This is a genomic window from uncultured Sneathiella sp., assembly GCF_963973085.1.
In the GTDB taxonomy this organism is placed as follows: Bacteria; Pseudomonadota; Alphaproteobacteria; order Sneathiellales; family Sneathiellaceae; genus Sneathiella.
Genome location: NZ_CAXAXA010000004.1, coordinates 115,344 through 228,859 on the forward strand (window position 1 = coordinate 115,344; position 113,516 = coordinate 228,859).

114 protein-coding genes, 1 tRNA gene, 1 other RNA gene and 1 riboswitch (1 of these 117 only partly in view) are annotated in these 113,516 nt (G+C 51.9%); of the genes, 64 read left to right on the top strand and 52 right to left on the bottom strand.

The window, feature by feature from the left end; genetic code table 11:
• From AACZ19_RS11230 to AACZ19_RS11270, 9 genes are all read left to right on the top strand, one after another.
• Positions 1–2,129 carry the 3' portion of a helicase-related protein gene (locus AACZ19_RS11230; RefSeq protein ID WP_339633953.1) on the top strand. The gene continues 781 nt to the left of window position 1, outside the view, so 2,129 of the gene's 2,910 nt are visible here — the last part of the coding sequence; its start codon lies beyond the left edge, outside the window; its stop codon occupies positions 2,127–2,129.
• Between the two features lie 3 nt (positions 2,130–2,132).
• Positions 2,133–2,543 carry an RNA-binding S4 domain-containing protein gene (locus AACZ19_RS11235; RefSeq protein WP_339633955.1) on the top strand — a complete coding sequence of 137 codons (411 nt, stop codon included), beginning with the start codon at positions 2,133–2,135 and terminating at the stop codon, positions 2,541–2,543.
• 28 nt (positions 2,544–2,571) lie between these two features.
• Positions 2,572–3,060: a hypothetical protein gene (locus tag AACZ19_RS11240; protein ID WP_339633957.1), complete on the top strand. Its 489-nt coding sequence runs from the start codon at positions 2,572–2,574 to the stop codon at positions 3,058–3,060.
• A 26-nt stretch (positions 3,061–3,086) separates the two neighbouring features.
• On the top strand, positions 3,087–3,776 hold the full coding sequence (locus AACZ19_RS11245; RefSeq protein WP_339633959.1) for a fumarylacetoacetate hydrolase family protein: 690 nt from the start codon (positions 3,087–3,089) through the stop codon (positions 3,774–3,776).
• Positions 3,777–3,896: 120 nt separating this feature from the next.
• Positions 3,897–4,256, top strand: coding sequence for a hypothetical protein (locus tag AACZ19_RS11250; protein ID WP_339633961.1), 360 nt, complete (start codon positions 3,897–3,899; stop codon positions 4,254–4,256).
• A gap of 325 nt (positions 4,257–4,581) precedes the next feature.
• Complete coding sequence (locus AACZ19_RS11255; RefSeq protein ID WP_339633963.1) at positions 4,582–5,310, top strand: hypothetical protein; 729 nt, start codon at positions 4,582–4,584, stop codon at positions 5,308–5,310.
• Between the two features lie 65 nt (positions 5,311–5,375).
• Positions 5,376–6,065, top strand: a complete 690-nt coding sequence (locus tag AACZ19_RS11260; RefSeq protein WP_339633965.1) for a glutathione S-transferase — start codon at positions 5,376–5,378, stop codon at positions 6,063–6,065.
• Positions 6,055–6,552: a DUF1643 domain-containing protein gene (locus tag AACZ19_RS11265; protein ID WP_339633967.1), complete on the top strand. Its 498-nt coding sequence runs from the start codon at positions 6,055–6,057 to the stop codon at positions 6,550–6,552. Before AACZ19_RS11260 ends, AACZ19_RS11265 begins: the two co-directional genes overlap by 11 nt.
• Positions 6,553–6,565: 13 nt before the next feature.
• Positions 6,566–7,144 carry a thymidine kinase gene (locus AACZ19_RS11270; protein WP_339633969.1) on the top strand — a complete coding sequence of 193 codons (579 nt, stop codon included), beginning with the start codon at positions 6,566–6,568 and terminating at the stop codon, positions 7,142–7,144.
• 63 nt (positions 7,145–7,207) lie between these two features.
• On the opposite strand, the gene AACZ19_RS11275 is transcribed toward AACZ19_RS11270, so the two are convergent.
• The 4 genes from AACZ19_RS11275 to AACZ19_RS11290 all read right to left on the bottom strand — a co-directional run bounded on the left by AACZ19_RS11275 (position 7,208) and on the right by AACZ19_RS11290 (position 11,904).
• Entirely contained in the window at positions 7,208–8,344 is a 1,137-nt protein-coding gene (locus tag AACZ19_RS11275) for an acyl-CoA dehydrogenase family protein (RefSeq protein ID WP_339633971.1), read from the bottom strand.
• A 13-nt stretch (positions 8,345–8,357) separates the two neighbouring features.
• The gene (locus tag AACZ19_RS11280) at positions 8,358–9,554 is read right to left on the bottom strand and encodes an acyl-CoA dehydrogenase family protein (protein WP_339633973.1); all 1,197 of its coding nucleotides are present in this window, start codon (positions 9,552–9,554) and stop codon (positions 8,358–8,360) included.
• 173 nt (positions 9,555–9,727) lie between these two features.
• The gene (locus AACZ19_RS11285) at positions 9,728–11,371 is read right to left on the bottom strand and encodes a rhodanese-like domain-containing protein (RefSeq protein WP_339633975.1); all 1,644 of its coding nucleotides are present in this window, start codon (positions 11,369–11,371) and stop codon (positions 9,728–9,730) included.
• Entirely contained in the window at positions 11,323–11,904 is a 582-nt protein-coding gene (locus tag AACZ19_RS11290; protein WP_339633977.1) for a hypothetical protein, read from the bottom strand. Before AACZ19_RS11290 ends, AACZ19_RS11285 begins: the two co-directional genes overlap by 49 nt.
• Before the next feature lie 93 nt (positions 11,905–11,997).
• Here AACZ19_RS11290 and AACZ19_RS11295 point away from each other — a divergent pair, with 93 nt between their 5' ends.
• The gene (locus AACZ19_RS11295; protein ID WP_339633980.1) at positions 11,998–13,458 is read left to right on the top strand and encodes a M20 family peptidase; all 1,461 of its coding nucleotides are present in this window, start codon (positions 11,998–12,000) and stop codon (positions 13,456–13,458) included.
• 6 nt (positions 13,459–13,464) lie between these two features.
• Here AACZ19_RS11295 and AACZ19_RS11300 read toward each other — a convergent pair whose 3' ends face one another.
• The gene (locus AACZ19_RS11300; protein WP_339633982.1) at positions 13,465–13,710 is read right to left on the bottom strand and encodes a ParB N-terminal domain-containing protein; all 246 of its coding nucleotides are present in this window, start codon (positions 13,708–13,710) and stop codon (positions 13,465–13,467) included.
• 106 nt (positions 13,711–13,816) lie between these two features.
• Between AACZ19_RS11300 and AACZ19_RS11305 the strand changes: the two genes are divergently transcribed.
• The 5 genes from AACZ19_RS11305 to AACZ19_RS11325 all read left to right on the top strand — a co-directional run bounded on the left by AACZ19_RS11305 (position 13,817) and on the right by AACZ19_RS11325 (position 17,960).
• A complete protein-coding gene (locus tag AACZ19_RS11305; RefSeq protein WP_339633984.1) occupies positions 13,817–14,005 on the top strand; it encodes a DUF1508 domain-containing protein in 189 nt (62 codons plus the stop codon).
• 202 nt (positions 14,006–14,207) lie between these two features.
• On the top strand, positions 14,208–14,618 hold the full coding sequence (locus tag AACZ19_RS11310) for a PaaI family thioesterase (protein ID WP_339633986.1): 411 nt from the start codon (positions 14,208–14,210) through the stop codon (positions 14,616–14,618).
• A gap of 6 nt (positions 14,619–14,624) precedes the next feature.
• Positions 14,625–15,563, top strand: coding sequence for a threonine/serine dehydratase (locus AACZ19_RS11315; RefSeq protein ID WP_339633988.1), 939 nt, complete (start codon positions 14,625–14,627; stop codon positions 15,561–15,563).
• Positions 15,564–15,659: 96 nt separating this feature from the next.
• Positions 15,660–17,372, top strand: coding sequence for a long-chain fatty acid--CoA ligase (locus tag AACZ19_RS11320; RefSeq protein WP_339633990.1), 1,713 nt, complete (start codon positions 15,660–15,662; stop codon positions 17,370–17,372).
• A gap of 36 nt (positions 17,373–17,408) precedes the next feature.
• Positions 17,409–17,960: a 3'-5' exonuclease gene (locus AACZ19_RS11325; RefSeq protein WP_339633992.1), complete on the top strand. Its 552-nt coding sequence runs from the start codon at positions 17,409–17,411 to the stop codon at positions 17,958–17,960.
• Between the two features lie 311 nt (positions 17,961–18,271).
• Here AACZ19_RS11325 and AACZ19_RS11330 read toward each other — a convergent pair whose 3' ends face one another.
• Both AACZ19_RS11330 and AACZ19_RS11335 read right to left on the bottom strand, forming a co-directional pair.
• Complete coding sequence (locus AACZ19_RS11330) at positions 18,272–18,478, bottom strand: hypothetical protein (protein ID WP_339633993.1); 207 nt, start codon at positions 18,476–18,478, stop codon at positions 18,272–18,274.
• 109 nt (positions 18,479–18,587) lie between these two features.
• Positions 18,588–18,890: an SCP2 sterol-binding domain-containing protein gene (locus AACZ19_RS11335; RefSeq protein ID WP_339633994.1), complete on the bottom strand. Its 303-nt coding sequence runs from the start codon at positions 18,888–18,890 to the stop codon at positions 18,588–18,590.
• Between the two features lie 256 nt (positions 18,891–19,146).
• Here AACZ19_RS11335 and AACZ19_RS11340 point away from each other — a divergent pair, with 256 nt between their 5' ends.
• On the top strand, positions 19,147–20,307 hold the full coding sequence (locus AACZ19_RS11340) for an acyl-CoA dehydrogenase family protein (protein ID WP_339633996.1): 1,161 nt from the start codon (positions 19,147–19,149) through the stop codon (positions 20,305–20,307).
• Between the two features lie 101 nt (positions 20,308–20,408).
• Here the strand turns inward: AACZ19_RS11340 and AACZ19_RS11345 are convergent, their stop codons facing one another.
• The gene (locus AACZ19_RS11345) at positions 20,409–21,107 is read right to left on the bottom strand and encodes an EF-hand domain-containing protein (protein ID WP_339633998.1); all 699 of its coding nucleotides are present in this window, start codon (positions 21,105–21,107) and stop codon (positions 20,409–20,411) included.
• Here AACZ19_RS11345 and AACZ19_RS11350 point away from each other — a divergent pair.
• The 3 genes from AACZ19_RS11350 to AACZ19_RS11360 are packed head-to-tail and all read left to right on the top strand — an operon-like array spanning position 21,088 to position 23,097.
• Positions 21,088–21,729, top strand: a complete 642-nt coding sequence (locus AACZ19_RS11350) for a helix-turn-helix domain-containing protein (RefSeq protein ID WP_339634000.1) — start codon at positions 21,088–21,090, stop codon at positions 21,727–21,729. The two genes, AACZ19_RS11345 and AACZ19_RS11350, sit on opposite strands and share 20 nt — an antisense overlap.
• Positions 21,730–21,763: 34 nt before the next feature.
• Complete coding sequence (locus tag AACZ19_RS11355) at positions 21,764–22,198, top strand: thioesterase family protein (protein WP_339634002.1); 435 nt, start codon at positions 21,764–21,766, stop codon at positions 22,196–22,198.
• Positions 22,195–23,097 carry a thioesterase family protein gene (locus AACZ19_RS11360; RefSeq protein WP_339634004.1) on the top strand — a complete coding sequence of 301 codons (903 nt, stop codon included), beginning with the start codon at positions 22,195–22,197 and terminating at the stop codon, positions 23,095–23,097. The genes AACZ19_RS11355 and AACZ19_RS11360 overlap by 4 nt, the downstream gene beginning before the upstream one ends.
• 9 nt (positions 23,098–23,106) lie before the next feature.
• On the opposite strand, the gene AACZ19_RS11365 is transcribed toward AACZ19_RS11360, so the two are convergent.
• Positions 23,107–23,724: a TetR/AcrR family transcriptional regulator gene (locus AACZ19_RS11365; protein WP_339634005.1), complete on the bottom strand. Its 618-nt coding sequence runs from the start codon at positions 23,722–23,724 to the stop codon at positions 23,107–23,109.
• 215 nt (positions 23,725–23,939) lie between these two features.
• Here AACZ19_RS11365 and AACZ19_RS11370 point away from each other — a divergent pair, with 215 nt between their 5' ends.
• Positions 23,940–24,884, top strand: a complete 945-nt coding sequence (locus AACZ19_RS11370) for a homocysteine S-methyltransferase family protein (RefSeq protein ID WP_339634006.1) — start codon at positions 23,940–23,942, stop codon at positions 24,882–24,884.
• Between the two features lie 448 nt (positions 24,885–25,332).
• Positions 25,333–26,520 carry a polysaccharide biosynthesis C-terminal domain-containing protein gene (locus tag AACZ19_RS11375; protein ID WP_339634007.1) on the top strand — a complete coding sequence of 396 codons (1,188 nt, stop codon included), beginning with the start codon at positions 25,333–25,335 and terminating at the stop codon, positions 26,518–26,520.
• Positions 26,521–26,561: 41 nt separating this feature from the next.
• Here the strand turns inward: AACZ19_RS11375 and AACZ19_RS11380 are convergent, their stop codons facing one another.
• The 5 genes from AACZ19_RS11380 to AACZ19_RS11400 all read right to left on the bottom strand — a co-directional run bounded on the left by AACZ19_RS11380 (position 26,562) and on the right by AACZ19_RS11400 (position 33,689).
• Positions 26,562–27,698, bottom strand: coding sequence for an acyl-CoA dehydrogenase family protein (locus tag AACZ19_RS11380; RefSeq protein WP_339634008.1), 1,137 nt, complete (start codon positions 27,696–27,698; stop codon positions 26,562–26,564).
• A gap of 147 nt (positions 27,699–27,845) precedes the next feature.
• Positions 27,846–29,636, bottom strand: a complete 1,791-nt coding sequence (locus AACZ19_RS11385) for an acyl-CoA dehydrogenase C-terminal domain-containing protein (protein ID WP_339634010.1) — start codon at positions 29,634–29,636, stop codon at positions 27,846–27,848.
• Positions 29,637–29,650: 14 nt separating this feature from the next.
• On the bottom strand, positions 29,651–31,984 hold the full coding sequence (locus AACZ19_RS11390) for a 3-hydroxyacyl-CoA dehydrogenase/enoyl-CoA hydratase family protein (protein WP_339634012.1): 2,334 nt from the start codon (positions 31,982–31,984) through the stop codon (positions 29,651–29,653).
• Between the two features lie 2 nt (positions 31,985–31,986).
• The gene (locus AACZ19_RS11395; RefSeq protein ID WP_339634013.1) at positions 31,987–33,123 is read right to left on the bottom strand and encodes a thiolase family protein; all 1,137 of its coding nucleotides are present in this window, start codon (positions 33,121–33,123) and stop codon (positions 31,987–31,989) included.
• Positions 33,124–33,248: 125 nt separating this feature from the next.
• Positions 33,249–33,689 (bottom strand): MerR family DNA-binding transcriptional regulator, encoded by a 441-nt coding sequence (locus AACZ19_RS11400; protein WP_339634015.1) that lies wholly within the window; start codon positions 33,687–33,689, stop codon positions 33,249–33,251.
• Positions 33,690–33,831: 142 nt separating this feature from the next.
• On the opposite strand from AACZ19_RS11400, the gene AACZ19_RS11405 reads away from it, so the two are divergent.
• Entirely contained in the window at positions 33,832–34,170 is a 339-nt protein-coding gene (locus AACZ19_RS11405; RefSeq protein WP_339634016.1) for a DUF962 domain-containing protein, read from the top strand.
• On the opposite strand, the gene AACZ19_RS11410 is transcribed toward AACZ19_RS11405, so the two are convergent.
• Positions 34,156–35,253, bottom strand: a complete 1,098-nt coding sequence (locus AACZ19_RS11410; RefSeq protein ID WP_339634018.1) for a glycosyltransferase — start codon at positions 35,251–35,253, stop codon at positions 34,156–34,158. The genes AACZ19_RS11405 and AACZ19_RS11410 overlap by 15 nt on opposite strands.
• A 253-nt stretch (positions 35,254–35,506) precedes the next feature.
• On the opposite strand from AACZ19_RS11410, the gene AACZ19_RS11415 reads away from it, so the two are divergent.
• The 8 genes from AACZ19_RS11415 to AACZ19_RS11450 all read left to right on the top strand — a co-directional run bounded on the left by AACZ19_RS11415 (position 35,507) and on the right by AACZ19_RS11450 (position 44,278).
• A complete protein-coding gene (locus AACZ19_RS11415; protein WP_339634574.1) occupies positions 35,507–36,367 on the top strand; it encodes a sulfite exporter TauE/SafE family protein in 861 nt (286 codons plus the stop codon).
• A 6-nt stretch (positions 36,368–36,373) separates the two neighbouring features.
• The gene (locus AACZ19_RS11420; RefSeq protein ID WP_339634020.1) at positions 36,374–37,153 is read left to right on the top strand and encodes a TIGR02186 family protein; all 780 of its coding nucleotides are present in this window, start codon (positions 36,374–36,376) and stop codon (positions 37,151–37,153) included.
• A gap of 111 nt (positions 37,154–37,264) precedes the next feature.
• Positions 37,265–38,503 carry an MFS transporter gene (locus AACZ19_RS11425; protein ID WP_339634022.1) on the top strand — a complete coding sequence of 413 codons (1,239 nt, stop codon included), beginning with the start codon at positions 37,265–37,267 and terminating at the stop codon, positions 38,501–38,503.
• A gap of 31 nt (positions 38,504–38,534) precedes the next feature.
• A complete protein-coding gene (locus tag AACZ19_RS11430) occupies positions 38,535–39,365 on the top strand; it encodes a CoA transferase (protein WP_339634024.1) in 831 nt (276 codons plus the stop codon).
• A complete protein-coding gene (locus AACZ19_RS11435) occupies positions 39,362–40,114 on the top strand; it encodes a CoA-transferase (RefSeq protein WP_339634026.1) in 753 nt (250 codons plus the stop codon). The genes AACZ19_RS11430 and AACZ19_RS11435 overlap by 4 nt, the downstream gene beginning before the upstream one ends.
• Positions 40,115–40,151: 37 nt before the next feature.
• On the top strand, positions 40,152–41,348 hold the full coding sequence (locus AACZ19_RS11440; RefSeq protein WP_339634028.1) for a CaiB/BaiF CoA-transferase family protein: 1,197 nt from the start codon (positions 40,152–40,154) through the stop codon (positions 41,346–41,348).
• A gap of 120 nt (positions 41,349–41,468) precedes the next feature.
• A complete protein-coding gene (locus tag AACZ19_RS11445; protein WP_339634030.1) occupies positions 41,469–43,799 on the top strand; it encodes a xanthine dehydrogenase family protein molybdopterin-binding subunit in 2,331 nt (776 codons plus the stop codon).
• An 11-nt stretch (positions 43,800–43,810) separates the two neighbouring features.
• Entirely contained in the window at positions 43,811–44,278 is a 468-nt protein-coding gene (locus AACZ19_RS11450; RefSeq protein ID WP_339634032.1) for a YaiI/YqxD family protein, read from the top strand.
• A gap of 9 nt (positions 44,279–44,287) precedes the next feature.
• Here AACZ19_RS11450 and AACZ19_RS11455 read toward each other — a convergent pair.
• A tRNA-Arg gene (locus AACZ19_RS11455) sits at positions 44,288–44,364 on the bottom strand.
• A gap of 273 nt (positions 44,365–44,637) precedes the next feature.
• Here AACZ19_RS11455 and AACZ19_RS11460 point away from each other — a divergent pair.
• Complete coding sequence (locus AACZ19_RS11460; RefSeq protein ID WP_339634034.1) at positions 44,638–45,774, top strand: hypothetical protein; 1,137 nt, start codon at positions 44,638–44,640, stop codon at positions 45,772–45,774.
• 93 nt (positions 45,775–45,867) lie between these two features.
• On the opposite strand, the gene AACZ19_RS11465 is transcribed toward AACZ19_RS11460, so the two are convergent.
• The gene (locus tag AACZ19_RS11465; RefSeq protein WP_339634036.1) at positions 45,868–46,494 is read right to left on the bottom strand and encodes a HupE/UreJ family protein; all 627 of its coding nucleotides are present in this window, start codon (positions 46,492–46,494) and stop codon (positions 45,868–45,870) included.
• 35 nt (positions 46,495–46,529) lie between these two features.
• Positions 46,530–46,736, bottom strand: a riboswitch (cobalamin riboswitch).
• A gap of 217 nt (positions 46,737–46,953) precedes the next feature.
• Here AACZ19_RS11465 and AACZ19_RS11470 point away from each other — a divergent pair.
• A complete protein-coding gene (locus AACZ19_RS11470) occupies positions 46,954–47,700 on the top strand; it encodes a glutathione peroxidase (protein WP_339634038.1) in 747 nt (248 codons plus the stop codon).
• 101 nt (positions 47,701–47,801) lie between these two features.
• Here AACZ19_RS11470 and AACZ19_RS11475 read toward each other — a convergent pair whose 3' ends face one another.
• Together AACZ19_RS11475 and AACZ19_RS11480 are read right to left on the bottom strand one after the other, a co-directional pair.
• Entirely contained in the window at positions 47,802–49,280 is a 1,479-nt protein-coding gene (locus tag AACZ19_RS11475; protein WP_339634040.1) for an ABC transporter substrate-binding protein, read from the bottom strand.
• Between the two features lie 31 nt (positions 49,281–49,311).
• The gene (locus AACZ19_RS11480) at positions 49,312–50,298 is read right to left on the bottom strand and encodes a P1 family peptidase (RefSeq protein ID WP_339634042.1); all 987 of its coding nucleotides are present in this window, start codon (positions 50,296–50,298) and stop codon (positions 49,312–49,314) included.
• 103 nt (positions 50,299–50,401) lie between these two features.
• Between AACZ19_RS11480 and ggt the strand changes: the two genes are divergently transcribed.
• Positions 50,402–52,117 (top strand): gamma-glutamyltransferase, encoded by a 1,716-nt coding sequence (gene ggt / locus AACZ19_RS11485; RefSeq protein ID WP_339634044.1) that lies wholly within the window; start codon positions 50,402–50,404, stop codon positions 52,115–52,117.
• A gap of 17 nt (positions 52,118–52,134) precedes the next feature.
• Here the strand turns inward: ggt and AACZ19_RS11490 are convergent, their stop codons facing one another.
• The 3 genes from AACZ19_RS11490 to AACZ19_RS11500 all read right to left on the bottom strand — a co-directional run bounded on the left by AACZ19_RS11490 (position 52,135) and on the right by AACZ19_RS11500 (position 54,835).
• Positions 52,135–52,908 (bottom strand): methyltransferase domain-containing protein, encoded by a 774-nt coding sequence (locus AACZ19_RS11490; protein WP_339634047.1) that lies wholly within the window; start codon positions 52,906–52,908, stop codon positions 52,135–52,137.
• A 97-nt stretch (positions 52,909–53,005) separates the two neighbouring features.
• Positions 53,006–53,383, bottom strand: coding sequence for a hypothetical protein (locus tag AACZ19_RS11495; RefSeq protein WP_339634049.1), 378 nt, complete (start codon positions 53,381–53,383; stop codon positions 53,006–53,008).
• An 81-nt stretch (positions 53,384–53,464) separates the two neighbouring features.
• Complete coding sequence (locus AACZ19_RS11500) at positions 53,465–54,835, bottom strand: HAMP domain-containing sensor histidine kinase (RefSeq protein WP_339634051.1); 1,371 nt, start codon at positions 54,833–54,835, stop codon at positions 53,465–53,467.
• Between the two features lie 155 nt (positions 54,836–54,990).
• Here AACZ19_RS11500 and AACZ19_RS11505 point away from each other — a divergent pair, with 155 nt between their 5' ends.
• A complete protein-coding gene (locus AACZ19_RS11505; protein WP_339634052.1) occupies positions 54,991–55,260 on the top strand; it encodes a hypothetical protein in 270 nt (89 codons plus the stop codon).
• Positions 55,261–55,327: 67 nt separating this feature from the next.
• Here AACZ19_RS11505 and AACZ19_RS11510 read toward each other — a convergent pair whose 3' ends face one another.
• Together AACZ19_RS11510 and AACZ19_RS11515 are read right to left on the bottom strand one after the other, a co-directional pair.
• Complete coding sequence (locus AACZ19_RS11510; protein WP_339634054.1) at positions 55,328–56,758, bottom strand: FAD-dependent oxidoreductase; 1,431 nt, start codon at positions 56,756–56,758, stop codon at positions 55,328–55,330.
• A gap of 17 nt (positions 56,759–56,775) precedes the next feature.
• Positions 56,776–57,561 (bottom strand): TVP38/TMEM64 family protein, encoded by a 786-nt coding sequence (locus AACZ19_RS11515; RefSeq protein WP_339634056.1) that lies wholly within the window; start codon positions 57,559–57,561, stop codon positions 56,776–56,778.
• Between the two features lie 317 nt (positions 57,562–57,878).
• Here AACZ19_RS11515 and rpmH point away from each other — a divergent pair, with 317 nt between their 5' ends.
• From rpmH to argB, 6 genes are read left to right on the top strand one after another with little or no spacing between them, the layout of a single operon-like run.
• Positions 57,879–58,013, top strand: a complete 135-nt coding sequence (rpmH, locus tag AACZ19_RS11520) for a 50S ribosomal protein L34 (RefSeq protein ID WP_339634057.1) — start codon at positions 57,879–57,881, stop codon at positions 58,011–58,013.
• Between the two features lie 3 nt (positions 58,014–58,016).
• On the top strand, positions 58,017–58,391 hold the full coding sequence (rnpA, locus tag AACZ19_RS11525; RefSeq protein ID WP_339634058.1) for a ribonuclease P protein component: 375 nt from the start codon (positions 58,017–58,019) through the stop codon (positions 58,389–58,391).
• The gene (yidD, locus tag AACZ19_RS11530) at positions 58,388–58,672 is read left to right on the top strand and encodes a membrane protein insertion efficiency factor YidD (RefSeq protein ID WP_339634060.1); all 285 of its coding nucleotides are present in this window, start codon (positions 58,388–58,390) and stop codon (positions 58,670–58,672) included. Before rnpA ends, yidD begins: the two co-directional genes overlap by 4 nt.
• Positions 58,673–58,691: 19 nt before the next feature.
• On the top strand, positions 58,692–60,431 hold the full coding sequence (gene yidC / locus AACZ19_RS11535) for a membrane protein insertase YidC (protein ID WP_339634062.1): 1,740 nt from the start codon (positions 58,692–58,694) through the stop codon (positions 60,429–60,431).
• Positions 60,432–60,444: 13 nt separating this feature from the next.
• Positions 60,445–61,110: a ribosome biogenesis GTP-binding protein YihA/YsxC gene (yihA, locus tag AACZ19_RS11540; protein WP_339634064.1), complete on the top strand. Its 666-nt coding sequence runs from the start codon at positions 60,445–60,447 to the stop codon at positions 61,108–61,110.
• A gap of 6 nt (positions 61,111–61,116) precedes the next feature.
• Positions 61,117–62,028: an acetylglutamate kinase gene (gene argB / locus AACZ19_RS11545; protein WP_339634065.1), complete on the top strand. Its 912-nt coding sequence runs from the start codon at positions 61,117–61,119 to the stop codon at positions 62,026–62,028.
• A 5-nt stretch (positions 62,029–62,033) separates the two neighbouring features.
• On the opposite strand, the gene AACZ19_RS11550 is transcribed toward argB, so the two are convergent.
• Positions 62,034–63,272 (bottom strand): DUF2336 domain-containing protein, encoded by a 1,239-nt coding sequence (locus AACZ19_RS11550; protein WP_339634067.1) that lies wholly within the window; start codon positions 63,270–63,272, stop codon positions 62,034–62,036.
• A gap of 172 nt (positions 63,273–63,444) precedes the next feature.
• Here AACZ19_RS11550 and AACZ19_RS11555 point away from each other — a divergent pair, with 172 nt between their 5' ends.
• Together AACZ19_RS11555 and dapD are read left to right on the top strand one after the other, a co-directional pair.
• A complete protein-coding gene (locus AACZ19_RS11555; protein WP_339634069.1) occupies positions 63,445–64,140 on the top strand; it encodes a pyrimidine 5'-nucleotidase in 696 nt (231 codons plus the stop codon).
• 85 nt (positions 64,141–64,225) lie between these two features.
• Positions 64,226–65,071, top strand: coding sequence for a 2,3,4,5-tetrahydropyridine-2,6-dicarboxylate N-succinyltransferase (dapD, locus tag AACZ19_RS11560; RefSeq protein WP_339634070.1), 846 nt, complete (start codon positions 64,226–64,228; stop codon positions 65,069–65,071).
• 20 nt (positions 65,072–65,091) lie between these two features.
• Here dapD and AACZ19_RS11565 read toward each other — a convergent pair whose 3' ends face one another.
• Positions 65,092–65,988: a DMT family transporter gene (locus AACZ19_RS11565; RefSeq protein ID WP_339634072.1), complete on the bottom strand. Its 897-nt coding sequence runs from the start codon at positions 65,986–65,988 to the stop codon at positions 65,092–65,094.
• A 133-nt stretch (positions 65,989–66,121) separates the two neighbouring features.
• Between AACZ19_RS11565 and dapE the strand changes: the two genes are divergently transcribed.
• Both dapE and AACZ19_RS11575 read left to right on the top strand, forming a co-directional pair.
• Positions 66,122–67,306 (top strand): succinyl-diaminopimelate desuccinylase, encoded by a 1,185-nt coding sequence (gene dapE / locus AACZ19_RS11570; protein WP_339634075.1) that lies wholly within the window; start codon positions 66,122–66,124, stop codon positions 67,304–67,306.
• Entirely contained in the window at positions 67,300–67,878 is a 579-nt protein-coding gene (locus AACZ19_RS11575; RefSeq protein WP_339634077.1) for a hypothetical protein, read from the top strand. The genes dapE and AACZ19_RS11575 overlap by 7 nt, the downstream gene beginning before the upstream one ends.
• Here AACZ19_RS11575 and truA read toward each other — a convergent pair.
• From truA to def, 3 genes are read right to left on the bottom strand one after another with little or no spacing between them, the layout of a single operon-like run.
• The gene (gene truA / locus AACZ19_RS11580; RefSeq protein ID WP_339634079.1) at positions 67,875–68,615 is read right to left on the bottom strand and encodes a tRNA pseudouridine(38-40) synthase TruA; all 741 of its coding nucleotides are present in this window, start codon (positions 68,613–68,615) and stop codon (positions 67,875–67,877) included. The two genes, AACZ19_RS11575 and truA, sit on opposite strands and share 4 nt — an antisense overlap.
• Positions 68,615–69,538 carry a methionyl-tRNA formyltransferase gene (fmt, locus tag AACZ19_RS11585; protein ID WP_339634081.1) on the bottom strand — a complete coding sequence of 308 codons (924 nt, stop codon included), beginning with the start codon at positions 69,536–69,538 and terminating at the stop codon, positions 68,615–68,617. The genes truA and fmt overlap by 1 nt, the downstream gene beginning before the upstream one ends.
• 10 nt (positions 69,539–69,548) lie before the next feature.
• Positions 69,549–70,070: a peptide deformylase gene (gene def / locus AACZ19_RS11590; protein ID WP_339634083.1), complete on the bottom strand. Its 522-nt coding sequence runs from the start codon at positions 70,068–70,070 to the stop codon at positions 69,549–69,551.
• Positions 70,071–70,180: 110 nt separating this feature from the next.
• Here def and rmuC point away from each other — a divergent pair, with 110 nt between their 5' ends.
• On the top strand, positions 70,181–71,305 hold the full coding sequence (rmuC, locus tag AACZ19_RS11595; RefSeq protein WP_339634085.1) for a DNA recombination protein RmuC: 1,125 nt from the start codon (positions 70,181–70,183) through the stop codon (positions 71,303–71,305).
• A gap of 3 nt (positions 71,306–71,308) precedes the next feature.
• Here rmuC and recR read toward each other — a convergent pair whose 3' ends face one another.
• From recR to ffs, 4 genes are all read right to left on the bottom strand, one after another.
• Complete coding sequence (gene recR / locus AACZ19_RS11600) at positions 71,309–71,905, bottom strand: recombination mediator RecR (protein ID WP_339634087.1); 597 nt, start codon at positions 71,903–71,905, stop codon at positions 71,309–71,311.
• 24 nt (positions 71,906–71,929) lie between these two features.
• Entirely contained in the window at positions 71,930–72,253 is a 324-nt protein-coding gene (locus tag AACZ19_RS11605) for a YbaB/EbfC family nucleoid-associated protein (RefSeq protein WP_339634089.1), read from the bottom strand.
• Positions 72,253–74,076: a DNA polymerase III subunit gamma/tau gene (locus AACZ19_RS11610; RefSeq protein WP_339634090.1), complete on the bottom strand. Its 1,824-nt coding sequence runs from the start codon at positions 74,074–74,076 to the stop codon at positions 72,253–72,255. Before AACZ19_RS11610 ends, AACZ19_RS11605 begins: the two co-directional genes overlap by 1 nt.
• Before the next feature lie 85 nt (positions 74,077–74,161).
• Positions 74,162–74,257, bottom strand: an RNA gene (gene ffs / locus AACZ19_RS11615) — signal recognition particle sRNA small type.
• A gap of 137 nt (positions 74,258–74,394) precedes the next feature.
• Between ffs and nudC the strand changes: the two genes are divergently transcribed.
• Positions 74,395–75,312 (top strand): NAD(+) diphosphatase, encoded by a 918-nt coding sequence (nudC, locus tag AACZ19_RS11620; RefSeq protein ID WP_339634092.1) that lies wholly within the window; start codon positions 74,395–74,397, stop codon positions 75,310–75,312.
• 14 nt (positions 75,313–75,326) lie between these two features.
• Here nudC and AACZ19_RS11625 read toward each other — a convergent pair whose 3' ends face one another.
• The 3 genes from AACZ19_RS11625 to AACZ19_RS11635 all read right to left on the bottom strand — a co-directional run bounded on the left by AACZ19_RS11625 (position 75,327) and on the right by AACZ19_RS11635 (position 77,625).
• A complete protein-coding gene (locus AACZ19_RS11625) occupies positions 75,327–75,827 on the bottom strand; it encodes a queuosine precursor transporter (RefSeq protein WP_339634094.1) in 501 nt (166 codons plus the stop codon).
• A gap of 172 nt (positions 75,828–75,999) precedes the next feature.
• Positions 76,000–76,860 carry a prephenate dehydratase gene (locus AACZ19_RS11630; RefSeq protein ID WP_339634096.1) on the bottom strand — a complete coding sequence of 287 codons (861 nt, stop codon included), beginning with the start codon at positions 76,858–76,860 and terminating at the stop codon, positions 76,000–76,002.
• Between the two features lie 18 nt (positions 76,861–76,878).
• The gene (locus AACZ19_RS11635) at positions 76,879–77,625 is read right to left on the bottom strand and encodes a 3-deoxy-manno-octulosonate cytidylyltransferase (RefSeq protein ID WP_339634098.1); all 747 of its coding nucleotides are present in this window, start codon (positions 77,623–77,625) and stop codon (positions 76,879–76,881) included.
• Between the two features lie 143 nt (positions 77,626–77,768).
• On the opposite strand from AACZ19_RS11635, the gene AACZ19_RS11640 reads away from it, so the two are divergent.
• From AACZ19_RS11640 to AACZ19_RS11675, 8 genes are all read left to right on the top strand, one after another.
• On the top strand, positions 77,769–78,314 hold the full coding sequence (locus AACZ19_RS11640; protein WP_339634100.1) for a cytochrome c family protein: 546 nt from the start codon (positions 77,769–77,771) through the stop codon (positions 78,312–78,314).
• 17 nt (positions 78,315–78,331) lie between these two features.
• Entirely contained in the window at positions 78,332–79,105 is a 774-nt protein-coding gene (gene hisN, locus AACZ19_RS11645; protein WP_339634103.1) for a histidinol-phosphatase, read from the top strand.
• Between the two features lie 100 nt (positions 79,106–79,205).
• On the top strand, positions 79,206–81,056 hold the full coding sequence (locus AACZ19_RS11650; protein WP_339634105.1) for an extracellular solute-binding protein: 1,851 nt from the start codon (positions 79,206–79,208) through the stop codon (positions 81,054–81,056).
• A 27-nt stretch (positions 81,057–81,083) separates the two neighbouring features.
• Entirely contained in the window at positions 81,084–82,934 is a 1,851-nt protein-coding gene (locus AACZ19_RS11655; protein ID WP_339634107.1) for an extracellular solute-binding protein, read from the top strand.
• Positions 82,935–82,963: 29 nt separating this feature from the next.
• Positions 82,964–84,067: a microcin C ABC transporter permease YejB gene (locus AACZ19_RS11660; protein WP_339634109.1), complete on the top strand. Its 1,104-nt coding sequence runs from the start codon at positions 82,964–82,966 to the stop codon at positions 84,065–84,067.
• A 3-nt stretch (positions 84,068–84,070) separates the two neighbouring features.
• A complete protein-coding gene (locus AACZ19_RS11665) occupies positions 84,071–85,096 on the top strand; it encodes an ABC transporter permease (protein ID WP_339634111.1) in 1,026 nt (341 codons plus the stop codon).
• The gene (locus AACZ19_RS11670; protein WP_339634112.1) at positions 85,096–86,718 is read left to right on the top strand and encodes an ABC transporter ATP-binding protein; all 1,623 of its coding nucleotides are present in this window, start codon (positions 85,096–85,098) and stop codon (positions 86,716–86,718) included. The genes AACZ19_RS11665 and AACZ19_RS11670 overlap by 1 nt, the downstream gene beginning before the upstream one ends.
• A 30-nt stretch (positions 86,719–86,748) precedes the next feature.
• Positions 86,749–87,678: a glyoxylate/hydroxypyruvate reductase A gene (locus AACZ19_RS11675; RefSeq protein WP_339634114.1), complete on the top strand. Its 930-nt coding sequence runs from the start codon at positions 86,749–86,751 to the stop codon at positions 87,676–87,678.
• A 3-nt stretch (positions 87,679–87,681) separates the two neighbouring features.
• Here AACZ19_RS11675 and AACZ19_RS11680 read toward each other — a convergent pair whose 3' ends face one another.
• From AACZ19_RS11680 to AACZ19_RS11720, 9 genes are all read right to left on the bottom strand, one after another.
• Complete coding sequence (locus tag AACZ19_RS11680) at positions 87,682–89,064, bottom strand: leucyl aminopeptidase family protein (RefSeq protein ID WP_339634116.1); 1,383 nt, start codon at positions 89,062–89,064, stop codon at positions 87,682–87,684.
• A 105-nt stretch (positions 89,065–89,169) separates the two neighbouring features.
• The gene (locus AACZ19_RS11685; RefSeq protein ID WP_339634118.1) at positions 89,170–90,219 is read right to left on the bottom strand and encodes a TAXI family TRAP transporter solute-binding subunit; all 1,050 of its coding nucleotides are present in this window, start codon (positions 90,217–90,219) and stop codon (positions 89,170–89,172) included.
• 51 nt (positions 90,220–90,270) lie between these two features.
• Entirely contained in the window at positions 90,271–91,263 is a 993-nt protein-coding gene (locus AACZ19_RS11690) for a response regulator (RefSeq protein WP_339634119.1), read from the bottom strand.
• Positions 91,263–91,664 (bottom strand): PilZ domain-containing protein, encoded by a 402-nt coding sequence (locus AACZ19_RS11695; RefSeq protein ID WP_339634120.1) that lies wholly within the window; start codon positions 91,662–91,664, stop codon positions 91,263–91,265. Before AACZ19_RS11695 ends, AACZ19_RS11690 begins: the two co-directional genes overlap by 1 nt.
• A 114-nt stretch (positions 91,665–91,778) precedes the next feature.
• Positions 91,779–92,396, bottom strand: coding sequence for a hypothetical protein (locus tag AACZ19_RS11700; protein WP_339634121.1), 618 nt, complete (start codon positions 92,394–92,396; stop codon positions 91,779–91,781).
• Between the two features lie 112 nt (positions 92,397–92,508).
• Positions 92,509–93,042 carry a hypothetical protein gene (locus tag AACZ19_RS11705; RefSeq protein ID WP_339634123.1) on the bottom strand — a complete coding sequence of 178 codons (534 nt, stop codon included), beginning with the start codon at positions 93,040–93,042 and terminating at the stop codon, positions 92,509–92,511.
• Between the two features lie 606 nt (positions 93,043–93,648).
• A complete protein-coding gene (locus AACZ19_RS11710; RefSeq protein ID WP_339634125.1) occupies positions 93,649–94,116 on the bottom strand; it encodes a MarR family transcriptional regulator in 468 nt (155 codons plus the stop codon).
• Positions 94,117–94,218: 102 nt separating this feature from the next.
• Positions 94,219–94,644: a heme-binding protein gene (locus AACZ19_RS11715; RefSeq protein ID WP_339634127.1), complete on the bottom strand. Its 426-nt coding sequence runs from the start codon at positions 94,642–94,644 to the stop codon at positions 94,219–94,221.
• 54 nt (positions 94,645–94,698) lie between these two features.
• On the bottom strand, positions 94,699–96,876 hold the full coding sequence (locus AACZ19_RS11720) for a malate synthase G (protein ID WP_339634129.1): 2,178 nt from the start codon (positions 96,874–96,876) through the stop codon (positions 94,699–94,701).
• Between the two features lie 144 nt (positions 96,877–97,020).
• Between AACZ19_RS11720 and AACZ19_RS11725 the strand changes: the two genes are divergently transcribed.
• A complete protein-coding gene (locus tag AACZ19_RS11725) occupies positions 97,021–97,818 on the top strand; it encodes an IclR family transcriptional regulator C-terminal domain-containing protein (protein ID WP_339634130.1) in 798 nt (265 codons plus the stop codon).
• 16 nt (positions 97,819–97,834) lie between these two features.
• Here the strand turns inward: AACZ19_RS11725 and guaD are convergent, their stop codons facing one another.
• The gene (guaD, locus tag AACZ19_RS11730) at positions 97,835–99,172 is read right to left on the bottom strand and encodes a guanine deaminase (RefSeq protein ID WP_339634132.1); all 1,338 of its coding nucleotides are present in this window, start codon (positions 99,170–99,172) and stop codon (positions 97,835–97,837) included.
• Positions 99,169–99,663, bottom strand: a complete 495-nt coding sequence (locus AACZ19_RS11735; RefSeq protein WP_339634134.1) for an Lrp/AsnC ligand binding domain-containing protein — start codon at positions 99,661–99,663, stop codon at positions 99,169–99,171. Before AACZ19_RS11735 ends, guaD begins: the two co-directional genes overlap by 4 nt.
• Positions 99,664–99,879: 216 nt before the next feature.
• On the opposite strand from AACZ19_RS11735, the gene AACZ19_RS11740 reads away from it, so the two are divergent.
• Genes AACZ19_RS11740 through AACZ19_RS11755 form a run of 4 tightly spaced genes read left to right on the top strand, consistent with a single transcriptional unit; the run spans position 99,880 to position 103,921 of the window.
• A complete protein-coding gene (locus AACZ19_RS11740) occupies positions 99,880–101,127 on the top strand; it encodes an ABC transporter substrate-binding protein (protein ID WP_339634136.1) in 1,248 nt (415 codons plus the stop codon).
• Between the two features lie 51 nt (positions 101,128–101,178).
• Positions 101,179–102,036 carry an ABC transporter permease subunit gene (locus AACZ19_RS11745; protein WP_339634138.1) on the top strand — a complete coding sequence of 286 codons (858 nt, stop codon included), beginning with the start codon at positions 101,179–101,181 and terminating at the stop codon, positions 102,034–102,036.
• A 2-nt stretch (positions 102,037–102,038) separates the two neighbouring features.
• Complete coding sequence (locus AACZ19_RS11750; protein WP_339634139.1) at positions 102,039–102,884, top strand: ABC transporter permease; 846 nt, start codon at positions 102,039–102,041, stop codon at positions 102,882–102,884.
• 8 nt (positions 102,885–102,892) lie between these two features.
• Complete coding sequence (locus tag AACZ19_RS11755) at positions 102,893–103,921, top strand: ABC transporter ATP-binding protein (protein ID WP_339634577.1); 1,029 nt, start codon at positions 102,893–102,895, stop codon at positions 103,919–103,921.
• Here the strand turns inward: AACZ19_RS11755 and AACZ19_RS11760 are convergent.
• Positions 103,918–104,724, bottom strand: coding sequence for a helix-turn-helix transcriptional regulator (locus AACZ19_RS11760; RefSeq protein ID WP_339634142.1), 807 nt, complete (start codon positions 104,722–104,724; stop codon positions 103,918–103,920). The two genes, AACZ19_RS11755 and AACZ19_RS11760, sit on opposite strands and share 4 nt — an antisense overlap.
• Before the next feature lie 289 nt (positions 104,725–105,013).
• Here AACZ19_RS11760 and AACZ19_RS11765 point away from each other — a divergent pair, with 289 nt between their 5' ends.
• On the top strand, positions 105,014–105,826 hold the full coding sequence (locus tag AACZ19_RS11765; protein WP_339634144.1) for a fatty acid desaturase: 813 nt from the start codon (positions 105,014–105,016) through the stop codon (positions 105,824–105,826).
• A gap of 21 nt (positions 105,827–105,847) precedes the next feature.
• Positions 105,848–106,645, top strand: coding sequence for a PhnD/SsuA/transferrin family substrate-binding protein (locus AACZ19_RS11770; RefSeq protein WP_339634146.1), 798 nt, complete (start codon positions 105,848–105,850; stop codon positions 106,643–106,645).
• On the opposite strand, the gene AACZ19_RS11775 is transcribed toward AACZ19_RS11770, so the two are convergent.
• The 3 genes from AACZ19_RS11775 to AACZ19_RS11785 are packed head-to-tail and all read right to left on the bottom strand — an operon-like array spanning position 106,642 to position 109,179.
• Positions 106,642–106,752 (bottom strand): DUF2474 family protein, encoded by a 111-nt coding sequence (locus AACZ19_RS11775; protein ID WP_339634148.1) that lies wholly within the window; start codon positions 106,750–106,752, stop codon positions 106,642–106,644. The genes AACZ19_RS11770 and AACZ19_RS11775 overlap by 4 nt on opposite strands.
• On the bottom strand, positions 106,753–107,763 hold the full coding sequence (gene cydB / locus AACZ19_RS11780) for a cytochrome d ubiquinol oxidase subunit II (RefSeq protein ID WP_339634151.1): 1,011 nt from the start codon (positions 107,761–107,763) through the stop codon (positions 106,753–106,755).
• A 21-nt stretch (positions 107,764–107,784) separates the two neighbouring features.
• The gene (locus AACZ19_RS11785; protein WP_339634152.1) at positions 107,785–109,179 is read right to left on the bottom strand and encodes a cytochrome ubiquinol oxidase subunit I; all 1,395 of its coding nucleotides are present in this window, start codon (positions 109,177–109,179) and stop codon (positions 107,785–107,787) included.
• A gap of 245 nt (positions 109,180–109,424) precedes the next feature.
• Between AACZ19_RS11785 and AACZ19_RS11790 the strand changes: the two genes are divergently transcribed.
• The 3 genes from AACZ19_RS11790 to AACZ19_RS11800 all read left to right on the top strand — a co-directional run bounded on the left by AACZ19_RS11790 (position 109,425) and on the right by AACZ19_RS11800 (position 111,844).
• Positions 109,425–110,285, top strand: coding sequence for a DMT family transporter (locus AACZ19_RS11790; RefSeq protein WP_339634153.1), 861 nt, complete (start codon positions 109,425–109,427; stop codon positions 110,283–110,285).
• Positions 110,286–110,517: 232 nt separating this feature from the next.
• Positions 110,518–111,309: a DMT family transporter gene (locus AACZ19_RS11795; RefSeq protein WP_339634580.1), complete on the top strand. Its 792-nt coding sequence runs from the start codon at positions 110,518–110,520 to the stop codon at positions 111,307–111,309.
• 163 nt (positions 111,310–111,472) lie between these two features.
• Positions 111,473–111,844 carry a hypothetical protein gene (locus AACZ19_RS11800; protein WP_339634154.1) on the top strand — a complete coding sequence of 124 codons (372 nt, stop codon included), beginning with the start codon at positions 111,473–111,475 and terminating at the stop codon, positions 111,842–111,844.
• Positions 111,845–112,352: 508 nt separating this feature from the next.
• Here the strand turns inward: AACZ19_RS11800 and AACZ19_RS11805 are convergent.
• The gene (locus tag AACZ19_RS11805) at positions 112,353–113,147 is read right to left on the bottom strand and encodes a hypothetical protein (RefSeq protein ID WP_339634155.1); all 795 of its coding nucleotides are present in this window, start codon (positions 113,145–113,147) and stop codon (positions 112,353–112,355) included.
• Positions 113,148–113,516: the final 369 nt, after the last annotated feature.

Below are 113,516 nucleotides of genomic sequence, written 5' to 3' on the forward strand. Positions count from 1 at the left end.
CGCCAGAGTTTGCACAAATTGCCGGTCGGGCCGGACGACATATGAACAATGGCAGTTTCGGAACAACGGCAAATGTCGAACCACTTGAAGATGAGCTAATTGAGAAAATCGAAAACCACGAGTTTGAACCGGTCCGGCATATTCGCTGGCGCAATCTCGATCTGAATTATACGACCACACGGGACCTGCTGCGTTCTTTGGAAAAGCAATCCAACATCGAGGGCATGGTATCGCCACGTGACCCTGATGATTACAAGGCTTTCAAGATGTTGATCCGGGATGAGGAAGTACGTCATCATTCACAATCCTCGGCCAAGGTTCGTCAGTTATGGCAGGTCTGCCAAGTACCGGATTTTCGCAAAACTATGCATGATGTGCATGTCCGACTCCTGCGGCAGATCTTTCTGCATCTCCAGGAAAAAGGGGGGAAACTACCGACGGACTGGATTGCGAAGCACCTCAAAAGCCTGGAGAAAACGGACGGCGATATTGATACACTTGCAACACGTATTGCTCATACGCGCACTTGGACGTATATTTCCCATGTTTCCGATTGGGTGGATGATTATAAATACTGGCAGGAAACCGCGCGCAGCATAGAAGATAAACTGTCTGACGCTCTTCATGAGCGACTGACTCAACGATTTGTAGACCGACGCACTGCCATGCTGGTGCGAAAACTGAAAGACCGAAGTCAATTGGAAGCACAGATAAGCGAAGCAGGCGATGTCCATGTTGAAGGCCATTTCCTCGGCACCCTGAAGGGGTTGAAGTTTAACGCAGATACAAGCCTTAACAGCACAGAGGCAAGAACTCTCCGGAATATCGGCAACAAGGCAGTTGCGGCGGAAATCGCGGCACGTGCGGCACGTCTGGCGGCAGCGCCAGATACCGAAATTTCCCTGGATGAAGAAGGCAGGCTTATCTGGCAGGAAACGCCTGTCGCGACTTTGGTAAAAGGAGAAGCTATCCTGAGGCCCCGGGTTCAGCTCCTTGCCAGTGAACAGCTGAACGGCACGTCTCAGGATGCGGTAACCAAACGTCTGGGTGACTGGATGTCCGCGCAGATCGAGACACGGCTGAAACCCCTTGTTCAACTTGAAACCCTCCCTCTCACAGGCGCCGCCCGCGGCATTGCCTTTCAGGTCAGCGAGAATCTTGGGGCGATGCCCCGTTATAAGCTGAGCGATCAGATACGACTTTTAGACAAGAAGGATTATGGCCGTCTCAAGTTCGGCGGCATTCGCGTCGGGTATGAACATGCTTTTATGCCGATCCTGCTCAAGCCTGACCCAACGGCGCTTAGGTGTCAGCTCTGGGCCATATATCAGGAACGCTCCGAAATTCCGCCTGCACCGCCGGCGGGCCGGGTCTCTTTCGAGATAGATGGAAAGCTGCCCTGGACATATTATCTCGTGGCGGGATATGCGGTATATGACAAGCTGGCCGTAAGGCTCGATATGCTGGATCGACTAGCCGGAATGCTCAGACGCGCCTCCCGTGGGCTTTTGGAAACGGCCGAACCGGCAAAGCCCGCAGAGCAAACTAGCGCTACGCCGGAAACGGCTGCGTCCGAAGAAAAATCGGCAGGGAAGGCAAAGCCTGATGAAGCAGATACAGGTAACGTAGGCGCGGCCGAAACGGCTTTGGAGACGGAAAACGAGTCTTCGAGCCCGGCTGAAGCGCCTCAGGCTGAAAGCGAACAGGCCACTTCTACGCCCGACGTTCCGACGGAGGCACCCGCAGTGACGGCCCCGGAGGAGAGCGAAAAGGCTGTCGCCACGCCAAATGCATCTGTAAAAAAAGATTTGCCCCGTAACCTCCCGTTCAAACCAACCCATGAGATGTTGTCGCTCGTCGGAACGACACGTGAGCAATTTGCCTTGATACTGGACAGGCTGGGATATGTGGCGGAAGGCGACGGCGAAGACCTGACCTATCGCAAAAAGTCTTTCAAAAAGAAACCACGAAACCAAAAACCTGCGCCGCGCGACACATCGCCACGCCGGGCAAAGGGCGGGCAGAAGCCCAAAGGCGCCAAGCCGCAACCGAAACGCCCGCCGCCAAAGGAGAAGGCGATCGACCCCGATTCACCTTTTGCCATCCTGAAAACACTTGGCAAAAAGTAACGAATGAGCGACGAGACAAATGCGGCGAGTGCCGGTATTCGTGTCGATAAATGGTTATGGTATGCGCGCTTTTTCAAGAGCCGCTCTCTTGCCGCGAAACTTGTTCAGTCACGAAAGCTGCGTATTAACAGCCTTGTCACGACGAAAGCCAGCGCGACTGTGAAAGCCGAAGATGTCCTGACTTTTGCTCAAGGCCGCAATATCCGTGTGGTCCGGATTGTCAATATCGGCACGCGCCGCGGCCCGGCCTCTGAGGCGCAGGCACTGTATGAGGACCTTGCACCGTTGCAATCAAAGGAGAGCAAAACCGATCCAGCTAGCATGGCAGTTGCAAAAAGAGAGGCGGGGGCGGGGCGGCCAACAAAAGCCGATAGACGAGCGCTTGACAAATTACGCGCAAAGTCTGAGGAATGAGGCAACTCTTTTCTTAAAGGATTATCCTGTGGCCGCAGCAAAGCAAATTGATCAATATATCACCGCGTGGGAAACAGATGACACGGCATATTTTAAAGTCGGGCGTATCTTTCTGGAAGAAACACGAGACGCTAAGAAGCTTGAAGCTGCCGCGAAAAAGGCGGCGCGCGGAATAGAGGCCGAAGTCATGTATGCGTGGGATCTCGGTACTCCCAAATCAAATGCTTGGTGGCTCGGCTGGGGCGGCTATGACCTGGAGGAGGATATTCCCTTTTTCGCCACAATGGCCAAGGCGGAAGTGCAGGAAAAAATCAATTCATTCGATCCAAAAGACAATGAATTTGAATGCAAATCGGTCGACGAGTATAAAGAGATGCTGTTCAACGCCTATGACGAAGACTTGACTGCGGCGGAGCTTGTTCGCGGTTTTGAAGACTGGGTACGCTCTCTCGATCCTGCAGCGCAAAAGACCTTTTTCAAAGATTTGCAGAGCTGGCGCAACAATGGCGAAGAATAGTAGCGATCATCAGGAAAGAAAGCCCTATGGCATTTGTCATTGACCCGATTAAAACACCCTCCGTCGCCGTCGTTAAGACCGACCTTCGTTTTCCCGTACGACGCATATTTTGTGTTGGGCGAAACTATGCGGAACATACGCGCGAAATGGGCGGCGATCCGGACCGCGAACTTCCTTTCTTCTTCACGAAGCCCGCCGATGCCGTTGTCGATAGTGGTACCGAGATTTCCTACCCAAAGCTCACCAAAGACCTGCACCATGAGGTCGAACTGGTCATCGCTATCGGAAAGTCCGGCGAGAACATCCCGAAGGAGAAGGCACGAGAGCATATTTTCGGATACGCCGTCGGCATCGACCTGACCCGCCGCGACTTGCAAAACATTGCCAAAGAAAAGGGCCGCCCCTGGGACAGTGGGAAGGCGTTTGATCAATCCGCCCCATGCGCTGCAATAACGCCGATCAGCGACATCACAGATATTGAGCAGGAGAGTATCTCGCTCTCCGTGAATGGCGAAATCCGGCAATCGGGAACAATTTCTGATCTGATCTGGTCGATTGACGAAGTTATCTCAATCCTGTCAGGATCCTTCTCCCTGGCAGCCGGCGATCTAATATATACCGGAACGCCCGCCGGTGTCGGCCCGCTTGTTCTCGGAGATCACATCATCGGGGAAATCACCGGGCTGGCCCCTATAGATATCCGTTTAACCGACTAATACTTGGTTAGTTCATACGAAAACCGTTGACTAGCAGATATAGTACGATACATGAAATTTATATATTGACCGTTTTCTGTAGCGGAATAACCCAACAATAGCCAATATGCAGGTGGTAAGATGCAATATATTCAAAAGCTGGCAATTTGCGGCGTAACTTTTTTTGCCGTCTCATCTTGTACAGGAGATAAGGACTATCTACCTGCCAGCATCGCCGCCTATGGCCCGGAAGATTGCAAGCCGGTTGTCGAGCAGGCAATAGACAGGGCCAAGATTAACCGAAGCAATATTTCTAAAATCGAGTATCTGACCTATTATATTTCAGAGAGCGAGGCTGGCGAAGAATATAATTATCAGGGCTGGCTGAGCTTCAATAATTGCAAGGGCAATTATGTCGTCGATATGAACAAGCTTTGCCAGATTGAAACGACATATCCCCGCGGCAATTGCAGGATGGAAGATATCATTGCGCAGAAATAGGCAGCAACATTGACAGATCTAATGCACGCCAATTGACCGATTCGAGTTAACCATAACTCGCTGATAAATTTGTACTATTTCATTGAAATTTTCAAATTCCCAGGTATGCGCAGGCGTTCTCGGGGCATTTTTTTACACCTATTCGAAAATTATATAATTTTTTATGAAAAATAGCCTGAAATTAACCATAAATCTTTGTTTTTCGGTGGTTTCATGACCATTTAATCGTTAAAATCGTTGCAGCAGCAGAAAATTGGGTTTTATCGGTTTACCGATATTGAGGTTGCGTCAATCATTCGAAGACAGGACTGAAAAAGCGTATCAGATGAGTTTCGCTCGGCATAACCGTGGAAGACCCCTCTTCAGCCAGACCGACCTTGTCTCGGCGCGCGAACGGGCATTGCTTGCTGAAAACCAGCAATTGCGCAACAGGAACAAACGCCTGAAAGACGCCATGTTGACACTTGTAGAGCGCGTTGAAACACAGCTGCCCTATCTTCAAACCCACACCCCGTTGTTTGAAAAGCCTCAGTCTACGGGACGGGAGTGGCAACATAAGCGCGAAAAAGCGCGTTATCGAAACCACTCTCATCAGCAAAATTATTCACCTCCGCCAAAGATGGAAATATACGAAACATACCATGAGCCCATAGAATTCGGGGAGCCTGCACCGGCAATGCGCTTTGATGCCAAGGGCACAAGAAAAACTGAAAAAAAGGCAACAGAATTCAAGCGACAAAGTAAAAATGCCGCAGCAGATTACAGGATTTCACCGGAACTCGCACCTGAGGAGATTGATATCCTGAAATCGCCAACACGGGATCGTCCTCAATCGAAACCACGTGAAAGAAAAACGGTGGATGTTGTCGACCTGCGTCCGTCCGACCCGCCTGAGCAGGAAACGGCGGAATGGTATGAGGCGGGGGACGAAAGCTCCCTCGATATCCCAGATTTTGAATTTCCGGAAGAAGAGCCCGTTCTGGACATCGATTTCGACCGCAAAGAAACTTTGCGGGCAGCCATGCGACGCCGCGTTAACCGGCTTCGCTGGTAAAAACCTCGAAAATCGATATGATGCGACGATGGCGCTTGGTCTATCGCAATATCTGAATTACTGACATGTCCGAATTATCCGAATCCCCGGAAGAACTTCCTCTGCCGATCCTCTACAGCTTTCGGCGGTGCCCTTACGCCATTCGGGCCAGAATGGCAATCGCCAGTTCCGGTGTAGCTGTCGAACTGCGTAACATACTGCTCAAAGACAAGCCGCAAGACATGATCGCGGCAAGCCCGAAGGCGACTGTGCCCGTCTTAAAATGCGCGGACGGCATGGTGATTGACGAGAGCCTCGATATCATGCTTTGGGCATTGGCACAAAGTGACCCTGAAGGATGGCTCCCCGAAGGCACCTCCGTCGAGAAAGAAATTTTTATGCTGATCGCTGAGAATGACGGGCCCTTCAAGTCTAACCTGGACCGGTATAAGTATCACGTGCGCTTTCCCGAGAAATCCCGGGAAGAATATCGAAGAGATGGTGAGATGTTTCTTGAAACGCTGGAGCAGCGCCTCCGCAATCAACCATATCTGGTGACTGATCACCCCACTCTCGCGGATATAGCAATATTTCCCTTTATCCGGCAGTTTGCGAATTCCGACATTGGCTGGTTTGAAAAGGCGCCTTACCCAAACCTGCGACGCTGGCTTGACGAAATGCTCTCGTCCCCACGATTTCGCGATGTGATGCAGAAACGTGAAATCTGGAAAGCAGGAACGAACGGCGTTCCCTTTCCCGCGGCTGATGGAAGCTGAATTCTTTAGACAGTCGGGGGCAGATTTCAGCCCCTGCGACAACTACCGTTATCGTCTCTGGCGGCGATGGGGGGAAGGCCGGTCTGTTGCCTTTATCATGTTAAATCCGTCGACTGCTGACGCCACTCACAATGATCCGACCATTGAAAGGTGCCATCGCCGCGCCGTCGACATGGGTTTCTCCGCAATTGAAGTCGTTAACATCTTTGCCTACCGGGCAACGGATCCGAAGGAGTTGATGAAATATGCCCGCCCAATCGGGCCTGACAACGATGCCATGCTGATAGACGCCGCCAGGAATGCGGATCTGGTTATCTGTGCCTGGGGTGGTCACGGGAATCATATGGGCCGGCATGATGCCGTGCGACAGCTTCTCAGAAAACATGCTATAACGCCGCATATCCTGTCCCTGACCGCGAAGGGATTACCCGGCCATCCGCTTTATCTACCCTATACGCGGCAACCGGTCCCTTGGACAGATTTTTGAATTAGAGAATGTCATGGCTAAACTTTATTTCAACTACTCCACCATGAATGCCGGAAAATCGACGACATTACTGCAATCGAGCTTCAACTATCAGGAGCGCGGAATGCGTCCCTTTCTGTTTACGGCGGCGATTGATGACCGCTATGGCGTTGGTAAAATTTCGTCTCGCATTGGTCTTCAAGCGGAAGCACAACTATTTTCTTCTGATACCAACCTGTATGAAATAGTGGAGTCAGAAGCAAAGCAACACCCTATTGATTGTGTCATGATTGACGAGGCACAGTTTCTCTCAAAAGAGCAGGTATTTGAGCTCACCGAAATTACGGACAAGCTCAAGATCCCGGTTCTCGCCTATGGCCTGAGAACGGATTTTCAGGGAAACCTCTTTGAAGGAAGCCAGTATCTTCTTGCCTGGGCGGATGAACTCCGGGAACTCAAGACTATCTGCCATTGCGGGAAAAAGGCAACCATGGTTATCCGCGTGAACGAAGATGGAAAACCTGCTAGAGAAGGCGCACAAAAGGAAATCGGCGGCAACGACCGCTACGTTGCCCTCTGCCGTCTGCATTTCAAGGAAGCCGTCCATAAATAGAAAAACCGGAAGACCAGCAATGCCCTTCCGGTTTGATAAATCAGCGCTGTCGTCTTAAGGTATTTAGGACGCTAGGGCCGCATATTGCTTGAAATGATAGTCCGTATTGCCGAACAGCATCTCAATTGTTGTCAGGCGCTTGAAATAATGGCCGATTGAATATTCATCGGTCATGCCCATGCCGCCGTGAAGCTGGATGGATTGCTCCCCGATGAATTTTGCGGCCTGGCCGATTTGCGCCTTCGCCGCCGCGACAGCTTTGCGTCGCTCATCCTCATCATCGAGTTCCAGTTTCATCGCCAGCATGTCGGACATGGATTTGGACTGTTCCGCCTCCATATACATATCGACCATCCGGTGCTGTAGCACCTGAAACTTGCCAATCGGCGTACCGAATTGCTTACGCTCCTTGATGTATTCGTTCGTAATATTGTTCGCCGTCCGCATAGCGCCGACTGCTTCCGCGCATAGCGCCGCTATGGTGCGGTCCGTAACATTCTTGATAACAGGATAAGCGCCGCCTTCATCACCAAGCAGAGCGTCAGTGCCGACTTTTACATTATCCAGCTTGATATCTGCCGCGCGTTGTCCGTCAATTGTCCGGTAATCACGGCGCGTAAGGCCGCTGGCGTTGTTATCAACAATAAAGAGAGAGATGCCGGCCTCATCACGTGAACCGCCACTGGTGCGGGCGGAAACAATAATTTTATCTGCCGTCGTCACATGGTAGACAACGGATTTGTGGCCGTTCAGAACATAGCCATCACCGGATTTTCTGGCACTCGTTTCTACGTCATTAAGGTCAAAGCGTGATTGCGGCTCTGCATAGGCGAAGGCGAGCATCATATTGCCTTCAATCACCTCCGGAATGATTGCTTCTATCTGGCTTTTGCTGCCAGCTTCCGCAATAAGGCCGCCGCCCATGATTACTGTGCTCAGGAACGGCTCCAGCACCAGACCGCTACCCATATTTTCCATCATGATAGCCGTTTCAACCGCGGTTCCGCCAAAGCCGCCCACGTCTTCTGAAAAGGGCAGGCCCAGCCAACCGAGTTCCGCCATTTTCTTCCAGTGATCCTTGCTGAAACCAAGTTCCGTATCCGCAAGCTTGGCCCGGGATTCCGGTGAATAGTTATCCTTCACAAACCGCTCAACACTATCCTTGAGCATGTTCTGTTCGTCTGAAAGTTCAAAATCCATCTTATTGTTATCCTTATAATCCCAGAACCATTTTAGAGACGATATTACGTTGAATTTCATTACTGCCGCCATAAATAGTGGCAGCGCGAAGGTACAAATGCTCAGCCATCGGCCCGTGTGCATAATCGGGTCCGACAGGGGCTTCGTTGCGGCCTTCATAGGCCCGCTCTGCCTCATATGGCGCCCCGTACATCCCGAGAGATTCAACCAGCAGGCTCGTTAGCCGTTGCTGGATTTCAGTTCCCTTGATTTTCAGCAATGACGGTTCCGCCGTCAGCGCCTTGCCGTTAGCAATCATCGAGAGATACCTCAGCTCGGTATACTCGACGGCCATCAGGTCTACTTCAATTCGCGTCAGCTTGTTCATGAAGTCCTGATCTTCCGCAAGCGGTTTACCGCCGCTACGCTCCAGCCCGGCGATCTCGCGCAAACGCTCCACCTGACGTTTTGACCGGGCGACACGGGCGATCCCCGTACGCTCATTGCCAAGTAGGAACTTGGCATATGTCCAGCCCTTGTTCTCTTCTCCAATGCGATTTTCGACCGGAACCCGCACATCATCAAAAAAGACCTCGTTCAGACTGTGTTCCTTGTCCAGCCCAATGATCGGTTTCACCGTGATGCCCGGTGTTTTCATATCGATAAGGAGGAAGGAAATTCCTTCCTGTTGTTTTGCGCTGCTATCCGTACGGACAAGGCAGAAAATCATATCCGCGTGTTGCGCAAAAGACGTCCAGATTTTCTGGCCATTGACGACATAATGGTCACCGTCCCGTACCGCCCTCGTCTGGAGTGATGCAAGATCTGAACCCGACCCCGGCTCCGAATAGCCCTGACACCACCAATCATCGGAATTGAGGATGCGCGGCAGGTATTTATCCTTCTGTTCCTGATTGCCGAAGGTATATATCACCGGGCCAACCATGCTGACGCCAAACGGGAGCGCAATCGGCGCCGCCGCATGTCCGAATTCGTGAGAAGCAATATACTTCTGGGTAATGGTCCAGCCGGTACCGCCATATTCCTTTGGCCAGTTCGGCGCCATCCAACCTTTCTCATTGAGAATCTTCTGCCACCTGATCTGCCCTTCCTTTGTAGGATGCAGCCCCCGGTCACAGCGATCTTTCACATCCGCCGGCAGTGAAGACGCAAGAAACTCCCGCACCTCATCTCGAAACGCGAGATCTTCTTTACTAAATGATAAATCCATCCCTGTTCTCCATTATTCTTATGGGTTTCTTAACTGCCCATTTCCTGCCTATGCTAGGGCGGGTTTTTCCCTATTGCAAGTTTGCCGTTCAATATGTCGTTTCGGTCAGGATCAGGCAAGCGTTACCTTGCGTCATTTTCAGGCAATTCCACATATTTCAGAAGGAAACAACCTCAGAGAAGGTGGAATCGGGCCAGTCCGTCACGCTTCACCTGCTGGACAAGGCCAACCTCCCATGTCAGATAGGCCTCCATCCGGCGCCGGACAGCATCCTTGTCGTTTGTATCGTATGGTTTGTACCAGACGTCATCTGTCTTGCTTAAAAGACGAGTATCACCGCTTTCCAATGCGAGTGACGCCGCGGCCCAGGCTTCAGTACCGCCTTCCAGTACGCGAACAATTGTATCTGGGCGAAGCTTCTCTACTTCGGGGGCGGCCAAATGCGCCAGATCTCCATCACGCGACGTCAGGATGATCAATCCGACAGCCGGGATAAAGATATGGTCTTCCTCCAGTCGTGACCGGATCGCCCAGAACGCTCCCGGGACATGCCCACCTCGATACTCAAGGGACGTGGCAAGATCAATTACAGCGACCGGCTCTCCGGAGGAAAGCACCGCATCCAATTCATAGGGTGAAAGGGTTTGGGCGCACGCGATATCGATCGCCGGAAAAACCTCCTGTTCAGTCATCTCCGAGGCTGGCAGGGTCAGCACATATACCTCGGGCCAGTTCATCTGGACAAGCCAGGACGCCGTCATAATCCCCCTGACTGCGTCATCATCCACAAGGACAAGTCGGCTGTTGCGAACAGCGACATATTCATCCGTCGCCTGCACCAGTTGCCCCCCCGGTGCGTGGTAGGCCCACGGCAAGTGACCCGCGCGATATTCGTCCTCGCCCCGAACATCAAGAACATACAGACTGCGGTCCTGCGTCTCATTTTTCAGGGCCTGGAATTCCGCAAGTCCGATTTGCTTTACGCCAAACCGCTCCGCAACCTCTTGCGCCGCTTTCTGGCTTTTTGCGAGCGCGTCTGGTCCCGGAGGGGGCGCAACGGTATCTTCTCGGTGAGCGAGGTCCAAATCGGCCAGATACCAGCCCATAGTACCGTCTTTCAGCGCCGAAACCGGATTTTTTATGCCCGCATTTATCAGGGATTGCGCTCCGATAATACTTCGCGTTCGACCAGCGCAATTGACGACAATCTGGGTTTCCTCGTCCGGGACAGTCTCATATACCCGGTGCACCAATTCGGCGCCCGGCATATCAATGCCGCCCGGTATAGACATACGGTGGAACTCAGGAAAGGGGCGGCTATCCAGAATGACAATGTCTTCACCCGATGCACACCGCGCCGCAAGCGCGCCTGCGGTTACATGAGGCGTTCCGCACGCTTCTTCTACGAATTCACCGAAGGCCTTGCTCGGAACATTCACGCCTGTAAACAACTCCAAGCCTCCATCATGCCAGCCGACCACCCCGCCCTCAACCAAAGATATCCTGTTGTATCCAAGCTCCGCAAGTTTTGCGGCTGCCCGTTCCGCCAGCGGAAGCTCCGGACCCTGATCAAGAACATAAATCTGCACGGAACGGCGCGGCAACAATCGCGGCGCTTTCAGTTCCAGATGGCTTAACGGCAGTGGAACGGCAAAAAAAGGATGCCCTTCTGAATGAACCCCCTGCTCCCGAACGTCAATCAAGGCGTATTCGCCTTCCTCTTCCTTCATGATCCGGTGCAGCGCTGCCGGGGAGATTTTATCGAAACTCAATGCCGTGCCTCGCGGATATCCGTATGCGCCGGAAAGATGTTCCATTCGCGCTTGCGCTCATTCCAGAATTTTCTCTCATGGAGTTGTTCGAGACCCCGACCGTACATATGGAAATTCATGACCGGTTTTCCTGCGTTTATATGGATCGTATGGAATTCCCCAGTCATGATGGCGACTCCCTTTCCCGGTTCCACCATCTTGCTGTCTATCTGTTCCACACCGTCCGGCACTTTTTTATAAAAGCGGTTTTCCTCCTGCCCATCGATTCCGACGATGACGGCCCAGGTGGTATGGTCATGAGGCGGCGCGTTCACATCGCCGCTAGCAACATTCAGATATAAAGCAAAGCCATGGTCCTCATCTTCGGATAGGCGATAGAGACAGCTCCGTCGCTTTGAATCGGCTTCCGGCGGCGGGAAATCCTCAAGTGAAAATAAATCCCGGCGCCGAGCAAGTCCGATCAGATCATCCTTGATGTCGCTCAATATCTCGGGGGTCATTTCCTGATTGGTCGCCCGGTTTCGAATTCTGTCGACGGTCTTTGAAATTGCCTTTCTGCGATCTTCCCCGGCCATCATTCCGCTCCCTTTTTTTATTTGCCTTTATATTTAGCATCCTGCACCTTGCAAGGAAAGGATAACAGCTCAAAAATCCGGCGGAGGCCAAAAGATATGTTCAAGAAAATTTTCCTTGGTTTGATCATTATCCTTGTCATCCTGTTGGGTGTCCTTGCCTTTAAAACCTTTACCAACACGCCAGATATGGTCGCCGTCGACCCGGTTGAAATGTCTTCCTTTGATGTCGATGCCGCGGCGGCGCGCCTTGGGGAAGCCGTCCGGATCAAAACAATTTCCTTAGATCGGGACAGCCCGGTTGCCGTCGCTGAATTCGACAGGCTGCACATACTGATCAACGCCTCTTTCCCGCTCGTTCATCAATCATTAAAGCGCGAGGTCGTGAATGGTCACAGCCTTCTCTATACATGGGAGGGAAGCGACCCGTCGCTGGCTCCGGCCCTTCTGATGGGGCATATGGACGTGGTCCCCATAGAACCCGGCACGGAATCTGATTGGCAGGAAGAGCCCTTCTCTGGCGCAATTAAGGACGGAGCAGTCTGGGGTCGCGGCACTCTCGATGATAAATTATCCGTCTTTGCCATACTGGAAGCGGCCGAACAGCAGCTTGCCGCTGGTTTCAAACCGAAGCGCACCCTTTATTTCGCCTTTGGTCATGATGAAGAGGTGGGCGGCGAGAATGGCGCTGCGGAAATAGCCGCGCTTCTGAAAAGCCGGGGCGCCAGACTGGCCTTCACCCTCGATGAAGGCATGGTCATCGTGCAAGGGTTAATGCCGGGCATTGACGCACCGATTGCCTTCATCGCCCTTGCGGAGAAAGGGTATCTGACACTCCAGCTCACAGCAACGACGGAAGGCGGCCATTCTTCTATTCCACCGCGAACGACCGCCATTGGAAAGCTCGCCCGTGCCATTGCCCGGATCGAGGAAAACCGTCTTCCTGCAAGCTTGGGAAGCCCGGCCTCGGATATGTTCGATACTTTGGCGCCGCATATGTCGCTGCCACTTAAGGCCATCATATCGAACCGCTGGCTGCTCGACCCGGTCCTGGTCAACGAACTTGGCAAGGGCGGGGCTACAAATGCCATGGTACGGACCACGACGGCGGTGACCATTGCTGAAGGCGGAACGAAAGATAATGTGCTTCCTTCCAAGGCGACGGCAACGATAAATTTTCGGCTTTTACCGGGCACGAGCATTCAGGACGTCATCGACCACGTCAGGCATGTCGTTGACGATCCGGATATCGAAATAACGACGAAGCAGGGGAATGAAGCCTCCCGCATTTCCAGCAAGGAAGCTGAGGGATATCAGTTGATTGAGCGTACAATCCGTGAAACCCTCCCCGATGTTCTGATATCCCCGGGGTTAATGCTGGCCGGGTCTGACAGCAAGCATTACGAGGACATTGCCGAGAATAACTATCGCTTTATCCCGATGCGCTTCGGACCCGAGGATTTAGCCCGCGTACATGGCACCAACGAGCGGATTATTATAGAAAATTACGCAGAAATAATTCAGTTCTATCGGCGCCTGATGGAGAATGCGGGCGGTTGAGAAAAGTTAGTGCCGCCGTGCCTGAACGATTATGGCATCAATGTTCTTTTCCCCCAATGCCTTTATTGCTTCCAGCCGGTGCTGTCCCTCGATAAGGACATATCGATCCTGTCCCAAGCGAACCTGAATTGGCGATTTTTGGCCATTTTCGAGGATGTCTTCCGCCAGCTCGTCCACACGCGCCGGGTTCAAAAGTTTCCGCGTCTTGCTTGGCACATAGATTTTATCGGTTTCTATAACGACGGTTTTCATCCAGCATCCCGGGTTCAAGTTGAGAATAGTTGGAATTGCCCTGTTTTCCCTCACAAAAACAATCCCGCAACGTCTACTAACCAGTTGTTAGACGATGGAGAACAGAATGACAGATAAAGGCGATAGAGATAAGTGGGAATTTTATCAGGACCACAATGAAAAACATCATAAATGGCGTTGGCGGAGAACCGCCTCTAATGGCCGGATTGTCGGAGCTTCGACACAAGGGTATGCAGAAAAAGAAGAATGCATTGAAAACGCCGAGCGGAATGGCTTCGACCGGTCAAAAGATTGAATGACCAAACTAGCCTATCACTGGATCGAGCCTTTTGAAGGACGAATATACTTCGTCCTTCTCACCAAATAATATATGCAGGGCGCAATCAACTGCCCGCCAAAATACCCGATCTCGAAATATTCCCTCTCGGCGTAACATACTTGCGCAATCTCAGATATTCGCCATACTTGCCGAAATTTACTGAGATGAGACTTCCTGAATGACTTCCTCCCCCATACCTAAGGGCTTTCGCCCTTACGAATCGCGCGGCCCTTATACGGAAAAAATCGGCCCCCTATATACGAAGTCTGAAGGCGGCAGCACGATCTTTGGATTCCTTGCCGATGAGAGCCATGCCAATAGTAACGGCATTGTTCATGGCGGTATGCTGTTAAGCTTTCTCGATGAGGCGATGGGTCAGAATGTATGGATTTCCGTTGATAAAAAACGCTGTGCGACAATCACGCTCAACAGCGATTTCGTCGCGTCCGCCAAGCCGGGAGACTGGATAGAGGCGCGTTCGAAAATTAGCAAAAAAGGTCTCGCCGTTATATTCGTTCGCGGTGAATTACATGTTGGTGATCAACGTATTCTGGCTGCCGACGGGATATGGAAAATCATTGGAAAATAACAGGTCATGACAACACAATTCACTTATGCGGATATTAAAGCAGCCCAGCAGAGAATTTCCTCATACATTCGCCGAACCCCGCAGATGGACCTGAAACTCGACAATGGGCTTCAGATATTCGCTAAACTTGAAAATCTGCAACTTTCCGGCTCCTTCAAGATACGCGGAGCGTTGAATACAGTTCTGAGCCTGGCTGATGAGGAATTAAAGCGCGGCCTTGTAACCGCTTCAGGTGGCAATCACGGTATGGGGGTTGCAACGGCAGGCGCAATTACGGACACTCCGACAACGATATATCTGCCTGAAAACACGCCGCAATCAAAAATTGATAAATTGCGGAAAATAGCGACCGAGGTGGTGGTCAAAGGGGCCGTCTGGGATGACGCGAATGCCTTAGCATTGGCCGCAGCGGAGGAAGGAAAGTGCTATATTCATCCCTTTGCCGATGTCCGTGTTCTAGCCGGCCAGGGAACGCTCGGTATGGAAATCCTCCAAGATGCGCCGGAACTGGACGTTCTTCTGGTCGCCATTGGCGGAGGCGGTCTAATTTCAGGCGTCGCAACAGCCGTGAAAACCCTGAAGCCGGACATAAAGGTTATCGGGGTCGAGGCGGTTGGCGCCCCGACGTTGAAAGAAAGCATTGACGCGGGTACGCTCGTCACACTTGAAAAAATTGAGACAAACGCAGGAACGCTCGCTCCGCGCCGGTCAGCGGAGATTAACTTTCGGATCATTTCAGAACTCGTCGATGATATTGTTCTGGTAACGGACCCTGAAATGAAAAGTGCCGCCGAGTGGCTTTGGGAAACCGCCGGGCTCGGGGTTGAGCTCTCCGCCGCCGCCGCGATTGCAGCCTTGCGATCCAATCGTTTCAAAGCCGCCTGCGATGCGAATGTGGGAGTGATTATTTGCGGCGCAGGTCCAGATGGATTTACCGCATCCTGAGAATGAAATCTCCACATACGGTTTCCATTGACCCCACTCCCCTTTGCAACGTAACCTGCATAAAACAGGGACGAATATAATGTTCAGGGGAAAACCATGTCAGACTTTCTGTGGGAGAAATCTTACCCCAAAGGGGTAAAATGGGAAATCGAGATCGAGGAGAAACCGGTATATGCCCTTCTTGATGAAGCGGTAAAAAAATGGCCGGACAATTACGCTATCGATTTCATGGACAAACGCATCACCTATGCGGAACTGGATGATATGGTCGACCGGGCCGCAAAGGGATTTCGCGAACTAGGCGTGAAGGAAGGCGTGCATGTTGGCCTTTACCTGCCGAACACCCCACATTACATGGTCTGCTTCTTTGGGATACTGAAAGCTGGCGGGACTGTCGTTAATTACTCGCCGCTTGATGCTGAGCGTGAGTTACGCCACAAGATCGGCGATAGCCATACAGATTTCATGGTTACTTTGGATCTGGAAGTCCTTTACCCGAAGATTGCAGGTATGTTGAAGGAAACCCGGCTGAAAAAGATTATTGTCGGCTGCCTGAAGGAAGTGCTTCCGTTCCCGAAAAACTTCCTCTATCCGATCGTAAAATCAAAGGAAATTTCTAAAGTTCCCGAAGATGACCAGCATATCACCTTCAAGCAGCTATTGGCCAATGATGGGAAAGGCGAGGCCGCGCCTGTTGCAAATCCCTCCGAGAAAGTTGCGGTTCTGCAATATACTGGCGGGACGACTGGATTGCCGAAAGGCGCAATGCTTACCCATAAAAACCTGATCGCCGCGTGCCAGCAGCTTAGGGCCATGCAGCAGGGCGATGAACCCGTCCTTGTTGATGGAACTGAGAAGGTGCTGGCCGTACTGCCGCTCTTCCATATATATGCGCTAACGGTGATCATGAATTTCGGCATTGCCGGTGGCTCGGAAATCATCCTGCATCCAAAGTTCGAGCTGGATGCGGTAATGAAGGATTTGAGCAAGAAAAAGCCCACTGTTTTTCCGGGCGTTCCAACCATGTATATGGCGATTGCCAATCATCCGGACATTGCAAAATTTGACCTTTCCTCCCTTAAGTTCTGCGCCTCCGGGGGCGCGCCCTTGCCCGTTGATGTTCAGGACAAGTTTCAACGCGTGACAGGGTGTCGTCTGCTTGAAGGTTGGGGTATGACGGAAACTTCCCCTTCCGGCACATCTACCCCCATGACGGATAAGCGGGTTGCCGGAGCCGCTGGTGTCCCCCTCCCCGGTATTGAAATCCGAATATTGGATGTGGACGACAAAAACAAGGTCATGCCGATGGGTGAGATCGGAGAGATTGCCATCAAAGGCCCCAATATCATGAAAGGTTATTGGAACAAGCCTGATGTAACGGCGGAAAGCTTTGTGGATGATTTCTTCCTGACAGGCGATACCGGTTATCTTGATGAAGACGGCTATATGCATATTGTCGACCGGACAAAAGACATGATTACATCCGGCGGCTTCAATGTGTACCCCCGCATTATCGAAGAAGCCATTTTCGAGCATCCATCGGTGGCCGAGGTTACAGTTATTGGTATTGCGGATGACTATCGGGGCGAAGCGGCAAAAGCCTTTATCAAACTGTCCCCGAGCGGCAAGGAATTCTCGCTCGAAGAACTTCGTGAATTCCTGAGTGACAAGCTAGGCAAACATGAACTGCCTGCCGCCGTCGAGTTCCGCCCTGAACTTCCAAAAACCCTTGTCGGCAAGCTTTCCAAGAAGGAGCTTGTGGAAGAAGAGCGGCTGAAGCATGAGGCCCGGAAAAAGGCGGAAGCGTAACGCGAACCCACAAGCCGGAGGAGTCTTTAGCGCGGTATGAGCAGTTTTCTAGCAATCGATTTTGAAACTGCCAACAACGCTGCCGATAGTGCCTGTGCGATCGGCCTGGTTCGGGTGGAGAACGGAAAAATTGCTCGCGAGAAAGCGCTTCTTATCCGCCCGCCGAGTCCAGAGTTTTATTTCACCCATATTCACGGCATGACATGGGAAGACGTGGCGGAGGCGCCAGATTTCGGATCGCTGTGGCCTGAAATTGAGCCCTGGCTTCAAGGCGTGGACTTTCTTGCGGCTCACAACTCAGGCTTTGATTCGAGGGTCCTGAAGAATTGCTGTCAGCGATATAGCCTTGAACTACCGCAAACTGTTTTCATCTGTACGGTTCAACTTGCACGTCGTATGTGGGATGTGCGCCCCACCAAACTTCCTAACGTCGCGCATTTCCTGGGGCTGGAGCTCGATCATCATAACGCGCTTTCCGACAGTCGCGCCTGCGCCAATATCGTAATTGCGGCCGAGCGCGATGGCTGGTCGTTCGAGGCCGGATTTGAGAATGTGGGCGAGCGATATATTGCGATTGACCAGCTTTAGCGGCGGCTTTAATTCAGCTCTCTTTATTGCGAATCATTCTTAAAAACTATTGACGGCCTTATTGTGAATAATTAATAATAGTAATCATTCGCAATAAACGGAGCGCAAAATGATCCGAATCAGGAATCTGACCCCGACCTCAATAGCATCCCTTGTGGTTCAATCCGCCGAAGAACAGCTTGCCTCGCGCGCGCAGTGTAAACGAACTCATGAAATCTATCGCGAACCACAAATTTTATTATTAACGGAATCGCAAAAAGAAAGGCGGCCCCAGTAAGCCTGGAGCCGCCCTATCTCATTTACCAAATGCCCTAAGCTGCGGCGCGCGTTGCCGCCTGTACTTTTTTCAGCAGACGACGGGCCGCATGGCGACCATGTGCTTTCATGTTCACTTTGCGTGCAGCGCGTTGCTGATTGGACCGGCTGTTCTTTGTCAGGCCGGTTCCGCTACCGCCACCACCTTTTTTACGGCTTTTGCCGCCTTGGTTGCGGCCATTCCGTGCTGATCTCGCTGTCATGTGACTAGCTCCACTCGCTTGTAACTAAAATTCGAAGCGCCCTACATAATGGGTCGGAGGCAAAAGGTACAGAAAAACTTTGCCTCAAAGCGCATTTTTTCAAAGACGATCAGGAAAAGACGCTCTGCAACTTCATGGCAATGCCCATGTTGCCGGCAATCTTCAATTTTCCCATCATGAAGGCCGTTGTCGGATCGAGCTCCCCTTTTGCAAGCGACTCAAAATTTTCCTTCGTGATCGTAATCGTACAATCCGCTTCCTTGTCTTCGTTGGAAATCACGTTCGGGACCGTCTCCGCATCCAGAAAAATAACGCCATCATCATTGAAATCAAATTTCAACGTTGCGTCCAGACCGCAATCCTCTCCAACGCGGTCTCGCATGCCCTCAGTAATTTCTTCCAGCGTCGCCATCTTTCTTTTCCTTTCGGGATTGAACTACAACCGTCTCTGTCTCTAGTATAATCCTCTTTCAGGTTACCAGATTTGAACTTGACGTTAACGTAAAGGTCAAGCCATGATCTGTCAAATACTGATCCGACATCCAACACGATAATTCGGGCTTTTTTGGAACCGTGATAAGAATAATAACAGCCTGAGAGCAAATCAGGTACGACCGATCCATTTTTTGGCGACGGAGTATCCTGAAGCTCTACGGAAGGGAATAAGAATGATTTACGGACCGGAACATCAGGAGCTGATGCGCTCCCTCGGTAAATTTATCGAGCAGGAAATAAACCCGCATGTAGATGAGTGGGAAGCTGAAGGTGCCTTTCCTGCACATGAGTTGTTCAAGAAAATGGGAAATCAGGGATTTCTCGGTGTCTGTAAACCGGAAGAATTCGGCGGGATGGGCCTTGATTATTCCTTTAGCCTGGCGGTATCGGAAACACTGGGCCAAATTCATTGCGGCGCGGTGCCCATGGCGATTGGCGTACAGACTGATATGGCAACTCCTGCCCTCGCCCGGTTCGGCTCGGACTATGTGCGGGAGAATTTTCTGAAGCCCGCAATCACCGGAGATTATGTTGCCTGTATCGGGGTTTCCGAGCCTGGCGCCGGTTCCGATGTTGCCGCCATTAAAAGTAATGCCCACAAGGACGGCGATGACTATATCATCAATGGCCAGAAAATGTGGATCACCAACGGAGCCCAGGCCGACTTCATGGTCATGCTGGTCAACACCGGTGACGGCGCCATGCATGAGAGCAAGTCCCTGATTGCCGTCCCCTTGGACAGCCCCGGCATCTCCCTTGCCCGTAAACTCGACAAACTCGGGATGCGCGCCTCTGACACTGCACAGCTTTTCTTCGAGGATGTTCGCGTCCCGCAACGAAATCTTATCGGTGAAGAAGGAAAAGGCTTCACCTATCAGATGCTGCAATTTCAGGAGGAACGGCTTTGGGCGGCCGGTGCCGGATTGAAGCCGCTGGAAAAGGCGATATCCGATGTTATCGACTACACACGCGAACGGCATGCATTCGGCAAGCCGTTGATTGACAACCAGTATATTCATTTCCGTCTGGCAGAACTCCTGACGGAAGTGGAGCAGCTCCGCTCCCTCACCTACCGGGCCGTGGAAGACTATGTGGCTGGCGAGGATGTCACGATGTTTGCCTCCATGGCGAAGTTGAAAGTGGGGCGGCTGACCCGCGAAATTGCCGACGCCTGTCTTCAGTTTTACGGCGGAATGGGTTTTATGAATGAAACGCCGATCACGCGGCTTTATCGTGATGGCCGTTTGTCATCAATTGGCGGCGGTGCGGATGAGGTAATGCTTGGTATTATCTGCAAATACATGGAAATCCTGCCAACACAGCGCCGCGGTTAATTCGTAGCGTACATACAATGGGAAAAGGCCCGCCCTTCTGAAAATCAGGAGAAGGAACGGGCCCGCTTACTGTCAGGAAGCCAATCGGCCAGATTAAACAATCAGCCTTTTTTCATATCGCCTTTCCCGGGCCGCAAGTTCGGGAGCTCATCGGCAGACAACACACCGTCGCCGTTGGTGTCAGCGGCTTCAAATCGTTTGCTTGAGGCTGCTTCAAATTCGTCACTGGAAACAGTCCCGTTTCCATCAGCATCCAGCAATTCAAGCATACGCGCGCTGTGACGCTCCTTCCGGTTCTCGTGCCTTTTGTCGCGGAAAGCCTTGGCTTCTTCCATGCTGATGGATCCGCTACTATCCGTATCGAGCTTATCAAAAAATACCTTCTTGCGAACGGTCATTTCCTCAACACTGATAGTCCCATTGCCATCCTTGTCGAGCTTGCTAAAGCGCTCAGTTGATCTCGCTGTCATCTCCTCAAAAGTAATTTCGCCGTCTTTATTGGTATCCAGTCGCTCAAACATACCAGCTTTATGATGAGATTTCTTTGCGCCGTCCGTGGCAGCGATTGCCAGCACCGGCACTGTTAATGCCGCAATCAGGGATCCGATGATAATTTTACGCTTCATAGTGTAAGTCTCCTTCATTTTCTTGACTCTACCATTCAACGTCGTTGCGGCTGTCGTTCCGTCGGAAAAAACAGAAAAAAGATTCTTATACAATTTGACAAATTCTATTGAACATAGTTCATTTATATGAGTATCGTATATTTTTTTGAGCATCATGGCGATTATATCGGACAAACAGAAGACTCGTGGAGACAGCCTCAAGGCTTTCAAGCGCCGACATATCCTGAGTGCAGCAAAGAGGCTGTTCGACAGCCAAGGAATGGACGGCCTTAACATGCGGGAAATTGCGAAGGAAGCAGGCTACTCGCTTGGCGCGGCTTATGCTTATTTTCGCACGAAGGAGGAAATTCAGTACGAGTTGCTGGCAGGTGTTCTCAATGATCTGACTCGCCAGCTGCGAAGCGCTTTGTCAACGATGCCGATCAATGAGCCTGCTCAAGCTCCCTTCATCCTGTTCCTGAAATATTTCCGGAATCATCCGCAAGAAAAGCAGCTTCTGCTGTTTGTCCTGCCTGATCTTGGCGCTACAGCCCAAAAAATCCCTTATCATGTCCGGACTGTATTGAATGGTCGGCTTCTTGCCCTGATGGGCCTGCTGGCCAACGGGTTGCATCAATCCGGTCACTCTTCCGCAACAATAGCGCAGGAGGAAACAATTGACTTTATCGCCTACCTGCTGGGGCTTCTCATGCTGGAAAACGGCGGTCGGCTTGAGTTGCTGAACCAGCACCCGCAAGAAATGGTCGACCGTTACGGGAAACGAATGCTATTAAGAAGAGATACGAAACAAGAATAACAACAAAGATCGTGACGACAGGAGTTCCCCTTTCATGAGTGGTTATGCTGAGACCTATCGCGGACAGGTGCTCGCGAGCGAATGTAACTTTCTTGGCCATATGAATATCCAGTTCTACGCGGCCCGGGTCAGCCACGCAATCTGGAGCATGAGCTACATGATTGGTATTCCGCCTGAAGAGATAAAAGGTGGTAAAAAAGCACTCGTCTCCGTCCGTCAGGAAATCGACTTCCTCGGCGAACTGTCGGCGGGCGATATTCTCCATATGGAGACAGGCGTCCTGAAAACGACCAATAAAACCCTGACGTTGCACAACAGACTTATCAACAGCGTGACGGATGAAGTTGTCATGGTCAATGAAATGATTGCCGCCTATATGGACGTCTCAATCCGCAAGGCTGTTCCCCTGACGTCGGAGATGCGCGCGAATATCGAAAATTTCATGATCTCGCAGGAGGCCGCGACATGAGCAAATTGACCGCCTGCTATCGCGGCAATGTAAATTCCTGGGAATGCGACCAGATGGGGCATATGAATGTCCAATTCTATATGGCACGCGGATCGGAAGCGTTTGGCCATTTCCAGAATGCCCTTGGCCTCTCGCCCCCTGTGATCCGCGAAAGCAAGAAGGGGCTACGTTTCAAGTCTTTGCGTATCCAATTCAAGGCAGAAGTTCACGCGGGCTCCATCCTGCACGGTCTGTGCGGCATGCGCGAAGTCGTTGGGGATATCCTTCACGGCTTCATTCATCTGTATGACACGGCTTACAACAGGCTCTCTGCCGTGTTTGAGTTCTCTGCCGTCTATACGGATTTTGTCAGCAACGAGGCACTTCCCCTACCCTCCAGCTTGCGTGATACAGCGGAGGCATTATGCGACGAGCATCCGGATATCTATCTTCCCGCGCCGTTTTCCGGCACTCTAATGCCCTGCTCATCCCTGGATCACATGTTTGAAAGCAGTCGCTCTTCCGTCAATACTTGGGAATGCGACAACTTCAATCACATCGAGATGCGCCATATTGTCGGATATTTTTCCGACGCAGCGACCCATATAATCGGCGCAATCGGCTTGACCCGCGCGGAAATAAGGCGGCGCAACCTTGGTTCGGCTGCTCTTGATTATTACACGGAATTTCATGCGCCCATCAAGATGTCGACGCCTATAGTCCTGAAAAGTGGCCTTATATCGGCGGAACGAAAAATATTCCGCTTTGGCCATAACCTTGTGGATCTGGATTCAGGTAATATTGCTGTAACGACAACGGTTGTCGGCTGTTACTTCGACATGAGTTTGCGAAAATCCGTCGCGCTTCCAGACGAATTCACGAACTATCCTAAAGAAAAGTGGCTTTCGGCCCAGCTTTAGCCTGAAATGTCAGGCCATACGGGGGCTGAACAACAGCTTGATGTAAGAGCGCAGCAGCATCACCTGAGCAGCGAGCTTTTCTGGCTCCTTCAAAGCCTTTGACATAATAATACCGCCTTCAACGATCGTGGAAATAAGATCAGCGACTTCCTCCATATCAACGTCATCGTTCGGCGGATATGTCTCGCTAATTTCCTCCAACATCGCGACAAACCTCTCCCGCCATGCAAGGGCGCCGCTTCGGGTCATCTCATGAATGTCCCGATCAAACAGTCGTTCCTGATAGCAGATCGTCGCGACAAGGCAGCCCGGATGCCCCTCCGGCAGGTCCGCCATCATCTCCGCGAAGAGTTTCAGGCCAATCAGAAACGCGTGTAAGGGATCATCATACAACTCTCTTGCGCGCCTGAATATATCGTCAAGGATAACCTCATCCTTTTCGAGATAGCGATGCACGAGCGCCCGGGCGAGTTCAGATTTATCCCTGAAATGATAGAAGAAACCACTCTTGGTGATTTCTGCTTCGGTGATCAGTTCCTCAATTGAGGTCGCCCCGAAACCTTTCGCAAGAATTGCCGATTCAGCGATTGTCAGCAGCCGTTCTCTCGTTTCCGCGCCTTTTCTCATAACAGTCTCGCTTTTTTGCACCGGAGGTACTGTACCCCCGGTACAGTACGGTGGGGAAGGCATTAATTCTAACATTATTTAAGCGTGATTGGAATACTTCAACTTATTGAAATAAAATAGGTATTTTTTAGCAATTCCTGCTGCACCACAAGGCCACTAGTCTCTCTCTATATCAATACATACTTTCCTGCCATCCAAACAGATGGGAGAAAATTATGACACACGCTAAATACAGAGATCACCTCCCGCATAATGCGGGCAATATATTCCTGACCGACGGTGGTCTTGAGACAACCCTGTTATTCCTGGAAGGTTTTGACCTGCCATATTTTGCCGCCTTCAATCTGATGCGGACCGTAGAGGGAAAACAGGCGATCGAAAACTATCTTCTTAAATATGTTGGTATCGCCAAGGAAAATGGTGCTGGCATCATTCTCGACACACCGACTTGGCGCGCAAGTCAGGATTGGGGCGACCTTCTCGGTTACAGTCCGGAAGCCCTCGATGCTGTCAACCGGGAGTCCGTTGAAATGCTGCATGATATCCGCGCCGCGCATGAGACAGATGCGACAAACTGCGTCATCAATGGCGCCATCGGACCGCGCGGCGACGGCTATAATCCGGCGCTCATCATGTCCGCAGAGGAGGCCGCAGATTATCACCGACCACAAGTCACAGCATTTGTTGAAGCTGGGGCGGACATGATCACGGCCGTTACGATGAACTATGTCAACGAGGCCATTGGCATCGCGCAGCTGGGAGCTGAATTCAACATCCCGACGGTCATTTCTTTCACTGTGGAGACGGACGGCAGGCTTCCGACCGGAGAAACACTGGAAGAAGCGATCCGCAAGACGGACGACGCGAGCGGCAATAGCCCCGCCTACTACATGATCAATTGCGCCCATACAACGCATTTTGATGATGTTTTGAGATCAGGCGGTAGCTGGCGCAGTCGTATTGGCGGATTAAGGGCGAATGCTTCGGCGCTCAGCCATGCAGAACTGGATGAAGCAGAAGAGCTTGATGATGGCAACCCGACCGAATTCGGCGAACAGCACGCAGATCTTTCGCAGTACCTGCCCAACCTGTCTGTGGTTGGAGGCTGTTGTGGCACCGATCATCGGCATATCACTGCGGTTCATCAACATCTTCACTGAACAGTAACCGAGCCGGGGACTCCCATCATAAGCCCCCGGTATTATAAAAGTCATATATGGAAAACGACGTTTTTCATATATGACTGGCCGATGCAGAAAGGAACGATAGGAATAATCCGCAAAAACTTGAATAGGCCAGAGAAACGCTATCGCCCTCAATTTATTCGGAAAATCGTCACAATAACGTTATCCGGCTACCATTTGTAGCAATGATGGATAGAGGCCGTAGGGGTTGAAAGGCAAGCTTTTTATTGCGCCTGGCCGCAGTTTTTCATAACATTTCGGGTCTGCCGCCCGGTTCATATGTGAAAGTACTGTTGACTATAAAATGAGCGGACAATCGTTTTCCATATACGGTCGTAAGTTCGACACTATAAATGTCGTTATTCTAACGACTATTGTCGGGACAATTTTGCAGTTTTTCTGCACCTATCTGATGACCCATAGTATGACCGTTGCAGATTACGGGGATTTTAAAGTTATCCGCTCTTTTGGGGAAATCGGCAGTATTCTGATTATTCTCGGCGGCGGGCGGGGCGCACTCTTTTTCGTTCCGGACTGGCAAGCCCAAAATCGATCGGACCTGACTTGGCAATATATTCGCTTTTATTTATCTATAGCGCTCTGCATCGCCGTAATCTCAGTGGTAGCACTAACTATCGTGCAATCCATTCTGAAATCTTTCGAAGTCGATATGGGTATTTACGGCAGCTATGCGTTACTGATTGCCATCTTGGGTTTACCGCTCGCCGGAGCATCACTTCTCAATATCAAAATCCTGCAAATATATGGAAAAGTGGTGCCTGGCCTGATGACCCAATGGGTTCTTTTCCCGCTAGCACTGGCCGCCATACTGATCCCCTACCGCTTCTTTGAAGGGCATATTACAGTTCTTGTGGCCGTCGCCGCTGTTTTTATCGTCCAGTGCACCATTTTTGCATCGCAGTTCTTTCTTTTGCACCGGCAGGATATCCGGCCCAAAAAAATGCAGGATTGCGAATCCAGCTGGCCGCAATGGCTGCGCTTTTCCATCCCCGTCATGATGGCCGGCGTAATGCAACAGTTGGTTATACGTACAGATATATTCATGCTGGAGATATTAGGCGATGAAGCGGACGTCGGATTGTTTGGACTTTGCTCCCTTGGCGCATCCATTCTTCTTGTGATCAAGATTGCCGTCAGCAGTACGACCACACAGTACATGAAACAAGCCTATAAAGACGGTAATGCTGGGATGTTAGAACTCACGGTGAAGGGGAACCGCCGGCTTTTGATGTTCTGTTTGCCGCTTGCCGCCGCTACCATTTTGTTCGGCAAAGATGCTCTCGTCAGTTTCGGCGCGGAGTATGCGAGAGCCGACCTGGCGCTGCAAATACTGATGGCCGGATATATCATCCAGACGCTTTTTTTACTGCCGCTTCTCTGGCTTGAATATACGGGAAAGAAAAACCTGGCTGTCTCGATCATGATCTTTATCACGATTCTGAATATTGCACTGAACGTCGCTTTAATTCCACTTTGGCAGTTGAACGGAGCTGCTGTCGGAACGGCAATTTCTCTAACCGTCGGAGCTCTACTTTCTGCCTACTTCACGTGGAAGCATCTCAAGATTATACCGTGGTCGATCCAGTCGTGATTTGAAAAGCGGCCTCTTGCCTCACCTAGGCTCATCAGCCCTTATAATTCTCTGGCGATAAGTTCTTTCATGATCTCGTTCGTGCCGCCGTATATCCGCTGAACGCGCGCATCGGCATAGGAGCGGGCGACACGATATTCCCACATGAAGCCATACCCGCCATGGAGTTGCAGGCATTCATCAATAACCTTGTTCTCCAGATCGGAGGTCCAGTATTTCGCCATGGCGGCAGTGGCGACGTCGAGCGTGCCCTTGAGCAGTTCCTCGATGCATTTATCAACAAAAACACGGGCAATCTGTACTTGCGTTTTCTGTTCCGCGAGCTTGAAGCGGGTATTCTGAAACTGGATGATATTCTTGCCGAAGGCGCTGCGGTCTTTCGTATATTCGATCGTTTCTTCCAGCACCGCTTCCATCGTCGCCGTTGCGCCGATGGCAATCTGCAGCCGCTCCCAGGCAAGTTCCTGCATCAGGCAGAAAAAGCCCTTTCCCTCGCCGCCCAGCATGTTGCTGACCGGAACGCGTACATCATCAAAGAAGAGTTCCGCAGTGTCCTGCGCCTTCAACCCGAGTTTCTCAAGATTGCGCCCCTTTTCAAACCCGGGTGTACCGGCCTCGACCAGAAACAACGTGGTTCCCTTGGCGCCCGCCGTCGGGTCCGTCTTGGTCACGACAATCACCAGATCCGACATATAGCCGTTGGTGATAAAGGTCTTGGAGCCATTGATGATATAGTCATCGCCATCCTTGACGGCGCGCGTTTTGACCCCTTGCAGATCGGAACCTGCGCCGGGCTCCGTCATGGCAATGGCGCCAATGATTTCGCCGCGCGCCATTCTCGGCAGATACTTCTTTTTCTGCTCCTCGGTCCCGTAATGCAGGATATACGGTCCGACGATTTCAGAATGAAGGCCAAACCCGGGCCCAGAGGTCCCTGCGCGCGCCTGCTCTTCCATCATGATAATGCTGTAGAGCTTGTCGGCGCCCGCACCGCCATATTCCTCCGGGATCGGCATGCAGAGAAGGCCCTGCTTGCCCGCTTCCAGCCAAGCATCGCGGCTAACTTGCCCGTCCTTTTCCCACTGGCTGTGATGGGGAATGATGTGTTCTTCGTAGAAGCGGCGGACCGTCTGCCGAAAGATGTTATGCTCTTCCTCAAAAATAGATCGTTCAATCATTTCGCCACCCTTGTTTTTTATAATTTGTGCGATTTTCCCGGAATTGACAATTTGTCAATTTATATCAAGTTTAGTCCTTTGCTGAGTATTTCTCTACAAAAAACGGCGGGCGACAAGGCCCACCTTTCCTTTTATTCGCGCATTTTCCTAAAACGCCTCTGCGTCAAGTTCCATCATGGTTTTCGATCCGGCGCTCATCTTTACAAGGAGGGAGGATACATCCGGAATCATACGTTCGAAAAAGAAGCGCGCCGTTACCAGTTTCGTCTTATAAAACTCGGGATCATCGGTTCCCTCAGCGAGCTTCGCTTTCGCAATCTTCGCCATCTGCGCCCACATGAAGCCTAGCGCCACAAGGCCAAACATCCGGAGATATTCGGTTGACGCCGCCCCGGCTTCATCCGGGTTTTTCATACCCTTTTCACCGAGAAGCGCCGTACCCTGCTGCAGTTTGGCGAAGGCCTTGGCAAGCGGTAGGATGAATTCCTTCTGCTCCGGATCCATCATATTTTCCTGGATAAAGGCATCCACCGGATGGAAGAACTGACGGAGGTTGCGACCCATGTTCTGCGGCAACTTACGGCCCACAAGATCAAGCGCCTGAATACCGTTCGCGCCTTCATAAATCTGGGTGATGCGGGCATCGCGCACGAACTGCTCCATCCCCCATTCATGGATATAGCCATGGCCGCCATAGCATTGCATGGCCGTCGCGGCGAGTTCAAAGCCCATGTCCGTGAAATAGGCCTTGATCACCGGGGTTAGGAGCGAGAGCGCCTCATCCGCTGCACGGCGACCGTCTTCATCGGGATGTTTTTCCACCATATCAACCTGGAGCCCCGCCCAGAGACCGAGGGCGCGCGCACCTTCTGTGAAGGCACGGATCATCAGCAGGTTCCGACGGATATCCGGATGCACAATGATTGGATCAGCCGGTTTATCCGGCGCCTTGACACCGGAGATGGAACGGCCCTGCAGCCTGTCCTTTGCGTAGATCACCGCATTCTGATAGGCGACCTCTGCTTGGGAAAGGCCCTGAATACCGACACCGAGACGGGCGGCATTCATCATGGTGAACATGGCGCGCATCCCCTTATGGGCATCCCCCAGCAGCCAGCCAGTCGCGTCATCATAGTTCATGACGCAGGTGGAATTCCCGTGGATACCCATCTTATGCTCAATAGAACCGCACTCGACCCCGTTTCGGGTCTTGGGATCACCATTCTCGTCTAGAAGGAACTTCGGCACAATAAACAGCGAAACGCCCTTGATCCCCTCCGGTCCGCCCGGAATTTTGGCAAGCACGAGATGAACGATATTGTCTGCCATGTCATGTTCACCGGCGGAGATAAAAATCTTCGTCCCCGTGATTTTATAGCTGCCATCGTCCTGAGGGACCGCCTTGGTGCGCATGAGTCCGAGGTCCGTGCCACACTGCGGCTCGGTCAGGTTCATGGTACCGGTCCAGTCACCGGTGACCATTTTCGGAAGCCATGTCTGTTTCTGCTCATCGGTGCCGTGCTTGTGAATGGCCGCATAGGCGCCATGCGTGAGGCCCGGATACATGCCAAACGCCATGTTCGCCGCGCTCATCATCTCGGCGAAGGCAATGCCGATGACATGGGGGAGTCCCTGCCCGCCATATTCCGGATCGGCGTCAAGGCCCATCCATCCGGCGCCGCGATACTCATCATAGGCTTCCTTGAAACCGGTCGGTGTCGTGACTTCCCCGTCCTTCCAGGTGCAACCCTCTTTGTCGCCGACCTGATTGAGCGGTTGGATCACCTCGCTCATCAGCTTGCCGCCCTCTTCAAGGATCGCGTCAATCATATCCGGCGTTGCATCTTCGAACCCCGGCATATTGGTCATCTTGTCGAGTCCGAGAAGGTCGTTGAGGACAAATTTGAAGTCTTTTACCGGTGCATTGTAGACTGGCATCTCGATACTCCCTTCTAGTTCCTGAGCGGCTTGCCGGTAGTGAGCATATGCTCGATCCGGTCAAGTGTTTTATGGTTGTGGATGAGGGTCATGAACCCTTCGCGTTCCAGTTCAAGCAGTTTCTTTTCCGTGACCGGCTGGGTGATATCCGTATCGCCCCCGGTAAGAACGCGCGCGACCTGTTCGCTGACCACACCGTCATAAGCGGTAGCCCTGCCCATTGTCACAAAACCGGAGACCGCCATATCGAAGGCGGCAGCTGCCGTGGCGCCAGGCAGATTGACTTCCGACGGTTCCGGCGCCGCATAACCGTCCACCATTTCAAGGGCACGTTTCTTCGCATCGGCGAGCACGCGCTTGCGGTTCATAGTCACCCGGTCACCTTCGCGCAGGATCATCATATCCCGGGCTTCGGCCGCGCTGGTTGCAACCTTGGCGGTGGAAATAGCCTCAAACACACCGGAAAGAGCAGGCATCGCACCGCCCGGGCGTTTCTTGTTCATCATCGCCCGGATGACCAATTCCTTGCAGCCACCGAAGCCGGGAATTACGCCGACACCGACCTCCACAAGACCCATATAGCTCTCCGCATGGGCCTGAACGGCAGCGGCGGCAAGAACGATCTCGCAGCCCCCGCCGAGGGCCATGCCGGCAGGCGCGGCCACGACCGGGAAGGGCGCGTATTTCAGCTTCATGAGCGCGTTCTGACCTTCGGAGATCGAATTTTCGATCACCGGCCACATCGCCGCATTGGCGGCAAAAAGTGCGAGGCCTACATTGGCGCCTACGGAGAAATTATCCGAGTCGTTGCCAATGACCAGCGCCTTGAAGCCTTTCTTGTCAATCTTGCCAGCCTCCTGCAGCATGGCCACCACATCCTGATCGATGGAGTTCATCTTGGTATGGATTTCAAGGCAGGCAACGCCATCGCCAAGATCCCATATGCTAGCGCCCTTGTTCGACGCGACCGGTTCATTGCCGCGCTTGATATCGGCCAGCATCCAGGCACCCTCAGCGATCGGGACAACGGCATATTCGCCGTCAACCGTCATATAGTAGGCATCTTTGCCCTCTTCCTTGTAAAGCGGACGATCGCCAACCTTTTTCAGGAATTCCGGTACCGCTTGACCCTCAGCCTCCAGCCGATCGATGAAATACTGGTTGCCCAGCTGATCGAGTTGCTCAAACGGGCCATATTTCCACGCATAGCCGGTCTTCATGGCCGTATCGATGGCGATGATGTCGTCCGCGATCTCTCCGACTAATGACGCGGCGTAGGAGATTGTCTTCGAGAGAATGACCCAGGCATATTCCGCGCCCTTGTCTTCAGCCTCGACAAGCGCCCGAAGGCCCTTCTTTGCGGCTTTAACAGAACCGAGTTGCGGCTTTTCGGCCTTGGCATATTCACCGGTCCTGAGATTGCGGGCTTCCTTGACGCGCTTGCCGCCCTCTTTATTCATGCGGTAGAAGCCGCCTTTGCCCTTGCGACCGGTATAGCCTTCCTCAATCATCGTCGCGATGGTTTTCACCATTGGATGATTTTCATCATATTCCTTCGAGAAGGCATCGCTTGCAGGCAATTCGGAGAGCATGGAGGCAATGACTTTCGGACCCAGGTCAATGCCGGTCAGGTCGCCAAGACCGAAAATTCCGGTAGAGGGAATGCCCATCGGCTTTCCGCAAACCGCGTCCGCTTCTTCCACGGTGAGGCCTAGATCATAGGCGGAACTTGTCGCAACGGACGACCAGTAAATGCCGATCCGATTGCCGACAAAGCCCGGCGTATCGTAACAATCGACGACTTCCTTGCCCAGCGAGACATCCGCAAATTCCCGCAATTCTTCCAGCGCTTCTTTGCGAGTATGCTCACCGCCAACCAGTTCAAATAACCGCATATAGCGCGGCGGATTGAAGAAATGGGTGATGGCGAAGTCCTTTTGCAGGCTTTCGGGCATCCCCTCCATCAGCGTTTTCAGCGGAATGGTGGAGGTGTTGGATGTGACAATGGAACCTTCTTTGCGCACGTCATCAAGACGCTTGTACAGATCCTGTTTGAGGCCCGTATTCTCGATAATCGCCTCGCATATCCAGTCGCAATCGGCGACGAGATCGAGATTGTCTTCAAGATTCCCGGTGGTCACCAGCCGTGCATTCTTCTTATGCATGAAGGGTGCGGGCTTGGTTTTCAACATGGTTGCGACCGCGCCTTCGGCCAGCATATTCCGGTTCTTTGCATCTTTGGGGACGATATCCAGCAGTACAACCGGAATACCTGCATTGGCAACATGGGCGGCAATTGCTGCGCCCATGACACCTGCGCCAACAACGGCAACTTTCTCAATAGCCATGATTAGCAAGCCTCCAGAACCGTCGCGATGCCCTGACCGCCGCCGATACATTGTGTTGCAAGACCCAGTGCCTTGCCTTCGCGCTGAAGCAGGCTAGCGACCTTGCCGGTGATCCGGGCGCCTGTTGCGCCCATCGGATGACCGAGAGCAATGGCACCGCCATCCAGGTTGGTTTTTTTGAAGTCCATACCGGATTCTTTCAGAACGGCGAGAGCCTGAGCGGCAAATGCCTCGTTCAATTCAATGATATCAATGTCATCAAGGGTGACACCGGCGCGCTCCAGCGCTTTCTTTGTCGCAGGGACCGGACCGATACCCATGAACTCCGGGGCGCAACCGGCAACCGCAATCGACTTGATTCGGGCAATTTTCTTAAGCCCGTTCGCATCCGCATATTCCTCTGAGCAAACCAGTGTCGCTGAGGCCCCATCGGTTAGCGGCGAAGAAGTGGCCGCGGTCACAGTGCCGTTCTCGTCAAACGCCGGTTTCAATCCCGCCAGCGTTTCCATGGTAGTTTCAGGGCGAATACAACCGTCCTGTTCAACGCGCGTGTTACCATCGACAATCGGAATAATCTCATCATTGAACTTGCCGGCATCACGGGCGGCCGAGGCGCGGGCGTGGCTTTCAACGGCCATTTCCTCTTGCTCCTGACGGGAGATATTGTATTTCTTTGCCAGATTTTCCGCCGTAATCCCCATGGAGACATAGGCTTCGGGGTAGGATTTGTAGAGCCCAGGATGCGGAGCCGGATTAAAACCGCCCATGGGCACGCGGGTCATGCTCTCAATCCCGCCGCAAATAAAAACTTCCCCTGCGCCCATTTGGATCGCGCCTGCTGCCATATGAATGGACTGCATGGAAGAGCCGCAGAAACGATTGACCGTTGCCGCTGCTGCTGTCTGGGGAAGCCCGGCAAGGAAACTGACAATACGGGCGACATTCAGGCCCTGCTCGGCCTCCGGGAAGGCACAGCCGATGATCACATCTTCAATATCTTCCTTGTTGACACCCGTCTTCTCAAGGAGACCCCGGATAACCTGGCCTGCCAATTCATCGGGGCGAATTTTGATCATTTCCCCTTTGTTTGCGAGTGTGAAGGGGGAGCGTGCATAACCGGCAATTACGACGTTCTTCATTATCTCGATTTCCTTTCAGATGAGTGTAACTGGACCGGCCTGTTTCCGGTCTTTTTTTCCGTTAATCTGTATATAGTGTCAGAATTTGACGAATAAGAGTCTGCGAAACATACAAACTGGTAAAATTAAGCGATGGTCTTCTTGCAGCCATCTGCGACACTGTCACCGGACGCCAGATGCTCCCGAAGTTGAGCAATTCCATCCTCAAGTTCAGCAATGGCTTCATTGATGTCCGTGCGCTGCGCAATCAGCTTTTCCAGCTGTTCTTCGCATTTTTGCAGCGTGAAGGTCAGCTGGCCCGTCAACTCGCCTTCTGGAGAGTACATATCCAGCATCTTCTTGATGTCCTGAAGGCTGAACCCGAGACGGCGTCCCCTCAGGATTATCTTCAGGCGTCCCCGGTCTTTTCTCGAATAAATACGCGTCGTGCCATCCCGCTCCGGATTTACGAGTCCTTTGTCCTCATAGAAACGGATTGTGCGGGACGTTACACCAAACTCCTCGGCAAGTTCCGTAATGGAGAACTGGACCCGATCGTCCTTGTCAATTTTTGTGCTGGCGTTCATTTGGTTCCCAATCAATATCCTGAGAAGAATATAGTTGACGTTTACGTAAACGTCAACCCTTGAGGGCGGCAGCAGCAAATCTGGATGAGCTTGAGGATTTTCTGTTATGATTATGGCATAAAAGCAGTTGGAGACGCAATAAATGGCAGACAAGATCGCAACATATGAGGAGTTCTGGCCCTATTATCTGCGGGAGCACTCGGAGCCCACCGGACGTCAGCTTCATTATCTTGGGACCACTCTTGCCCTCGCAAGTTTACTGGCCGCAATCATTTTTCAACAACCCTGGCTGATCCTGCTCGCCCTTGTCTCCGGTTACGGCCCTGCCTGGATCGCGCATTTCTTCATTGAGAAGAACCGGCCCGCAACCTTCACCTATCCTCTCTGGTCACTCTACAGCGATTTTCGTATGTATTTTTACTGGCTGCGCGGCAAGCTCCCTGCAGAGCTTAAAAAAAGCCGGCGTCTAGGCCCGATGTAACTCCGTCGGCCACTGATAATCTTCACTAAGATTCTGACGGAAGGTCACTTCGGTGATATATTTTGCAACCAGGCGTTCATTAAAAATCTCATGGGTACGTTTCCAACCATTGCGAGCAATAGTCCGCGCCTCATCGTCATGCTTATTGAAATAGGCGATCTTTTCGAGAAGCTGGTCAAAGTCATCATAAAAGACCAGCTCATCTTCCTTATAAATCTGGTCATAGCCCGTCCGTCGATGGATAAGGGTCATCAAGCCGTTACCCGTGTATTGCGCCATGCGATCGGAACTGTAGAGCGGGAAAATTTCATCACGACTGAGATTAAGCCCCATGCGGGAATTGCCAATACGCCGCTGATAGGTAATGCCGCTAGCTGGTGGCTTACCCGGCATGCCTAGTATTTCCATGGTCTCCTTGCCAAAGCGATCAAGTATCTTTTCTGCCACCTGACGCCTCTCGCTTCCTTCCTTGGCATTACCCATGCCGTAAAAGAGCCGATAGGCCGGGTTCGGATTGTCGAAGGCGCGAACCGTGTCAATGCTGGAGTCCACCAAGTTTGGAAAGAAACTGGCGACATTACGCTTACTCGCAAACTGCTTCAGTCCATCTCCCGCCGTTGTGATAAAGGTTGCATCGGCAAGCATCGCGTGCTTGGCGGTGCGCGCAACTGTCTGCTCCTGCCACAGAGGATCGAAATCATAGACAGCAATCTTGACATGCGGGACTGCTTTGCGGATTTCTTTTAACGTCTGAGCGAAGATCGGATCCGCATGGCCGATAAAAAGCATATCGGGCCAGTAGGTCTTCGCCGTTTTGATTAGCCGCATATTTGCGGGGGCAACACCAAATTTACGTGATCCAAACCAGGTAGACGCCCGCGCAATATCCCGATCGCTGAATTGATAGACCTGATGACCATTGCGGATGAAACCATTGGCAAGCTTTCTATTCGAGTCGTAAAAAGCTCCACCATCATGCTTTTCGTTGAAATTACCCACGTAAAGGACACGCATTTCAGCACCAACAGTTCTATTTCCCAAATTCAGAGGGATATTAGATAACTTGGCGATCAGGTTTTCCACAAGTGGTTTCTTTATTTTTGATGCCTGTATCAAGATGTTCTTCTATGAAACAATGAGGCCAACCGCAGAAAATCGGCCATAAAATCGACCTTTTCCCCGCGTCCTCTTCCCTTTCCCTGCCTTTTCATGTATAGCCAGAAGAATCGGCACCATTCCCCGTCCGAACTACATAAATCTAGAAGGCCAAAGCTGTCGAATGACTGTTTATCTGCCCATTGCCGAAATTTCAGTCAATCTGTTTTTGATCTTGGGCATGGGTGGTTTGGTGGGTTTTTTGTCAGGTATGTTTGGCGTTGGCGGAGGGTTCCTGATGACGCCTCTGCTAATATTTGTCGGCATCCCTCCCGCTGTTTCCGTTGCCTCGGTGGCCAACCAGATTACAGCCACCAGTGTTTCAGGTGTTCTTGCCCATTGGCGGCGCGGAAATGTTGATTTCAAGATGGGCACGGTCATGCTTATCGGAGGCATTTTCGGAACGCTGATCGGCACCTGGATATTTACGTTGCTTACATCGATCGGCCAGGTCGATCTGATGATTTCTTTATCTTACGTGATCTTTCTCGGAACAATCGGGGCGTTGATGTTTGCCGAAAGCGCAAAGGCGATGATCAATACCCGAAAAGGAAACGTTCGTCGGAAAAAGCTACATCAGCATTACTGGATCCACGGTCTGCCCTTTAAAATGCGGTTTCGCAAATCCAAACTCTATATCAGCGCCTTGATGCCGCTCGGTCTTGGGGCTCTTGTCGGCATTCTCTCAAGCATCATGGGCGTCGGGGGCGGATTTGTGGTGGTTCCCGCCATGATATATCTTCTTGGGATGCCGACGTCCGTTGTGATCGGCACATCACTATTCCAGATTATTTTTGTCACCATGAATGTGACGCTGCTTCATTCCATGGCCACGCAGACGGTCGACATCATGCTCGCCCTCCTCCTGATGAGCAGCTCGGTTGTAGGTGCCCAGATCGGCACAAGAATGGGAACCAAGCTCCGCGGCGAACAGCTTCGTATCCTCCTGGCCCTGATTGTCCTGATTGTGTGCCTCAAACTGGCGTTCGATCTGGTGATTACGCCCGACGATCTATATTCCCTCGGCTATGGAGGGAAATAGGAAACGATGACGCTTGCCTTTCGTATCCTCACCCTTTCCCTGACGGTAATCTGTGCCACCTGCTTAATAACGAATGAGCCTGCCCGGGCCCAGTCTTCGCTCGTGACCGACATTTCGTCGCACCTTATTTCCGTCACATCTGATTTCACTGGTACGGAGCTGCTTCTATTCGGTGCGATCCAGTACGAAGATGATGATTTCGGACAAGGTCAAGGTGATGTTCTGGTCGTTGTGCGGGGCCCGGAAAAGGATGTCATTGTACGGCGTAAGGAGAGAGTGGCTGGAATCTGGATCAATACAGATGCGGTAGAATTTTCACGCGTTCCGAGCTTTTACGCCCTTGCAAGCAACCGTCCCGTTGAGGACATTGCGCCGCCAGACGTGCTGAAGCGTTTGCGCCTTGGCCCATCCCGACTGCGGTTCCGGGCGAATGAGCCTGCCAATATCAGTCTCCCGTTTGAGGAGGCAATTGTCCGTCAAAAAGCTCGCGAAGATCTATATAAAGATCAAGCTGCTGCGGTATATTTTCTAGGCGACACCCTGTTCCGGACAACGATTGCGATTCCCGCCAATGTTCCTGTTGGCGATTACATCGCAGAATTCTATCTTTTCAGGGACGGAGAGCTAATGAGTGCGCAGTCCTCCCCCCTCTTTATCAAGAAATCGGGACTTGGCCGGACAATTTTCGATTTCGCCCAAGATTATCCAGCGCTGTACGGTATTGCTGCCATCATCGTCGCTCTGTTTGCTGGTTGGCTGGCGTCGATAATTTATCGAAAAGACTGACCGCACACGACAAAAGAACATTTAATTTTGGTGCCAGTTGGGCTACCCTAGCTGATATGGGCCACCGCCCCTTACTTTCCCGGCAAAAACAAAAAGAACGGAGCGGGGTATTTGACCCAAGCCAGAAAAACAGAGTTTGTCCCGGTCGCAATAGGTGTACTTCTCCTTTGCTTTCTTATGGGGATGGTTGGAAAATTCGCATTCGAGAATTTTCCGAACCTTGTCTCCCCCCTTGGCGGTGAATTCGAATGGTCCCGCGGAACAATCGCATCGATATACTCCGGCGGCGGGCTGATAACCGGCCTGACGGGGCCCATCGTCGGCATCCTTTTTGACCGGCTGGGACCACGCAACGTCTACGCATTGGGGATTGTCTTTGCCGGCATAGGCCTGACACTGGCAAGTTTCGCAACGAACATCTGGCATTTTTATTTCAGTATCAGCCTACTCATTGGCTTCTCCGCCTCCTGCTGTGGCAACGTCCCGAATGCGGCCCTCGCCAGCCGCTGGTTCCGAACGCAGATCCCCCTCGCCCTGGCAATTATATACTCTTCCATGGGAGCGGGCACATTGCTCGGCCTCTCGCTTTCGCAAATATTGATTGAAAGTTATGGCTGGCGACAGGCAGAGCTTTATCTCGGCTTTTGCGTCTTCGGCGTTCTGGCTTTAATCCTGTTCTTGCCATGGCGAAATATAGCCGCCGGTAGCAAGGAACTCTCCCGCCCGCTGACCGACAAGGAATTAGAGGTACCCGAGGTGGAGTGGACCATACCCAAAGCTTTGCGCACGGGCTCTTTTTGGGGATTGGGAGCAGTCTTCTTTTTCACAGGAAACGGGATGTTTTCTATTGTAATCCAGGCTGTCACTTATCTGATCGAAGTTGGGTTTAGCCCGATTGAGGCGTCGGTAAATTTCGGATTGACTGGCCTGCTAATACCCGTCGGAATGCTAGGGGCCGGTTACCTGGCACTCAAAATCGGCCTTTTCAAGACGGCCATGTTCAGTTATGTCATCACTATTCTTGCCGTTATTTTCATCTGGCTATTGGAAAGCTCCGACCGTCTCCTTCCCTTATATGGATTTATCCTCTGTTTCGGGCTTTCCATGGGGTCTCGCGGTCCGATGATTGGTTCAATCGCCTCCCGCCTCTTTCGCGGCCGCAGTTTCGGTGCCATTTACGGCTGTATCTCGGTCGGCGGCGGCCTCGGTATGGCGAGCGGGTCCTTCTTCTCCGGCCTGCTATATGACATTACCGGCAGCTATGATGTGGTTTTTTCCTATTCAATAGTTTGCCTTCTTATAGGGGCTTCCCCATTTTTCCTTGTACGAGGGATACGATCGCAAACATAATGGGGCCGGATGGAAGATAAGGAACAAGAACATGCCTGCCGAATATAACGATCTTTCAATTGATGATTTTGCAAACGCCATCCCCGATGGCGCCAAGCTTGCGATCCCTGCGGATTATGCAGGCGTCACTATGGTGGCGACAAGGGCGCTGATCCGCCGCAAGGCAAGGAACTTGCATCTAGTCGGCGTCCCCACAAGTGGTTTGCAGGCCGAGCTTCTGATTGGCGCAGGATGTGTTGCAACCTTGGAAAGTTCTGCGCTAACCTTGGGTGAATACGGCCCTGCCCCACGCTTTACAAAAGCCGTGCGCGAAGGATCGATCCGCCTGGTTGACGCGACATGCCCCGCAATCCATGCAGGGCTGCAGGCGTCGCAAAAAGGTATTCCCTTCATGCCACTCCGTGGAATATTGGGAAGCGATGTACTTGAATACCATCCGGCCTGGAAGGTCATCCAGAACCCATTCTCCGAGAACGAAGATCCGATCGTCGCTATACCTGCCATTCAGCCCGACATTGCCCTCTTTCATGCGCCCCTTGCCGATCGGGACGGAAATGTCTGGCTTGGCCGGAAACGTGAACTTGTGAACATGTCCCATGCTTCGAAATCCGCCTTCGTTACGGTAGATGAGATACGCGAGACAAGCCTATTCGAGACAGAAGAAATGGCCGCTGGTGTCCTGCCGGCGCTCTATGTCGGGAAAATATGCCATGCGCCAAATGGAAGCTGGCCACTGCCTTTCTGGAACGGCGCGAAGGTAGACGATGCGCATATGCGCGAATATATGAAAATGGCCGCAAGCGATGCCGGATTTAACGAGTATCTGGAGCGTTATATCTTTGGTGAAAGTGTGATGGCATGACAGCCGCGGATGAAAAAAAGGCGCTGATCTGCCTGATTGCCGACCTCCTGCGCGATTGTAATCATGTTGCGGTTGGCGCTGCCTCTCCAATTCCTGGTGCGGCCGCGCTGCTCGCTAAAGCTGCCTGGGGGTCACCGCGTCATGTCAATATTCTGGGATCTGTCGCAAATAATTTTTTCACGGGCGGAGGTGGCGAACTTTTTGATTGTGCCGCGCAAGGGCGGATTGATGCCTTTTTCCTCGGTGGCGGACAAATAGATGGCGAAGCAAACATCAACCTGATGGGCCGCGGGCCCTATCCGACGTCAGCGCCGAGATGGCCCGGAACGTTTGGTTCCGCCTATCTTTATTTTCTGATTCCGAAGGTTATTCTCTTTCGTGAGGAACATACCCGGCGCACCTTGGTCGAGAAGGTGGACTTTATCAGCGCGCCCGGCATATCGGATGAAAAAATATACCGCAAGGGTGGTCCCTATGGCCTGATCACCAGCAAGGCCTTTTTCAGGTTCAACCGTGAAAAGCGGCAGTTTTCGCTACAATCAATCCACCCCAGCAGTTCGTTGGAAGACATCCTTGATAACACTGGATTCGCGTTCGATTATGAGGAGAGCACTCCCGTAACGCCACCGCCGGATCCAGAGCTGTTGAAGCTACTGGAAACAGAGGTCAGTCGGAAAGTATCCGAGGTTTATCCAAATTTTGCTGCTTCCATATTTCCAGTGACTTCCGAAGCCGAGCCAGTAAAATAATATCCAAAAGCGTAACAAGAAAGAATTAAGGACCAACATGTCAAGCAAAGGTGCCCTTGCGGGCTTGAAAGTAATTGATTTATCCCGTGTTCTGGGCGGCCCCTTTTGCACTCAGATGCTGGGAGATCATGGAGCGGACGTTATCAAGATCGAACCGCCACAAGGTGACGAGACAAGAGGCTGGGGCCCACCCTATAACGAGGAAGGCCTCGCCGCCTATTTCTCTGGAACGAACCGGAACAAGCGCTCGATTGCCCTTGATATCCGTTCGGAAGAAGGGAAGAAAATTGTTCTCAAGCTGCTGGAGGATGCGGATGTCCTGATTGAAAATTTCAAGACTGGTAGCCTTGAGAAATGGGGGCTTGGTTATGAAGAGGTTCTTTCAAAAAAGTTTCCGCGGCTGATCCATTGCCGTGTCACCGGTTTTGGGGCGGATGGACCTTTTGGCGGATATCCCGGATATGACGCCGTTATCCAGGCTTGGGCCGGTCTTATCAGTGTGAACGGATCACCGGAATCAGGCCAGGTCCGTATCGGAATACCGCTGGTCGATCTCGGAACCGGCATGAATGCCGCCATCGGTATTCTTATGGCCGTGAATGAGCGGCATGTTTCTGGTAAGGGACAATCGGTCGAGGCCTCTCTCTACGACACGGGCATACAGCTTCAGCATCCTCATGCACCCAATTACCTGATGTCCGGCAATGCCCCGAAGCTGACCGGAAATTCCCACCCAAATATCGCGCCTTATGATCTCTATCCAACGCGGACGACACCGGTATTTCTTGGTGTGGGCAACCATGGACAGTTTACGAAACTCTGTGCTGCACTCGGTGAGCCGGAGCTTTCCAACGACCCTCGTTTCGCGGACAACTCGCTCAGGGTCGCCAATCGCTCAGCCCTGAACGACGCGCTTGTCAAACTCTTTGCTGATACAGACGGGGTTGAGGTTGCAACAAAGCTTCTGGCGGCCGGTGTGCCTGCAGGTGCCGCAATGTCAGCGCCGGAAGCGCTCAACCATCCGCATACCCGGCACCGCGACATGGTTGTCGAGATGGACGGATATTCCGGCACAGGTGTTGCCGTGAAGTTGAGCCGCACGCCGGGATCCGCGAAAACCGCCCCCCCGGCGTTCGGGGCACAAGGACGCCAAATTCTCAAGGAACATGGTTTTGAAGAAAGCGAAGTTGAAAGCTTCATCCGCGATGGCGTGATGTGGGAGCAGCCAAAATAGTCGCCTGATCCGCCCGGAAACCGAAAACAGGACTTGAAGTCCCCCATCGCACTTCTGATAGTATGGATATAGAAACTGCGGCCAACCCAGCCGCCTCAATAAAAAAGAGGAACGAACACAATGGTCAAATTCGGTGTAAATCAGTCGGTTGAACGCAAGGAAGATTTTCGCCTCATCACCGGATCGGGCGAGTACACGGATGATATCACACTGGATGGGCAGCTATATGGATATATGCTGCGATCCCCTGTCGCTCATGCGAAGATACTGTCGATTGATGTTGATGATGCCCGCGCGGCCCCCGGCGTAGTCGATATCATCCTTGGCACGGAACTTGAGGCAGACAAGGCCAACCAGCTCCCCTGCATGATTCCGCTAAAAAACCGCGATGGCAGTGATCGCTCCGATCCCGGTCATGCCGTTCTAGCTACCGACAAAGTCCGCTACGCTGGCGACAATATTGCATATATCGTTGCAGAGAGCCTTGCTCAGGCGAAAGATGCCGCTGAGCTGATCATGTTCGATTTCGACGAATTGGATGTTGTTGTCGATACGAAAACCGCAAATGAAGACGGACAGCCGCTCGTTCATGATAGCGTCGCGAATAACGTGGCGTTCGACTGGGCGCAGGGTGACGAAAAGAATATCAACGATGTGATGGCCAATGCGGCCCATGTCACCGAGATTGACCTGATCAACAACCGGGTTGTCGTAAACTCGATGGAGCCGCGCGGCCTGATCGCTGATTGGGACACAACTGAAGAGAAAATGACAGTCCGCATGGGAACACAGGGCGGCTGGGTCCTTCGGTCCTTGCTCGCCAATTCCATATTGCACGTTCCCGAGGAAAAAGTCCGGGTTATCACCCCGGATGTCGGCGGTGCGTTTGGGATGAAGCTCTTCTTTTATTCCGAATGTGCGGCAACGGTCTGGGCATCCCGCAAGCTTGGCCGACCGATTAAATGGATGGGCGAGAGAAGCGATGCATTCCTCTCTGACACTCAAGGGCGCGACCATGTCACACACGCCAAGCTTGCCTTTGATGCAGACCAGAAGATTACCGGCATGATGGTGGAAACGAACGCCAACCTGGGCGCCTATTTCTCAACATTTGGGCCGCTGATTCCGACGATGGCCGCCGTAAAGGTGATGCCGGGCGTCTATGACATTCCCGATTTCTATTACCATTGCACAGGCGTTTTCACTAATACTGTGCCGGTCGATGCCTATCGCGGCGCCGGCCGACCGGAGGCGATCTATATTATCGAACGGCTGATGGACAAGGCCGCACGGGAGTTTGGCATCGGACAAGATGAAATTCGCCGGAAGAACTTTATTCCAGTGGCCGCCATTCCCTACAAGACAGCGACCGGCTGCGTCTATGACAGCGGTGAGTTTGAGCGGATTATGGATCGCGCACTTGAAACCTCTGGCTGGTCAGACTTTTCGGCCCGTAAAGCAAAGTCGGCGGAAAATGGCAAACGCCGCGGGATCGGCATGTGCTATTTTATCGAAGCGACCGCCGGCAACCCGACCGAGAATGCGACCATCCGCTTCGAGGATGAAAATCGTGTCACCCTCGCTGTCGGCACACAATCTTCCGGTCAAGGCCATTCGACGGCCTATGCCCAGATTGTGGCTGAGCGACTTGGCGTCCCGTTCGAGAATATAGACGTGATCCAGGGGGATACGGACAAGATCAAGACCGGTGGTGGTACAGGAGGATCTCGCTCCCTGACGACGCAAGGCCCCGCCATTCATGCCGCGAGCGACGAGGTGATCAATAAGGGCAAAGAGCTTGCGGGTCATTTTCTGGAGACGGCAGCGGTGGACATTGAATTTTCCGCTGAGGAGGGAGAGTTTGCCGTTGCCGGAACGGACCGCAAAATCGGCATCCTTGAGCTTGCGCATCGCGCCCGCGGTCTTGGACAATTGCCGGAGAACCTTGCCGAGGGACTTAATGCCGAAGCCAGCTTTACAGTTGAGGCCTTTACCTACCCCAATGGCTGCCATATTGCCGAAGTCGAAATTGACGAGCTCACAGGAGCAACCGATGTCGTTCGCTATGTCATCGTTGATGACTTCGGGACCATTGTGAATCCGGCGCTGGTCCGCAACCAGGTGATCGGCGGCGTGGGTCAGGGTATTGGCCAGGCGCTCACGGAACATACCGTCTACAGTGACGATGGGCAGCTCCTGACCGGTTCCTTCATGGACTATGGCATGCCGCGCGCAGATCATGTTCCTGTCGATCTCCTGTATGAAACAATCGAAGTACCCTGCACCATGAACCCCATGGGCGTAAAAGGTTGTGGGGAGGCGGGCTGCATAGCCGCGCCGCCTGCTGTGATTAACGGGATCATTGATGCCCTCCAAGATATTGGGGTCCGGCATATCGATATGCCGGCGACTCCGCAGAAGGTCTGGAACGCCATCCAAATGGCGAGTTAGAAAACAAGAGTTTGACGAGAATCTTCATAGATGCGGATGCCTGCCCGGTTAAAGACGAGGTGTATCGTGTTGCCGGGCGGCACAAACTGGTAACCTATGTGGTCAGCAACAGCTGGATGCGCCTTCCGCAGAGCCTCCTCATTGAGCAAATCGTCGTCGATGACGGCTTTGATGCGGCGGATAACTGGATTGCCGAAAATGTGAAGGCGGGCGATGTCGTGATTACCTCCGACATCCCGCTTGCGGACAAAGCACTGCAAAAATCCGCCGTTGTCCTTGGTCCCACCGGCAAAGCCTTTACCCAGCAATCTATCGGCATGGCCCTCGCCATGCGGGACCTGAACAGTCACCTCAGACAGACCGGGGAAATCGCCGGGTATAACGCCGCCTTCAGCAAGAAAGATCGCAGCCAATTTCTGAATGTGCTGGAGAACACTCTGCAAAAGCTTCAGAAGGGAAGAAGCAGTTTTGATAAATGAATGAGGAAATGGCGCACCGGGGAAGATTCGAACTCCCGACCCCTAGATTCGTAGTCTAGTGCTCTATCCAGCTGAGCTACCGGTGCTTATTGACAACCTTGTCCGTTGACGATAGGGGGCATTATCGTAACTGCCGCCCGCCTGAGGATCGGGAAATTAATCAAAAGGGGGGGGCATTGCAAGCGATTAAACCAGATTTTTGTAAAAAGTTGTTTCGAAATCGGTTCTTGTCGCCACGCTTTTCATTAGATACTATCTTGCACTGTTTTCCGGTTACAAAAACCGCCCGGTATGGTAAAGCGTTTTGTTTCCCGCTGCCGGGTTCTTGCGCGCACAGAAATAAAGAGTGTTGTACAATCATGGTCTTCCACCTTACCCGCCCCATTGCACTATGCGCCGTGTTATTCGTCGCCAGCTGCTCTTTCGTCGATGAAACATTGCTTCCGCCCCTGACCGGAGACCCGGCGCCTGCGAATGCAGGGAAAACTGAGTTGTCGGCAGAGGATAAGGCCGCAATGGGAGTTGACAAGACGGCGACACAATCCATGGCGCCGGCTGCTCCTGCTCCTGCTGGGCGGTATACACTGCCTGAAGTTACTTCGGCCCCTAGTACGGGAACTGTGGTCGGCCAAAGAGTTGAAACTCTGCGGGATAGTTTAAGAGCATTGCAAGCGCGCGTAAATCAGAACAGCGCCCAGTTTGAAGAAATAGAAGCCTCTACTACGGCGACGTCGCAGCGCTATCATGGTACCATGGCCGCCATTAACGCACGTCTTCAAATCGGAACAACAAAAGGCAATCCCATTCTGATCAGTCAGTGGAATGAAGCGCAAGGCGACCTGGAAGAGATCGCGGCCGATGTATCCCGCATGAACAATCTTGCCAACTCCGTCGCGGGGGATGCCGGTGAAGTAGGATTCTTGCTCGAATCAGTGCAATCTGCGTTTGAACTGAGCGGCGCTATTGAGGAAGATCATCGTCAACTGACCGTTCTGGAAGATGAAACCAGTCGAACCTCGGTCCTCACAAATCGTCTGCTGACGCAGCTGACAAACGATATCAACCGTCAGACGGCCTATGTCGGGACGGAGCGGATGAACCTCACCAACACCTCGATCGCTATCAAGAATGGTGGGTTCCTTGGCACGAGTGCCGGCACACGGAATTACCTTCAAACAGCGAAAGCCGATACGGCGACCGGAGAGCGTCAGGCACTTGTCATCATTCGGTTTGACCGCGAAGACGTAGCCTATGAGCAGGCGCTTTATGATGCGGTCAGCCAAGCAATGCAGGAACGCCCGCAATCCAATTTTGATATCGTCTCCATCGCGCCATTACAGGGAAATCTCGCCAATAATCAGGCAACATCCGTGCGCAATGCAGAGCGGGTTTTACGCTCCCTCACAGACATGGGCCTGCCCGCTTCAAGAGTGAATCTTTCGAGTGCCTCAAATGCAAATGTGACATCGAACGAGGTGCATGTTTACGTGCGGTAAACTATTTGCCGAACGAGGACAAAAGAAAAGCGACGGTTTTATCCGTCGCTTTTTTTCAATACAGCCGCAGCAGCAACTATAATCCCTTGCATATCAGAAGAGCATGCCTTCGACATTCTCCACGAAGAAGGCAACGCCGATACCTGCGGCAACCGCCCCGGCAATACGTGGCTTTGTCGCGGTAGCGTCGGAAGCGCGCCACATCCTTTCGACCACAAGACCGGCGCCTATGGCAATCAAATACTGAATAATCGCAAACCCCGCCAGATAGGATACAAGCGGTGTCGCTTCAGCGCCGATAATAGCCTCGCCGTAAGCGCCGCCATGGAAAATTCCGGCGATCGCGAAAATTGCCAAATAGACAGCTGACGGGATTTTCTGGCCTGACATGACCAAGGCGCCCAGCAGAATAACGGATCCGGTAATGATCAACTCAGCATAAGGCAATACCGTGCCATTTGCGATTAAAAGGCAGCCCGCCAACGTTCCGCCCACGAAGACAAGAGGCGCCATATATTTACGTGTGAGGAACACTGCGGCCAGCCCCACCAGAACGATAAAGGCAAGATGATCAATTCCGATTATCGGATGGCCAATGCCTGAAAGGAATCCATCCATAAATGTATTTGGGGTGGCCCCTCCCATGGGGTGATGGGCGAAGGCCATACTCGGCACGGCCGCAGCCGCAAGTCCTGTCAACGCTGCTATTATTTTTCGCATGTTTCTCTCCTATGTTCGTCTCACCCGACGAATTGACTCTATCTTTTCTCAGCGGCAGGTCTCCTGGCTCGCGCAGTACCGGTGTTTTCTGCCTTCCCAGATTTCTCCAGTGGCCTCATCGAAAACCCCTCGACGCTCACAGTTGCGGGGGCAGCTATAGATTTGAACAAAAGTTTGCCCGCACTATATTCCCTCTTAGTCCACCCATAACGGTGGAAGTAACCGCCTTGTGGGAACTTTATCAACTGCAATCCTATATGACCAGCAGCAATTAGCAGGATTCGCGTGAACTTCCGGCACACATTATTGCAACTTCCAATTCAAAGGACACAGCTCCACGACAGCTCCGACACAAGTCGACCTAATATTAAAATAATTCTAAAAATTACTTGCATAAAATAAGTGATGAATTATATGAAGGAGGTCTTCAGAATTATAGAAACATTGGAGTTGATAGAGATGAAAAATATGGAAGGCCAGAAGGTCCCGAACGTCACTTTTAAAACCCGCGTTGGCGATAGATGGCAGGACGTTACAACTGATGAATTGTTCAAGGGCAAGAAGGTCGCATTATTCGCTCTACCAGGAGCATTCACACCGACATGCTCTTCTTCACATCTGCCGCGCTACAACGAACTTGCGCCGACACTGGCGAAGTGCGGTATTGACGATGTCCTCTGTCTGTCGGTCAACGATACATTTGTCATGAATGAATGGAAAAAAGATCAGAATGCAGAGAACATCACTTTTATTCCGGACGGTTGCGGCACTTTCTCTGAAGGAATGGGTATGCTGGTAGATAAGGAAGATCTCGGCTTTGGTAAGCGTTCATGGCGCTATTCCATGATTGTCGATGACGGCGTCGTCGAGAAAATGTTTATCGAGCCGGACGTCGAAGGTGACCCGTTCGAAGTCTCCGACGCGGATACGATGCTTGAATATCTCGATCCATCGGTGAAGAAACCTCAGGCAATCACGGTCTTCACGAAACCGGGCTGTGGTCACTGCGCAAGGGCGAAATCTGCACTTGATAAAGCTGGTCTCGGCTATGAGGAGATTGTTCTTGGAACCGACGCAACAATGCGGTCCCTGCGGGCAGTATCTGGTGCATTAACGACACCGCAGATCTTTATTGATGGTGAAAAAATCGGGGGTGCCGACGAACTGGAAAGTTACCTGGGGTCCGGGCAGAGTGCTGCTGCGTAAACCAAAAAATACCGCGAAGGAGGTTTTTTGCCTGCCTTCTTCAAAAAAGAAACCCGCTGGTGAGAGCCAGCGGGTTTTGCTTTGTAAGCATGAAGCAAGAGTTACTCGCTCCAAGACATCCGGGCGACGTCCGTCACAAAGAATGGGATATCCTGCCAGACGCCGTTCAGACCCTTGCGGACCACAATGACACGTGGCAGTTGGAACAGATACCCATTCACCGCATCCTCGGCCAACATTTTCTGTGCGGTCTGCAGGAGCTCGGTACGTTCTGCGGCCGAAGCTGCGGATTCAGCCGCCGCGACAACCTCGTTGAACTTCGTGTTATTGTAGTTGAAGTAATAGCCTTCACGGGCATAAATACCAATATCCATCGGTTCTACATGCGAGACGATGGAAAGGTCGTAGTTTTTCTTCTTGTAGACCTCATCCAGCCATTTCGGCCAGTCGACATTTTCGATCTTGATCTTGAAACCGGCTTTTTCCAACTGGGACGCAACGATCTGCCCCCCCTTGCGCGCATAATCATCCACTGGCGGCAATTTCAAGGAAAGTTCCAACCCGTCCGGATATCCGGCTTCCGCCAGGAGCTGTTTCGATTTTTCAGGATCATAAGGATAGGTACCAGTCAGGTCGATATAGTCCGGATGATGCGGGGCAAAATGCGAGCCGATTGGCGTTCCAAATCCGAACATCGCGCCATCGATAATTTCCTGCCGGTTGATCGCATGGGCAATTGCCTGGCGAACCTTGAGCTTGGATAACGCTTCATTCGCATTGTTCGTACTCAGGATGGTTTCGCCATTGGTGTTTCCAACCAAAATGTCAAAATCCGCCTTCAAGGCATCATTGCCAATCAGTTCATTCGGAATATCCGCTGAATCCACATCCCCTGTAAGAAGGGCAGCAAGCCGCGCTGAGCCATCGCCAATGAAGCGGAAGGTAACTTTCTTGATCGCCACATCATCTTTATCGCGATAGGTATCAGCAGCCGTCAGTTTCAGGCTGTCGCCCTTTGTCCATGTGTCAAATTTATACGGGCCCGTGCCGACTGGCATCGTCTCGTTGGTCGCATCCGACGCCGGATCAACAATCACCGCCGTCGATTCGCCCAGCTGTTCCAGAAGGTCCGGACGCCGCTCTTTCAGCTTGATGACGACCGTATTCGCATCCGGTGTCTCAATGCTTTCCATATTTGTGAAGCGGTCCTTGCGCTTGTTCTGGCTATCTTCGGCGGCATTGGCCTCAAACGTATATTTGACATCGGAGCTGTCAAAGTCCGTTCCATCATGAAATTTCGCGCCTTCAACCAACTTGAATGTGTATGTCAAGCCGTCATCACTGATTGTCCAGCTTTCGGCAAGGGCAGGGTGAACCATGCTCTTTTCATCAACGCGAGTTAGCCCTTCATACACATTGTAAAGCGTGGTCAATGAAATGGCCGCAGCGGCACCCGTTCTCGGATCGAGCCCGGGGGGCTCAAGCCGCTGGGCGAACGTCACGCTGTCATTCGCAGCCAAAGCCATTTGCGGCGCCAACATTGCACCGGCAAGGGCTGTAGCAATTAGTAATTTCTTCATTCGCTTTCTCCCTAATATAAAAGCCTCATTATTACGATAAGTAACCCGGAATTCCGCCCAAACTTGTGGCGTTATAAACTGCCCGGGCAATGGATCTAGCGACACAATCTGCAGCCATCGCTCCGATCCTGGCCACACCCATTGCCCTTGGGCCCGACAGCTCTATTTTCTCGGTCGATAATGCAAAAATACTATCGCCGTCGAATGGGGTATGTACAGGCCTAATTGCACGTGCCAGACCATCATGCGCCATAATGGCGATACGCTTTGCTTCCGACTTGGTGAGGGTGACGTTTGTCGCGACAACACCAATGGTAGTATTTTCCGCTAATCTTGACTCCGCTGGCATGTCCAAAGGTATGTCTGCGGAAATTTCGGGAGCGCCGAGGCCCCCAAATTCCCCTTGTTGTTCCAGCGCCCAAGCCCAAAAATGCCGTGTTCCCGGGACAAGAACGCTACCAACCGGATTGACCGCGAAGACGGCGCCGACCTGTATGCCATCATCACTCACAAGTGACGCACTTCCAAGTCCGCCTTTAATCCGTCCTGCCGCCGCACCGTATCCGGCCCCAATATTTCCGAGTAAAAAATCTTCCTCCACATTCCCGACCGCGGTCATTCCAAGGTTACGATAGGGCGGCATGTCTCCCCAATTCTTGTCTCCTGCATTCGCGAGATCAAAAAGAATGGCGGAGGGAACAATCGGAACATGCAGTCCCCTGACATCAAAACCGCGACCCTGTCTGGCAAGAGCCATTATAGCACCGGAGGCCGCCTCCAGCCCGAAAACCGACCCCCCACTCAGCACCACGGCATCTACCCTTTCCACCAGGCAATCGGGATTTAGCACCTCGGTCTCACGTGTGCCCGGGCCACCACCACGAACGTCAACCCCGGCGACCGCAGCGGTGTCGGGAACGATTGCCGTTACGCCGGTCATTACATGCGCGTCCTCAGCATTGCCTATTTTTATACCGTCGACATCTGTGATAAGGTTTCTCGCGCCAAGTTTATTCATGGTTATCAACTTTTGTTATTACTTACGCAACGTTAGCCTTGGCATAGGCAGGGGTCAACTGATCTTCGTGACCTACGCGGTGTCAAAAAAGGAAGCGAATTTTATGCCCATCGCCCAGCCCTTACTAATCCGTTCATGCGGCCTCATCATGTTGATGACCTTGACTTTCCTGTTCCATAGAGGGCCGGTCCAGGCTCAGGAACCGCCGAAGTTCATGATTTCCGCGGCCAATCCACTGGCTGCCGAAGCGGGGCGGGATATGCTTGCGCGGGGTGGCAGCGCGATTGACGCCGCGATCGCAACGCAGATGATGCTGACCCTGGTCGAGCCACAATCCTCCGGCATCGGCGGCGGGGCGTTCCTGCTGTATTTTGACAAGGGGACAAAGCAACTCGAAACTTACGACGGACGGGAAAAAGCCCCATCGGTGATAAAAGAAACCCATTTCCTGAATGCGGATGGCAGCAAGAAAAAATTCTATGAGGCTGTTGTCGGCGGCGGATCCGTTGGCGTGCCAGGCGTCGTTGCAATGATGGCAAAGGCACATGAAGTGCACGGAAACTTGCCCTGGAAAGATCTATTTACTCCTGCCATTGCACTTGCGACTGAAGGGTTCCTGATTTCCCCACGTCTCCACTATCTTCTCGATCGCGACGAATACCTGAGAACCAAGCCTTCGGCGGCGGCTTATTTCTATGAGACCGATGGATCGGCAAAAGCAGCTGGGACGCGGCTAAAAAATCCGGTGTTAGCCAGAACATTGACGCGTATCGCGAACGAAGGGCCGGATGCGTTCTATCATGGTACGATTGCCGAGGAAATTGTCGAGACAGTCCGCAGCGACAATATGAACCCCGGCGTTTTGTCCCTGGCTGATATGGCTAATTACAAGGCGGTCAAACGGGAGCCAGTTTGCGCGCCCTATCGCGCACATCGGGTGTGCGGGATGAGCCCACCCACCTCGGGCGGCATCACATTATTACAGACGCTACGAATACTTGAGAACTGGGATGTGCCTACACTTAAACCGGGAAGTACTGAAGCGATTGACCTCATCGCGCAGGCAAGTGCGCTGGCCTTTGCCGACCGGGGGAAATATCTCGCGGACGGAGACTTTATTGATATTCCAATCAATAGGTTATTAAGTCCTGATTACACGAAAAGCCGGGCAAATCTCATCTCGCCCGGCGAATCACAACTGCCGTTCGAGGCTGGCGTGCCGCTGCAAAAGCAGGGATCGCTCGGCCTTGATAACGCCATTGAGCTTCCGTCAACCAGCCATTTCAGCATTCTGGACAGTTTCGGAAATGCAGTATCCATGACAACGTCAGTTGAGAATGTATTCGGTTCGCGGTTGATGGTTGGCGGTTTCATTCTCAACAATCAGTTGACGGATTTTTCCTTTGCCCCCGAAACGGAGGACGGACCGGTTGCCAATCGCGTTCAACCGAACAAACGCCCGCGCAGCTCCATGTCGCCAACGATAGTGTTTGATGCAGACGGTAATTTAAAGATGGTTATCGGCTCGCCTGGTGGCAGCCGGATTATCGGCTATGTGCTGAAGACAGTTGTTGCAACACTGGACTGGAAAATGGGAATGCAGGAGGCAATTGATTTTCCGCATTTCGTCAACCGGAACGGAGCCCTTGATCTTGAGGCGGATACAGCCGTTGCGGATCATCAGGAACCGCTGGAGGAAATTGGGTACAAAGTGAATGTCCGCAGTCTCAACAGCGGCCTTCATGGCATCCTGATGACGCCGAAAGGATTGGAAGGGGGAGCGGACCCCAGGCGGGAAGGCATCGTCCTTTCACAATAAACGCCTGATCAACTTCCTCAATCCTCCGGCAACTGTACGACAATAAAGAGGCGGGAAAACGGATACAGGGTCGATCCATCACGACGTACCGGATAAGCCTCCATTAGACGCTCGGCATACTGGCTTTCAAAAGCACCGATCTCATTACCGTCAAGCGCGGCAAGAAATGGTCTCAGAGCCGTTCCCCGTGTCCATTCAAGGACGGCATCCCTGCCCTTGAGTACCTGAAAATAGGTTGTTTCCCATATGTTGATTTTGTCGGCCAGCGGCGACAGCAAATCAAAATACCAGTTTATATTATGAACCGGTGCGGGTCGGACAAGTGATCCCAGCCTGTCTATCCATTCCTCAGACTGTGCAAGATCGTACAACGCTTCATGGGAAGGCGCCGAAAAATTGTTTGGCATCTGCACGGCCAGAACGCCCCCCGGGCGGAGCTGCTCCAAAAGCTTCGGGAATAGCTTCTCATGGTCATCCAGCCAATGCAGCGCCGCATTACTGAAAATAAGGTTGCCCTTACTTGTGGGAGAAAATTCAGCGATATCGCCGACCTTCCATTCAATGGATGGATGCTCCCGTTTCGCTTTTGCAAGCATATCCTCCGAGCTGTCGATACCAATGACAACTGCTTCGTTCCAGTGTTGCGACAAGAGCGCGGTCACATTGCCGGTGCCACATCCCAAGTCATAAATCACCGACGGCGCGTGAGATGGAACCTGAGACAGAAGATCGATGGCCGGACGTAGCCGATGGTCAGAAAAAAGAGAGTATTGTTCAGGGTTCCATGTCATAGCCAGCCGTGCCTCCTCACCGGGTCATTCTGACAAGGTAGCAACATTATCCGGTAAATAAACAGGCCATTTTAAGAAAGCTGGATAACGGGCGTATCTATTCTTTAACCGTCGGGTCGGACTTGGCGGATTGAACAGGGGCAAATTCCATAACCTGACTGTCATTTTCGATTGACGAAGCGAGTGCTGGCGCCTTTCTGACACGCACGGAACGTTCGGTATGGTAAGGGTTTTCTTCTGCATAGCAATTTACGGAGCCAAGTGTTTTATAGCAGTAGACCAAGGGTTGCATATGAGCTTCCTTCTCGGGCGTACAAAAATCATCTCCACTGGAAAGATTGGTGAAGGAGCATGACTCGCCGAACCATCCGGCAACTTCCCGATCAACTTTCTTGAACACATCGCTGGAACAGCCGCCGGTAACGAGTGCGGCACCCAGTAGAAGGCTTATTTTTAAACACCGCATTTTCCGCATGCAGATCATCCTGATTTCCGGACACTACGACCGGGCTGGTTTACAGGCATGAAATGTAACGGATGGACAGTTTAAATAGCGTTAATCAGGCATTTCAATGCAGAAGACCGTCCCGGAGGCTCCGGTTCGCTCCAGCGTAATTCGGCCACCATGAGCGACTATCAACTCGCGGGAAATCGACAGTCCAAGGCCGGTCCCTTCTGCCCTTGCGGATCCAGAGAATGGTTCGAAAAGATGCTCTTTCGCTTTGACGGGAAGTCCCGGCCCGCTGTCACAGATACGAATGAGGGTTCGCGTTCCGGCCCGCAGGGCGTGAACTTCAATTTTTCCCACCCCCTCCATTGCCTGCACGGCATTGCGGGAAAGGTTCAACAATATCCTGTAGAACTGGTCCCGGTCCGCGTTCAACATGAGCCCCGCCGGAATCCGGTTCTGCCAGGTTATGCCGTTATTTTCCCGCAAACCAACAGAGGTTTTAACCTCATTCACCAATGGCTCCAGAAGGAAGCGTTCCTTTTTGGGTTCCCGCTCATCGGCCCGCCCGTATTTGAGCGTTTGCGTACACAGGTCAATCGCGCGATCGATACTGGTCATCAGCCGAGGTACGACTTTTTGAACCTTCGGGTCTTTTATCTCAGAAAGGCTATCACTCACGATTTGTGATGTGGAGAGGATATTGCGCAAATCATGGCTGATTTTGGTAACAGCGATCCCGAGCGCGACCAGATGCTGTTTCTGTGTCAGGGCAGAGCGAAGGCGCGACTGCATGATCTCTAGCTCCCGCTCAGCGACACCAATTTCATCGCGCCGCCGCGACGGGACAACCGCGGTACTCACGTCCTCCGGCGCCCGGCGAAAGGCAATCATGCTCTCGCTTAGTCGCCGCATCGGGCGCACCAACAGCCAGTGCAACGCCAGATATACAAGTATTGCCGTCAGCGAGGAAATCATCAGTGAGAGCCAAAAAATGTTCCAGGCATAGTCATACATGGCATCGATCAAGGGCGCCTCATCAATGACCACCTCAAGCGATGAGTTTGGCTCGTTTTCAATCGGACTGATAATACGGATAATCCGGTCAGGCCCCACCATCAGGCTCATAAAGGCATGTTCAATCAGAAGCGCCGGATTCTGGTCCGCAAGGTTAAACTCCGCGTCAATGCTGATAGGCATATTTTCGCTCAGAATCAAAAGCCGGGAATTCGCGCCATGTAGAACAACACTGCGCGCGCCAACCCGAAACAACAATTCTTCCCGAAGTTCATCGGATACCATGTTGTCCGGTGACGCCAAGAGAGAGAGGGTAGCCAAATGGGCAAACTCTGTCTTTTTGACCAGATAGTTCAGCCGGAAGAAAGCAATTGACGGGACAAAAATAAGGACTTCCGCCAGCATGACAAAAAGAAGCGTCAGTATCAGCAATCGTGCTGATAGACTGCGAAAAGGCGCCACAATTTTTCCAATAAAAGCCATTCGTTAGAATAGATCAAAAAAACGGGCCGGTATCAACTTAATGATACCTACCCGTTTTTCGCATGCGGCGCCGATGGCGCCAGATCCGTCAATGCCCCGATTGTTAGCTTTTCTTGGCTGCGCAAGGATTTGCCTTGCAAGGGTTGCAAGGATTGCAGGTCTTTTTGGCTGCACATGGATTACATGGGTTGCATGCCTTTTTCGCCGCACACGGGTTACAGGGGTTGCACGCCTTTTTTGCTGCACATGCATTACAGGCTTTCTTCGGGGCACAAGACGCGACGGCGCCCGGAATGACAGCGGTTGACGCCATTGAGGCAATCGCCGCGGCCGTTAAAACTTCCTTGAACATGATTCTCTCCTGTTTTGACTCGTTAACTTCAAAAAGCAATCGATTGCTTTAGGGGAGAATGCGCTTGAATCGTGCAAAATCCGAATCAACTGCGATAACGAACGCGTTATCATTTCGTGTTAACCAAAAAAGGAGAGGAACTTGACGATCGCCCGGGTTCTGGAACTGAAAAGGCTTGGTGTATAATAGCTTCCCGCGACCCGTTTACTTATTTCACCATATGTCGGATAGGGCGCAATATAACTTGCCATGGCGCCGATTTTCAGCTTTTCCGAAATGGCCAGGCCCCAGGGATGGATTAACTCACCCGCGTGCGGGCCAACAATGCCCGCACCCAGTATCCGGCCTTTACTCGTCGTGACGGCCTTGATCATACCATCGGTTTGCCGTTCCGTACGGGCGCGGTCGATATCCGAGAACGGGAAGGTAAGGACCTTGATCTTGTCTCCATATTGCTCCCTTGCCGCAGCTTCATTCAAGCCGACATTGGCAAGCTCCGGATCCGTAAAGGTCACCCAGGGAACAGCGCTGTAATCTACCTTGGCCGGCAACCGGAATAGTGCATTCCGGATAAAGATCCCGGCGTGATAATTGGCAATATGGGTGAATTGATATCCGCCCGCAACATCGCCGATGGCGTAAATCTTCTTGTTTGACGTGCGAAGCCTGGAATCCACCTTCACACCTTTCGGCGTATACTCAACGCCCGCCCCTTCCAAATTAAGAGTCTCCACATTTGCCTTTCGTCCCGCCGCCACCAGCAAATGCGATCCCGCTAACGTTTCTGCGGTCTCTCCTTCTCCCAAAGAGATATGATAGGTTCCCGTTTTATCTTTCACCACATGCGATATTTTCACCTCTTCGCGAATATCGATGCCGTCGCGGCGCAGCTCCTCCAAAACAATTTTACTCAAGTCGGAATCATCCCGTCCAAAGGCCTTGAATGCTTCAAGCACTGTGACACTGGAGCCCAGTCGGACATGCGCCTGCGCCATTTCAAGACCGATTGGTCCGCCACCGATAATGATCAGATGATCCGGCTTGGTGCGATTCTCGAATATTGTTTCATTGGTGAGATAGCCTGCTTCCTCCAGCCCCGCAATGGGCGGTGCCGTGGCCCGGGATCCGGTAGCGATGACAAAGCGCCGCGCCTTAATACGGACATCATCGACTTCCAGTTCAAACTCCGAGACAAAACGTCCAAACCCTTGCAATACTTCAACGCCAAGCCCTTCAAACCGCTCCACCGAATCATGCGGCGCAATTGAGGCGATAACATCCTGTACATGATCCATGACTTTTGGAAAATCGACCTCCGGCGCGGCACCACTGACTCCAAAGTTCGCTGCATCTTTCAAACTTGCTGCTTTTTTTGCGGCGGCTATCAGCGCCTTTGACGGAACACAGCCGTAGTTGAGGCAATCCCCGCCCATCTTGCCGCCTTCGACAAGAACTGTTTTCGCACCCATCTGGCTCGCGCCCGCAGCAACGGAAAGACCACCAGATCCCCCCCCTATTACACAAATATCCGTCTTTATCTGTTTTGCCATGGGGCGAAATCCTGTCCTTATATCTTTTGCTTGCGAAGTTTCTTTATAACAACTGGCAAAAGGGCAATGACCCCCAATGCACAGAAAGAGAGAATAATTTCCGGCGTCACCAGGGACGTGATCTTGAAATCAAGAACACAATCCGTTCGCCCTGCATCCACGCATGCCTGATATACAGACTGTTGTTCCCGGATAATGCTGTCCAGCCCTCCCCCAAGATAAGCGAAAACAAACGTTCCCGGAATAATTCCAAAGAATGTCCCGACGATATAGGTACGGAGCTTCACACCCAGAAACGCAGGCGCAATATTGACCAGCCAAAAAGGAAACAGCGGAACGAGACGTAGAAACAATAGATAGCTTAGCGCATTCTCGGCAAATCCCTCTTCCAGCTTTTTCAGTTTTGGTCCCGCCTTCTTGCGAAGCGGCTCTCCCAGAGAGGTTGCAGCAATCAGGAACAGCAATGTCGCCCCGATCGTGGCGGCGAAAACAGTCATCAGTCCCGCGGCAACCCAGCCAAACAGAAAACCACCGGTTACGGTCATCAACGCGCCCCCGGGCAGCGATAGTGCAACGATAACGACATAAAGCCCCATATAGAGGAGTGCCGCCGCCACATAGTTCGCCGTCACAAACTCAATCAGCCGGTCCCGGTTCTCACTTAACGCACGGAATGTCAGATATTCATCCAGGCCGAAAATAAAAAATGCAGCGATCGCCATCAAAATCAACAGAACGGGGAACAGTTTTCTCACCGAGAACCCTTTTCCAGTCGCTTGCTTGCGGTCAGTTAACTTATCCATTTATGATTCGACCTTTACCCGCGATGGCAAGAATTATGTGCCTGAGCCTAGCACAAACTCCGCTTCTGCGACAAAATGTAGCGTACAATGGCATATCCTCTATACAAGTGTCTTTCACAACAAAACTTATCGAAACTTATGGATCATCGATAGTTTCGAAAGTCCCATTCACCCAAAAGTGAGCCGAAGTGACCCCCCTCATATCGGAAACTGTCAAAATTCATCTCCTGCATTGACTTCATGTGGGAGAAACCTTATACAGCGGGGCTTGTTTTCCCTTCGCGCAACACGGCGCGGATGATCGACGGAGAAGTCTCTTGAAACGTACATATCAGCCGAGCAAACTTGTTCGCGCACGCCGCCATGGTTTTCGTGCCCGCCGGGCAACGGTCGGCGGACGCCGGATTCTTGCAAATCGCCGCACTAAAGGCCGCAAGAGCCTTTCAGCTTAATCCATGCCGGTAGGCGTCGAACGACTGAAAAAACGCGCGGATTTTCTCCGCGTTGCGTCTGTTCGTCGCAAATGGGCCGCGCCGGGGATGGTGCTGCAAGCAGCAAAGCGTTCCGATGCGCCCGGCACCGACGGTGTCCGTGTAGGATTTACCGTGACAAAAAAGGTTGGCAATGCGGTTATCCGAAACCGTATCAAGCGTCGCTTGCGGGCCATTGCACAGGAAGTCATACCGGCTTATGCCGACGATGGATGGGATTTGGTTCTAGTCGGGCGCAATGCGACCAAGGAGCGGAATTATGAAGACCTGAGGCGGGACCTTCGTAAGTCGCTCGGCAAGGTTGGGGCTAACGCGAAAGAGCAAAGGGGGAGCGAATGATAAAGTCTCTTCTAGTGACGCTTCTTAGCACTCCGATCAGATTATATCGCTATATTATCTCTCCGCTGATCCCAGCGAACTGCCGCTACTATCCGAGTTGTTCCTCCTATGCTATTGAGGCACTTACTGTTCACGGCCCTGTCAAGGGCAGCTGGCTGACATTGTGCCGCTTGGGCCGATGCCATCCGTTCGGCGGGGAAGGGTACGATCCGGTACCACATAAACACGGAAATTGTCATCATGGCGCGCGGGGCTCGATTCGTCGCGCCCGCATCGATTAAAACGTTAGGGCTGTAAATAATGTCAGATCAGAAAAACCTGATCATTGCGATCGTTCTTTGTTTCCTGATTATCTTCGGGTTTCAATACTTCGTTGAAGGCCCGCAATTAGAGCAACAGCAGCAAACGACAACGTCCAGCAGCGACAACACATCATCCCAAGTTCCGGCAGCCACGCAAGGAGCCAGCATACCGAGTGCTCCAGGCTCAGCCGAACAGGATTCGCTGACGCGTGCGCAAAGCCTTGAGAAAGTAGAACGGGTCAGGATTAACACACCGGCTCTTCATGGCTCAGTTTCTTTGACAGGCGCCCGGCTCGATGATTTGACCCTGATTGACTACCGCGAGACAATTGACCCTAACAGTGCCGAAATCAAACTACTTTCTCCGGCGGGAAGCCCGAACCCCTATTATGCGGAATTCGGTTGGAGCCCTGCGCCCGGCGCCGACATCAAGCTCCCGAATGCTCAAACCCTCTGGAGTACAGAAGCGACAGAGCTTACGCCTGAAAAACCGCTTAAGCTGACATGGGACAATGGCGACGGCTTGATATTCCATCGGACAATCTCGATTGACGAACATTATATGTTTGCGATCGAGCAGATGATCGAGAACCAGACCGACACCGCGATCACCCTGTTTCCCTATGGCCTCATTTCTCGCCATGGAACGCCGGAAACCACTAACTTCTATATTCTCCACGAAGGTCCGATCGGCGTCCTCAACGATACTTTAGAAGAGATTGATTACGACGATCTCGAAGAAGGTAATAACGAGAGTTTTTCCTCTGTTGGCGGCTGGCTGGGCATCACGGACAAATTTTGGCTCACAGCCCTCATTCCCGACCAGAATACGAACATCAAGGCCCGCTTCTCCTACGCGCAAAAAGGCGCGCGCTATCAAACTGATTTCCTGAATCAGGAAGGTATTAACGTCCCGAGCGGGGATACCGTTGGCATTACCAACCACCTCTTTGCCGGCGCGAAGGTCGTTGAGGTGCTGGATACTTATGAAGAAGAATATAAAATCAGCCGTTTTGACCTCGCAATTGACTGGGGTTGGTTCTACTTCCTGACAAAGCCAATATATTTTGCACTGGCATTCCTGAACAGCTGGATCGGCAACCTCGGCCTTGCCATCATGGCGCTGACTGTCATCATCAAGACAATTCTATTGCCTCTCGCCCATAAATCCTATGTCTCGATGAGCAAGATGAAACGCCTGCAGCCGGAAATGGTCAAACTCCGCGAAAAATATGGCGACGACAAGCAAAAGCTCAATCAGGAAATGATGGCGCTTTACAAACGGGAGAAGGCCAATCCGGCGGCGGGTTGTTTGCCTATTCTGCTGCAAATTCCCATTTTCTTTGCGCTGTACAAGGTTCTGTTCGTAACCTTGCTGATGCGGCATCAGCCTTTCTATGGCTACATCAAGGATTTGTCCGCGCCGGACCCGACAACCGTTTTTAACCTGTTTGGCCTTATTCCTTGGGATCCGCCTCAAGTCCTGATGGTTGGCTTCCTGCCACTTTTGATGGGTCTTAGCATGTTTCTACAACAAAAACTCAACCCTCAACCAGCTGATCCGGTACAGGCGAAGATCTTTTTGTTTATGCCCATCTTCTTCACTTACCTGCTGGCAAGTTTCCCGGCTGGGCTGGTCATATACTGGACGTGGAACAATATCCTCAGCATGGCCCAGCAATGGCTGATCATGAAGCGTATGGGTGTTTCCGTAACTCATCCTGGTGAAAAAAGCTGACCCGGCCGCGCCCATGACAGACGGGACGGAACCGAACAGTGAGGATGTGTCGGCAGAATTTATCGAGGCTGGACGACTTCTTTTTGCCAAGGAGTGCAAGTTTGTCGCCGGTGCTGCAATCGAGGAGATGCTGCCAGAGCTTGAACTGACAGAGGTAGCTTTTGCTGGCCGATCGAATGTGGGCAAGTCTAGCCTGATCAACGCACTGACCAACCGGAACACTCTTGCGCGCACGTCCAACACTCCGGGCCGCACTCAGCAGATCAATTTCTTTGAACTGGGCGGACGCTTGCATCTGGTCGATCTTCCAGGCCACGGCTATGCCAAGGCATCCAAGGAAAAAATTGATATCTGGACAGACTTGGTGAACAGTTATCTCAAAGGCCGGTCGACATTGCGCCGGGTCCTGCTTCTGGTCGATGCGCGTCATGGTCTTAAAGTTACGGACCGGGAGATAATGGACATGCTGGACGTCGCCGCCGTCAGCTATCAGATCATTCTGACAAAGGTTGACAAAAGTAATAAAAGTGACGTGAAATCGCTCACGGAAAAGATAAAAATGGAACTCGCCAGACGTCCGGCGGCCCATCCGGAGATCATGCTGACCAGTTCCACAAAAGGGATCGGGATCGAGGAACTCCGGGCTGAACTGGCTGCGATGGCAGAAGAGATTGGGTAAAAGAATATGAGTGACAAGCTCCTGACCGTCGAGGAACAGCTCGCAAAAGCGCGGACCTTATCTGAAGCCCTGCCCTATATGCATCGGTTTAGCGGACAGACCTTCGTGATCAAGTATGGCGGCCATGCCATGGGCGACGAAAAACTGTCGCAGGATTTCGCGCGGGATGTTGCCCTGATGAAGCAAGTTGGCATCAATCCGGTCATTGTTCATGGCGGCGGCCCTCAGATCGGCCGCATGCTGGAACGGCTGAAAATCAACAGCTCATTTATCGATGGCCTTCGGGTAACAGATAAAGAAACAGTGGAAATCGCCGAGATGGTCCTGTCGGGTTCTCTGAACAAAAAAATCGTCACCTCCATTAATTCCGCTGGCGGGCTTGCCGTCGGGCTTTCCGGGAAAGACGGCAATTTAATCGAGGCTCAAAAGCTGACACGCACGAAGCGCGATCCGGACAGCAATATAGAGCGAATTCTGGACCTTGGTTTTGTTGGCGAACCGTCCCGCATCAATCCAGAGATTCTGGAGAGTTTTGAGGAAAACAACCTGATCCCGGTGATTGCGCCCATTGGCGTGGGTCCAAATGGGCAAACTTTCAATATTAATGCGGATACAGCTGCCGGGCATATCGCCGCCGCAATTGGGGCCTCCAAGCTGATCATGATGACTGATGTCGAAGGCGTCCTGGACAAGGACAAGAAACTGATCAACCGCCTTACCCCCGCAGAAGTCAGGAAATTACAAAAAGATGGTACCATAGCGGGAGGAATGATCCCGAAACTGGAAACCTGTCTTTTTGCCCTTGAAGAAGGGGTTGATGCCGCGACCATTCTCGATGGCCGTATCCCGCATGTGTTGTTACTTGAAACCTTTACCGAGCATGGTGTCGGCACCATGATCACGGACGAGCAGCTCTAGAAGAACTAGCTCTCGTAGAAAGACAGCTGCCAGTCCATTTCTTCATCAGTGAAGGGGTACTCAATGCCGTTTCTGGCGTTGATAATCTCCCGGCGAGGAACCTTGGCAATGACGGTCTGTATCTTGAACGCTAGCCGCATGGACAACCCTGCTTTCCAGCAGAGGGATGTAACGACCTTGCCGTTACGAGAGGCCAGCATCGCCTTCACCCGTTTCAGACTATATTTGCAAAGCAACGACAATGCCGTGGCGACGAAATCCTGATCTTTGGCGTCTACCGCATCTGTAACCTTCTCTTCATCCAGCGCCCCGTCGGCAAACAACCTTTCCGCATGCGTCTTGCCGGTTTCCAACGGTTGCTCAGAGAATGCCGTTGTTTGATCAATTCGGCTGCGGACAATGCTTTTCAGTTCTTTCTCCGTTGTTTTGGGAAGATTGTGTCTGCTCACGAGCTTTTCAACAAGCGATGATCCGACAAACCCGGCTATTCGCCGCATCGCGCGAAGCGAGAGATTTAGGCGCATCGCAAGTGGTTCGTGAAGAGGCTCGATTCCTTCCGCCTGATCCATGATCTCATCCAGAGTTTCCTCGCGAATTTTCGCCGATGGGTTTGCCAGCAAGGCCGAAACCGCAGGCACTTCCAGCTGTGCAACGACTGCTTCGGACACATCTTCGCCCAGCCCCTGACGCCGCGCAATCGCAGGAAGGGCCCCCGCGGCAATCCCACTCGCCATAATTTCAAGCAGATCATTGTCCGATAACAGTGGCGAGTATTCCAGTATCGGGCTTGAGACAATTTCCTCTATATCCTGCGCGAGGGCGATTACGATGTTCTTCGGCGCATCGACACTGTCTTTAAGGCTTTCAGAAATTATGGCTCTAACTGCTGTTTCCTGATCCCGCGCGAGGATATCCAGCACTTCAATCGTTTTTTCAAGAAGTATGGCCGTTTGCTCTCTGGAAAGATCCGGTAGAAGGCGGCAAATTTTCCGCGCAAGCTCTATTCGGACATCATCGTCGTCATCCTGCGCCAGGATCAGGTTGGCCTTGACCGGCGTACAGGGGTTGATGGCGAGATTCTTGCGAACTACACCGGATGTGTCATCCGTCAGATAGTAGAGTATCTCCGGTTCGGCATCTTCGCGCGCCGCGAGATCGGCGCGCACAGCAACTTCCGTGCTTAATGCACGAGCTTTATTATCTTCATAGCTCGTTGGCGCGGTCTTTTTGGGCCTGGCTTTCATGTTCACAGACCTGATCTCCGCTGGTATATAACTACGCATCTCATAAGGCGCTATTATAAAAACTTTTGCTTAACGGGGCCTTAAAGTCATTGTCCCGGCTTTCGGCGATAAATTTGTTCCCCATGCTAGATTAGCGCTTGTCGTCCGTGTCAAAGGACGGCAAAGTCATCTCATGGCAAAACTTCCCCTCTGGAAAAATTTCAAACATATTGATTGCTGGATTTTTGATCTCGACAATACGCTGTATCCATCAAAATCAAACCTTTTTGCAAAAATTGATGTGAAAATGGGAGAATTCATTTCGGAGTTCCTCAATGTTGACCTTGTTGAAGCAAAGAACGTCCAGAAGAAATACTTCGATGAACACGGAACAACCCTGAACGGATTAATGCAAAATTATGACATCGATCCTTCGGATTTCCTGAATTATGTTCATGATATCGATGTCTCAGATCTTTCGGCCTCACCGGAGCTCGGCTCCGCGCTAGAACAGCTGCCCGGACGAAAAATCATCTTTACCAACGGCTCCCACTATCACGCAACGAATGTTTCCTCCCAGCTTGGAATCGATCATCATTTCGAACATATCTTCGATATCGTGGCGGCGGATTACAAACCAAAGCCGCACAAGCCTGTTTATGAGAAACTCATACGAGAGCTTGATATTGATCCGGAAAAAGCGGTTCTGTTTGAAGATATGGCCGTCAATCTCGCGCCGGCTCACGACATGGGCATGACAACCGTCTGGATACCGAACGACGCTCATTGGTCAACCACGGGTGCGGAGGGGGAACATATTCATTACCAGACCGACGATCTGGCCCGATGGCTCACCGAATTGCTTGCGGACCGAAGTAACATCATATGAAAAATACGGTTTCGGCTGATTGACTTCTGCCGGAGGCCGGGTATGTTCTCGCGAGCGAATATTAACCAGAATTCAGGAATAAATCATGACATTAGCCGAACTGCAACCGGTCGTTGACGCCGCCTGGGACGACAGGGATACCATTTCCACTACCACGACAGGAGAGGTGCGCGATGCCGTAGAAGCAACCCTGAATGCGCTTGATAGCGGCGAGTTGCGGGTTGCGGAAAAAGGAAGCGATGGCTGGGTCGTCAATCAATGGGCGAAGAAAGCGGTGCTGCTGTCCTTCCGCCTCAATGACATGGAAATGATCTCCGGTGGCCCCGGCAGCAACTCTCACTGGTGGGACAAGGTGCCGAGCAAATTTGAAGGCTGGGATGACAACAGGTTTCGCGAGGCCGGCTTTCGCGCTGTTCCAAACTGTATTGTCCGCAAGAGTGCCTATATCGCTCCCGGAGCTGTGCTGATGCCAAGCTTTGTCAATCTCGGCGCATATGTGGACAGCGGTACAATGGTTGATACCTGGGTGACTGTCGGCTCCTGCGCCCAGATCGGCAAGAATGTGCATCTGTCAGGGGGCGTAGGTATTGGCGGTGTCCTTGAGCCACTTCAGGCCGATCCGGTTATCATCGAGGACAACTGTTTCATCGGAGCCCGTTCCGAGGTTGTCGAAGGTGTGATCGTTGAAGAAGGTTCTGTTCTTTCCATGGGTGTTTTCATCAGCGCCTCGACCAAGATCATCGATCGCAATACCGGCGAAGTGCATATTGGCCGTGTTCCCGCCTATTCCGTTGTGGTGCCGGGTAGTTTGCCGGGAAAACCGCTTCCTAATGGATCAACCGGACCAAGTCTCTATTGCGCCGTGATTGTGAAAACTGTCGATGCGCAGACGCGATCGAAAACTTCCATCAATGACCTGCTACGGGATTAAAAATTCGGAACCGGCAGGGGTTATCCCTGCCGGTCTATTCCGTGCTTCAGATTCTCCCGGTAAATCATATAAAGTCCGCTTCCGGCAATCACAACGACGCCAATCCAAACATTAACGGCTGGAAAATCACCGAATATGAAAAAGCCAAGCAGCACGGCCCATAGCAGACCCGTATATTCGAATGGGGCAATCACACCCACCTCCCCCATCGCGAAAGACTTGATCAGGCAAATATTCCCCGCGAGAGACAAGATCGCCATCAAGACCACGAAACCAATATCCTGAAGTGGCATTGGTTCCCAGGTGAATAAAGCGATAGCGCCCGTAATAACCATAAGACCAATATTGCTGTAGAAGACGATTGTAAACGTCGTCTCTGTCCGACTTAAAACACGGCCCGTCAGCATAATCCCGCAGTAACAGAGACTTCCGCCAAGAACCATGAAGGCTTCGATCTCCAGTAACCCAGAGGTCGGCTGCATGACGAATAAAACTCCCATAAAGCCGACGATAATCGCGCCCCAACGATGAACACCCACCTTCTCTTTGAAGAGCGGAACCGAAAGTGCCGTCATCACGAAAGGGGAAATAAAGAAAATCACCGTCGCATCCGCGAGCGGTAGCTTTCTGAGTGACAGGAAGAACAACAGCGGGGCCAGCACGCCAAGTATAATTCGAAGCGCATGGCCTTTATATTGCCGTGTCTTTACTGACCCCAGACCACCATGTGTAAAAAGCCAGACACACAAAGCCGGCATCAGGACAGCACCGCGAATAGCCAATATCTGGACGACAGAGTAGTCTGCCTGGACCAGCAGCTTCGCCACTGCGTCCATCGTGCTCATAAAGAAAATTGCGACAACCATAAACAGGATCGCCCGAATATTTCTGGAATTTATGGCGGCATCGGGCAACATCGTATTTCTCTCTTATTATGTCCGGCTGTCTTATCGCGAGAACCATGAAACCGCAACAAGAGATCATATATATTTAGGACAGGCATAACCTTCCCCATTGACCATTGCCCCCGGCGAACGGTAAAGGACATCTATGAATAAAATTGCTGACGATATGGATGTTATCTCGCTCACTCAGTCCCTGATGCGATGCCCGAGCGTTACCCCAAAAGACGCGGGAGCACTTGATGTTCTTCAGGAAGCACTTGAGAAATCAGGCTTTGTTTGTCATCGCCTGACATTCAGTGATGACGATACGCCGGACGTCGAAAATCTCTATGCCCGCTTTGGAACTGGCGCGCCCAATTTCTGCTTTGCCGGGCACACTGATGTGGTGCCTGTTGGCGACCCCGGCACATGGAGTGTCGACCCCTTTGATGGCACCATTCGGGATGGCATGATCGTTGGCCGCGGCGCCGCCGACATGAAAGCGGCTGTCGCCTCCTTCGCTGTCGCATCGCAGCGTTTTATTCATGAAAATGGCGGAAAGTTTGATGGCTCTATAAGCCTTCTGATTACCGGGGATGAAGAAGGCCCCGCTATTAACGGCACGCGCAAGGTCCTCGACTGGATGACCGCCAATGATGAGAATATCGATCATTGCATCGTCGGTGAACCGACCAACCCAGCCGAGCTCGGAGATATGGTCAAGATCGGACGCCGGGGTTCCTTTACGGGGTACCTGACAGTTATCGGAACTGAAGGTCATGTGGCCTATCCGCATCTGGCCGATAATCCCGTTCCGCACCTAGCAGCTATGGTAGGGGAACTTGACAAGCTCATCCTTGACGATGGGACAGAGCATTTTCAGCCCAGCAACCTGGAATTCACCACCATTGATGTCGGCAATACGGCGACCAATGTCATTCCGAAGAGCGCGAAGGCGACCTTCAATATCCGGTTCAACACCCATCACAGCCTTGATTCCCTCGAAGAAACGTTACGCGCTGTGCTGGACAAGATCGCTGGGGTTCGTGGATGTACCTATGAACTGGATTGCCGGAAAAATTCATCTCCGTTCCTGACACCCGAGGGAGATTTCAGCGCCCTTGTCGTCGCGGCTATTGAAAAGCGGCTCGGGCGAAAGCCGGAACTTTCAACAACGGGTGGCACATCCGACGCCCGTTTCATCAAGGATCATTGCCCGGTTGTCGAGTTCGGACTGATTAGTCAGACCATGCATAAAATAGACGAGCGCGCCAGTGTCGCAGATGTAGAGGCCCTGACGGATATCTACACGGATATTCTTAAAAGCTATTTCCGGAAAAGTGGATGGTAAGTTTCCGGGAAATCACGAGTTCCCTTTATGGTGCCTATATGCTTGCGCGCCGGAACCCCGATGCACTCAACCATTTCAATATTTCGACTGAAGGATTTTACCATTCCTTCGCTGCGATGATCCTTGCTGTTCCTTTTTTTATCTTTGAAAACGCCATCGATTATAAATCTTTGGAAACGGAAACCGCATTAATTCCCTTCATGCTCCTTTTATGCGTCACCCTGTGGGTAAGCTGGGGGGCGTATCTTGCGGTCATGGCCATTTTTGCACGCTTCATGGGGTTCTCGGATCAATACAGCGTGTTCGTCATCGTCTATAACTGGGCTCAGCTTGCTCTGATTCTTGTCTGGTTTCCGCTTTCCATCATCTCTAACGGGATCCTGCCCGTGGAGCTTGCGTCGGGGATAAACCTCGTGTTTATTATCGCAACCTATGTATATCTTTGGTACATTTTACGAATTACGCTCAATGTGACGGGCGGAATGGCCGTAGGGTTTGCCTTCATTGAATTCCTGGTGGTGATCCTGATACAGGCATCTTTTTCAAGCTGGCTATTCACAGCCACCTCCTAGCTATACTCTACCTTTGTAAGATAAAGGCCGTAGGGTGGTGCATTTGGCCCGGCTCTCTGGCGATCCCGCGCCGCCAACGCTGCGGTCAGGTCACCCTCGGACCACTGACCAGTGCCAATGAGCGACAAGCTACCAACCATGGACCGCACCTGATTATGCAGGAAGGAAAGCGCGGATGCCCGGATCCTGATTTCCTCTCCCTGCCGAGTGACCTCAAGCTTATCCAAATTCCGGATGGGAGAGTTTGCCTGACAGGCCGCAGCACGGAAGCTGGTGAAATCATGCCGACCAACCAGAACTGTTGCCGCGCGCGCCATGGCATCACTATCGAGCTCTCGCTTCACCTGCCATGCAAGACCCGCGTCCACTGTAAGCGGCGCCCGACGATTGATGATCCGGTAGAGATAATGTCTTTTAGTGGCGTCAAAACGGGCGTTGAATTCCTTATCCACCTCCTCGCACTCGAGGATCGCGATAGGCGCGGGCTTCAGATGCTGGTTCAGCGCATTCATGACAACTTGCGGTTTGCGAACGGAATTAAGTTCAAAACTTGCGACTTGCCCCAAAGCATGAACACCGGCATCAGTTCGGCCCGCGCCCTGGATGCGTGTCTCTTCACCGCAAAAAGCGAATATCGCTTCCTCGATATGCTGCTGGACCGACGGACCGTTTTTCTGTCGTTGCCAGCCAACCAGTTCTCGCCCGTCATATTCAATTGTGATGCAATATGACGGCATCAGTCCAGCACCTCCCCTTGCCGAATGGGATGGCCATTGAGGAATGCCACCGCGCTCATCCGGGCCTTTCCTGCCGGTTGCACTGTTTCAAGCTGTAAAGCACCTTCACCGCAGGCGATAGTAAATTGCTCATTGAGAACTTCTCCCGGTTTTCCAAACAAGCTTACGGGAGCCGCGTCAAATATTTTAATGCGTAACCCGTCATGCTCAAAAAACGCACCGGGCGCAGGATTAAGCCCCCGTATCAGTCGGTCGAGTTCGACAGCGCTTTTGGTCCAGTCAATCTTTGCCTCGGATTTCAAGATTTTCTCGGCATAGGTAACACCCTTTTCGCTCTGGGGCCGGGCAACCGTATCAGGATCCCCAAGACGTTCAAGCGCCTTGAGCAGTAGTTCCGATCCTTCTTCTGCAAGAAGATCATAAAGTGAGGCGGCAGTGGTCTCTCCGGTGATCGGCAGACGGGCCTCACTCAGGATAGGTCCTGTATCTAGCCCCACTTCCATCTGCATCACGGCAATTCCTGTCTCCCGGTCGCCCGCCATAATGGCACGCTGGATGGGCGCCGCCCCGCGCCATCGCGGCAGCAAAGAAGCGTGCAGGTTAAGGCATCCGTACTTTGGAGCTTCAAGGATCGGTTTGGGCAGAATCAGTCCGTAGGCGACAACAATAGCCGCATCGAGCTGTAACTTCGCAAAATCCGCCTGAATTTCCGGGGTCTTCAGAGATACCGGTGTCCGGACCGGCAATCCTCGCTCTTCCGCCAGTTGTTGAACAGCCGACGGCAGCATTTTTTTTCCTCGGCCTGCCCGGCGCGGCGGTTGCGAATAGACACAAACCACATCATGCGATGAACCGATCAAAGCTTTCAGGATATGAGCGGAGAACGCCGGCGTTCCCATAAAGGCAAGTCGCAGTCCCGCCATATCGGCTCCTTCAGCTTGCCAGCTTTTTCTGTTTAAGCAGTTTTCTCAGGATCATGTTGCGTTTGAGGGCGGACAGATGATCAAGGAAGAGGATACCGTCAAGATGGTCCATCTCGTGCTGAACACAGGTAGAGAGAAGGCCGTCCGCGTGAAGGCTCTGTTCCTTGCCGTCTACATCCAGATAGCTCACTTCAACTTCGGCCGGACGCACTACATCAGCATAATGATCCGGCACAGAAAGACAGCCTTCTTCATATGTGGCATCATGATCCGAAACCCAGGTAATTTCAGGATTAATAAGCGCGAGCGGTTGCGGCACTGCATCCTGGTCTCCCTTGCCCACAACGTCAACCACGAGCAAACGCTTCTGCACACCAACCTGAATAGCGGCAAGACCGATGCCGGGGGCGGCGTACATTGTCTCGAACATATTATCAACCAGCTTGCGGATTTCAGCATCGACTGTTTCCACCGGTTTGGAAACGGTTTTCAAAAGTGGGTCTGGTGCCGTATATATGGGCAAAAGGGCCATGGTCTTCCGTTGTTATTCACATTACGATATATCACAGACTAGGTATTATGCTTGTTCGCGTTCGTCAAGACTGTTGACCTGTGCGACACTAGGCGTTCTGGAGTATATTAATGGAATTTGCCCTCATTGCTGTCATCGCACTTTTACTGATTGGTATTCTCGTCCTGTTCGCCAAGATGTCGAAGGCTGAGAAACTGGCGACGACCGCTTCGGTCAATAGTGAAACGCTGACACGCCTGACGGAAAGTCTTATCAATCAGCAGGCCCAGCTGGAAGGTCAGCTCAAACAGGTGTCTGCCGATACGGCGGCAAGTCGGCAGGAAATAAACCAGACTTTGAGCGAACGGCTGGATACGGTTTCAAAGCGCCTTGGTGACAGCCTGAGCCAGTCGGCGGAGAAAACCGGGCAAAGCCTTTCCGAATTGCAAACACGTCTCGCGGTTATCGACAAGGCCCAGTCGAACCTGACCGAGCTGTCCAATCAGGTAGTCGGGCTACAGGACATTCTCGCAAACAAGCAGGCACGCGGAGCATTCGGCGAAATTCAGCTGAATGATCTCGTCAAATCGGCCCTGCCGCCCTCTGCCTATGATTTTCAGGTGACGCTTGGCAACGGGCGGCGGGCGGATTGTCTGATCAAGCTACCCAATCCGCCAGGCTCCATCGTTGTCGATGCGAAATTCCCACTGGAGAGTTTTCACTTGTTGCGGCAAGCAGAGACAGAAAGCGACAAAACTATCGCGATACGCGCCTTTACCGGCGCCATGCAAAAGCATATTGCAGATATTAGCGACAAATATATTTTGGATGGAGAAACAGCCGAATCGGCGCTGCTATTCCTCCCATCCGAAGCGGTATATGCAGAGCTTCATGCCAATTTTCCCGCCATTCTGGAACGTTCCTATAAGGCGCGGGTCTGGATTGTCTCCCCCACGACCCTGATGGCGACACTCAATACGGTGCGGGCAGTCCTGAAAGACAGCCAGATGCGCGCTCAAGCAGGCGTTATCCAGAAGGAAGTCGGGATTCTTCTAAAGGACGTCGAGCGACTGGATGACCGTGTTAGCAAACTTGGCAATCATTTTCAGCAGGCGAGCAAGGATATCGAACTGATCGAAACCTCCAGCCGGAAAATCAGCAGCCGCGCCGAGAAAATTGAAGAGCTGCAATTGGGGGAAGAAAATGAAGAACTTCTCTCTGGGCCGCCTGATAAAGCGCCAACCCCAGAAGGATAGATACTAATCCATTGAACGTCGGGATTTTAGGGCGGCAGAGAGCGTGCCATCATCAAGATAGTCCAGCTCGCCGCCCACCGGAACCCCATGAGCAAGTCGCGTCACCCGCACGCCCATTTCATCCAATCTGTCAGAGAGATAGTGGGCCGTGGTCTGACCATCCACCGTTGCATTTAAGGCTAGTATAACTTCGCTGACCATCCCGTCGCCCGCCCGATGGATAAGCGATTCTATATTCAACTCATCCGGACCGATGCCGTCCAGCGCAGAGAGGGTGCCGCCCAGTACGTGATATGTGCCACGAAAGGCATCTGATCGCTCCAGCGCCCATAGGTCTGACACATCCTCTACCACGCACAAAAGGCTGGCATCACGCCGAGCATCCCGGCAAATATTGCAAGGATCAATAATGTCAAGATTACCACACTGGCCGCAGACCTTCACATTATCCGCGGCCGCCTTCATGGCGCTGGCAAGAGGCGTTAACAGACTTTCGCGGCGGCTGATTATATAAAGCGTCGCACGTCGTGCCGACCGTGGTCCCAGTCCCGGCAACTTCGAGAGTAATTGTATTAGATGCTCTATTTCAGACTGACTCATGCGAGATGATTGACCGTCCAGATATCAGAACGGCAACTGCATGCCCGGCGGAAGGTCCAGACCACCGGTCATTTCCTTCATCTTTTCCGCCGAGTAGGCATCCGCCTTGCTGCGGGCATCCGCATGCGCAGCAACGATAAGGTCTTCCATGACCTCCTTGTCTTCCGGATCAACGAGAGAAGAATCAACCTGGAGCTTTCGCATTTCGCCCTTACAGTTCAGCGTTACGGTGACCATCCCGGCGCCTGATTGCCCTGTCACCTCGTGATGTTCCAGCTCGGCCTGCATGTCCGCCATTTTGCTTTGCATTTCTTTGGCCTGCTTCATCAGATTGCCAAGGTTCTTCATCAGAGTATATCTCCATCATCGAATTCATCTTCACCGGATATGTCATCGGGAAGCGCTATGTCAAGTGAAGGCCCAAGATGCCGGACTTCCCGGACTGATGCCGCAGGAAAAAGCGACTTGATATTCTGGACAAGTGGGTGGCTTTCAAGCGCCGCGATTTCTGCCGCCTTGTCACTTTGGCGTTGCTCTGCAACCGTTGCTGCTCCTTCCGCCTGGGCAGTCATCCGGACTTCCCATTGCTCACCGGTTATATCTCGCAGGCGCTTGCCCAGCCGCGTTGCAAGATCTGCCTTTGCCCCGAGAGCCGGGCTAAACTCAATCAGCCCCTGTTTGAATGTCACCGGGCGCACAAAATTAAGCACTTCTGCCTTGAGCTTGATATCTTCCCGCTCATTCAATAGATCAATGACATCCTCAAGAGATTTAGGGTGGCTCGTTTTCTGTATGGGCGGCTCGACAACAGGTTCGGGCACTTCGTCATTTTTTGCCACCAGTGATAGATGCGCCCGGGGTTCTGCCTCTGTGTGTTGTGCAGGCGACTCTGCCAACGCCACGGCTGCCGATCGCTTGCCCGAAGGCGATATCGCGGCCGCAGAGCGCGCACCCGACCCGGGGCCGCCGCCATTACTCTGCCGTGGTGCATTGGTTTCCTGCGGGTTATCAGAGCCTTGACGCGCCAGATCATGCGGCGTGGGCAGTTCGCTGACATAGGCAAGGCGCACGAGGACCATTTCAGCCGCCGCAAGCGGCATCGGCGCGTGACTAACTTCATTTAACCCTTTGAGCAGCATCTGCCAACAGCGGGCGAGAACGGGCATTGTCAGCTTTGCCGCCATTTCCTCACCACGCGCGACCTCACCTCCTGCCATGGCAATATTGTTCGCCGCTTCCGGCGTGACTTTCAGGGAGGTGAGCCAGTGGGTCAGTTCCAGCAGGTCCTGAATAATCACCACGGGGTCTGCGCCGCTATCATACTGACCCCGCAAAAGGGCCAGCGACGCCTTGATGTCCCCCTCCATCAGCAGTCCCAGCAAATCGAGGATTCGGGTTCGGTCTGCCAGTCCAAGCATGTCGCGCACCTGAACCGAGGTAACCTTGCCGTCGCCATGGGCTATAGCCTGATCCAACAAAGATAATCCGTCCCGCACGGACCCTTCGGCTGCACGGGCGATCAGGGCCAGGGCGTCGTCTTCTATCTCGGCACTCTCTTTTTCAGCGATCGTTGCGAAATAAGCCGCAAGTGTGTCTCCATCAACCCTTTTCAAATCGAAACGCTGGCAGCGAGACAACACCGTGACGGGGATTTTTCGAATCTCTGTCGTTGCAAAAATAAATTTCACATGTTCCGGAGGTTCTTCCAGTGTTTTTAACAGCGCATTAAACGCGTTTTTGGAAAGCATGTGCACTTCGTCGATAATATAGATCTTGAAACGTGCCGCGACCGGGAGGTAACGGACACCATCAATCAACTCGCGAATATCATCAACCCCGGTGCGGCTGGCGGCGTCCATTTCCAAGACGTCCTGATGACGATCTTCTGCAATGGCCACACAGTTCTGGCAAACACCGCAGGGCGCAATCGTCGGCCCGTCGTTGCCATCAACTCCGGTGCAATTGAGGCCACGGGCAATAATGCGGGCTGTCGTTGTCTTGCCGATACCGCGGGTGCCCGTCAGAATAAAGGCATGAGCAAGGCGTCCGGCATCCAGGGCATTGGAGAGTGTCTTCACCATAGCCCCATGGCCGATCAACTCATCAAATGTTGAGGGCCGGTACTTTCGGGCAAGGACACGGTAGGGACTTTTGGTTTGATCACTGCTCATGGTGCGATCATAGCAGAGAACATCTTTACAATGCCAGATAAAGGAAGCGGTTTTATGGGGGAAATGCAGGAATTTGTGGCGCAATGAAGAAGACTGACAACGACCCGCGCCGAAACTCGTTGCGGCTGCTTCCTTCCGGATCTGACCGGGTTCGCGAGGAGCACGCCCATCGCCAGCCTTCCACCGCCTATATCATGCAGATACTTGCATTTAGCAAGCCCTTTTTGCCGCTTTTTTCGATCTCGAATTAGAACAATCATTCAAAAACCGGTATCTTGACGATTGCGGGAACGAAAAACTTGTGACAATCTGCCGCTCATGAAAAAACCGATTGTCTTCGCTGGCGGCCGCTTCGACCGCGCATCCCACCTCCGCACAGATCCAAACTGGGTCACGGAAAAGCTAAAAGATCCGAGCAGCCGGTTCTTGCCAATGCACCAATTGAAAGCCCTGGTTAGTCTTGCTGGCAATGCCGCCATAGACTGGCGTGGTGTGGACGATGTGCGTGAATTTATTGACGCTGGCGCGCCCTTTATTTTTCTCGGGATCGAGGATAACGCCTGCCATTTCGCGATAGATGTTTCGGCAATTGAAAACCCCAAGCGTCCGCCTAATTCCGATTGGGGTAAGTTTATCGATGTTCGCTCAATCGCGCCGCAACTTAGCTCAGGAGAAGCGGGCGCTTTGGCGCAGGCGCGATCCATGATCGACTGGCATAACCGGCACGGTTTCTGCGCGGTTTGCGGCGCCGCAACCCATTCCCAGGAAGCAGGTTATTCCCGCATATGCGAAGAGTCTGCCTGCAAGGCAACACATTTCCCGAGAACGGATCCGGTTGCTATCATGATGGTAACCCATGGCAACAAATGTCTTTTGGGACAGGGTATAAACTTTCCGTCGGATTTTTACTCCTGTCTGGCAGGATTCATTGAACCCGGTGAAACCATTGAGCAGGGGGTTCGGCGGGAAGTTTTGGAAGAATCCGGCATTAACGTTGGGGATGTTCGCTATCACCAGTCACAGCCCTGGCCCTTCCCCTCTTCCCTAATGATCGGCTGTTTCGGCGAGGCGCTCAATGAAGAGATCATCGTTGATAAGACAGAGCTTCACGACGCAAGGTGGTTCACCCGCGATCAGGTGCGCGGCATGCTGGAACAAAGCACCAAGCCCACCGGACTGCGTATGGGTGGTCCGATTGCCCTTGCCCATCAACTGGCAAAGGTCTGGGTAGACTAGTTTAGCCTGCGTGGTTAGCGGGACGCCGGTGCAAGCGTAAGCGGGTCGGTAATTCTGATGAGGCCGCGAAACGGCAAAATCAGGACGGCAACCATTATCAGCTTTGCGCCATAGTCACCAATCGCCCAAGTGTGCCATGGAAGACCGGTTCCGGCGAATGCGAGCACAAAGAAAATCACTGTATCAACGGACGACGCAATGATCGACGAGGCGACCGGCGCCTTCCACCAGCTTTGACGCCGGAGACGGTCAAAAATTGTCACATCCAGCAACTGAGCAATCAAAAAGGCCGTTCCGGATGCAACCGCGATGCGCGGGTCCGCGATCAGGATCGACATGATAACGGCAACAATAAAGCCGACGAAGACAACTTCCCGGGCCAACCGCACACCCAGCGTGCGGTTCGTAATATCAGTCACCAGAAAGGCTATGGGGTAGGAAAGCGCACCCCAGGTCAACCAGTCATTGACCGGATATTCGACGAGGATATTGGAAGCCGTTACAACAGCCGCCATGGCGAGAATGCCTGTTAGCAGAAAAATTCTTTGGCCAGAATTAAGACGGGCCATTTCAGCTGTGTATTTCTTTAACATTTCTGTTTTTATCCACTTTTGGCGTGTGGACCTCAGTAAGGTGTAACAAGTTGCGCCTGCTTATATTCAATCCGGACGCCTCAATCAAGGCGAATCAGGTGCCATACTGCCGACGGTAAGGATTAGCGGGATATACACCAAGAATTTTAAGTTTTGCCGAGAAAAACTGCAATTCTTCGATTGCCCGGGCCACCCGGGCCTCTTCAGGGTGTCCTTCTATATCGATGTAGAACTGAGCAGCCTCGAAACTCGCGTCGGTGATATAGCTTTCCAGCTTCGTCACGTTGATCCCATTTGTTGCAAAGCCGCCAAGCGCCTTGTAAAGCGCGGCTGGCTGGCTTCGGACCTGAAATACGAAACTGGTCATGCAGCTCCCCTCCTTTGGGTCCGGGTCCTGACGCTGTCGCGACATGATAATGAAGCGCGTCGTGTTACCAATGCGATCTTCGACCCGGTCCCGCAACACATCAAGACCATATATCTCCCCGGCAAGGCTGGAAGCGATTGATGCCTGCGACTTGTCACCGAGTTCCGTAATCATTTTCGCGGATCCGGCTGTATCGGCATGGATTATCGGTTCAATTCCAAGGTCACGGATCAAGCCGCGACATTGGGAAAGCGCTTGCTCATGACTATGAACAGCCTTGACATCAGAAAGAGTGGCTCCAGCCACACCAAGGAGCTGATGCATTACCGGCTGAAAATGCTCCCCAATGATATAAAGGCCTGATTCCGGGAGCAAATGATGAATATCGGCCACCCGCCCCCCAAGGGAATTTTCAATGGGAATCATGGCTATTGAAGCCTCTCCGTCCCGAACAATGGTCAGCGCATCTGCAAAGGTATCGCAGGCAATGGCTTCCATATCCGGATAGACTGTACTGCAAGAAAGGTGACCATAGGCCCCAGGGACACCCTGAAAGGTGATACGATTTTCAGGCTCGATTTCAGACATCTTTACATTCTCAAATTTTCAGGAAACAAACATACGGCGGATACGTGCCAAGTCTTCGGGAGTATCAACACCAAGGGGAACCGTGTCAACGACAGCGGCATCAATCCGCATACCGTTTTCAAGTGCCCGCAACTGTTCAAGCCGCTCCCTCTGTTCCAGAGGTGCTGGCGGCAGTGCGACGAACCGTTCCAACGCCGCCCGGCGATAAGTATATAACCCTATGTGATGATAGTGCGGCCCTGGTCCCCATGGCGATTTCAGGCGGCTGAACCATAGGGCACGCCCGATCCTCTCGTCCTGCTTTAGCGAGACAACAGCCTTAACCGCGTTTTCGTCCTCCAGTTCCTCCGGATCTGTAATTTCAGCGACAAGAGTCGCAATATCGACTGCGACATTTTGAAGCGGCTGAAACACAGCAGCAATGGCAGCAGGCTCAAGCGCGGGCAAATCCCCCTGGAGATTAACAATGGCATTGTAGATTCCATCAGGATCGAATTTTTTCACCGCCTCGAACACCCGATCGGACCCAGAAGGATGATCTGATCGGGTCAGGATTGCATTTCCGCCCGCGTCTTTTACGGCAGCGGCGATCTCCTCTTCCCCACAGGCTACAATAGCTGGGCCTATATCAGCTTCTTCCGCCCGGCGGAGCACCTGAACAATCATCGGCAATCCGGCAATATCGGCGAGCGGCTTCCCCGGCAATCGAGTGGAGGCCATTCGCGCTGGAATGACAATCAATGGTTTTAGTGTCGAAGTACCCATCAAGTTAGGTTCCAAACGTTAATTTTAACCGCTACGGGCATATATACGTCTTGCGCTCCACATGAGAAAGCGGTTAATTTCCCCTCGCTTTTTTTTATCGCGGCTGGTAAATGTACCGGCAGGTTTGATAGCTGAGGTCAGCAATGAATACTTTTGAGTTCAACAAAATTGCCGCCGCCGTTCTTGCGGGCGTCTTAATCATTATGGTCATCAATGAAGTTGCGACGCTTGCAGTTCATCCGACATACCCGGAGGAAACCGCCTACGCCATTGATACAGGTGATGTTGCCAGCTCGGAAGTTGCCTCCAATGATGTGGTTGCCGGACCTTCGATTGGTGAATTACTCGCTTCCGCTGATCCAGCCGAAGGTGAGGCGGTATTTAAGAAGTGCGCTGCCTGTCACACTGTTGAACAAGGCGGCCCCAACAAGATTGGTCCGAACTTATACGGAGTCCTGAACAGTCCCAAGGGTGCTCACGACGGATTTAGTTACTCCGATGCGTTGGTGGAGAAGGGTGGCGACTGGGGATATAATGATCTGAATCTCTTTCTGACCAAACCGCGCGATTTTATCAAGGGCACGAAGATGTCATTCGCCGGAATCAAAAAAGACGAAGATCGGGCAGACCTGATTGCCTATCTCAGAACCCTTGGAAAGAGCGACGTTCCTCTGCCGCCTGCTGAATAATTTAACGTGCGGCTTTCGTGAACAAGGATTGCCCGCAAGAATTTATTGACCTTGCGCATCAGATGGCAGATGCCGCAGGTGACGTGATCCGTCCCTACTTCCGGCAAAAGATCGACATCATCGGTAAGTCTGACAGCAGTCCGGTTACGATTGCGGATCGAGATGCCGAAACGGCAATGCGAAACCTTGTCGAGGCCGCTTTTCCGGAACATGGGATTATCGGCGAAGAGCATGGAGAGGTGCGAACCGACGCAGAATATGTCTGGGTTCTGGATCCCATAGACGGCACGCTTTCCTTTATTTCCGGCAGCCCGACATTCGGGACGCTGATTGCGCTTACTCGAAATGGCGTACCCATTATGGGAATTCTGAACCAGCCCATCTCAAATGAACGCTGGGTTGGTGCGAATGGAACCTCAACACTCAACGGCTCCCCAATTTCGACCCGCGAATGCGCGCAACTCAACGGGGCAACCCTTTTTGCCTGGGGGGCTGAATTAATGCAAGGAAGCCATGAGCAGCGTTTTCGGCGACTTTATGGCGCCGTAAAGAGAAAGCGCTTCGGATATGATTGCTATGCCTATGGACTGCTGTCACTGGGCTTTGTCGACGTCATAGCCGACTGCGATATGAAGACCTTTGACTATTGCGCCCTTGTCCCGATTGTCGAAAATGCAGGGGGGAAAATGACCGACTGGAGTGGGAACCCCTTGACCCTTTCTAATCCCGGCTATGCCCTTGCCACTGGCGATAGTGGCCTTCATTCGCAAGCCGTTAAAATACTAGAATAACCCAAACGAGATTTGAAACGCCTTTTCTCCTTGATGTCGCCGGGTTAACCTCCCATCTTGGAAAATGAGCCGAGACAAGCGCAATCAAGTGAGGACATTTATGGGATTCGTTAGATCAGCCGTCGCCGCATTTTTTTTAATAAGCCTGCCCTTGTCTGCAAGCGCCGATGAGGTCAAAACGATCAAAAGCCATGGATTGTCGCTGGCAGGCCCCTTGAAATATGGTCCGGACTTTACGCATCTTGATTATGTAAACCCCAATGCGCCCAAAGGAGGCGACGTCAAACTGTCTGCCGTTGGCGGCTTCGATAACCTGAACCCCTATATTTCCAAAGGACAGGCAGCAAACGGACTCGGGCTGACGTTCGAGACCCTGATGACCCAGTCCTTTGATGATCCAAGCGCAGAATATGGGCTGGTTGCTGAAACCGTGGAAGTCGCCGAAGACCTTTCTTTTGCGATTTTTAACCTGCGTCCCGAAGCCCGCTTTCATGATGGCACGCCGATTACCGCCGATGACCTGATCTTCAGCTTGGCTGCCGTGAAGGAAAAGGGCACGCCCCTCTTTCGTTATTATTACGCGGATGTGGAATCCGCCGAAAAACTGGACGATCATCGTATCAAGTTCAATTTCTCGGGGCCGCCAAACCGGGAACTGCCGCAAATCGTCGGTCAACTCCTGCCCGTCTTGTCCGAAAAATATTTCGAGAATGCTAATTTCGAGGAAACCACCCTTACCCCAATCCTTGGCTCGGGCCCTTACCGCGTGAAGGACTTTGAAGCCAATCGCTATATCACCTATGAACGGGTGCCCGACTACTGGGGCGCCGACCTGCCGATCAATTTGGGCCGATATAATTTTGGTACACTCCGCTATGATTTTTACCGCGATACGGCGGTCCTGCTGGAAGCGTTCAAGGCTGGCGAGTATGACTACAGGTCGGAAAACAGCGCCAAAAATTGGGCGACAGGATATGACTTTCCGGCTGTCAAAGCGGGGCTTGTCATCCTGGAGGAAATACCAAATGAGCGTTCCGCCGGTATGCAAGGCTATGCGTTTAATCTTCGGCGTGAAAAATTCCAGGACCCGGCCCTGCGAGAGGCGTTGACCTACGCCTTCGATTTCGAGTGGCTGAACCGCAATATTTTTTATGATCAGTATAGCCGGACCAACAGCTTCTTCGAAAATTCCGTGATGGCGGCAACCGGCGAGCCGTCAAAAGAGGAACTCGCGATATTGGAGCCGTACCGCGATCAATTGCCGCCCCGTGTATTCGGCCCCGCCTATCAGGCGCCGGTGACCGACGGTTCCGGCCAGGACCGCGCGCCCCTTCGCGCGGCGCGTAAAATTCTCGCCGATGCGGGATGGGAAATCAAAAATGGCAAGCTCATCGATCCAAAAACGGGAAACCCGCTTACCATCGAATTCCTGATGTATGATCCCAACAGCCTGCGGATCACAGGTCCCATGATCAAGAATTTGAAAAAGCTGGGGATTGATGCCTCTTCGCGTGTTGTCGATACGGCGCAATATACCGAACGGCTGCGCAACTATGATTTTGACATCACCACCTCCGGCTTCGGCCAGTCCATCAGCCCCGGCAATGAGCAGCGAGAATTCTGGGGCAGCGCGGCGGGCAAGCGTCCCGGAAGCCGCAACGTCATGGGCATCGACAGCCCGGTGATTGACGCATTGATCGAAAATCTGATTGCCGCACCGACATATGACGATCTGATCCCTGCCGTTCGGGCGCTCGACAGGGTTCTGACCTGGAATTTCTATGTCATCCCGCAATTTCATGCCGCCTATGACCGCATCGCCTATTGGAACAAGTTCGGTCATACGGATGTCAATCCGTCGCAAGGACCGGATATCCTGAGCTGGTGGGTCGATCCGGAAAAAGAACGGCAGCTGCAAGAGGATATCAAGAAAATACGGCAAAAGCAGTAGAACGTACCGCGGGAGGGGAGAGTCGGGATGAAAAAGACGGTCGCACCACTTGTCGCTATTCTTTTAATGCTGGGCACCGGGGCAACCGCCGAACCCAAGACAAGTTATGGTCTTTCCCCTTTCGGAGACTTGAAATACGGCCCTGATTTCAACCATTTCGACTATGTTAATCCGGACGCGCCCAAAGGCGGCACGATCAAACTCCGCGACCTTGACAGCTTCGATACCGTCAACCCGTTCTTGCTGAAGGGCAATCCGGCGGTCGTGAACGGTGACAAGGGCGGCGATCTCTACTTTAATTTCACCCAATTGATGACCCCGTCATATGACGAACCCGTTGCCGTATACGGCCTGCTTGCAAAAAGCGTGACCCTTGATGATCAGGGCCAATGGGTGGAGTTTACCCTCCGCCCCGAGGCACGATTTCATGATGATTCGCCTATCACAGCCGAGGATGTGGCGTTCACGTTTAACGCCCTAAAGGAAAAGGGGCACCCGAGATATGGACTGCTGTATCGCGATATTATCGCCGCGACAGTGCTGGATCCTCAAAAAATACGTTTTGAATTCCGCAAGGGCGCGCTGACCCGGGATCTGCCCTATCAGGTAGCGGTCATGCCCATCCTCTCGAAGGCATCATTTGAGACGCGTGACTTCGCTGTCACCACCATGGAGCCGCTTCTAGGCTCCGGTCCCTACGAACTCGCCCGCGTTAGTCCGGGGCGCTCCATCACCTACGAGCGGGTCAAAAACCATTGGGCGGAAAATCTGCCGGTCCATCGCGGCCGGTTTAATTTCGATGTGATCCAGGTGGATTATTATCGGGACCGGACCATCGCCCTGGAAGCCTTTTTTGCCGGTGAGTATGATTTTCGCGAGGAATTCACGTCACGGAGCTGGGCGACGGAATATGAAAGCAAGCCCGCGGTCAAACAGGGTTTTATCAAACAGGACGTGCTGGAGGACGCCAAGCTGACCGGATTGCAGGCGTTCTTCATGAACAGCCGCCGACCACCGTTCGATAACATCAAGGCGCGGGAGGCATTTGGATTGCTGTTTGATTATGAATGGACGAACCGGAACCTCTTTTACGGGCTCTATGACCGGCTGGGCTCGGTTTTTGAGAATTCTGACATGAGGGCGACGGGTCTGCCCTCACCGGCTGAACTTGACCTCCTAACGCCCTATAAGGATCTGCTGCCAGATGCGGTTTTTACCGAAGAATTCACGCCTTCCAGGACCGATGGCTCCGGGAATATTCGAACCCAAATCCGCTCGGCCCTGGAGCTTTTCAAGCAGGCTGGCTGGACCGTTCAGGGCAAGAAGCTGGTGAATGCAGCGGGCCAGCAAATGAAGGTCGAATTTCTCCTTTATGAACAATCCTTTACCCGCGTGATAAACCCCTATGTCGCCAATCTGAAGCGGGCCGGGATTGACGCATCGGTCCGCGTCATTGATAGCGCCAGCTGGCAAAACCGGGTCCGGGAATTTGATTTCGATATTGTTGTCCGGCGTTTCCCCCAGCCTCAGGTGCCAGGCGTGGAGCAGCGTGACTGGTGGGGATCTTCCTCCGCCGATGTCACTGGCGGGCTGAATATCGCGGGCATCCAAAATCCGGCTGTCGATGCCCTGATCGAGAAAATTATCGAAGCTCAGTCCCGGAGCGAACTCGTCACAGCCGCGCGCGCGCTCGACCGGGTACTGATGTGGAACTACTATTTCATACCGCAATGGTACAAGAGCAGTCACTTTATCGCCTATTGGGACAAGTTTGGCCGCCCAGCGTCACAAAAGCCGGGTTTTGATCGTGCGGTTCTGCAAAGCTGGTGGTATGATCAGACCAAAGCCGAGGAACTGGCCACCCGTCGGGGTAATTAGTTTTGAACCTGCGGACAAAGGAGTAGTCATTGTTAGCCTATATATTGAGACGTGTCCTGCTCATGATACCGACATTATTTGGCATCATGGTTCTCAATTTCGTGGTTATCCAGTTCGCTCCCGGCGGCCCGATCGAGCAAATCATCGCAGAAATTCAGGGAACGGCAGTTGGCGCCACCGCCCGCATCGGTGGCAGCGGGACAGGCGACACCGGCGGCGGCTCCTCTTCTTCGTCATTGGGCTCGGAGAGTGCCTATCGTGGCGCGCAAGGGCTCGATCCGGAATTCATCAAGGAGCTGGAAGTCCAGTTCGGTTTTGACAAGCCGGCCTACGAACGCTTCTTCCTGATGATGAAAAATTACCTGATGTTCGATTTCGGCACGAGCTATTTCCGCGATGAAAGCGTCGTTAATCTGGTCATTGAGAAGCTGCCCGTTTCCATATCCATCGGGCTTTGGACGACGCTTCTGGTCTATCTTATTTCTATCCCGCTCGGCATTGCCAAAGCGGTGCGCGATGGTACGAAATTCGATATCTGGACCAGCAGCCTGGTGATTGTCGGCAACGCCATCCCGAGCTTTCTGTTTGCCGTCGCGCTGATCGTGCTGTTCGCGGGCGGTTCCTATTTCAACTGGTTCCCGCTGCGCGGCCTGACGTCGGAAAACTGGGAGCAGCTGAGTACCTTCGGCAAGGTTACGGACTATCTTTGGCACATAGCATTGCCGGTGACAGCGCTGGTGATCGGCGGCTTCGCGGCTCTCACCCAGCTCACTAAAAATTCCTTTCTCGATCAGATCAGCCAGCAATATGTGCTCACCGCCCGCGCCAAGGGCCTCAGTGAGCGGCGGGTGCTTTATGGCCATGTCTTCCGAAACGCCATGCTGATTGTAATCGCCGGTTTTCCAAGCGCCTTTATTGGAATCCTGTTCACCGGCTCGCTCCTGATCGAGGTGATCTTTAGTCTTGATGGTTTGGGTCTTCTTGGTTTTGAAGCCGCAATCAATCGCGATTATCCTGTTATCTTCGCCACTGTCTATGTATTCGCCTTACTCGGCTTGATCATGAATCTGGTGGGCGACCTGACCTATACGCTCGTTGATCCGCGGATCGATTTCGAAGCGCGGGAGGCTTAACTCATGCAGCTTTCTGCCATTAATCAGCGTCGGCTGAAGAACTTCAAGGCCAATCGTCGCGGCTACTGGTCGATGGTCCTTTTTGTCCTTCTTTTCATGATATCACTTTTCGCGGAAGTCATCGCCAATGACAAACCGCTCGTCGTCTCATACAAGGATCAGCTTTATTTCCCTTTTCTTATTGCCTATCCAGAAACAGCCTTCGGCGGCGACTTCGAAACCGAGGCCGACTATCGCGATCCCTTCGTCGCCGATCTAATCAACGAAGATGGCTGGCAGATCTGGCCGCTCATCCGCTATAGCTATTCGACCATCAACTATGATCTCACCTCTCCCGCGCCGTCGCCGCCCGATGCGGAGAACTGGCTTGGGACCGATGATCAGGGACGCGATGTACTGGCCAGGGTTATCTACGGATATCGCATTTCTGTCGCGTTCGGCGTAATCCTGACGATTTTCAGCTCCATTATCGGTGTGTCCGCTGGCGCCGTTCAGGGATATTTCGGCGGTTGGGTAGACTTGATATTCCAGCGGCTCCTCGAAATCTGGGGTGGAATGCCTAGTCTCTATATCCTGATCATTCTTGCCGCCCTTATTGAACCGAGTTTCCTGATCCTGCTTGTGCTGCTTCTTTTATTCAGTTGGCCAAGTCTTGTCGGTGTTGTAAGGGCAGAGTTTCTGCGCTCCCGCAATTTCGATTATGTACGCGCCGCCCGCGCCCTCGGTGTGCGCGACAGAGTCATCATGTTCAAGCATCTGTTGCCAAATTCCATGGTCTCCGCTCTCACCTTCCTGCCCTTTATCCTGACCGGCTCCATTGTCAGCCTGACGTCCCTTGATTTTCTGGGCCTCGGCCTGCCGCCGGGCTCTCCCTCTCTCGGGGAGTTGCTCGCGCAGGGCAAGGCCAACCTGCAGGCGCCCTGGCTCGGTATCACGGCCTTCTTGACGCTGTCGATCATGCTGACCCTTGCCTTTTTTATGCAGGAAGGAATCCGAGATGCGTTTGATCCAAGAAAGACATTCCAGTAATGGCGCTAGTTGAGATTAACGATCTTTGGGTTACCTTTAAGTCCGACGGAAAAGACATTCCGGCCGTTAAAGGCGTCACCTTTAATATTGAGAAGGGTGAGACTATGGCCCTTGTCGGGGAGAGCGGATCGGGCAAATCCGTGACCGCACTCAGTATCCTCCAGCTTCTGCCCTACCCACTCGCCAAACATCCGAAAGGCTCCATCAAAATCAAAGGGCAGGAGGTTGTCGGACGACCGCAAAAGGAAATGCGGAAATTTCGTGGCAATCAAGTTTCGATGATCTTTCAGGAGCCAATGACATCGCTCAATCCGCTGCATACGATTGAAAAGCAAATTAACGAGACTTTGCTCGTCCATAAGGGGATGAGCCAGAAAGAAGCCTCGGTGCGTGTTCGGGAACTGCTGGATATGGTCGGACTTGACGCGATTGACGAGCGTCTCAATGCCTATCCACATCAATTATCCGGTGGTCAGCGTCAGCGCGTAATGATCGCTATGGCGCTTGCCAATGAGCCGGACCTGCTCATCGCGGACGAGCCAACGACCGCTCTCGACGTGACAATCCAGGCCCAGATACTGGAACTTCTGCTGGATCTGCAAAAGCGACTCGGCATGGCAATATTGCTGATTACACACGACCTTGGCATTGTCCGAAAGATGGCTAAGGACGTTTGTGTCATGACTGATGGCGAGATCGTCGAGGCAAACTCCGCGGCTGAATTATTTCGTCGACCGCGCCACGCCTATACAAAAATGCTGCTAGAAGCCGAACCGAAAGGGCTTCCCCTGCGCAAGAACGATGCCCTGCCCGATGTCGTTTCTTGTAAAAACCTGAAAGTCTACTTCCCGATCAAAAAAGGGCTGCTGAAACGGACCGTTGATTATGTCCGCGCAGTGGACGACATTTCACTGTCGGTCAAACAGGGGCATACCGTCGGGATTGTCGGAGAGAGTGGCTCAGGCAAATCAACGCTTGGCCTTGCGTTGTTAAAACTGACCTCTTCTGAGGGAACGATTCTGTTCAACGGCAATCCCATCCAGCAACTTACGTGGAAGGAGCTGCGGCCATTGCGTTCTGAAATGCAGATTGTTTTTCAGGATCCCTATTCCAGCCTCAGTCCGCGTCTTTCCGTAGGACAGATCATTGAGGAGGGCGTAATCGTCCATGAGGGCCGCGGCGATCGACTGGAGCGACGAGAGCGAATTTCAGAAATTCTGAAGGAAGTCGGTATTCCGCCAGAAGCGCAAGACCGCTATCCTCATGAATTTTCCGGCGGACAGCGGCAACGCATAGCCATTGCCCGCGCGCTCATCCTGAAACCGAAATTCATTGTGCTGGATGAACCAACGTCGGCATTGGATATGTCGGTCCAGGCGCAAATTGTCGATCTCTTGCGAGACCTGCAGAACCGGCATAACCTGACTTATCTGTTTATCAGTCATGACCTGAAAGTTGTCCGCGCCATCGCTGACAGTGTTATCGTTATGCGCAACGGCAAGATTGTCGAGCAAGGCTCGTCTGCACAAATCTTTGACAATCCTGAAACAGACTATACAAAGGCACTTATGAAAGCGGCGTTCGACCTAGAGGCCGTTACGGATGGTATTGTAAACAATTAAGGTATCGGAATAAGGTACCGGAGAAGAAAAATGGCCCTGTTATTCAAGAGTAATATTGACCGCGCTGACTGGTGGCGCCGTGAGCTTGGCAAATACATCCCTGATCTTGAGGTTCGGATTTGGCCCGATATTGGTGACCCGGATGAGATTAAATATGCGCTGTGTTGGAAAATGCCGCATGGCGAGCTGGCAAAGCTGAAAAACCTGCAAGCCGTGTATTCACTGGGAGCCGGTGTCGATCACTTGCTCGCCGATCCTGATTTTCCGCGCCATCTGCCCTTTTCTCGCGTTGTCGACCCTAACCTGACCGGGCGAATGACGGAATATGTTGTACAGCATGTTTTAAACCATCACCGCTTCTGTCACGCCTATGACGCTCAGCAGCGCGAGCATGTCTGGAAGGAGCATTTCGCACCTTTCGCAAGTGAGCGAAAGGTCGGCATTCTAGGCATGGGAGAGCTCGGCGGCGGTGCGGCGGAAGCACTTAGCTTCCTTAAGTTCGATGTTGCAGGATGGAGTCGATCCGAGAAAAAAATAGAAGGGGTGAAAAGTTTCTTTGGAGACGATCAACTGGATGATTTCCTTGCCCGATCAGAAATCCTTGTCTGCCTGCTTCCCCTCACATCAGCCACCGAGAATGTCCTGAATGCAGAGTTGTTTTCCAAGCTACCAAAAGGTGCCGGTATTATCAACGCCGGTCGCGGGCCGCATCTGGCAGAAGATGATCTCATTCCGGCACTGGATAGCGGGCAACTTTCGGCCGCCACGCTGGATGTATTCCATACCGAGCCCCTCGCGGAAGATCATCCCTTCTGGGACCATCCGAAAATCCGCATCACCCCCCATGTCGCAAGCATTTCCGATCCGGAAAGCGTCGCGAAGCTGGTCGCGGAGAACATTATCCGCACCCAAAAGGGAGAGGATCTGCTGCACGCCGTGGATGTCGAAAAAGGATATTGAAAACTAGCTCGGGTATCGTTTCTCAATCAGGGAAAACAATGCACGCATGGCAAAGGCTTCCCCGCCGATGGGGCGGCCGGGTCGGCTTCTTACGTTATAGGCCATAATGTCGAAATGAACCCAGCTTGCGACATTTTCGACAAATTCCTTCAGGAACAGCCCCGCAGTGATAGCGCCCGCATATCCGCCGCCAGAACCTGAATTATTAATATCTGCAATTTTACTATCGATCAGATGGCGGTAATCGTCCCAAAGCGGCATCCGCCAGACGGGATCTTTTTCAAGCCGTGCATTTTCTTCAATTGCTTCAAACAATGCATCATCATCAGTGAAGGTCGCCGCAATCTCAGTGCCGACGGCAACACGCGCAGCACCCGTCAAGGTCGCCATATCGATCAGTAAATCCGGCGATTCCTCGTCGGCGGCGGCCAAGGCATCTGCCAGAATGAGCCTTCCTTCCGCATCCGTATTGCCGATTTCAACGGTTTTTCCATTCCGGCTGGTCAGGACATCTCCCGGATGAAAAGCATTTCCGGATATCGCGTTTTCGACAGCTGGAATCAGCACACGCAGCCGAACTGGCAGGTTTGCGTCCATAATCATATGGGCCAGCCCTAGAACCGTTGCCGCCCCGCCCATATCCTTTTTCATCATCAGCATTCCCGCCGCTGATTTGATATCAAGACCCCCACTATCAAAACAGACGCCCTTGCCGACCAGTGTGACTTTCGGGGCATTCTTGTCACCCCAAACGATATCGATCAGACGTGGCGCATCCGCGGCCGCGCGGCCTACCGCATGAACCATTGGAAAATGGTAGGTCAGCAAATCATCTCCGATAATATTGGTCTGTTCCGCCTCGAACTCGCCGGCGACTTGAGATGCAGCGGCTTCCAGAGCAGAAGGACCCAGATCGCCTGCCGGCGTGTTGATAAGATCCCGCACCAGCGTCATCGCTTTCACTGTGCGCGCAATTTTGCTTTCATCCGCCCCGTCCGGCAGGATCAATGTCGCGTAATTCTTCTTATTCTTTTTATAGCGATCGAAATTATAGGTGCCGAGTGACCAGCCCGTTGCCAGATCTGTGGCCTCTCGTTCGTCGAGCTCAGTTTCAAGAGAGTACGAACCGGCCGGCAATTGCCCCGGCAGATCTGCCAGAGACCAGATATCCCATGCGCTGTCTTTAACATAAAGAACGGCTTCAATCCCATGGTCTGTCCCGGGGAGGAGTAGCAATTTCCCATCCTCAAGCTCAAAGTCATGGGCGGCAATCCAGCTTTTATATGCGTCCGACTGCGACGCGAGCCAGTTGTCGAAGTTCGTTCTTTCGACAACGATAATTGGTTTGGGGGTCGCTTCTGATGTCGTGGCGATAAAGGGGGGCACGATCTACTCCTATAACTTTTGACAACCCTATCAAGGCTATCGACGAGCGGCAACTGCTGTTAATTCTAATGATGAAAACAGCCTATAAAAATTCTTGTCGACTTCCTAGTCAGTAAGAACCCTTACCTCACGATAATATCGTTCTGCCCCTGGATGTACTGGTATGCCAACGCCTTTAAGAGCTGTTTCGGGAAGGATAAGTTTTCCCTTTGCATGCCCCCGATCCAGCAAATGCCGATTTTCCGGATGCCATAGAGCGCGCGTCATTTCATAGACCAGCTCTTCCGACATATCGGCACTTACGATCCATTGCGTTGTGACAGCGAGCGTTGGTACAGTTCTCAGATCCAGATAGGTGTCCGCCGGTATTTCAGAGGCGGAGTAATAGGGATGGTCAGCAAGGAATTTTTTCGCAACTTCTCCCTCAATTGGTAATAGTTCGATTTTTTCTGCATCCGCGAGCTCGGAAACAGCGGTAACCGGGTATCCCGCCACAAAGAAAAATGCATCCAGAGAATCTTGTAGCATCAAGGTTACGGCTTTATCAGGATCTGCGGTTACCGCATCAATATCTTTTATCGAAAGGCCATAAGCTTTCAGAATCTGCTTCGCGTTTTCACGCGTCCCTGATCCCGGAACGTCAATTGAAACCCGCTTGCCTTTCAAATCACCGACGCTATTGATGTTTGCCTCCCGGCGTACAACCAGATGAATATCTTCTGGATAAAGATTGGCAATTACCCTGAGCGACGTCACTGGATCATTCTTTCGGAAAATGCCTTGACCATTATAGGCCGCCGCCACCATATCCGACTGCGCCAAAGCTGTATCGAAACTTCCATTTGCAACGCCATGAATATTGGCAACGGATCCGTGGGTTGTCTGGGCTGTCGCTATTAGCCCGGGAACCCCGCAGGATCCCCCCGCCTCACATGGGCGGCTACCCGGAGGGTTAGAGATTACTGATGCGATCAGAGTGCCGATGGGGTAATAGGTTCCTGCCGTCGACCCGGTGCCGATACGCAAGAAAGTGATGCTCTGAGCGCTAGCGCTTTCGATAGAGAGGAAAGTGATAAAGAGTAAGGAAAATAATACTCCGCCACGCATTAGCGATTTTGCGATAAAAATGAGCTCACCCTCCTGAACTTCCTGCACTAAGGTTTCAGTATTAATAATAGTCCTCAAATTCCAGGAACAAAGTATGAATTAGTCAAAAGCCGGACTATTTATTCCATTTTCTGAAGGAACGCCATGTTTTTGCTGTTTTTGTTTATCACGCAACCGGCTTGTTACATCCCGAATGTCAAAGGCGAGGCTCGCAGTATGATGTACTTCGACGCAAGCCTTGTGAATAGCATAAGGAATTTGTGACAGTAATTCGCGGTCCTTATCAGACAGAGACCGGCCATCAATATCGATAGACCGTAAAAGATCACTCAACGCATCGCAGAGAGATATGACATGCTCAAGCTTCGTCCCTTGGACAGCTTCTGCCAGTGCGCCGTTCCGCTCCCGCATTGCTGCGATTATCGCCTTTCTATCCTTAGCCGAGCCCGTTGTGCCAAACAGAAGAATCACGGCGGAAGAGAGCCGCATTAGCTGCTCGGTATAAATCGATATCTTCCGTTCTTTCACGACCTTCATCGCAAGCTGAATGGTTTCGGGTGTCGCGGAAAGCTCTGGCCGGTTTTCCGCTTTTGCCTTTAAGGAATTTGGAACAATTATTGCTGGCATGGCGCTGGGGGCTCTAATCGCCAGACGCCTGTCCGGACCGACATAGTCTGCAGTGACGACAAACGGCTTGCGCGACACCACTAACCGTTCGATACGAGAGATTATCTGACTGCGAGACATCGGGCGCGTAATCAAGTCGTCTGCACCGGATTTCATCACTTTGTCCACGACTTCAGGGGCGGAATTCCAGAGTGACACCACAACATTCACGAATGGGTCCCAGCCAATCCGATTGCTACGAATTTCATGGATGATCTGATGGGTATCTATGTCAGCTAAACCTGTCTCCGCGAGGATCAGATCAAATTTACCTATCTTGGCTTTATCTCCAAATTCAACGGGATCAGCACAGGCGACGACATCGCCAAAACCTGCATTCAATAGCGCGCTTCGTGTGTTGTGGCGCATGGCTGGATCAGGATCAAAAAGTAACACCCTGACGGCCTGGAAATGCGGGTCTGCCATCACGAAACTGTATTGTCAAATCCGGGAATGAGTTCCTGTAATTTTTCGAGGATTTTTGCAGGGTCTTCCGAAAACTGCAGACCTATCTTGTTTCCACGGCGCCAGACTAGGTCACATCGAAAGGCGCCAAACTGCGCTGTCTGTAGCAAGAGATTATTCTTTTCAAAAAACAATCCTTCGACATCTATCCGTGCGCCATTGGCCGATATATCCTTGATAATTCCGCTTACCTCACGTTCTTCTTCGTGAAGGCAGGCATGGCCCCGTTCCGCGCGGATAGTCGCAGGCCAGCGGACATCGGCTCGACGGAAGCGTCGATCTTTCGCGCTCCCGGTTTTCATGTGATCGCTTTCGACTTCAAGCGCTCTCAGCATTTTCTTGATATCTTTCGCAATGATCATCTCAGTTCTCTGTCTTCCGAAGGCTGAATTTTCAGCTGGAACAATTCTGTTCTCTGACCTTGAGTACCTTAATCAAGAAAATCTTAATAATTCGCAAATAACTAGATTCAATGCTTACCAATCTGCGCATGTCGCCTGTGTCGCAGCATAAGCAGCGGGTGTATCAATCAAGTCATTTTCTTCCATCCGTGCCCGGTTAAAGTCCTCCAGCACGGAATCGAGTTCGAACATTAATCGATTCACAATGGAGCGCCCCGCGTCTTTTGAATTTTTTGTATAAAACGGCCTGACCCCGGCTGAACGCTCTTTCAGTTCCTCCGTAATGATTGGAAGATACTCTTCGATTACACGCTCGTTTATTCGGACATGCTCCAACTCATGTGCAAGGATCGCCTTGTAGGCACATGTCCCTTTCCGGTATTTCCGATCGATGTAAATGTTTGTTTTTCTTGCACCAAAGGTAAGCTTAACCCAATCGAGACGCAGACATTTTTTTCCGCCCTCTAACACTTTGTACTTGGTCGCTACGCCGAGACTAGGTCCTATTGAAGAATGCGTCAGGCCCAAAAGGCTTGCGTGACGTAACGATTTGGAAAAGCCGCTTTTCTTTGCGATACGCTCAATCTGCTGAGATGATTTGCTATGATCAAAACGCGGTTTGATCGATACAACTTCAATTTTCACTTCCGGCTTTTTCCAAATCGCAAGACATGCCTTATCTGCCTCAGCCATTGCATTAGAGGGCCAAAGGAAAAGGCTTGCGGCGAAGAAAGCGTAACCGCTGAGAATGCTTTTTATATTTATAGCCTTCCAATTTTGAAATATGGAGGGAATTAGAGCAGAACTAACCGAACAATGCATTAATTTCATCCTGATCGATATTAGCCGCCTCTGTCTCATTTGCAGCATCAGTTGACTCAAATTGCGTATCCCGGAGTTTTCCATTTATGATAGCGCCGGCATTGTCAATTAACTCCCGAATGATCTTGCATTTATTTTCCGCCGCGACGCGGATTTTTTGCCCGCCATCAGAGCCTTCGCTAGTGCCGAAGCACCTTTGTAAAGAGACTATTTCGGAATCCAGTTGTCGAATGGTGATTTCGAAGGGCTGCTTGTACTCAGCCGGGGAAAAGGCGAAGGCTTCTATCGCCAGTTCTCTGTCTGCTATGCCACTGCCAGCGAAGTGGTCTTTGTAACTGCAAGGAGACCAATCGATAAAATCATCAAGCATGTCGGGCATATCCATGACCAGTTCTGCGAGCATCAGGGCTTCGTTGAAATGGTTGAGATAGTCCGTCGCCAGGAGAGTGACGTCATTTACGTTCGTATTTCGGGCGCGCATGCGATAGGCTTTCAGCGTACCTGTTTCACTACTCATCCGAAGTCGTGCCTCACTTATCTGGTCAATCATATCGACCTGTTCAAAGCAGGAATTTACACATTATTTCATTAAGGAAGTGTTCTCTCGCCTAAAAATGCAAGAATTCAGCCAATCTGGCGCATTGGATGTTCCTACTCGAGAAGTGCTGTTTTCTCGATCGGCGGGGTATTTTTGTCTCCTCGCGGGGGTTCCTGAACGAAGAACGAAACGGAAAGAAGAACAGTCAATACGAAAACCGCTGAAGACAATTAAAATTTGGAATAGCAGCTCTTAGCGGAAAGTGCTTTGTTAAAATCGCTAAACATCATGCCCATGTCGTCCCCCTTTATCGTTTTGCTCCCCGCGAGCATCACTTTCGCCTGCTGTTAGAAGCAGTATATGGAAGGACGGCACCCTCAACTAGCGTTTTGGTTGCTATGTGTTATTTTTATGCACTTTTAAGGACACGTTGTATCGCGCGCATAGAATTGTATTTGCACACCCACCAGATATGGTTGGTATCGCGATAAGGGCAACAATTCATATCAATCTCGGTATGCCATTCATGTCAAATTATGCCATCTAGGGGCGAATCGGATGGCTCAAACACACCCCCGTATCAGGCTAGATAATATCATGGAATCTTTTCAGAAGGTCGATTAGCTGAGCATGGTCCTTCGCACCAAGACCGGCAATTACTTGCGCCTCGATCTCTTCAGCCTTTTCTTCAAGTACCGCGAGTTCCTTCTCCCCCTTTTTCGTCAATCGAACAGCGTAGGCGCGCTTGTCGCCCTTCACCGGCGCGCGGTGAATTAATCCGTCCTTTTCAAATTTATTGAGAATGGGAACAAGGGAAGAGCGGTCCAAACCTGCCGCTTCGGCAATTGCGCTCTGGGTTCTGCCCGGATTTTCATTGATGATGGCCATAACGGAGAATTGGCCGGTCACCAGCTTACGTCCGGCGGCGGTCGCAAACCTGCTTTGCCCGCGCAAGATGGCCTTGCGCATATGAAAACCAACAATACCTTCCAGAGCAGTCATCTGAATTTCGCCAGAAAGTTGCTTTTCGGTTTTGATTTTTTCCGCTGTCATTGCGCTCCGCCGGGCTCCTGATTTCACCTCATACTCGACAACTCCCTTGTCGAGAGTATTGTTATAGCCACAGAATATAGCGAAGCACAAGGGAGCGCGAATTTATTCCATCACCCCATAGAAATGAGCAAGCCCGGCTTCGGCGCACTCCATGTCTTGTGCAGGCGTGCCCGAACTTAACCCGATACCACCAACGACCTCTCCATCCACAATCACCGGCAGTCCCCCGCCAACGGAGGAGAGACGCCCGCCAACTTCAGTATGAATTCCAAACGCCAGGTTCCCCGGAACATTCACAGCATTATATTCGTGGGTCGCTTTCCGTGCTGCGGCGGCGGTATAAGCCTTATCGGCAGAAATCGTAATACTCGTTACCTTGCCGCCGTCCATCCGCTCGAACGCAACCAGATTTCCGCTCTCGTCAACAATCGAAATACACATTGGTACGCCGATGTCATTTGCCTTCTCCCGGGCGCCATGAATAAGAATGAGTGCGTCCGCGTGGGACAGGCGTTTAATATTGAGCATCTTGCCCTCCAATTGAGAATGTTAATAACCTTTTTCCAGGCGGCCTAAGCGACGTCATTGGGCCTTAGCCTCTAGACGACGGGCATGCAGTATAGGCTCGGTGTATCCACTCGGTTGCGAACGCCCTTCAAACACAAGATCACAGGCCGCCTTGAAGGCAACCGACGTATCAAAATGTCCTGCCATCGGCTCATAAAGCGGATCGTCGGCATTTTGCGCATCGACAACCCCTGCCATGCGTTTCATGGTTTCCATGACGTCGTCTTCACTGCAAATTCCATGGTACAGCCAGTTTGCAATATGCTGGCTGGATATGCGCAATGTCGCCCGGTCTTCCATGAGACCGACATCGTTTATATCCGGTACTTTGGAACAGCCGACACCCTGGTCGATCCAGCGCACGACATAGCCGAGTATGCCTTGTGCGTTATTGTCCAGCTCTGCCTGAACCTCTTTTTCGGAGAGGTTTTCCCCATTCAACAGCGGCGGAGTCAAAATGCTATCAAGGCTTGCCCGGTCCCGCTTGGCCAGCTCCGCCTGCCGATCCTTGACGGAGACTTCATGGTAATGAAGCGCATGGAGCGTTGCCGCAGTCGGTGACGGAACCCACGCACAGTTAGCGCCCGCCTTCGGATGACCTATTTTGGCCTCCATCATTTTTGCCATCTCGTCCGGCATCGCCCACATACCTTTGCCGATCTGCGCATGGCCCGGCAGTCCCGTTTCAAGACCAATGTCGACGTTCCAATCCTCATAGGCGGCAATCCATGGTTCACCCTTCGCATCGTCTTTCCGCATAAAGGGGCCAGCTTCCATACTGGTATGGATTTCATCCCCTGTCCGGTCAAGAAAGCCCGTATTGATGAAGAAAATCCGTTCCGATACGGCGCGGATGCATTCCTTGAGGTTGACCGTCGTCCGACGTTCCTCATCCATTACACCCACTTTGATCGTGTTGCGCGGCAGGCCAAATCCATCTTCCACCGCAGCGAACAAATCGTTGGTGAACGCGGCTTCTTCAGGGCCATGCATTTTTGGTTTCACGATATAAAGACTTCCCGCGCGGCTATTTGAATAGCGGCCATAGCCATTCAGATCATGCAGCGCCGCCGCTGTTGTCATAACAGCATCCAGTATCCCTTCCGGAATCTCTTTTCCCTCGACATCCAGCACGGCATTTGTCGTCATCAGATGGCCGACATTGCGAACGAGGAGCAAACTCCGCCCGTGCAAGGTCATCTCCCTCCCCGCCGGATCCAAGTAAACACGATCCGGATTCAACGTGCGAGAAATCTCTTTGCCGCCTTTCTCGAACTTGTCTTCCAAATCGCCCTTCATCAACCCGAGCCAATTCCGATACACAAGGGCTTTGTCCTCAGCATCGACGGCGGCGACTGAATCTTCGCAATCCTGAATGGTGGACATCGCCGATTCCATCAGAATGTCCTTTACATCCGCGGGATGGTCCCTGCCGACCGGATGATCGGGATCGATCTGAATATCAAGATGAAGACCGTTTTTCTGAAGAAGAATTGAGGTTAGCACCTCATCTTCAAGATATCCCGCGAACTGTGTCGGATCAGCGAGTCCCGTCACGGAACCATTCGCCAATTCTGCCTCCAACTGCTTTTGTCCGTCTGTTTCCTTTAACCGATAAGCACGAACATCCTTGTGACCACCTTTGGCGAGCGGGGCGGCCCTGTCAAGAACGCCGAAGCCATATTCAATGACCGCAAGTCCGCGTTTGGGATTATAGCTGTTTCCTTTTTCGCATCCGCTTTCTTCAGAAAGAACATCCGTGCCGTAGAGAGCATCATACAGGCTCCCCCAACGAGCATTCGCCGCATTCAAGGCATATCGGGCATTCATCACCGGCACCACGAGTTGCGGTCCGGCAACGTCTGATATTTCCGGATCGACATTGTCAGTCGTTACTTTGAATGCAGGGCCTTCGGGGATGAGATAGCCAATCTCCTGCAGGAATGATTTATACGCCACGGGATCATGCGGCCTACCTTTGGCCGCAAGATGCCACGCATCGATTTTCTCCTGCAACTCTTGGCGTTTTTCAAGAAGCTCTCGATTGCGCGGCCCGAAATTCGCGACAAGATCAGCAAGAAGCGCCCAAACCGCATCTTCTTTAAGTCCGAGGCCCGGCACGATTTCCTTGTCAACAAGGTCGGCAATTTCCGTCGCAACCTGAAGGCCGTTTTTTGTCACGCGATTTGTCATCTGTCCCGTCTTGCCCCTGATCATAAAGATTTATCAACGGCCTGCAAATTCCTGCCCGCCGTTATGTAATTAGAGCGATATTGACAGTTACAGGAAAGAGAATAAACTCATAATGGAAACATTTTCACAATATGGAATTTCAATATGGCGGCTAATGCGCCTACCACACAGACAGTCAGGACGGGGCAGGTTCAATCTTTGACGCGAGCGCTGTCGATACTGAATGCGATTGCCGACAATCCCCCGGGCCTCTCCCTAACGTCAATTTCAAAATTGCTCAAACTGGCACCGTCAACCACCCACCGGCTTCTAACGACGTTGCAGGAGCAGCATTACGTTCAATATGACCGGGATGGCAGCCTCTGGCAGATTGCCATGCGTGCGTTTGTTACCGGGAACGGATTCCTAGCATCCCGTGACCTGGCAACTGTCGCACGACCATATATGCGCCGACTGATGGAACTCAGCGGGGAGACCGTCAATCTTGCCATCGCTGATGAAGACAGGGTTATTTACCTTGCGCAAGTCGAAAGCCGGGAAATGATGCGCGTCTTTTCTAAGCCTGGCAACCATGTCCCGATGCATTGTTCCGGCGTCGGTAAAGCCATACTGATGGCGATGCAGCCTCAGGACGTTGAACGAGTCATTGCGGCTCAGGCTCTGGAAAAGCTGACGGATAAAACGATAACGGATATGCAAACGCTCCTTTCAGAATTGGCGAGGTCACGCAAGCGCGGCTTTGCCCTTGATGACGAAGAGCATGCGGTGGGTTTACGATGTGCCGCCGCGCTGGTTTATGACGAACATGCTGAACCGCTGGCCGGATTGTCGATTTCCGGACCTGCGGCACGGATATCCCAAGAAAGGCTGATGGAGCTAGGCAGCATAACCGTGGATGTCGCGGCCGAAATCACTACCGCACTTGGCGGCAAACGCCCGTGAAAAAGAAACCCTGTGTCTAAATTCCTATGAACCTCATGCTGCCAGTTTCATGATCCCGCTCATAGACCAGCTCTCCAGCTACATAAGTCGCACGTGTTACCCGATCATCCCCAAGCATTATCAATGCGAAAAGCTGTTCCTCCAGTGTTTCGGCATGTTCCAGACGATAGTCAAGAATTGGTGTCGCCTTAAGGTCCAGGATAGTAATATCGGCCTCATATCCTTCCGCAATGCTGCCAATGCTGTCTCCAAGATACAACGCCTCTGCGGCCCCCCGTGTAGCCAGATAAAAGGCTTTATGTGCATCCAGCGCGAAGCCGTTTAATTGCGCAGTTTTATAGGCTTCATTCATACTCACGAGCTGGGAAAAATTTGTGCCCCCGCCAAGGTCAGTAGCAAGCCCAACCCGCACAGAAGGCACACCTGTCATGGCCCTTTCAAGCTGGAACAGCCCGCTTCCCAAAAACAGGTTGGATGTCGGGCAATGCGCTATTGCCGTACCGCTTTCGGAAAAAATGCGAAAATCATCATCCGAAAAATGTACGGCATGCCCATAGATTGCCCTTGGACCAAGTTGGTTGTAATGGCGGTACACATCTACATAATTTTTGCGATTCGGATAAAGTTCCTTTACCCATTCTATCTCAGCCTTGTTCTCTGAAATATGTGATTGCAAATAGGTTCCCGGATGTTCCTGCCATACCGCGCCAGTCACCTCCATTTGCTCTGCCGAGCTTGTCGGAGCGAAGCGCGGTGTTACAGCATAAAGCGCACGGCCCTTACCATGCCATTTTGCAATAAGTTCTTTCGTTTCATCATATCCCGTCTGCGCCGTATCCTTAAGCCCGATTGGCGCAAATCTGTCCATCAGGACTTTACCGGCGATATTCCGCATATTGAGTTTCGCTGATTGTTCGAAAAAAGCGTCCACGGACTGGGGGTGAACAGTACAGAATACGGCAGAGGTCGTCGTGCCTGCGCGCAACATTTCCTTCAGGAAGATTTCTGCCGACTTGAGAGCATACTCCTTGTTCGCGAATTTCTGCTCGGTGATAAAAGTATATTTATTCAACCAGTCGATCAGCTGTTTTCCGTAAGCGCCGATCATTTCCGTCTGGGGATAATGGACATGACAATCGATAAATCCCGGACAGATAATGGCATCTTTATAATATGTCACCGCGACATCCGCACCAACATCGCGTTGCAAAGCTAAAGCGGGACCATAGGCGACAATATTTCCTGCCTCAATGACAACCAAGCCATCCTCTTCATAATGCAGGCAATCCGAAAGTGGTTCCGTAAAGGGATTGCCGCGATAGGAAAGACACCGCCCTCGGATTGCCTTTTTCATGGCTCTTTCTTTCCTGTAGTGTCAGAGATCGCCAATGTAACCTCATCCTTCACAACCTCCATGACCACATAGCTATGGGTCTGCATCACATGAGGCAATTGCGAAATAGCCGCGCCCAATAGCTCGCGGTATGATGCAATATCACGGGTCCGTATTTTGAGCAGATAATCATAACCTCCTGCAATCATCATGCAGGATTGTATTTCCGGAATCTGCCGCACCACTGTGTTAAATTCCTCAAGTGCCTCGGCCGTTGTGGTTGAGAGCTGCACTTGCACCATGACCACATGGCCGGCGTCAACAGTCTCAGGATCAAGCGCGGCAAAGTAGCCCCGGATTATGCCCGCTTTCTCCAGTCTTTTGACACGTTCAGCGCAGGGTGTTTTGGTCAGATTGACGCGCCGGGAAAGGTCCACCAGAGAAATACGACCATTCGCCTGAATTTCTCGAAGGATTCTATAATCTGTCCTGTCCAACGCCTGTATTTGCAACCTGAAGCATTCCTTAATCTCGGATAGATGAGTTTATAGCTCAAGTCTAAGCCGTTTCTTTCGCAAAAGACCAGAAATTTCCCCGCGTTACCTCATCATGAGTCGATCTCGAAAAGTTGTAGACGTTTGACCAGTATTATGCGGACGTATCGGTGCAACTTGGTTAGGATGGCCGAAAAACAAGCTTTGACCTGATGATCAGTGGACCCGGAGACCATGATACGTAATTTGTTTATCACTTCCGCATATTGGGGCCGCCTTGCCGCCTTGATAACTATTCTTGCCATCCTGTTTCCCCTCATGACCAAGGCCGAGGACAACCCCACCTTCAAGAACTGGGAAGAGGTGGTTGATGCCGCGCGCGGCGGAACGGTGAACTGGTTCATGTGGGGCGGCGCTGACAATATCAACGAGTATGTGAGCGGTTTTATTGGAAGCGAGTTAAAGGACCGCTACAACATCACATTGAAACGGGTCGGGATAAACGACACAGCGGAAGCCGTCAATATTGTCATCGGAGAAAAGCAGGCAGGGATTGATGATACGGGTGCCGTTGATATGATCTGGATCAATGGTGGGAACTTTCGAACTATGAAGCAAGGTGACTTGCTGTTTTGCGGTTATCATGACCTGCTTCCAAATAACAAACTTGTTAACTGGCAGGATCCGTCTATCGCCAATGATTTCGGCCTTCCGGTAGAAGAATGCGAGGTTCCCTGGAACCGCGCGCAGTTTGCCTTCGCTTATGACAGTGCGCGCACGGAAAATCCACCAAAGAGCATTCCGGAACTCATTGACTGGGTTAAAGAAAACCCCGGAGAATTCACATATCCTGCGGCGACGGATTTCAATGGCAGTGTTTTTATACGACATGTCTTCTATCATGCAGCAGGAGGTCCGGACGCTCTGCTCGGGGACTTTGATCAAGAAAAATTCGATGAAATTGCCCCGAAAGCCTGGGCCATCCTCAATGAAATGGAACCCTATCTCTGGCGGGAGGGTGAAACCTACCCCAACGCCATTGCAAGTCTTGCCCAGCTTTTTGCCAACAGGGAAGTCGCGCTTTATTTCGATTATGATCCAGCGATATTCGGCATTAATGTCGAGAACGGCATATTTCCGGAAACAACACGTTCATATGGGCTGCAAGACGGGACCATTGGCAATACGAACTATGTTGCCATCCCCTTTAACTCCCCGAATAAAGCCGCCGCGATGGTCACCGCCAACTATCTGCTCTCCTTCGATGCGCAATATGAAAAGGCGAAATCCAGCGTATGGGGGGCTGCACCGGCAATTGACGTCAGTAAACTGGATGACGAGGCGGGGGCTCGTTTTGCGGCCTTACCCCGGCATCCTGCCGTTATCGCCCCTGAAGCCCTTGCCCGTAAATCCCTTCCTGAACTCCATCCCGACTGGATCAGCGCAATCGAAAAAGGGTGGCAGGAAAATGTTGGGAAATAGTGCGCCTATACTATCAGCTCATTTAATAACGAACTAACCGGGACACGTCCTATGTTTGAGCGGTGGAAAATTCCGTTGATGCTCTCCCCAGCTTTGTTGATTGTCTGCGGGCTTTTCATCGGCGGGCTCGCTCTCGGATTGGTGGGAAGTTTCGGTTATATGCCCCTCATCGGGCAGGATAATATAAACCTTGATGCCTATCGCCAGATTCTGTCATCTGAGCGGTTTTTTCTCTCTTTTCTACTAACATTCCATATCGCTTTCACGTCTACGGTCATCGCTTCTCTTTTGGCGCTAGGAGCGGCCTTGATCCTGCGCAAGAGTTTCCTGGGTCGATCCGTCATCAATTTTCTCTTCCAGATCAACCTGACAGTACCGCATCTGGTGGGCGCCGTTGGCATCCTCTACCTTTTTTCCCAATCCGGTGTTTTCGCGCGCCTTGCCTATGAATTTTCCCTGATTTCCAAGCCCTCGGAGTTTCCAGCTATGATCTTCGATCCGCTGGCCATCGGGATTATTATGCAATATGTCTGGAAAGAGGTTCCTTTTATCGGCCTGATCCTGCTGGCAAACATGCAGACAATCGGCCGAGATTACGAGGCAGTCGCCCAGTCTCTCGGGGCCAGCCGCTGGCAAAGTTTTCGCCATGTTCTTCTGCCCCTCTTGATGCCCGGCCTGCTGACCGCCGGAATGATTGTCTTTGCCTTCACTTTTGGCGCCTATGAAATTCCGGCGTTGCTTGGGCAGAGTTACCCTGCCGCCCTGCCGGTTCTTGCCTATCAATCCTTTACCGATGTTGATCTGAATGCGCGCCCGGAAGCTCTCGCCATGGCGATGATTATTGCACTGCTGAGCGCCGTCATGATCTATGGCTATACCCGGCTCACACGGCGCTATATCCGAAAATGAAAATGGCTGTTCAAGAAAATAACAAAAGGGGAAGCCGGAACCGAGGATTATCAGGACTGGCCTGGCTCTCTCTCGCGCTGCTCATAAGCTGGTTGATACTCCCCCTCATTCCGCTGGCGCTCTGGTCGGTGAGCCGGAGCTGGCTTTTTCCGGACATTCTACCCTCCTCTTACAGTTTGCGGGCATGGAATTACGTTTTTTCGACAACCTCCGAAGTGCTACCCGCGCTTGGGCAGACTGCTTTGATTGCGCTCGGGGCAACTTGTATTTCCGTAGTTATTGGCATTCCAGCGGGACGCGCGCTTGGCCTCTACCAGTTTCGCGGCAAGGCCATCATTGAGATTCTCATATTGGCACCGATGATCGTGCCCGGTATCGCCGTTGCACTCGGTCTTCATGTTGTGTTCTTAAAGCTGGGACTTGCGGGATCCGCTATCGGGGTCATGATCGTTCATTTGATCCCTACCCTGCCCTATATGGTTCTGGTTATGTCGGGGGTTTTCTCTAATTATGACCCGGACGCGGAAGCACAGGCCCGAAGCCTTGGCGCCGGTCCTTTTCAAACCTTCTATTACGTAACCCTGCCGGCCATTCTGCCCGGTCTGCTGATCGGGTCGTTATTTACATTCCTCGTCTCCTGGAGCCAATACATCCTGACACTCCTGATCGGTGGCGGACGGGTTGTGACCCTGCCGCTGTTACTGTTTAATTTTGCAAGCGCGGGACGCAATGATATTACCGGTGCGATTAGCATGATCTACATTCTGCCGGGCGTCCTTTTGCTTCTAGTCGCGGCACGGCACTTGACCGGACGCAACAGCAATCTTGAGGGAATGCACCGGATATGAGCGATCTCATGCTCGAACATCTGACGAAATACTATTCCGGTTCAGAAACGCCTGCCGTCGATAACGTTTCTCTTGAAGTTGAAAGCGGCTCTCTGACGGCTTTGCTTGGCCCGTCGGCCTGCGGGAAATCGACAATTCTGAAAATGATCGCAGGATTGCTCACCCCAACTTCAGGCGATATCCGCTTTTCCGACATATCCGTGCTCAAACAGCCGCCGCAATCGCGCGATGCGGTAATGGTCTTTCAGGATCATCTTCTGTTTCCCTACATGTCCGTAGGCGAGAATGTGGGCTTCGGCCTCAAAATGAGAGGACGTCCAAAAGCAGAAACCACCCGTGCCGTTGGAGAAATCCTGGAATTGGTGCAGTTAAATGGGCTGGACCATCGCAAACCTTCGCAGTTATCCGGTGGTCAGCAGCAGCGGGTTGCCTTGGCACGGGCCCTCATCTTACGCCCCAGAATACTCCTGCTGGATGAACCATTTTCAAATCTGGATGAAAGCCTGCGTCTGGAAATGCAAACGCTGCTGAAATCCCTTCATGAGGAAATGAAGACTACTATGCTTTTCGTCACCCATGATCAGGAGGAGGCGATTGCGCTTGCCGATAAAATAGCCCTTCTGCTCTCAGGCCAGCTTCGCCAGTATGACATCCCTCAGAACCTGTATAACCGTCCAAAAGATCGTGACGTCGCAAAATTCTTCGGAGCACAAAATTTTATTTCGGGAAGAATTGTATCAGGAAAATTCTGCTGCCCATTCGGTCAAATTGCCCTTCCGGAAAACGCGCCCGCTGACGGCAAATTTTTAACTATCCGCCCTGAGCATATTGTTATCGGTTCTGAAGCAACTTCGGAGAATAGTTTTCCCGCAACAGTAATATCCAAGAAGTTTCTCGGTAGCCAGACGCGTTTGAAACTCAGTGTCGCAGAACAGGAAATAAGCGCCCTGCTGTCACCAAATACAGCGGAACCGCTTCAATCCGGGATGGACGTTATTGTGCACTTCTCTCGTCAGTCACTCTGGATTCTGCCTTAACGCAGGTTATCCATATATTCGATGAGCCGGCTCGCCACCTTATCCGGTGCGACATCTGCACTCCTGATCAGTCCATCAAAATGGCCCGTCAAGGCACGGATATGTTCCACTGAATTTACCATAAGGTACATGTTGCCGATATAGATGGCCGCCCGGAGCGGGCCAAACAAAGTATAGGCCGCCGAATAGTGCTTACGGGCATCAAACAAAAAAAGACGGAACGTCGGATAAAGTTCCTCTGTCAATATGATCATATGCTCCATCTGATCTTTACGAATATGCCGGGGCACCTGACTCCAATTTCCCTCGCCTTTCGCAAGTTGCTCAATCGACTGGAATGGCATGCAGACTTCCATATCCGTCTCCGGCCGTCTTGAATAGCTGAGTTGATCGTGCATCTGCCGCTCTTTCGCCTCGCGCTCGATTTTCGTAAAATCACCGAATTCATAACTTCCGATCTCATCCGTCCTTAAAAGATCGGGCAACGTCGTTGGCACATAGCGGATTTTGTAGCCCATCGCTTCGCGATGCCATTTCGCCAGCTTGACGCTCGCGGAAGCTTCAGTAACCCGCTCAATCTCGATCATCGGGACAGCCTCACTCGCCACTTCGTCATTGGCGATCAGCCCCATCAGCCAGTCGACTGAAACACCATAGGTGCGGGCAATCGTGCAAAGCGTCTCCGCACGCGGCAGCCGGGTTGAGCCCGGCGCAAGAAACTGACTCAACGCTGAACGATCGATGCCAACACTTTCGGCGAACTGACTCAGGTTGAACCCTTTCCGGGCCAAAAGAAGGGCCATTCTGTCCCGGAATATTTCAGCAACGTCCCGCTTATCAACATGTTCTTTGTCAGATTGTTGTGTATTCACATCAAAACTCATATTAATTTATATATTTAAACTTAAGTTTTATATTAACATAAAAATGCGCGAACTGTCGCATTGTATATGCCCGTCCTTTACTGCCATAATTTTGCCACAAAACTTCAACGTAAAAGGACGGCATTTAGTGTTGCTGCGAGAACGACAGGAAATCAGGACTCTAGGATTAACTGTCTTGTGCTACGGGGTATGGGGGATACTTCTGTTTGTGCCAACTATTTTGCCAAGCTGGCTGATTGCAACCCTGCTTGTACCAGTGATTGCGTTCCATTCCTCGTTACAGCATGAATGCATTCATGGTCACCCATTCTCCGACAGCCGTCTCAACGATCTTCTAATCTATTTTCCTGTCGGAATTTTCCTGCCTTATCCGAGGTTCAAGGAGAACCACCTGACCCATCATCAACATGCACGCATTACAGACCCGATCGAGGATCCGGAAAGCTGGTATGTTGTGAAAACGAAATGGGAGCAGCTTGGCAGCGTAACAAGACTATTATTGCGCATAAACAATACCTTGATCGGCCGGATTTTAATCGGTCCGACACTCAGTGTTTTTACCTTACTGACGTCCGATACGAAGAAGATTTTCAACGGCGATCGTCGTATTTTCTACGTCTGGATCATCCACCTCCTGCTTTGCGTGATCTTCCTTGGCGCGCTATCGCTCTATGGTTCTTTTCCCGTTTTTGTCTACCTCATTTCAGCTTATTTTGGTATGTCTCTCCTGATGATCCGGACGTTTCTGGAGCATCAGGCGCATCCGGATCGTCGGGCCCGCTCAGTTCTGATTAGTGATCAGGGGGTGTTGCGATATCTATTTCTGAATAACAATCTCCATGCGGTGCACCATGCCTTTCCCTCCGTTGCATGGTACCGGTTACCCAGCCTGTTTCGCCTGCACCAGAACCGCTTCCTTGAGATGAACCAAGGTTATTTTTATAGAAGCTATCTTGACGTGATCCGAAAATATGCCTTTGCCCGCAAGGAACCGGTGGCCTTCCCTCTTGATCCTCGCTGACAGCGGGCGCAGATTGATCTGATGAAAAATCCCATAGCGCTCCTTCCGATGTATGATTGGCCGGAAATCCTCGACGCGACAAATGACTATTGGAATGCCCTTCGCGAAGCCCTCGCCGATCAAGGGTTCGCCTCGCCGCAACTTCTGACACGTCCTGAAGATCCTTTTCTCCTTTGGCGAAGTCCGGAGCTTTTAATTGCGCAGACATGTGGTCTGCCATATGTGGAACAGCTCTCAACGGAGGTTTCCCTTATCGGCACCCCGGCCTATGATATCGATTGCGGTGCAGGCTCCTATTTCAGCGTTATCGCCGTGCATAACGACAGCAACATTGAAACTTGCGCTGACCTGAACGGCGCTACATTTGGTTATAACGATCCATTGTCACAGTCTGGAGCGGCGGCATTTTTCTCCCATCTTCACACCTCCGGCATTTCGGTAAATAAAATCGGCGGATTTGAGAGGGTTATGTCTCATCGCAATGCAATTCGTCAGCTATCCGAGCGAAAGGTCGATGTCATCGCCATTGACGCCGTCTCATGGGAGCTCGCCAAGCGATATGAGCGCAACGTTGCAGCGTTACGCGTCATCGGCCAGACGACTCCGACGCCGGGCCTTCCCTATATTACGTTCCATCGCCCCAAGACTGAGGTTGACCGTATCCACCATGCCGTTATCGAGGCAATAGCCTCTCTGCCCAGCTCAAAGCGGGAAGCCTTGTTGCTAACCGGGTTAGCAGCAACAACAATAGCGGATTACCAGTGTATCAAAAGCAGGTTTGATATGGTCCGCGATACAATGAGCGCCTGCCTCCGTTAAGACGGCATCAGGACAAGACGGATCAGCATTGCCACAGCACCAAGCGCCAGAACACCGGCCGCCCATAGGGCAACAAACCAGAGTAACTGCCGCATTCGCCGGGACATTTAGTGATATCCCTCATTTTCGCCGACCTTTCCGCGAAACACCCAATAGCTGTAGGCAGTATAACAAAGGATGATCGGGATAAGGAAAGCCGCACCGATCAGCAAAAAGCCGAGACTCTTGTCGGGCGCTGCAGCTTGCCAGATGGTCAGGTCAGGCGGGATCATGCGCGGATAAAAGCTGATGCCAATGCCGATATAACAGAGCAGGAAGATTCCATGCGCCGCGAAAAAAGGGCGGATATCCTTTTTCTGTTTCAGTCCATAAAACAGAATGGCCGCACACGCCGCCATCAGGAACGGGACAACAACACTGTAAATAAGGTTGGCCCCCTCAAACCAGCGGTAATGATACTCCGTATCAAGGAACGGTGTCGCAATGCTGACGACACCAACAAGTCCAAGAGTTATCAAGCCGGTAATCATCGCATATTTCCGCGCCATGTCCTGTAACTCTCCCTCCGTTTTCATGACGAGCCAGGTGGCACCCAAAAGGGCGTATCCAAAAATAAGTGAGACGCCGGTCAGCAGGGAAAAGGGCGTCAACCAGTCAAGACGGCCGCCTGCATAGCTGCGATCAGCTATATCAATCCCCTGTATCAGGGCCCCTAAGCTCACACCTTGAGCGAACGCCGCGAGTAAAGAACCGAAAGCAAATGACCAGTCCCACCATACGCGATTTCTGCGTGACACCCGCCAGCGGAACTCAAACGCAACCCCGCGGAAGATTAAACCCAATAACATGGCAATTATCGGTATGTACAAGGCTGGCAAAACCACGGCATAGGCCAGCGGAAATACTGCCAGCAAACCGCCGCCACCCAGGACAAGCCACGTCTCATTACCATCCCAGATCGGAGCAACGGAATTCATCATGATATCGCGATGGCCCGATTTTTCGGGCGCCAGCAGGAAAAGAGCTCCGATTCCAAGGTCGAATCCATCCAGCGACACATAAGCGAGAATTGCAAAAGCAATCAACGCGGCCCAGATGAGGGGTAAGTCAATTTCCATCTTTATCCTCCCTTCCCGGCATCAAGTCTTTGGATCATCTAGATTAGATGAAGCGCTCACCATACCCGTAGCACGCTTCAGTGTTTCCATCTTCTCAGGTGTTTTCTCCGGTGTTACTGCCATCAGCCGCAACATGTAATAAACCCCCACACCGAACAAAGTGAAATAGACGACAATAAAGGCGAGCAATGTTGTGCCAACCTCGGCAGCGACAAGAGGCGAAGCACTTTCAGACGTTCGCAGCAATCCATAAATGGTCCAGGGCTGACGCCCTGCCTCCGTCGTTACCCAGCCACACAATACAGCGACAAACCCGATGGGCCCTGCCAGGGTAACTGCTCTTGCCAGCCAGCGATCGTCGTACAGTCTACCTTGATATCGTCGCAGCAAGCTCCAAAAACCAATGAAAAGCATAATAAATCCAATGCCGACCATTATCCGGAATGTCCAAAAAACAAGAAATGTATTGGGCCAGTCTTCCTTTGGAAACGATTCCAAACCCTGCAACTCCCCGTCCCAGCTGTGAGTCAGGATCAAAGAGCCCAGTCTCGGTATAGAAATTGGATACAGAACCTCTGCTTTTTCGTTGTCAGGAATGCCAAACAGAATTAGCGGTGCGCCTGTAACATTTTCATAATGCCCTTCAATGGCCGCAATCTTTGCGGGCTGATGCTCCAGAGTGTTGAGTCCGTGCTGATCTCCGGCCAATATCTGCAACGGAGTAACAAGTGCGGCCATCCACAATGCCATGGAAAACATCAACCGCGCGTTCTCGTTCGCTTTGTCTTTCAAAAGATGATAGGCACCAACCGCGCCGACAACAAAGGCCGTCGTTAAATAGGCCGCCAGCACCATATGCACTAGACGGTAAGGGAAAGATGGATTGAAAATCACCGCCATCCAGTCATCAGGAATGAATTGGCCTTGTGCATTCATCGCATGGCCAACAGGTGTCTGCATCCATGAATTCACCGACAAAATCCAGAAGGCCGAGAACAGCGTTCCTGCGGCAACCATTAATGTCGCGGTGAAGTGAAGTTTCGCACCAACGCGTTTCTGTCCGAACAACATAATCCCAAGAAAGCCTGCCTCAAGAAAGAATGCCGATAGAACCTCATACCCCATCAACGGGCCGATTACCGGCCCCGCTTTGTCCGAAAAAACGGACCAGTTTGTGCCGAACTGGTACGCCATCACAACGCCCGAGACGACGCCCATACCGAACCCGACCGCAAATATGGTTTTCCAGTAATTGAAGACCTCCATATAGCGGTCTTCTTTCTTCCAGAGCCAGAGCCCCTCAAGAACGGCGAGATAACTGGCAAGGCCAATCGAAAAGGCCGGGAATATAATGTGAAATGACACCGTGAAAGCGAACTGCATCCGGGCCAGATCTAATGCACTGATATCAAACATTCTGCCTTATAATGCCTCCATTCATCCCCCATTAGATTAGCATTCACTGCTAGAATGTCATGTATTTTAAGTGACATGCGGCAAATCACCGCTCAAGCTCCTAACTCCTTGCATGAGCCAAATTTGAATTACCTAAGCCCACAGCTCGTCATCTTTACCTATTTCGTTGAATTATCTTAAAGCACATGCACTATCGCCTATATCAAACTTTCTGACCCAACTGGCCAATATCCAAAAGGAATGTCGTGAACGCAAAAGAAACCGCCATATGGCTTTGCCTTGCATGGCTTTGGGGAAGCTCCTTTCTGGCGATTGGCATTGCCGTCGAAACGGTTAGCCCTGTGGATGTCGTCGCAGGACGCATGGGAATCGGCGCCGCCTTCCTTATCCTTATTCTGCTGCTTGGTAAGGGGTCCTTAAGAATGGGGTGGCGCGCATGGCTGATTGCCACGGTCGTCGGTCTGTCCGGGAATGTGCTGCCGTTTCTATTGATCAGCTTTGCTGAACAGCGCGTAGATAGCGGGCTTGCTGCCCTCATCATGGGGATCGCACCCGTCGTTACGCTTGTCATAGCGCCACTTGTTCATCATGAAGAAACTCTCGGACGACGGAAAATAGTGGGCGCCCTGATCGGCTTTTGTGGGATAGGCGTCCTTGTCGGGCCCAACGCATTCGAGGATATGGGATATGAAACCCTTGCCCAAATTGCATTGCTGGGCGCCGCCTTCTGCTATGCCTTTACAGCTTTGTTCTCCCGCCGTTTTCCCCATGAAAAACCGATGCAGACGGCAGCAGCATCGGTTCTTATCGGTGCCGTGGTTATTGGCATAATCAGTATCGCGAATTGGCAGGAACAAACAGCTTCGGCCAGTTCGCTGTTGGCCATTGTCTATCTGGGAATTGGCCCGACTGCTCTTGCTGCGGCCATTTATTTTTACCTTATTCCCCGTATCGGCGCCGGAAGACTGCAACAGGTAAATTATGTCGTTCCGGTTTTGGGCACTTTGTTGGGAATCTTTGTTCTGCATGAACAGCCAACTCTCAATACGTGGATTGCTATTCCTTTTATACTGGCCGCTGTCTACATCGTTACAAGAAAAGCATGAGTTGAAGGCGTTTGGCCACGATCTCCCCTATCGCCGATCACATTTAGCCTTTATTATGGTGCGTAAAGCGTTATTCGTTTCAAGTTTTGAAAGTATCCCGATGCTCCCCGCTAAGTTTCCTCACTGATTTCCGTCTGTGTCATCACACCTTCAAAATAATGCCGCTCTGCTGCGCAAAAACAACCTGACCGGAATATTCTGGATGATTGTGTACACCCTTGCAATGTCCGGCATGCATGGTTCCGTTCGCCACGTATCTGAAAACCTCCATCCCTTCGAAATAGCTTTTTTTCGTCTCATATTTGGTCTCCTTGCCATCCTTCCCTTTTTCTTCAGGCACGGTTACGGAATTTTGAGAACGAGCCGTCTGCCCATGCATATCTTGCGCGGTGTTATTAATGCCGGATGCATGATGGGGTTTTTCTATGCGCTCGCTATCGGACCGCTGGCCCGCGTAACGGCGCTTGGATTTTCCGCGACGCTGTTTACAATTGTACTGGCCGTCTTCTTTTTTGGAGAAAAAGTCGGGCTCAAGAGATGGACGGCAATCTTTATTGGCTTTGCGGGAATGCTCGTCATTGTCCGCCCCGGATTTGCCGATGTCGGGATAGAAAGCATCATAACTCTGGCAGCTGCATTTGGTTGGGCCGTCTGCATGATCATTATAAAAGACCTTGGCAAGACGGAATCCGCAGCAACAATCACCACCTATATGTCCTTGACCATGGCGCCCATTGTACTGGTACCCGCACTTTTTGTCTGGACCGCGCCAACCCTTTATGACTACGTCTGGTTGGTTATCATTGGGCTTTTAGGGGGCCTCGGACAATTTGCCATGGCGAATGCCCTAAAGTTCGGAGAGGCGCAGGTTGTCCTTCCGGTCGAATTCTCCCGTTTGATCTGGATTTCCATTATTGCCTACTTCGCCTTTGGAGAAGTTCCTGGTATCTATGTTTGGATTGGCGGCGGCATGATCGTAGCGGCGACCACATACAACACCTTACGTGAAAGCAGGCGTATATAGCGGTATAGGAATTACTCATTCATTATATGAATGACTGAATAGACTTGTTGTGAGCCAGTAACCAGAACTCTACATAGTTTTAGACTTGTTGGCACTTTCTACCTAAAATGGCCAGCTATGTCTTAGGATAAAAGCGCCCCCATTGAATTTGGAGAGTACTGTAATGAAAAAACCAAATACTCGCCATGCGCTCAGTACTTTGTTACTTTCGATCCGATCGAGGAGGCGCACGCACTCTGCATTTGAAAATGACGTCCAATGGGAGATAGCGCTTTTTGTAATAGAGGCATCTATCGTGGGAAAATCAATAGATGTCAGCGGCCTTGCGCATGTTACCGGCAGGGCACGAAATACAATTGCCGCGCAAGTAGGAATTATGGAAAATGAAGGCTTTTTGAGTTCTATAACTGATAGCAAGGATCAGCGTCGGAAAGTTTTTCAGCCAACCGAAAATTTGTGGCGTGAATTCGACTCTTTTGCCAAAGCTATTGCACCCGACATTGCCCGTGCGAGCTACAAACTACAGGTATCTTGAAATTTTTTGATGTTTTTTTCAAATATGCGCAATTTTGAGCATATTTAACCTTGATAAATGCTTATACTTAATTCAACATACCGTTGAACTAGTAAAACGGGCTTTATCGATAGTGTATCAACCACAAGAAATTCAGACAAGCATCTGGGCGAACCAAGAATATTCCATTGAGGAAACACAGGTTACGCTTGAAAGCGCGAGTTCTCTATGTGAGGACGTCGATAACCTTATTGGTTATTTGTACACGAGCGATGAACTGAGCGTCGCGAGCAATATACCGTCAATCGAAATATTCAGAAACCGTTTCCCGGAAATACTGTTTCATCGTATTGATGTTAATCATGAAAATGCCTTCGCGTTCAAAGTACTTGAATACGATTCGCGAACACAGATGCATAATTACACAAATTACAATGGACTGGTCCTTGGAGATTGGGAAGACCAGCTATCAAGAGACGCCATTACGTCAGCATATACCTTCCCGCATATTTCTGGTCTTCCCCGTTTATCAATGGTGACTAAAAGCAGCCTCGACTCTCGGCGGTACACTCACTTGATTTGGCCGTTGCGCGAGAAAGGCAAGATCACAGAGTTGCTTGTCGCCGCCTGTTACCAGGACGTCGTTATCCCGGCTGGCATTTTTGAGGGAGGAGCGCAAGTCGGTCCAGACGAAGAAAGCTTTCCGTTTGTCGCCCGTGGGAGGGAAATATTCCGTTCCGTCAAAACAAAGCTCGGATCCGGCATGTCCGTATACGCGGAACGTAAACCCATTGCCATGAAGATCCGCCAGATTATGGGAGACTATGAAGTCAATGCCCTGGTCAATTGATATAAGCGCAACCAGGCGCGGCAACGCCCAGGAAAGGCCGGATTTACGATGATCCTTTCGAACACACAACCCTCCGCGATACAATATGGCGCCACGCATCGCAAAACTCGGCGGCAGGCAAAGCTGCAACCGATGATGCGCAGGATTGTCAGCCCATACATGGCCTGTTCGCATAAGCTCGACAAAGTCATCCGTATCAAATCGCCGCGCTGCAATAACAGCACAGACTTCATTTTCTCTGTTCGTCGCCTCAATCCAATAGCTATCCGATTGGTCGCACACAGCAGGATCAAATGTCGGCATCACAACGGTATGGTTAGGATCCATCGCAGCGCGAGCGCGCGCCCATCCATCCATATCGTATCTGATACTGTACTTAAAACCGCTCCGGTTCATCGCCTTTACAATGGGACGCATCATGTCAACGAGGTGACCGGATCGGCATAAATCTGTCGTGAATTCAAACTTTTTCATTTTTAACCTCTTTGGTTGGTTGGTTAGGTGAAAAAGTATAGTGCAAGTCGGATTTAACGGCATCGTGATGAGGAAGGTTTTAGCCTTGTTGAAATTGGGGATAGTAGCCAGGACAGGCACCAGGTAATGACTACTATCCCCAGCCCCGCTGCTTTATTTCCAAAGCTAAAGCGGCGGGTCAACCCTGTATGTTCTCGCATGACATGCATGGACATGGGGAAACTAATTGGTGTCAGTTTAAGGTGCCAATGTCAAACTGTCGGAAAAAATTTAGCACCATATATAATAATAGAATTAGTCGAAACCCATGAAATTGCGACCAGAACTGCGTTCGCATAAACAAACCGGCCGACCCCGCTTGAGAGCTCA

Bases quoted from the DNA above. Each gene is read 5' to 3' on its own strand.
- AACZ19_RS11235 (WP_339633955.1), top strand. From the start codon at position 2,133: ATGAGCGACGAGACAAATGCGGCGAGTGCCGGTATTCGTGTCGATAAA.
- AACZ19_RS11245 (WP_339633959.1), top strand. From the start codon at position 3,087: ATGGCATTTGTCATTGACCCGATTAAAACACCCTCCGTCGCCGTCGTT.
- AACZ19_RS11250 (WP_339633961.1), top strand. From the start codon at position 3,897: ATGCAATATATTCAAAAGCTGGCAATTTGCGGCGTAACTTTTTTTGCC.
- AACZ19_RS11255 (WP_339633963.1), top strand. From the start codon at position 4,582: ATGAGTTTCGCTCGGCATAACCGTGGAAGACCCCTCTTCAGCCAGACC.
- AACZ19_RS11260 (WP_339633965.1), top strand. From the start codon at position 5,376: ATGTCCGAATTATCCGAATCCCCGGAAGAACTTCCTCTGCCGATCCTC.
- AACZ19_RS11265 (WP_339633967.1), top strand. From the start codon at position 6,055: ATGGAAGCTGAATTCTTTAGACAGTCGGGGGCAGATTTCAGCCCCTGC.
- AACZ19_RS11270 (WP_339633969.1), top strand. From the start codon at position 6,566: ATGGCTAAACTTTATTTCAACTACTCCACCATGAATGCCGGAAAATCG.
- AACZ19_RS11275 (WP_339633971.1), bottom strand. From the start codon at position 8,344: ATGGATTTTGAACTTTCAGACGAACAGAACATGCTCAAGGATAGTGTT.
- AACZ19_RS11280 (WP_339633973.1), bottom strand. From the start codon at position 9,554: ATGGATTTATCATTTAGTAAAGAAGATCTCGCGTTTCGAGATGAGGTG.
- AACZ19_RS11285 (WP_339633975.1), bottom strand. From the start codon at position 11,371: ATGGAACATCTTTCCGGCGCATACGGATATCCGCGAGGCACGGCATTG.
- AACZ19_RS11290 (WP_339633977.1), bottom strand. From the start codon at position 11,904: ATGATGGCCGGGGAAGATCGCAGAAAGGCAATTTCAAAGACCGTCGAC.
- AACZ19_RS11295 (WP_339633980.1), top strand. From the start codon at position 11,998: ATGTTCAAGAAAATTTTCCTTGGTTTGATCATTATCCTTGTCATCCTG.
- AACZ19_RS11300 (WP_339633982.1), bottom strand. From the start codon at position 13,710: ATGAAAACCGTCGTTATAGAAACCGATAAAATCTATGTGCCAAGCAAG.
- AACZ19_RS11305 (WP_339633984.1), top strand. From the start codon at position 13,817: ATGACAGATAAAGGCGATAGAGATAAGTGGGAATTTTATCAGGACCAC.
- AACZ19_RS11310 (WP_339633986.1), top strand. From the start codon at position 14,208: ATGACTTCCTCCCCCATACCTAAGGGCTTTCGCCCTTACGAATCGCGC.
- AACZ19_RS11315 (WP_339633988.1), top strand. From the start codon at position 14,625: ATGACAACACAATTCACTTATGCGGATATTAAAGCAGCCCAGCAGAGA.
- AACZ19_RS11320 (WP_339633990.1), top strand. From the start codon at position 15,660: ATGTCAGACTTTCTGTGGGAGAAATCTTACCCCAAAGGGGTAAAATGG.
- AACZ19_RS11325 (WP_339633992.1), top strand. From the start codon at position 17,409: ATGAGCAGTTTTCTAGCAATCGATTTTGAAACTGCCAACAACGCTGCC.
- AACZ19_RS11330 (WP_339633993.1), bottom strand. From the start codon at position 18,478: ATGACAGCGAGATCAGCACGGAATGGCCGCAACCAAGGCGGCAAAAGC.
- AACZ19_RS11335 (WP_339633994.1), bottom strand. From the start codon at position 18,890: ATGGCGACGCTGGAAGAAATTACTGAGGGCATGCGAGACCGCGTTGGA.
- AACZ19_RS11340 (WP_339633996.1), top strand. From the start codon at position 19,147: ATGATTTACGGACCGGAACATCAGGAGCTGATGCGCTCCCTCGGTAAA.
- AACZ19_RS11350 (WP_339634000.1), top strand. From the start codon at position 21,088: ATGGCGATTATATCGGACAAACAGAAGACTCGTGGAGACAGCCTCAAG.
- AACZ19_RS11355 (WP_339634002.1), top strand. From the start codon at position 21,764: ATGAGTGGTTATGCTGAGACCTATCGCGGACAGGTGCTCGCGAGCGAA.
- AACZ19_RS11360 (WP_339634004.1), top strand. From the start codon at position 22,195: ATGAGCAAATTGACCGCCTGCTATCGCGGCAATGTAAATTCCTGGGAA.
- AACZ19_RS11365 (WP_339634005.1), bottom strand. From the start codon at position 23,724: ATGAGAAAAGGCGCGGAAACGAGAGAACGGCTGCTGACAATCGCTGAA.
- AACZ19_RS11370 (WP_339634006.1), top strand. From the start codon at position 23,940: ATGACACACGCTAAATACAGAGATCACCTCCCGCATAATGCGGGCAAT.
- AACZ19_RS11375 (WP_339634007.1), top strand. From the start codon at position 25,333: ATGACCGTTGCAGATTACGGGGATTTTAAAGTTATCCGCTCTTTTGGG.
- AACZ19_RS11380 (WP_339634008.1), bottom strand. From the start codon at position 27,698: ATGATTGAACGATCTATTTTTGAGGAAGAGCATAACATCTTTCGGCAG.
- AACZ19_RS11385 (WP_339634010.1), bottom strand. From the start codon at position 29,636: ATGCCAGTCTACAATGCACCGGTAAAAGACTTCAAATTTGTCCTCAAC.
- AACZ19_RS11390 (WP_339634012.1), bottom strand. From the start codon at position 31,984: ATGGCTATTGAGAAAGTTGCCGTTGTTGGCGCAGGTGTCATGGGCGCA.
- AACZ19_RS11395 (WP_339634013.1), bottom strand. From the start codon at position 33,123: ATGAAGAACGTCGTAATTGCCGGTTATGCACGCTCCCCCTTCACACTC.
- AACZ19_RS11400 (WP_339634015.1), bottom strand. From the start codon at position 33,689: ATGAACGCCAGCACAAAAATTGACAAGGACGATCGGGTCCAGTTCTCC.
- AACZ19_RS11405 (WP_339634016.1), top strand. From the start codon at position 33,832: ATGGCAGACAAGATCGCAACATATGAGGAGTTCTGGCCCTATTATCTG.
- AACZ19_RS11415 (WP_339634574.1), top strand. From the start codon at position 35,507: ATGGGTGGTTTGGTGGGTTTTTTGTCAGGTATGTTTGGCGTTGGCGGA.
- AACZ19_RS11420 (WP_339634020.1), top strand. From the start codon at position 36,374: ATGACGCTTGCCTTTCGTATCCTCACCCTTTCCCTGACGGTAATCTGT.
- AACZ19_RS11430 (WP_339634024.1), top strand. From the start codon at position 38,535: ATGCCTGCCGAATATAACGATCTTTCAATTGATGATTTTGCAAACGCC.
- AACZ19_RS11435 (WP_339634026.1), top strand. From the start codon at position 39,362: ATGACAGCCGCGGATGAAAAAAAGGCGCTGATCTGCCTGATTGCCGAC.
- AACZ19_RS11440 (WP_339634028.1), top strand. From the start codon at position 40,152: ATGTCAAGCAAAGGTGCCCTTGCGGGCTTGAAAGTAATTGATTTATCC.
- AACZ19_RS11445 (WP_339634030.1), top strand. From the start codon at position 41,469: ATGGTCAAATTCGGTGTAAATCAGTCGGTTGAACGCAAGGAAGATTTT.
- AACZ19_RS11460 (WP_339634034.1), top strand. From the start codon at position 44,638: ATGGTCTTCCACCTTACCCGCCCCATTGCACTATGCGCCGTGTTATTC.
- AACZ19_RS11465 (WP_339634036.1), bottom strand. From the start codon at position 46,494: ATGCGAAAAATAATAGCAGCGTTGACAGGACTTGCGGCTGCGGCCGTG.
- AACZ19_RS11470 (WP_339634038.1), top strand. From the start codon at position 46,954: ATGAAAAATATGGAAGGCCAGAAGGTCCCGAACGTCACTTTTAAAACC.
- AACZ19_RS11475 (WP_339634040.1), bottom strand. From the start codon at position 49,280: ATGAAGAAATTACTAATTGCTACAGCCCTTGCCGGTGCAATGTTGGCG.
- AACZ19_RS11480 (WP_339634042.1), bottom strand. From the start codon at position 50,298: ATGAATAAACTTGGCGCGAGAAACCTTATCACAGATGTCGACGGTATA.
- ggt (WP_339634044.1), top strand. From the start codon at position 50,402: ATGCCCATCGCCCAGCCCTTACTAATCCGTTCATGCGGCCTCATCATG.
- AACZ19_RS11490 (WP_339634047.1), bottom strand. From the start codon at position 52,908: ATGACATGGAACCCTGAACAATACTCTCTTTTTTCTGACCATCGGCTA.
- AACZ19_RS11495 (WP_339634049.1), bottom strand. From the start codon at position 53,383: ATGCGGAAAATGCGGTGTTTAAAAATAAGCCTTCTACTGGGTGCCGCA.
- AACZ19_RS11510 (WP_339634054.1), bottom strand. From the start codon at position 56,758: ATGGCAAAACAGATAAAGACGGATATTTGTGTAATAGGGGGGGGATCT.
- AACZ19_RS11515 (WP_339634056.1), bottom strand. From the start codon at position 57,561: ATGGATAAGTTAACTGACCGCAAGCAAGCGACTGGAAAAGGGTTCTCG.
- rnpA (WP_339634058.1), top strand. From the start codon at position 58,017: ATGCCGGTAGGCGTCGAACGACTGAAAAAACGCGCGGATTTTCTCCGC.
- yidD (WP_339634060.1), top strand. From the start codon at position 58,388: ATGATAAAGTCTCTTCTAGTGACGCTTCTTAGCACTCCGATCAGATTA.
- yidC (WP_339634062.1), top strand. From the start codon at position 58,692: ATGTCAGATCAGAAAAACCTGATCATTGCGATCGTTCTTTGTTTCCTG.
- yihA (WP_339634064.1), top strand. From the start codon at position 60,445: ATGACAGACGGGACGGAACCGAACAGTGAGGATGTGTCGGCAGAATTT.
- argB (WP_339634065.1), top strand. From the start codon at position 61,117: ATGAGTGACAAGCTCCTGACCGTCGAGGAACAGCTCGCAAAAGCGCGG.
- AACZ19_RS11550 (WP_339634067.1), bottom strand. From the start codon at position 63,272: ATGAAAGCCAGGCCCAAAAAGACCGCGCCAACGAGCTATGAAGATAAT.
- AACZ19_RS11555 (WP_339634069.1), top strand. From the start codon at position 63,445: ATGGCAAAACTTCCCCTCTGGAAAAATTTCAAACATATTGATTGCTGG.
- dapD (WP_339634070.1), top strand. From the start codon at position 64,226: ATGACATTAGCCGAACTGCAACCGGTCGTTGACGCCGCCTGGGACGAC.
- AACZ19_RS11565 (WP_339634072.1), bottom strand. From the start codon at position 65,988: ATGTTGCCCGATGCCGCCATAAATTCCAGAAATATTCGGGCGATCCTG.
- dapE (WP_339634075.1), top strand. From the start codon at position 66,122: ATGAATAAAATTGCTGACGATATGGATGTTATCTCGCTCACTCAGTCC.
- AACZ19_RS11575 (WP_339634077.1), top strand. From the start codon at position 67,300: ATGGTAAGTTTCCGGGAAATCACGAGTTCCCTTTATGGTGCCTATATG.
- truA (WP_339634079.1), bottom strand. From the start codon at position 68,615: ATGCCGTCATATTGCATCACAATTGAATATGACGGGCGAGAACTGGTT.
- fmt (WP_339634081.1), bottom strand. From the start codon at position 69,538: ATGGCGGGACTGCGACTTGCCTTTATGGGAACGCCGGCGTTCTCCGCT.
- def (WP_339634083.1), bottom strand. From the start codon at position 70,070: ATGGCCCTTTTGCCCATATATACGGCACCAGACCCACTTTTGAAAACC.
- rmuC (WP_339634085.1), top strand. From the start codon at position 70,181: ATGGAATTTGCCCTCATTGCTGTCATCGCACTTTTACTGATTGGTATT.
- recR (WP_339634087.1), bottom strand. From the start codon at position 71,905: ATGAGTCAGTCTGAAATAGAGCATCTAATACAATTACTCTCGAAGTTG.
- AACZ19_RS11605 (WP_339634089.1), bottom strand. From the start codon at position 72,253: ATGAAGAACCTTGGCAATCTGATGAAGCAGGCCAAAGAAATGCAAAGC.
- AACZ19_RS11610 (WP_339634090.1), bottom strand. From the start codon at position 74,076: ATGAGCAGTGATCAAACCAAAAGTCCCTACCGTGTCCTTGCCCGAAAG.
- nudC (WP_339634092.1), top strand. From the start codon at position 74,395: ATGAAAAAACCGATTGTCTTCGCTGGCGGCCGCTTCGACCGCGCATCC.
- AACZ19_RS11625 (WP_339634094.1), bottom strand. From the start codon at position 75,827: ATGGCGGCTGTTGTAACGGCTTCCAATATCCTCGTCGAATATCCGGTC.
- AACZ19_RS11630 (WP_339634096.1), bottom strand. From the start codon at position 76,860: ATGTCTGAAATCGAGCCTGAAAATCGTATCACCTTTCAGGGTGTCCCT.
- AACZ19_RS11635 (WP_339634098.1), bottom strand. From the start codon at position 77,625: ATGGGTACTTCGACACTAAAACCATTGATTGTCATTCCAGCGCGAATG.
- AACZ19_RS11640 (WP_339634100.1), top strand. From the start codon at position 77,769: ATGAATACTTTTGAGTTCAACAAAATTGCCGCCGCCGTTCTTGCGGGC.
- AACZ19_RS11650 (WP_339634105.1), top strand. From the start codon at position 79,206: ATGGGATTCGTTAGATCAGCCGTCGCCGCATTTTTTTTAATAAGCCTG.
- AACZ19_RS11655 (WP_339634107.1), top strand. From the start codon at position 81,084: ATGAAAAAGACGGTCGCACCACTTGTCGCTATTCTTTTAATGCTGGGC.
- AACZ19_RS11665 (WP_339634111.1), top strand. From the start codon at position 84,071: ATGCAGCTTTCTGCCATTAATCAGCGTCGGCTGAAGAACTTCAAGGCC.
- AACZ19_RS11670 (WP_339634112.1), top strand. From the start codon at position 85,096: ATGGCGCTAGTTGAGATTAACGATCTTTGGGTTACCTTTAAGTCCGAC.
- AACZ19_RS11675 (WP_339634114.1), top strand. From the start codon at position 86,749: ATGGCCCTGTTATTCAAGAGTAATATTGACCGCGCTGACTGGTGGCGC.
- AACZ19_RS11690 (WP_339634119.1), bottom strand. From the start codon at position 91,263: ATGGCAGACCCGCATTTCCAGGCCGTCAGGGTGTTACTTTTTGATCCT.
- AACZ19_RS11695 (WP_339634120.1), bottom strand. From the start codon at position 91,664: ATGATCATTGCGAAAGATATCAAGAAAATGCTGAGAGCGCTTGAAGTC.
- AACZ19_RS11700 (WP_339634121.1), bottom strand. From the start codon at position 92,396: ATGGCTGAGGCAGATAAGGCATGTCTTGCGATTTGGAAAAAGCCGGAA.
- AACZ19_RS11705 (WP_339634123.1), bottom strand. From the start codon at position 93,042: ATGAGTAGTGAAACAGGTACGCTGAAAGCCTATCGCATGCGCGCCCGA.
- AACZ19_RS11710 (WP_339634125.1), bottom strand. From the start codon at position 94,116: ATGACAGCGGAAAAAATCAAAACCGAAAAGCAACTTTCTGGCGAAATT.
- AACZ19_RS11715 (WP_339634127.1), bottom strand. From the start codon at position 94,644: ATGCTCAATATTAAACGCCTGTCCCACGCGGACGCACTCATTCTTATT.
- AACZ19_RS11720 (WP_339634129.1), bottom strand. From the start codon at position 96,876: ATGACAAATCGCGTGACAAAAAACGGCCTTCAGGTTGCGACGGAAATT.
- AACZ19_RS11725 (WP_339634130.1), top strand. From the start codon at position 97,021: ATGGCGGCTAATGCGCCTACCACACAGACAGTCAGGACGGGGCAGGTT.
- guaD (WP_339634132.1), bottom strand. From the start codon at position 99,172: ATGAAAAAGGCAATCCGAGGGCGGTGTCTTTCCTATCGCGGCAATCCC.
- AACZ19_RS11740 (WP_339634136.1), top strand. From the start codon at position 99,880: ATGATACGTAATTTGTTTATCACTTCCGCATATTGGGGCCGCCTTGCC.
- AACZ19_RS11745 (WP_339634138.1), top strand. From the start codon at position 101,179: ATGTTTGAGCGGTGGAAAATTCCGTTGATGCTCTCCCCAGCTTTGTTG.
- AACZ19_RS11750 (WP_339634139.1), top strand. From the start codon at position 102,039: ATGGCTGTTCAAGAAAATAACAAAAGGGGAAGCCGGAACCGAGGATTA.
- AACZ19_RS11755 (WP_339634577.1), top strand. From the start codon at position 102,893: ATGCTCGAACATCTGACGAAATACTATTCCGGTTCAGAAACGCCTGCC.
- AACZ19_RS11760 (WP_339634142.1), bottom strand. From the start codon at position 104,724: ATGGCCCTTCTTTTGGCCCGGAAAGGGTTCAACCTGAGTCAGTTCGCC.
- AACZ19_RS11770 (WP_339634146.1), top strand. From the start codon at position 105,848: ATGAAAAATCCCATAGCGCTCCTTCCGATGTATGATTGGCCGGAAATC.
- AACZ19_RS11775 (WP_339634148.1), bottom strand. From the start codon at position 106,752: ATGTCCCGGCGAATGCGGCAGTTACTCTGGTTTGTTGCCCTATGGGCG.
- cydB (WP_339634151.1), bottom strand. From the start codon at position 107,763: ATGGAAATTGACTTACCCCTCATCTGGGCCGCGTTGATTGCTTTTGCA.
- AACZ19_RS11785 (WP_339634152.1), bottom strand. From the start codon at position 109,179: ATGTTTGATATCAGTGCATTAGATCTGGCCCGGATGCAGTTCGCTTTC.
- AACZ19_RS11795 (WP_339634580.1), top strand. From the start codon at position 110,518: ATGCATGGTTCCGTTCGCCACGTATCTGAAAACCTCCATCCCTTCGAA.
- AACZ19_RS11800 (WP_339634154.1), top strand. From the start codon at position 111,473: ATGAAAAAACCAAATACTCGCCATGCGCTCAGTACTTTGTTACTTTCG.
- AACZ19_RS11805 (WP_339634155.1), bottom strand. From the start codon at position 113,147: ATGAAAAAGTTTGAATTCACGACAGATTTATGCCGATCCGGTCACCTC.